Source organism: Streptomyces sp. NPDC033180, assembly GCF_055577645.1.
Genome location: NZ_JBVIPU010000001.1, coordinates 1,237,946 through 1,348,035, shown reverse-complemented (window position 1 = coordinate 1,348,035; position 110,090 = coordinate 1,237,946). Strand labels below are relative to the sequence as shown.

The following is a 110,090-nucleotide window of genomic DNA, read 5'->3' as shown; positions in this document are numbered from 1 at the left end:
GCCGTGGCCCAGCCGGGGTCGACGGCGAACGTGCTGGGCAAGAGCGAGGGCAAGCCGGTCATCACGATCACCGGTGCGCCCACCCGGGAGACCGAGGGGCAGCTGCGGATGACGACGATCGTGGCCACGGGGCCCGACATGGACGTGAGCCTGAGCGACGTGGTGGACGGCTGGTTCCGTACGGACCGCTCCGTGATGCCCAAGGACTCGGTGTACCCCACCGGCGACAACGTGAAGGAAGTCGAGAAGCACAACCTCGGCGACATGAAGAAGTCGCAGGACACGGCCACGCGGGCCGCGCTGTCCTACCTCAAGGCGAACGGCGTCGACGGCACGGACAAGGTGAGGGTGAAGGTCGACCTCGGCAAGATCGGAGGCCCCAGCGCGGGCCTCTTCCTCTCGCTCGGCATCATCGACCTGATCGACGGCAACGGCAGTGGCGGAGACCTCACGGGCGGCCGGAAGATCGCGGGCACCGGCACGATCTCCGACGACGGCAAGGTCGGCCCGGTCGGCGGTGTCTCGATGAAGACGCAGGCCGCGAAGCGGGACGGCGCGAGCGTCTTCCTGGTCCCGAAGGCCGAGTGCTCGGACGCTCAGGCCGAGCTGCCGGGGGGCCTGCGGCTGATCCCGATCACGACACTGTCGGGCACGGTTGACGCGTTGCGTTCCCTGGACCGGGGCGAGAAGGTCCCGAGCTGCTGACCAGGCGGAGGCCCAACTCGACCATGGTCCAGCCGAGTTGAGCGCGGAGCTGGGGGTGTGCCTTCCGTAAGGGCGCCGTTCGGTGGAGTTCGGCGGCGTGGGCGTGGTGCAGCCGTAGATGTACGTCGGGGTGCATGACTGAGACCTCTCACTCGGAGTAGTGCGTCGGGAAGGCGTGGGTGTGCAGGCGCACCTTGGCGGAACCCGGAGTGTCTTCGGCGACCGCCAACGCCCGGTAACTCTCAATGAGTTCGTTGACCTTGGCGACCAGTTCTGTGGTGAGCTCGGGCGTCAGGCGCAGGGTGTAGTCGCTGATGTCGGAGCTGTCCGTCCACTCCGTGGGCCAGTCGTGCTGTGTGCCGATCCAGGTGGAGACCTCCGTGGCGTGGAACGTCGCGACCTCGTGGAGGTAGACGCTGACCGCGCCGCGCACCGACGGATCCGGGTCGTTCATGAGTGACTCGTCCAGGCGCGTTCCCTGGTGTGTCGACTGCCACCAGCGCTCGCGGCCCTTGCCTCGGTCCGGCGCGTCCTCGACGAAGCCGTGCGCCGCGAGTTGGCGCAGGTGATAGCTCGTCGCGCCGCTCGACTCGCCCAGGCGGGACGCCAGTTGGGAGGCGGTCGCCGGCCCGTCCCGCCGCAGTGAGATGAGCAGCTGCATGCGCAGGGGATGCGCCAGTCCCCGCAGGGAGTGGGGGGTAAGGGTGTGGACCTTCCGACCCTCGGGGGCCGCCGTGTCGTCCGTCATGCCTCGACCGTAGACGTGCAAAGACCCCGTTGCAACGCTTTCTCTGCAACGGAGTCTTTGCAACTTAAGGGAGGGCCCGGGAAGTTGGGGCTAGCCCTCCTTCACGAACCCCTCCTGCACCAGCCAGTCCAGCGCCACCTCATGCGGATCCTGACCCTGCACGTCCACCTTGGAGTTCAGCTCCTGAGCCACCTTGTTGTTCAGCTTCTTCGTGATGGGGTCCAGGATGTCCGCGATGACCGGGTGCTTCTTCAGGGTCTTGTTGTTGATCTCCGGGGCCACGTTGTAGTTGGGGAAGAAGTGCTTGTCGTCCTCCGTCACCGACAGGTCCATCGCCTTGATGCGGCCGTCAGTGGTGAAGACCTCGCCGAACGTGCACGACCCCTTGGCGGCCTGGGTGTAGATGATCCCGGTGTCCATCTTGGTGATGTTGGAGGTGGGGATCTTCATCCCGTACTCCTTCTGCATGCCCGGCAGACCGTCCTCGCGTGAGGAGAACTCGCTCTCCACGCACAGCGTGACCGCACCCGGGTCCTTCTTCGACAGGGCCGCCACGTCGGAGAGCGTCTTCGTCTTGTACTTGGCCTTGTTCTTCTGGTTGAAGGCCAGGGCGTAGGTGTTGTTGAGCTCGGCGGGCGGCAGCCACGTGACGCCGTTCTTCTTGTCCGCGTCACGCACCGCCTCCCACTGCTTGTGCGGGTCGTCGATGGGCTCGGTGTTGCCGAGGTACGTGATCCAGGCGGTGCCCGTGTACTCGTACATGGCGTCCGCGTCGCCGCCCTTGACGGCCTCGCGGGCGCCGATCGAGCCCTGGATGCCCGTCCGGTCGAGGACATCCGCGCCGGCCGCCTCGAAGGCGATGCCCATGATCGCGCCGAGGACCAGCTGCTCGGTGAACTCCTTGGACGTGACGGTGAGGTCGACGCCCTTGAGGGGGAGTCCCTTGCCGATCGTGCCCGGCTTGACGTCGTCCACCATCGGGCTGCCGCTGGTCAGTCCGCAGCTCACGAGCAGGGCCCCGCCCAGCACGCCGACGGCCGCCGTACGCAACGTAACCCTCATGACCCGGCCTCCAACCCGCGCGGACGCAGGACCAGTTCGGCCAGCGAGGCCAGCCAGTCCACCAGGAGCGCGAGCGCGATCGTCAGGATCGAGCCGAGCATCAGGACCGGCATCCGCTGGTTGGTGATCCCGGTGGTGATGAGGTCGCCGAGCCCGCCGCCACCGCCGAAGGTGGCGAGCGTCGCCGTGCCCACGTTCAGGACGAGCGCGGTGCGCACACCCGCCAGGATCAGCGGTACGGCCAGCGGGAGTTCGACCCTGCCGAGGACGCCCCACGCCGACATGCCGATGCCGCGCGCGGCCTCCAGGAGGGTCGGGTCATTGGCGTTCAGTCCCGCGATGGTGTTGGAGAGCACCGGCAGGACGGCGTAGATGATGATGCCGATCAGGGCCGCCTTCTCGCCGATGCCGATCCAGATCACCAGGAGGGCGAGGAGGCCGATCGCCGGCGTCGCCTGGCCGATGTTGGCCAGGGCCATCGCCGGTGGTGCCCCCTTGCGGAGCTTCTTGCGGGTCAGCAGGATGCCCAGCGGGATCGCGATGATCAGCACGAAGAAGGTGGAGATCACCGTCAGCTGGATGTGCTGGCGGAGTCTGAGCCAGACATTGCCGTCCGCCAGCGCGTTCTGCGAGATCGAGTCCAGGTCCGCCTGCTCGAACCACCACCAGGTGAGCAGCAGGATGAGGGCGATGAACGCGGGCAGGATGGTCAGCTTCTGCCAGCCGATGCGCCGCGCCCGGCCCGTGGCCGCCACCGGGGGCGGGGGCTCCGGCTCGGCCTCGCCCGTGTCGCGGAAGAGGTGGCCCTTGACCTCGTGCTCACCGTCGGGCCGTGGGCCGGGCCCGTCGTCGGGGGCCGGTGTGTGATCGGGGATCCGGGGGTTGTTCCCGGGGATGCCTTTCACGCCTTCGCCTCCCCTCCGGGGCCTTCCTGCTCGTGGTGGGTCAACTCGGCGCGCTGTTCCTCCAGTTCGTGCTGGTGCTCCACGGCGTCGAGCCGGTCGGCCTCCAGCATCTCGTGGACGGAGTTCATCAGCGTCTCCATGTCCACGACGCCGGTGTACTCACCGCGCCGCCCGGTGACCGCGACCCGCCCCGCGTTGTCCGTGAGCACCGCTTCGAGCGCGTCGCGCAGGGTGGCGTCACGGGTGACCGTGTCGTGGACGAGGGTGCCCGCGCGGGCCAGCGAGCCCTTGGCCCGCATCAGGTCGCCGCGCCGCAGCCACTTGTAGGGGCGGCCGCGTTTGTCGAGGAGCAGCAGTTCGTTCGTGCCGCTGGCCCGCAGCTTGTCGAAGATGTCCTGGAGCGGGTCGTCGACGGTCACCGTCGCGAAGTCGGCGATCTCCACGTCGCGTACGCGGGTGAGGTTGAGCCGCTTCAGGGCCGCGCCCGCGCCCACGAAACCGGAGACGAAGTCGTCGGCGGGGTTGGTGAGAATGGCTTCCGGGGTGTCGAACTGCGCGATGTGCGAGCGCTCCCGCAGCACCGCGATGCGGTCGCCGAGCTTGATGGCCTCGTCGAAGTCGTGCGTGACGAAGACGATCGTCTTGTGCAGCTCGTGCTGGAGCCGGATCAGCTCGTCCTGGAGATGGTCGCGGGTGATCGGGTCGACCGCGCCGAACGGCTCGTCCATCAGGAGTACGGGCGGGTCGGCCGCCAACGCCCGTGCCACGCCCACGCGTTGCTGCTGGCCGCCGGAGAGCTGGCGCGGATAGCGGCCGTGGAACTCGGCGGGGTCGAGCCCGACGAGGTCGAGCATCTCCTCGACCCGGTTCTTGATCTTCGACTTTCCCCAGCCGATCATCCTCGGCACGAGGGCGATGTTCTGGGCGACCGTCATGTGCGGGAAGAGCCCGGACGACTGGATCGCGTAGCCGATCCGCCGACGCAGCTTCACCGGGTCCATGTCGGTGACGTCCTCGCCACCGATGCGGATGCGGCCACTGGTCGGCTCGATGAGCCGGTTGATCATCTTCAGCGTGGTCGACTTCCCGCACCCCGAAGGACCGACCAGGATGACGATCTCGCCCGCCTTGATCTCCATGCTGACGCTGTCCACCGCGGGATCGCCGCTGCCCGCGTACCGCTTGGTGAGGTGCTCCAGCTCGATCGTCGCGCCCGTGGGCACGTTCGGGGCCGCCGCGCCCCCGGCCGTCGCCCCGTCGGTGGAAGTCGCGGTGGTCTCAGACACGGATACCCCTCGAAATGGTCAGGCGGCCGATCAGGACGTACGCGGCGTCGAAGAGCAGGGCCAGGACGATGATCCCGAGCGTGCCCGCGAGCACCTGGTTGAGCGCGTTCTTGCTGCCGAGCGAGCCGATGCCGCGGAAGATCTCGTTGCCGAGGCCCGGTCCCGACGCGTACGCGGCGATGGCCGCGATGCCCATCAGCATCTGCGTGGAGACGCGGATGCCGGTCAGGATCGGCGGCCAGGCGATCGGGAGTTCCACCCTCACCAGGCGCGCGGTACGCGACATCCCGATGCCCTTGGCCGCGTCGACCAGCGAGGGGTCCACACCGCGCAGTCCGACGATGGCGTTGCGCACGATGGGGAGCAGGCCGTAGAGGGTCAGGGCGATGACCGTCGGGGCGACACCGAGGCCGACGACGGGGATCAGCAGACCGATCATGGCGAGCGACGGGACGGTCAGGATCGTGGAGGTCGCGGTCGTGGCCAGATTGCCGGCCCACTCGCTGCGGTACGTGACGATGCCGATCAGTACACCGATGACGGTCGCCACGACCATGCACTGGAAGACCGCGCTTGCGTGCTGGTACGTGTCCGTCAGCAACTGCTGGTGGCGGTTGCCGAGGTAGTCCCAGAAGTTCACTGAACTGCTCACCTGCCCGGGCGCGGTTCAGACGGCGCCGGGAGTCTCCCGCCGCCCGCGTGCTGCGTGCGTCGTGCTGCGTAGGTCCTGCGGCTGTTCGTTTCCCTACCTACCCGCATCAGGTGTCTTCTGACGCCTGTTCGACCAGCGGGATGATCCGCAGGGGAACAGGGTTCTCCATGACGATCGCCGTGGAGGCCCGGACGATGCCATCAAAACCCACGACCCGGTCGATCACACGTTGGAGATCCGCGTTCGAACGCGCCACGAGACGGCAGAGCATGTCGCCGTGACCGGTGATGGTGTGCAGTTCGAGCACCTCGGCGACGGTCGCCAAATGGGCCCGTACGTCGGCACCCTGGCCCTGTTTGATCTCCAGCGTGGCGAACGCGGTGACGGGGTAGCCCAGGGCGGCGGGGTCGACCTCCGGGCCGAAGCCGCGGATGACTCCGTTCGACTGAAGGCGGTCCATCCGGGCCTGCACCGTCCCGCGCGCGACACCGAGGCGGCGGGACGCCTCAAGGACGCCGATGCGGGGCTCGCGGGCGAGCAGCACGATGAGCCTGCCGTCCAGATGATCGATCGTCATGGTGCGCTCATCTCCGCTTCCAGGGTGGTCATCATGTACAGATAGCCCGCCCATCCTGGCCTGTGGCTGTGCAGATTGCCCACCGAATACGCAAACTATTGCGCACCTTGCGATACGGCGGGAGCCTGCGGACATGGCAGCTACCGCGAACACCCAGCACACGTCGGCCACCTCCGGCACCCCCCACACCGCGCGCGAGGCCGATCCCTTCCCGGTCAAGGGAATGGATGCGGTCGTCTTCGCCGTGGGCAACGCCAAGCAGGCGGCCCACTACTACTCCACGGCCTTCGGCATGAAACTCGTGGCCTACTCGGGCCCGGAGACCGGCAGCCGCGAGACCGCCTCCTACGTCCTCGCGAACGGCGGCGCCCGCTTCGTGCTCACCTCCGTCATCAAGGCCTCCACGGACTGGGGCCACTTCATCGAGGGACACGTGGCCGAGCACGGCGACGGAGTCGTCGACCTCGCCATCGAGGTGCCGGACGCGCGCGCCGCGTACGCGTACGCCGTGGAGCACGGCGCCCGCGGCCTCACCGAGCCCTACGAGGTCAAGGACGAGAACGGCACGGTCGTCCTCGCCGCCATCGCCACGTACGGCAAGACCCGCCACACGCTCGTCGACCGCAGCGGCTACGACGGCCCCTACCTGCCCGGTTTCAAGGCCGCGTCCCCGATCGTCGAGCCGCCCGCCAAGCGCACCTTCCAGGCGATCGACCACTGCGTCGGCAACGTCGAGCTCGGCAAGATGAACGAGTGGGTCGCCTTCTACAACAAGGTCATGGGCTTCACGAACATGAAGGAGTTCGTGGGCGACGACATCGCGACGGAGTACAGCGCGCTGATGTCGAAGGTGGTCGCGGACGGCACCCTCAAGGTGAAGTTCCCCATCAACGAGCCGGCCATCGCCAAGAAGAAGTCCCAGATCGACGAGTACCTCGAGTTCTACGGCGGCGCGGGCGTCCAGCACATCGCGCTCGCCACGAACGACATCGTGGAGTCCGTGCGCACCATGCGCGCGGCCGGAGTCCAGTTCCTGGACACCCCGGACTCGTACTACGACACCCTGGGCGAGTGGGCGGGCGAGACGCGCGTCCCGGTCGACACCCTGCGCGAGCTGAAGATCCTGGTCGACCGCGACGAGGACGGCTACCTGCTCCAGATCTTCACCAAGCCGGTCCAGGACCGCCCGACGGTCTTCTTCGAGATGATCGAGCGGCACGGCTCGATGGGCTTCGGCAAGGGCAACTTCAAGGCGCTCTTCGAGGCGATCGAGCGGGAGCAGGAGAAGCGAGGCAATCTCTGAGGGCTCCCTGAGGGCTCTGTTTCCGGTCCGACGCTGGCTAGAGTGCGCGCATGGCCAGGATCAACGACGTCGGTGGGATGACGGGCTTCGGGCCCGTCGACACCACCGACGACACCGAGCCCTTCCACGCGGACTGGGAGGCGCGGGTGTTCGCGCTCAACAGTGCGCTGGTGCGTGAAGGCGTCTACAACCTGGACGAGTTCAGGGACGCCGTGGAGACGATGCCGCCGGGGGAGTACCTGGCGGCGTCGTACTACGAGCGGTGGTTCCACGCGATCCGGGTGCTCCTCGTGCGCAAGGGTCTGGTGACAGCGGCCGAGCTGGACGGTGAGTCGGATGGGTGACCGGTTCGTACCGGGCGCCCACGTCCGCACCACCCACCACGACCCGGCCCACCACACCCGCCTGCCGCGGTACGCCCGGGGCAAGCGGGGCGTGGTGATCGAACCCGAGGGCCGCCATCCCCTGGCCGACGTCAGCGCGCAGGGGCGCGGGGACGCGCCGGTGGAGCAGGTGTACGCGGTCCGGTTCGCGGCGCGGGAGCTGTGGGGCGAGGGGGAGCACGGGGTGGTGCTCGACCTGTGGGAGAGCTACTTGGAGCCGGAATCGGAGGGCACCTGATGTCCGGTACGCACTCGGATGCGTTGATCTCTCGTCAAGTGCGGGATCTGGAAGCCCTGTTGGAAGCGCGCGGAATCGTCGCCGGGGCGGTGCTCGATGAGGCCCTCGACGCGTTCCTCGCGGGGTCGTCGCCGCTGAACGGGGCACGGGTGGTGGCGCGAGCATGGACCGACCCGGCGTTCAAGGAGCGCCTCCTCGCGGACGGTACGTCAGCGGTGGCGGAGCTCGGCTACGCGGCGGGCGGCGTCCAGCCGCAGCGCCTGCGGGTGGTGGAGAACACCGCTCACGCGCACAACGTCGTGGTCTGCACGCTCTGTTCCTGCTACCCGGTGCGGCTCCTCGGCCCGTCTCCCAGCTGGTACAAGAGCGAGGCGTACCGCTCGCGCGTGGTGCGTGAACCGAGGGCGGTGCTCGCGGAGTTCGGCCTCTCCCTGCCCCCCGAGACGGAGATCACGGTCTGGGACTCCAGTGCGGAGACCCGCTACATGGTCCTGCCCCGCCGCCCTCCGGCCACCGACGCGCTCTCGGAAGCGGAACTCACGGGCCTGATCACCCGCAACGCCTTGATCGGCACAGCCCCGCTCTAGGTCCCCTGCGCGGCGGAGGGGCTCGGGGTCGGTTTCGGGGTGGGCTTGGGGCGGGGCCGGGTGGGAGTCGTCTCCTGGGGAGACGGTGGTTCGGGGGCGTACATCTGGGCCGGGCCGCCCTCCGGAGGGTCGCCCAGGGACCTCATGGCCTCCCGGGCCGCCGGGGCCAGCAGGGGGGAGAAGTACGGGTTCAGGCGCAGCGCCTCCCCGATGTGCCGCCGCGCGGCCCCGTACCGTTCGAGCTTCCGCTCGATCTCACCCCGGTGGTAGGCGAAGGTCGCGCTCAGCGGGCCCTTCTCCGTCGCCCGTGTGGCGTACTTCAAGGCATCCTCGTCCTCACCGGCCCGATGCAGCGCCCACCCCAGCGCATCCGCCGCCTCCGGACTCCCGTGGCGTTTGAACTCCGCCCGCAGACGGTCCACCGCCGCATCCGCGTCCCCGTGGTCCGCCTCGTAGAGGCCGAGGATCCGCTGATCGTTGACGCCGTTCACCCCCACCTGCTTCACCCGGGCCCGCAGCACGTCGTACTGCGCCCGCGCGGCCGGGGCCAGCTTCAGCGACTCGTACAGCTCACCGAGCGCCAGGGCGTACTCCGGCGCCGGCTGCTTGACCAGCGCGCTCTGATAGGAACGCAGCGCCTCCGACGTACGGCCGAGTGCCGCGAGCGCTCGGCCCTTCCCGGCGAGGGAAGGGTGGTGGTCGGGGTCCGAGACCAGCGCCGCCTCGTAGTAGCGAAGGGCCTGAGCGGGCTCGCCGCGTTCCCATGACAGCTCGCCCACGCGGTACAGGCACACCGCCTTCTCCGCAGGGCCCTCCGCGAGAGCCGCCGCGTCCATCAGCTTCGAGGCCGCGTCCTCGCGCCAGCCGCGGTCCCGGTAGACCTGGCCGGACCGGGCCAGCACGGCGGAGGTGCCCGGGTTCAGCTCCTTGAGCGTCTCCAGGGCCTTCTCCACGCCCTTCGCGTCACCCAGACCGCTGTACGCGTCGATCAGTGCGGGATACGTCGACCACCGCTTCGGCGCCAGCTTCACCGCGCTCTCCGCCCACGTCTTCGCCCCGCGGAAGTCGTGCCGCGCGTTCGCGAGCGCCGCCATGCCCGTCAGCGCCTGCGCGTTTCCTTCGGGACGCGTCTTCAGGGACGTACGCAGCGCCTCCTCCGCCTTGGGGTAGTACGCGGAGTCCGCGGTCCGAAGGCCCCGCTCGACGTAGGCGGCCCCGAGCACCGCCCACGACTCGTCGTCCCCGGGATACTTCCGCAGGTGCGCCTCCCGCTGCCCGATCAGCACGGTGAGGTCGGGCAGCGCCGCCGGAGCCCCGGCACCCGCTGCCGCCATCGCCCGACCGGCGGGCCCAAGGGCGGGCGGCGCGGCCTTCCCGCCCCCGTCGGGCAGCAGCACCACCACGCCGCCGAGCACCACACACCCGGCGACGGAGGCGAGCAGCACCCGCCGCAAGGAGGGGGAGCGGCGCGAGCCCCGCGGCGCCTCGCTCCAGATGGCGGGCGCGTGCGGCGGACGCCGGTCCTTCTCGCCCCTCGGGTCCTTCGTGTCCTTCTGGGTCACGGACTCGGACCCGGTCTCGATCTCCATGGCGCTCACTGTGCGTCAATAGGAAGAGCACATCCCGGCACGCGGACGGGCGTCGCACACGGGTTCACACCGATGGCCCCGAGTGCGAGGCTGTGATCATGAGCCGCACACTCATCGAACTCCTCCACGAGGGCCTCCCCGGCGACGCCGTCCTCACGGACCCCGACATCACGTCCTCGTACGCGAACGACATGGCCAGCTTCTGCGACGCCGGCACCCCGGCCGTCGTGGTCCTGCCACGGACCGTCGAGCAGGTCCAGCACGTCATGCGGACGGCGACCGAGCTACGAATCCCGGTCGTCCCGCAGGGCGCCCGCACGGGCCTGTCGGGCGGCGCGAACGCCAGCGAGGGCTGCATCGTGCTGTCGCTGGTCAAAATGGACCGCATCCTGGAGATCAGCCCCGTCGACCGGATCGCGGTCGTGGAGCCCGGCGTCGTCAACGCCACGCTCTCCCGCGCCGTGAACGAACACGGTCTCTACTACCCGCCGGACCCGTCCAGTTGGGAGACCTGCACCATCGGCGGGAACATCGGAACGGCCTCGGGCGGCCTGTGCTGCGTGAAGTACGGCGTGACGGCGGAGTACGTGCTCGGCCTCGACGTCGTCCTCGCCGACGGACGGCTCATGAGTACCGGACGGCGCACGGCCAAGGGCGTCGCCGGCTACGACCTCACACGCCTCTTCGTCGGCTCCGAGGGCAGCCTCGGCATCGTCGTGCGCGCGACCCTCGCCCTGAAGCCGCAGCCGCCCCAACAGCTGGTCCTGGCCGCCGAGTTCAGTTCCGCGCGGGCCGCCTGTGACGCCGTATGCAAGATCATGGAGGGCGGGCACGGCCCCTCGCTCCTGGAACTGATGGACCGCACGACCATCAGGGCCGTCAACGCGCTGGCCCACATGGGCCTCCCGGAAACCACCGAGGCGCTGCTCCTCGCGGCCTTCGACACCTCGGACCCCGCCGCGGACCTCGCGGCCGTCGGCGCGCTCTGCGAGGCCGCGGGCGCCACCCAGGTGGTCCCCGCCGAGGACGCGGCGGAGTCCGAACTGCTCCTCCAGGCACGGCGGTTGTCACTCACCGCGCTCGAATCCGTCAAGGGCACGACGATGATCGACGACGTGTGCGTGCCGCGCTCGAAGCTCGCCGACATGCTCGAAGGCGTCGACCGCATCGCCGACAAGTACAGCCTCACGATCGGGGTCTGCGCGCACGCGGGCGACGGCAACACCCACCCCACCGTCTGCTTCGACGCCGCGGACGCCGACGAGGGCCGCCGCGCCCGCGAGTCCTTCGACGAGATCATGGCCCTGGGCCTCGAACTCGGCGGCACGATCACCGGCGAGCACGGCGTGGGCGTCCTCAAGAAGGACTGGCTCGCACGCGAACTCGGCCCGGTGGGCGTGGAGATGCAGCGTGCCGTCAAAGCGGCGTTCGACCCGCTCTCCCTCCTCAACCCCGGCAAGCTGTTCTGACATCGGCCCGTACACGTCGTCGCCCCCGTGGCGGCGGAGGTCACTCACCGTCCTTGGACTCGTCCGAGGGCCAGGGGTCGCGCAGCCAGAGCTCGTCGGCGCGGCCCGTGGTCGGCATGAGCAGCTCGGCGAGGCCGTCGTCGATGCCGAGCCGCTCAGCCTCAGAGCCCGGAGGGACCACCCGCAGCGTGCGCTCGAGCCAGGCGGACACGGCGGGCGCCGGCGCCTCGAGGAGGGCGTCACCGTCGGGTGAAGTCAGCGCCATCAGGACGACGCTGCGCCCTTCGACCTTGGTCGGCCAGACCCGGACGTCGCCGTGACCGCAGGGCCTGAACACCCCCTCGACCAGAAGTTCGCGTGCGAACGTCCAGTTCACGGGGTGCTCGGAGCCGATGTGAAAGGCGATGTGGATGGCGTAGGGATCGTCGGTGCGGTAGGTGAGGCGGGCCGGGACGGGGATCGCGCGTTCCGGCGAGAGGACGAGTTTGAGCTCAAGCTCGCGTTCCACCACGGTGTGCATCTCGGTGCTGTTCCTTCCTCTTCCGGGGCCCTGGAGCGGGCCCGTGCAAGGAGAGAGCACGATGGTCGCGGAGCATTACGCGGGTTCGGGAAACATTTTCCGTACGTGGTTGAACTGTGCCCGGAAAGTGGTCTGTAGGGCAGGAGCCGCACAGGCGGACGCGGAGGTCTGATAGATGTGGAGCCTCAAAAAGACCCCCGAGCAGATACGGGACGACGGACATGAGCGCCCCAACTCCGGCCCCAGGCGACGACAGGCCCCGCGAAGGCTACTACCCCGATCCGTCCATTCCCGGATATGTCCGGTACTGGAACGGCGCGGCCTGGGTGCCCGGGACCAGCCGTCCCGCCCCGACCGACGGCGAATCGCTTCCCGCGCCTCCGGGAACGGGAGCGGCGACGCCGGCGTCCGCGGAGGAGACCGGGCCGCACTTCTTCGACGAGGAACCCCTGGCGGCGCCCGAGTCGGCGGCCGGCACGGTTGACGCCGACGCGTCGCAGCACGGGTCGAGGCCCGAGCCCGCCTCCGCCTGGCAGGCGGACGCGGCTCGGCAGACAGGGCTCGGCGGGGAGCAGGAGCGGCGGGTTTCGTGGGGCGAGCCCGAGCAGCGGGGTGCTTCGGGAGGCCGGGACGCTTCGGGAGCCCGGGATCCGCGTGACCCTCGCGTGCCGAGTGAGCCGAGTGAGCCGAGTGCGCCGACTGCCGGTTCGGCCCCCGCCTCCGCCTCCGCTCCTGAGGAGGCGCCCTCTCCTCAGGAGATGAACGGGCCGGGCACGGTGCAGATCCGAGCGATCAAGCCCGGAGGCTCGGGTGCGCCCGGAACGCCGCCGAAGGAGCCGCAGCCCCCGGCGGAGGGCACCGTGACGTTCCGCAGGCCCTCGGTGCCGGTGCGGCCGACCGCGGCGGCGCCCGCCACCGAAGGCACCATGGCGATCCGGGCGCTGCGTCCGAAGTCGTCCGGTGCGGCGGCGCAGACCCCGGCGCCCCCGCAGGCCGCCGTGCCTCCGCAGGCAGCCGCGCCCGCCCCTGCGCCGGCTCCCGCGCCCGGTCAGCCCACCGTCCCGCAGCAGGGCGGTGCGCCGGGTGCCGCGGCCTCGCCCGTGACCTCGGGGCCCGGTGGCGGCTCGCCCTCCTGGGCGCAGCAGGTGCACCGGCTCGCCGAGGGGGACGGGCAGCAGCAGCCCGTCGTGCCCTGGAAGCCGGTGGCCAACGACCCGTTCCTGGCGATGGCGCAGAACCAGGCGGCGGGGCGGCCCGCGGGGCTCGGCAAGCGGTTCGCGGCGCGGCTCATCGACACGGTCGTCCTCGCGGCCGTGACCGGGGCCGCGGCGCTGCCGCTCGGCGCGAAGGCCGCCGATCACGTCGACAGCAAGATCGACGCGGCGAAGATGTCCGGCGAGAAGGTCACGGTGTGGCTGCTCGACGGCACCACGGCGGGATACCTGGGGATGGTCCTCGGTGTGCTGCTCCTCTTCGGAGTCCTCTACGAGGTACTGCCCACCGCCAAGTGGGGGCGGACGCTGGGCAAGAAGGTCCTGGGGCTCCAGGTGCGGGACATGGAGGAGCACGAGACGCCGTCGTTCGGCTCGGCGTTGAAGCGGTGGCTCGTCTATGCGGTGCCGGGGGTCCTGGTGATCGGGGTCGTCGGGGTCCTGTGGTGCGTGTTCGACCGCCCGTGGCGCCAGTGCTGGCACGACAAGGCTGCGGGAACGTTTGTGGCGGGCTAGTTTCTGGCCCCGGGGCCCTGGGCGCCCTTGATCACCGGCTCCGCCGAGTTCGTCCTCAGGCGCCGGACGGGCTCGGCTCCGCCGAGTTCGTCCTCAGGCGCCGGACGGGCTGAGGATCAGCCCGTCCGGCGCCTGAGGACGCCCTTAACCCAGACAGCCCCTCGCCGGATGCGCCCCCGGCGCCCCCGCGGTCCACTCGGCCCATGAGTACCGAACCGCCGCAATACCCGCCGCCCCCCGACGACAACGACCCCTTCAGGAAGCAGCCCCCGCAGGACAGCGGCTCGGGCTCTCCCTACGGCACGCCCCCGCCACCCCCGCCGTACGGCGGAAGCGGCGGCCAAGGCCCCTATGGCGGAGGCGGAGATCCCTACGGCGGAGGCGGCGGACCGTACGGCGGAGGGAACGACCCCCTCGCCGGCATGCCGCCCCTGGCGGACAGCGGCAAACGCGTACTCGCCCGCATCCTCGACATGATCCTCGTCGGCATCGTCGTTTGGCTGCTCTCCTGGGGCCTCGGCACGAACGAGTTCGACGTCGACCCGGACAAGGTGGAGTACGGGAAGAGCTTCGGGCAGTCCCTGCTGGCCGCCGTGCTCTACATCGCGTACGACACCTTCATGATCTCCAGGACGGGCCAGACCCTGGGCAAGAAGTGGCTGGGGCTTCGGGTCGCGAACCTCAACGACGGTGCGACCCCCACCCTGCAGACCGCGCTCGTCCGCGCGGCCGTCCTCTGGCTGCCCTTCGCCTTCTGCTGTGCCTGTATCTGGACGGCGATCTGCGGCGGCTGGAGCTTCTTCGACAAGCCCTACAAGCAGGGCCTGCACGACAAGGCGGCCAAGACAGTGGTGGTCAGCACCGGCTGACCAGGGGAGACCGCTGCGGCGGCAGTGACAGCGGCAGTTCCGGCGGGTTCGTGATCCTCACGGGCCCGCCGGCTCGCGTACGGACTCGGCCAGGACGGGAGCGGGGGCGCGCTGGACCGGGACGCGCTCGCCGGCGGTCCGTGCGGCGGGAGCGAGGCGTGCGGCCGGTGAGGCCGCGGGTTTCGGCTGCGGAACCGTCATCGCGACCAGTAATCCGAGGACGAGCGCGGCGGCGGCTATCACCGCGACCCCGATGCCCGAACTCGTCTGGGAGAGCAGCAGCATGGCGAGCGTGGAGAAGACGACGGTCAGCGTGCCGTAGGTGATCTGCGCGGGGGTCGGACGAGGCAGCGGCATGGGACGAGGCATGGCGTAATCCGTCCTCGGGACAGCGGATGCGGGGGTGGTCGGGCCCAATGTGAAGCTGTAATTCGAATCAAAGGGTGCCCGGCTGCGGCGACTTGAGATGTGTCGCCTCGCGCTGTAGCGCACCGTCGATTGACTCTATTCCGCTGCATGCCCGACGGGAACGGGCGGTAAGCGTGACCTAACCCACGGTGCGGCAGCACAGGGGGCGCACGGGTTCATGACGTCCATCAAGTGGACGGTGGGACGCGCCTGTTGACCATGCCCACGGGCGGGCGCACGCGTCCGGATAGCGGACCCCGGGGCCTGCATAGTGCACTTGGCCTGTGCAAGTCAAGGTCTGTCTTTTCTCTCGTATCTCCGGTCGAATGTCGTCACTTGTGACGCGTATCGCGCGCGGACCTCCTCCGACCGGGACCTCGGCCCGCCTTCGCGCGGACGCGGGGGAGGACAGCATCAAGTGACAGTCAGTAGACGGACGTTCAGAGCCACCGCGGCTGCCGTGGCGATGGCCGCGGCAGCCGCCACGTTCTCGGCAGCCACCGCGTCGGCCAAGGACGATGGTCCGGGCGGCGCTCCCGCCATCGACCGGCAGGACCCGAGCAGGGCCAAGGCGCAGGTCGACCACGACCTGGACGGGCCCTTCAGCAAGGAGCAGGCCCAGCAGCGCAAGGCCGCTCTTCAGCAGGTCATCGAGGGCGACGCCAAGGTCCAGAAGCGCGGCGGCTCCCAGGTCGTGAAGCTCGACGACAAGAAGTACGTCGAGCTCGGCCGGGAGAAGACCGACAAGATCTTCACGATCCTGGTCGAGTTCGGGGACAAGGTGGACGACACCACCATGTACGACCCCGACGGTCCGGAAGGACCCGAGGCGCCGATCAAGAAGTACGGCGGCAAGCCCGGCCCGGCGCACAACAAGATAGCCGAGCCGGACCGTGCGAAGGACAACAGCACGGCCTGGCAGAAGGACTACAACCAGAAGCACTTCCAGGACCTCTACTTCGGTGAGGGCAAGGACGCCAAGGGCAAGAAGAAGGAGTCCCTGAAGACCTACTACGAGAAGACCTCGTCCGGCCGCTACTCGGTCGACGGAGAGGTCTCCGACTGGGTCAAGGTCGACTACAACGAGGCGCGGTACGGCTCCAACTACTGCGGCGACACCAACTGCGCCAACGTCTGGGACGCGGTGAAGGACGGCGTCACTGCCTGGACCAAGGACCAGAAGGCCCAGGGCCGCACGGACGCCCAGATCAAGGCGGACCTCGCCAAGTACGACCTCTGGGACCGCTACGACTTCGACGGCGACGGCGACTTCAACGAGCCCGACGGGTACATCGACCACTTCCAGATCGTCCACGCGGGCGAGGACGAGTCGGCAGGCGGCGGCGCCGAGGGCACCAACGCCCTGTGGGCGCACCGCTGGTACGCGTACGGCAGCGACGCGGGCAAGACCGGTCCCGGCGAGAACAAGGCGGGCGGCACGCAGATCGGCGACTCGGGCATCTGGGTCGGCGACTACACGATGCAGCCGGAGAACGGCGGCCTCGGCGTCTTCGCCCACGAGTACGGCCACGACCTCGGTCTGCCCGACCTGTACGACACGACGGGCAAGGGCGAGAACTCGGTCGGCTTCTGGTCGCTGATGTCGGCCGGTTCCTGGCTCGGCACCGGCAAGGACGCCATCGGTGACCTGCCCGGCGACATGACCGCCTGGGACAAGTTCCAGCTGGGCTGGCTCGACTACGCCAAGGCCAAGGCCGCGACGACGTCCGAGCACAAGCTGGGCGTCTCGGAGTACAACACCCGCCACCGTCAGGCGCTCGTCGTCGACCTCCCGAAGAAGGCCGTCACCACCACGGTCACCAAGCCCACCGAGGGTTCCAAGCAGTGGTGGAGCGATCAGGGCGACGACCTCAAGAACACCCTGACGCGCTCGGTCGACCTGAGCGGCAAGGCCAAGGCCGCGCTCACGCTGGACGGTTGGTGGGACATCGAAGCCAACTACGACTACCTCTACACCGAGGTGTCGACGGACGGCGGCGCCAACTGGACGCCGGTGGACGGCACGGCGGACGGCAAAGCCATTCCGCGCGACGCCGGCGACAAGCCCGCGTTGACCGGCGCGTCCGGTGCGTACAAGAAGCTCGCGTTCCCGCTCGACGCGTACGCCGGCAAGAAGATCGACCTCCGTTTCCGCTACTCCACGGACGGCGGCGCGGGCGGCAAGGGCTTCGCGGCCGACGGCCTCGCGATCACCGCGGACGGTGCCAAGGTCTTCGAGGACGGCGCCGAGGGCGACGACAACGGCTGGACGGCGAAGGGCTTTTCGCGCATCGGCGAGTCCTTCACCAAGAACTACGACCAGTACTACCTCGCCGAGAACCGGCAGTACGTGTCGTACGACAAGACCCTGAAGGTCGGCCCGTACAACTTCGGCTTCTCCAAGACCCGTCCGGACTGGGTCGAGCACTACCCGTACCAGACCGGCCTGATGGTCTGGCAGTGGGACACCTCGCAGAAGGACAACAACACCAGCGCGCACCCCGGCCAGGGTCTGATCCTGCCGGTGGACGCGCACGCCAAGCCGCTCAAGTGGGCGGACGGCACCCTGCTGCGGAACAAGATCCAGCCGTTCGACGCGCCCTTCAGCAAGTTCGCGACCGACAAGTTCACGCTCCACAACGCGGACGTCGCGCTGAAGATCAAGTCCCAGAAGGGTGTCCCGGTCTTCGACGACCACAAGGGCACCTACTGGTTCAAGGAGAACCCCACGGGCAGTGTCAAGGTCACTGACACCAACACCCAGATCAAGATCATCAAGCAGCCGAAGGATGGCTCCTCGATCACGGTCCAGGTGGGCCCCTCCAAGAAGTAATTAGCGTTTACGCAGGTCAAGCCATGATCGGTCGTCGCCCTCTAGCGGGCGGCGGCCGATCGTGTTTAGGTGCGTCCTGTGGATTTCTTATTGACACGGGGCTCGGCCAGGAGCCCCGTGCGACGTCTCACGGGGGTGTGACCAGCCATGTCCGCAGGAGGTTTCAGCAAGCTGCCGAACGGCAGTGTGGTGGTGGCCCTGACGCTGCCGAACCCCGCCCTGGGCGGCGGCAGCGTCCGGATGATCGTCCACGCGGTGAACCGCGCGAGGGCCCTGACCCGCCTGCGGAACCTGGGCCTGCGAGCCGTCTATCTGCGGGGCAACGCGGAGCCGCCGACGCCGGACGAGATCACGGCGGTGCTGCATCACCCGGACGGCCTCATATGGCGTACGGCGCCGGACGCTGCCGCTGAGCTTTGGCATCCGATCAGGGCTTTGAAGCGGCAGGCGCTGCAGGGGGAGAGACTGTCTGATCTGCCCCTGCGGGCCGGTGGGGGCTGAGCGCGCAGTTCCGCGCGCCCCTGGGGGCCCGCGCCCCCCCTGCAGGGCTAGCGGGCTAGACCACCGGCTTGCCCGTCAGCTCTGCCCCCGCCGCCCGCAGCTCCTCCAGAGCCCGCTCTGTCGTCTCCCTGGAGACCCCCGCGGTCAGGTCGAGCAGGACCACCGTGGCGAACCCCTCCCGCACCGCGTCGAGCGCCGTGGCGCGCACGCAGTGGTCGGTGGCGATCCCCACCACGTCCACCTCGGTGATCTTCCGGTCCCGCAGCCAGTCGGCCAGCGGGACGCCGTTCTCGTCGGCCCCCTCGAACCCGCTGTAGGCGGCCGAGTAGGCCCCCTTGTCGAAGACCGCGTCGATGGCCCCGGACGCCACGACCGGCGCGAAGTTCGGGTGGAACCCGATCCCCTCGGTCCCCGCCACACAGTGCGGCGGCCAGGAGCGGACGTAGTCCGGCCGGTCGGAGAAGTGGTCGCCCGGGTCGATGTGGTGGTCGCGGGTGGCCACCACGTGCCGGTAGCCCGCCGGCGCCTGGCCGATCAGCTCGGTGATCGCGGCGGCCACATCGGCTCCCCCGGCCACGGCGAGGCTGCCGCCCTCGCAGAAGTCGTTCTGCACATCGACGACGATCAGAGCGCGGCGCATCGGGTGTCCTTCGGCTCGGCAAGACTCGTAGGCGTTGGGGGAGGGAGAGGGGACTCGGCCGGATGAACCGAGCGTAGAGACTTCGAACGCGATGCGGGAGAGGGCGTTCGAACGCCCTCTCTCCGCTCCGGCGCACAATTCAGATGTACTCCGTCGGAATGACGGCCTCGCCCTTCGACAGCTGCGTGGCCGACAGGGGAAGCCGCCCCCGCGCCTCCGCGTGCCGGTCGCGCACGGTGTCGAGCGGCTCGCGCGCCACCACCTCACCGCCCTTGACCAGCTCGACGAGCAGCTGGTGGTCGGCGAGCTCCACCGGCACGGCGCCCGTGCCGATCACCTCGGCCTCGGCGATGCCGTGGTCGTCGGGCCGGCGCGCGGCCCACTTGCGCCCGCCCACCGACGACTTGGCGCCGAGCGACTTCTTGGCCACCGGCTCGAGGCGGGCGTGCGGGTCGGCCGAGTGGGCGCGGGCCACCAGCTTGTAGACCATCGAGCAGGTCGGGTGCCCGGACCCGGTGACGAGCTGTGTGCCGACGCCGTACGCGTCCACGGGCGCCGCCGCCAGCGAGGCGATGGCGTACTCGTCGAGGTCGGAGGTCACGACGATCTTCGTCTTGGTCGCACCGAGCTCGTCCAGCTGCTGCCGGACCCGGTGCGCCACCAGGAGCAGGTCGCCCGAGTCGATGCGCACGGCGCCGAGCTCGGGCCCCGCGACCTCGACGGCGGTGCGGACGGCCTCGGTCACGTCGTACGTGTCCACGAGCAGGGTGGTGCCGGGGCCGAGTGAGTCCACCTGGGCCTGGAAGGCATCGCGTTCGTTGTCGTGCAGGAGGGTGAAGGCGTGGGCCGACGTGCCGACCGTGGGGATGTCGTAGCGGAAGCCGGCGGCCAGGTCGGACGTGGTGGTGAAGCCGCCGACGTACGCGGCGCGCGAGGCGGCGACGGCCGCCAGCTCGTGCGTACGCCGTGCGCCCATCTCGATCAGCGGGCGCTCCCCGGCGGCCGAGGCCATCCGGGAGGCCGCGGCCGCGATCGCCGAGTCGTGGTTGAGGATGGAGAGGACCACCGTCTCCAGGAGCACGCACTCGGCGAAGGAGCCCTCGACGCGCAGGATCGGCGAGCCGGGGAAGTAGACCTCACCCTCGGGATAGCCCCAGATGTCGCCGCTGAAGCGGTACGAGGAGAGCCACGAGAGGGTCTCCTCGTCGACGACACGGCGCTCGCGCAGGAAGCCGATGACGTCCGCGTCGAAGCGGAAGTTCTCCACGGCGTCCAGGACACGGCCGGTTCCGGCCACCACTCCATAGCGGCGTCCCTCGGGCAGTCTGCGCGTGAAGACCTCGAAGACGGAGCGCCGGTCGGCGGTGCCGGCCTTCAGCGCGGCCTGCAGCATCGTGAGCTCGTAGTGATCCGTGAAGAGCGCTGTCGACGGAACATCCACCGGCAGCCCAAGGTCCGCTGTGTTCATACGAAGGATGCTACCCCGCATCTCGTCACTCTGACGATTTCCCGGGTCCATTTGTGCGAGGGCCCCCCGCGGGTGGCAGCATGGGACAAGTGAGTACGGCTCCCGCAGAGATCACCCGCCCGGAATCGGACGAAGAGACCTTCGCCGTCCCGGAGCCAGACGTCCCCTGGATCACGCTCGTCCACAACGACCCGGTCAATTTGATGAGTTACGTGACCTATGTGTTCCAGTCCTACTTCGGGTACTCGAAGGAGAAGGCCAACAAGCTGATGATGGACGTGCATCACAAGGGTCGCGCGGTCGTCTCCACCGGCTCCCGCGAGGAGATGGAGCGCGACGTACAGGCCATGCACGGATACGGTCTGTGGGCCACCCTCCAGCAGGACCGGAAGTAGCGACGCATCTGATGCCAGGACAATTCGAAGCCATTCCCGGGGGCGGCGCGGCCGTCGCGCTCGACGAGGTCGAGATCTCGATCATCCGGTCCCTGGCCGTGCAGCTCCTGGAGCTGATCGGCCCGGGCCCGGCCGAGGACGCCTCCGACGACCCCCTCGCGGAGCTGTTCGCGGAGGGCCCGAGCGAGCCGCCGACCGACCCCGTTCTCCAGCGGCTGCTGCCCGACGCCTACGGCGGCCCCGGCAGCGAGAAGGCCGATGAGGAGGAACTGCGGGCGTACTCCTCGGAGTTCAGGCGCTTCACCGAGAACGACCTGCGGGCCAAGAAGCGCGAGGACGCCCTGGTGGTGATCCGCTCCCTGGACGCGATGTCGTCGAAGGGTGAGGGCGGCGCCGTCCTGAAGCTGTCCGCCGACGAGTCGCGGCACTGGCTCGGCGCGCTCAACGACCTCCGCCTCGCGATCGGCGCCCGCCTCGAAGTGACCGACGAGGAGGACACGGACCTGCTCTACCAGCTGCCGGACTCCGACGCCCGCAAGCCGATGGTGATGGCCTATCTCTGGCTCGGCGGGCTGCAGGAGACGTTGGTCGGCACACTCATCGGCTAGTCGGCACGCACCAAGCTCAGTCGGCCCCTCACCGGTCAGAAGTCACACGGAAGTGGGCCCGGTCGTCCGAAAAGTCGTTGTAAGCAGCAGCGATTACGCTCCGTTCGCTCATCGGACGCTCAAATCCGGATAACGATCGCGTCACTTCAATGCCCGCTTTTCATGCGCCAAGGGAATTTTGTCCGGTTCTTCTCGTGGTGTGGGCCACACGTGGCTGAACCGATCACTATTGCGGCCGTGATAAATCTTCACGACCACTCGGTGACGCCACCCATGTCACCGGTGGCGCTCGGGCCGGCAGACCGCCGGTAGCACTCCATCCATATCCGGGGGGATCAGGACCTGATCCGTGGCCATAACGCGACTGCGGGCACGGATCAGCGTGGAGAAAGGCGTCACCATGACCTCAGTGCAGGTCGAAGAGCATCACGACGGCAATGAGGCCGGCGGAGCGGGCGGTTCGTCCGGTTCGTCAGGCGAGGGCTATCAGCGCGGGCTCGGCGCCCGGCAGATCCAGATGATCGCGATCGGCGGTGCCATCGGCACCGGCCTGTTCCTCGGCGCGGGCAAGGCCATTCACAAGGCCGGTCCGAGCCTCATCCTGGCGTACGCCATCGCCGGCCTCGTCATCTTCTTCATCATGCGGGCCCTGGGCGAGCTGCTCATGTACCGCGCCGTGTCGGGCTCCTTCTCGGAGTACGCGCGTGAATTCATCGGCCCGTTCTTCGGGTACGTGACCGGCTGGACGTACTGGCTCTTCTGGGTCGTCACCGGCATCACGGAAGTCACAGCCGCGGCCCAGTACATGCAGTACTGGACACACGACGCCATTCCACAATGGGCCTACGCGCTGATCTTCACGGTCATCCTGTACGGCGCCAACCTGATCTCCGTGAAGCTCTTCGGAGAGCTCGAGTTCTGGTTCTCGATGGTCAAGGTCACCGCGATCATCGGCATGATCCTCATCTGCGCCGGCATCCTCACCATCGGCTTCTCCGACGCCGGTGACACCGCCTCCGTGTCCCACCTGTGGGACCAGGGCGGGTTCTTCCCGAACGGCATCGGCTCCACGCTGATGACGCTGCAGATCGTGATGTTCGCCTTCCTCGCCGTCGAGCTGGTCGGCGTCACCGCGGGCGAGTCCAAGGACCCGAAGACCGTCCTGCCCAAGGCCATCAACACCGTGCCGTGGCGCATCGCCGTCTTCTACGTGGGCGCCCTCGTCATGATCCTCTCGGTCGTGCCGTGGACCTCGTTCCAGCCGGGCGTCTCGCCGTTCGTCGCGGCCTTCCAGGAGATGGGTCTCGGTATCGGGGCCGCGATCGTCAACTTCGTCGTCCTCACGGCCGCGCTCTCCTCCTGCAACTCCGGCATGTACTCCACCGGCCGCATGCTGCGCGACCTCGCGCTCAACGGCCAGGGCCCGAAGTTCTTCACCAAGCTGACGAAGAACGGTCTCCCGCTGGTCGGCACCACCTTCTCCGCGACGCTGATGCTGGTCGGCGTCTGGATCAACTACCAGTGGCCGGGCGAGGCGTTCAACTACGTCGTCTCCTTCGCGACCATCTCCGGCATGTGGGCCTGGATCATGATCCTGATCTGCCAGATCAAGTACCGCCGCAAGGCCGACCGCGGCGAGCTGCCGCAGTCCACCTTCCGGGCGCCGGGAGCCCCGTACACGAGCTGGTTCGCGCTGGCCTTCATCGGCATGGTCATCGTGATGATGGGCGTCGACAAGGACGCCCGGATCTCGCTCTACGCGGCTCCGGTGTGGGCGCTGATCCTCGGCGTCGGCTACCTCATCATGCAGAAGCGCAACGCGCAGTCGACGGGTGGCGGCGAGGCGGGCCAGAAGGACGCCGTGAAGTCCTGATCGCCGGGGCGTCCTCCGCCTGATCACCGAGGCATCCCCCGCCTGATCCCAGCATGTGGGCCGGTCCGTACCACTCTTCGGTACGGGCCGGCCCTTCTGCTTATCCTGGCTGCCATGCTGACCCTGACCCAGGCCCTCCACGACCAGATCGTCGCGCACGCGCGCCAGGACCACCCCGACGAGGCCTGCGGTGTGGTCGCGGGCCCGGAGGGCACAGGCCGCCCCGAGCGCTTCATCCCGATGCTGAACGCGGCCCGCTCGCCCACGTTCTACGAGTTCGACTCGGGCGACCTCCTCAAGCTCTACCGCGAGATGGACGACCGCGACGAGGAGCCGGTGATCGTCTACCACTCGCACACGGCGACCGAGGCCTACCCCTCGCGCACCGACATCTCGTACGCCAACGAGCCGGGCGCCCACTACGTCCTGGTCTCCACGGCCGACACCGACGACGCGGGCGACTTCCAGTTCCGCTCCTTCCGGATCGTCGACGGCGAGGTCACCGAAGAAGAGGTGAAGGTCGTCCAGGCATACTGAGCTCCACCTTGAGGCGGCAGGACCCAGGAAGCCGGTGCGAATCCGGCACGGTCCCGCCACTGTGACCCCACCCCGCGAGGGTGGGGCAGTCAGGAACTGACCTGCCGCCTTCTTCTCCCACGACGCAGGGGACGCGGAAATCCCCTGGAGGAGGCAGCCCAGCCATGTCCCGCCCCAAACGTCTGCTGCTGGCCGCGGCCCTGCTGGCCCCGCTCGCCGCGTGTTCGTCCTCCGACGGCACCGCGTCGAAGCCGGAGTCCAAAGCGCCGGGCTTCCCGTACACGGTCACGAACTGCGGCGTGAAGACGACGTACGAAGCACCCCCGAAGCGGGCCGTCACGATGAACCAGCACGTCACGGAAGTGATGCTGGAGCTGGGCCTAGAGGACCGCATCGCGGGCACGGCCTACCTGGACGACAAGATCCTGCCGAAGTACGCGAAGGCGTACGCGGACACCCCCGTCCTCGCCAAGGAATACCCCTCGTACGAGAAGCTCCTGGCCGCGAACCCGGACTTCGTCTACGGCGGTTACGCGTCCGCCTTCCTCGCCGGCGAGGGCCGCAGCCGCGGGGCCCTGGCGAAGTCCGGCATCGAGAGCCGCCTCGACGTCGAGGGCTGTGCGAAGCGGGCCGTGTCGATGGACGACGTCTACAGGGAGGTCCGCGAGGTCGGCAGCACCTTCGGGGTGCGGCCGCGGGCGGACAAGTGGGTGGCCGCGGCGAAGCGCGAACTGGCCGCCACGGCCAAGGAGTCGAACTCCGGGAAGCCCGTCCCCGTCTTCGTCTACGACAGCGGCGACAAGACGGCGTTCACGGCGGGCGGCCGTGGGATCGGCAACGACATCATCGAGCGGGCGGGCGGCCACAACGTCTTCGCCGACCTGGACAAGTCCTTCGGCGACGCGTCCTGGGAGTCGGTGGTCGACCGCAGACCCGAGACGATCGTGATCCTCGACTACGGCGGCACGACGGTCGCCCAGAAGAAGAAGCGCCTCCTGGACGACCCGGTCCTGGCGGACGTCCCCGCCATCAAACACAAGCGCTTCGCGGTACTGCCGCTGTCGGACACGGTGGTGGGGGTGAGGGCCCCGGCGGCGGTGGGGAAGCTGGCGGACCAGCTGTGAGATCTCAGCCAGGCGGCCGGCTTGTCCAGCCCGCGCGGAGACGTTTTCAGCCCGTCCGGCGTTTGAGGACGAACTCGGCGAAGCCGGTGATTGACGGCAACCGGCCCGGGGGCCTGGGGGCGGAGACCCCCCACGCGGCGGAGCCGCAGATGTCACAGCCGGGAAGGGGCGGGATCGGGGGACGCCCCGCCAGGGCCGCCCGAACCCGCAGACGACTGACCTACGCGACAGTCATCGCGGCGCTCTGCGCAGCCCTCGCGGCAGCGGTCGTAGCGGGCCTGGCGCTGGGGTCGGTCCGGATACCCGCCACGGAGGTCCTGGAGATCCTGACGGGAGGCGCAGACCCCTCCCCGTTCCGCACCATCGTGCTGGACGTCCGCCTGCCCCGGGTCCTGCTCGGCGCAGCCGTAGGCGCCGGGCTCGCCGTCATCGGCACCGTCCTCCAGGCCCTGGTGCGAAACCCCCTGGCCGACCCGTTCCTCCTCGGCGTCTCATCCGGCGCCTCCGCCGGAGCCGTCGCCGTCATCGTCCTCGGCAGCGCCTTCGGCCTGGGCGCGGGCCTGGCCACCACCGTCACGATCCCGGCCGCGGCCTTCGCCGGCGCCCTGCTCTCGCTGCTCGTCGTCTACACCCTGGCCAGGTCCGGCGGCAGCTTCGCCACCGGCCGTCTGATCCTGGCCGGGGTGGCCGTCTCGTACATCCTCTCCGCCCTGACCAGCCTGATCCTGATCACATCCGACAGCGCCGACCACCTGAAGGAAGTCCTGTACTGGACCCTCGGAGGCCTCGGCAGCGCCCGCTGGGACATGCTCGCCCTGCCCGGCACCGCCCTGCTCGTGGGCACCGCGCTGCTCGTCGCCCTGGCCCGCCCCCTGGATCTGCTCCTGGTGGGCGAGGAGGGCGCCACGGTCCTCGGCCTGGACACCGCCCGCTTCCGCGCCGCGGTCTTCGTCCTCGCCTCGTTCCTGACCGGCGTACTCGTCGCGTACAGCGGGGCCATCGGTTTCGTCGGCCTGATGGTGCCGCACGCGGCCCGGATGCTGGTCGGCGCCGCACACCGGGTGCTCCTGCCGGTGGTGGCCCTGATGGGCGCGGTGTTCCTGGTGGCCGCCGACCTTGCCGCGCGCACGGTGGCGGCGCCGCAGGACATCCCGGTCGGCGTCCTGACGGCGCTGACGGGCGGCCCGTTCTTCCTGTGGATGCTGCGCAGGAACCGTACGCAGGAAGGGGTTCCCGCATGACCGACATGATGCTGCGTACCGAGAACCTCCTCTACGAGACGCCCGGCGGCCTGCGCCTGGTCGACGACGTCACCCTGCGCGCGGCCCGAGGCGAGACGATCGGCATCGTCGGCCCCAACGGCAGCGGCAAGACCACCCTCCTGCGCTGCGTCTACGGCACCCTCACGCCGACTGGCGGCCGCGTACTCCTGGACGGTGACGATCTTGCGGCCCGCTCGGCCAAGGACCGCGCCCGCCGCATCGCCACCGTCCCGCAGGACGGGCACACCGGCTTCGAGCTCACCGTCCGGCAGATCGTCGCCATGGGCCGCTCCCCGCACAAACGCTTCTGGGAGGCGGACACCGCGCGGGACGCCGTCCTGGTCGGCGACGCCCTGGAGCGGGTCGGCGCGGCCGGCCTCGCCCACCGCGTCTTCGCCGGCCTCTCCGGAGGCGAACGCCAGCGCGCCCTGGTGGCGAGGGCGCTGGTGCAGGAACCCGCGGTCCTCGTCCTGGACGAGCCGACCAACCACCTGGACATCCGCTACCAGCTGGAGATTCTCGCCCTCGTCCGCGACCTCGGCACCACGAATCTGCTGGCCCTGCACGACCTCAACCTGGCGGCCTACTACTGCGACCGTCTGTACGTCCTCGATGCCGGCCGCCTCGTCGCGTCGGGTCCGCCGAAGGAGGTCCTGACCAGCGAGCTCCTCTCAGAGGTGTACGGAGTGACGGCGGAGGTGGCGGTGCATCCGGCCACGGGCGCTCCGACGGTCACGTACCTGCCCTCAGCTGCGCCCCGTCTGCCGTCATCCACGTGATGGACGCGAACCGTCCACCATGCGAGATCACATTCCAGAACCCGGACCGGGAATCGATACGATGACCGCATGGTTCCCCACGACGTGAGCGACAAGATGCCGGGCATGCTGCTCGTTGCGCGTCTGCACGTCGATTTGTGCAGGCTCTCCAGCGCGATCTGTTCGCGCTGACAGCCGCCGCCGTACGGCCGTGAGCCGCGGCGCCACCCCCGCGTAACGCCCTGCGCACTCGCGCATCCGCGCCCACGCACCCCGCACTGACGCACTTCGCACGACCGGGCCGCCGCGCGCCCACCCACGTGACTTCTCCCGACAGGAGCCCAAGCCATGGCCATCGAGGTCCGCATCCCGACCATCCTCCGCACCTACACCGACGGCGCCAAGGCCGTCGAGGGCAGCGGCGACAACCTCGCCGAGCTCTTCAGCGACCTCGACTCGCGGCACGCGGGCATCGCCGAGCGCATCGTGGACGGCGACAAGCTGCGCCGCTTCGTGAACGTGTACCTGAACGACGAGGACGTCCGCTTCCTGGACGGCATCTCCACCAAGCTCACGGACGGCGACAACGTCACGATCCTGCCGGCCGTGGCCGGCGGCATGGTCTGATCCGGATGCCTCGCTACGACTCCCCGCTGGCGGCCGTGGGCAACACGCCCCTCGTCCGCCTGCCGCGGCTCTCCCCGTCCGACGACGTCCGCATCTGGGCGAAGCTGGAGGACCGTAACCCGACCGGTTCCATCAAGGACCGCCCGGCGCTGCACATGGTCGAACAGGCGGAGAAGGACGGGCGGTTGACGCCCGGCTGCACGATCCTGGAGCCGACGTCCGGCAACACGGGCATCTCGCTCGCGATGGCGGCCAAGCTCAAGGGCTACCGCATCGTGTGCGTCATGCCGGAGAACACCTCGCAGGAGCGGCGTGAGCTCCTCGCCATGTGGGGCGCGGAGATCATCCCGTCCCCGGCGGCCGGCGGCTCCAACACGGCGGTACGCGTCGCCAAGGAGCTGGCGGCCGAGCACCCGGACTGGGTGATGCTCTACCAGTACGGCAACCCGGACAACGCGGGCGCCCACTACGCGACGACCGGCCCCGAGATCCTCGCGGACCTGCCCTCCGTCACCCACTTCGTGGCGGGCCTCGGCACGACCGGCACGCTCATGGGCGTGGGCCGCTTCCTGCGCGAACAGAAGCCGGACATCAAGATCGTCGCCGCGGAGCCCCGCTACGACGACCTCGTGTACGGCCTGCGGAACCTCGACGAGGGCTTCGTCCCCGAGCTGTACGACGCGTCGGTCCTGACCACCCGCTTCTCGGTCGGCTCGGCGGACGCGGTGACGCGGACCCGAGAGCTGCTTCAGCAGGAGGGAATCTTCGCGGGCGTCTCCACCGGCGCCGCGCTGCACGCGGCGATCGGCGTCGGCAAGAAGGCGGTGGCGGCGGGGGAGTCCGCCGACATCGTGTTCGTCGTGGCCGACGGCGGATGGAAGTACCTCTCCACGGGCGTCTACACCGCCGAGACGACGGAAGCGGCGATCGAGACCCTGCAGGGCCAACTGTGGGCTTAGAGGCAACGCAGGAGAACGCGGGGCGGGCCGGATACATCCGGCCCGCCCCGCGTTCTCCGTTGCCGCTCAACCCGCCAAGTTCTCCGTTGCCGCTCAACCCGCCAAGTACCTGACCTGATCCCACAGCGCCGGATCCACGATCCCCGCCCGCCTGCGGAACTCCCACACCGGCACATCCCGCAGCTCGTCGGTCTCCAGGAAGCTGGGCCGCCCCCGCGCGTCCCCCACCGACCCGGGCGGCAGCGGAATCACCCCGGCCCGCTCGTCGTGGTACTTGCTGGTGATCTTCGCGACGACCGCGCTCTGCCCCCGCACGGACAGCACGAGACAGGGCCGGTCCTTGGTGCCGGGACCGTCCTCGTAGGGCACCTTCGCCCACCAGATCTCCGCGGGCTTCGGCGCGGGCAGCCTGCGCCGCGGCCCGCGTGGCCTGCCCGGCGGCCGGGTGGTCCGCCCGCGGGGCCCGCGGGTGCTGCGGCCCCGGCCGTCCACCACCGCGGCGACCGCCGCGAGCACCACCACGGCGGCCAGCGCGAGCCACCATGACGTATCCATACCGCAGACGGTACCGGGGCGCTCCCCGCCCCGCGCGCCCCCCGAACCGGTGACAGAGCAGGTGAGTTCTCCCACAACGGCCCACGACGGAGGAGCGACCGGGCCTTTTGCGCCTTACGCTCGACGGACCGCAGAACTCCTCGTAGAGCCTGACGCAGGCCTCTTCGAGAACCCCCCGCAACGCCCCGTACAACCCCCGTTTCGCCCCCGGAGGTTTCCGCTCCATGAAGCTCACCGTCGTCGGCTGCTCGGGGTCGTTTCCGTCCGCGGACTCGGCCTGTTCGAGCTACCTCGTCGAGGCCGACGGCTTCCGGCTGCTTCTCGACATGGGCAATGGCGCCCTGGGCGAGCTGCAGCGCCATGTCGGTCTGTACGACCTGGACGCGATCTTCCTCAGCCATCTGCACGCCGACCACTGCATCGACATGTGCGCCTATTTCGTGGCGCGCTACTACCGGCACGAAGGCGGCCGCTGCGCCCCCATCCCGGTCTACGGACCCGAGGGCACGGAACAGCGCCTGACCACCGCGTACGCCGACACCCCTTCGGCCTCGTCGATGAGCGAGGTCTTCGACTTCCACACCGTGAAACCGGCCTCGTTCGACATCGGCCCGTTCTCGGTCCGTACGGAGAAGGTGTGCCACCCCGTCGAGGCGTACGGCATCCGCGTCGAGCACGGGGGCAAGTCCCTCACGTACTCGGGAGACACGGGTGTGTGCGCCGCGCTGGACGAACTGGCCGCCGACACCGACCTGTTCCTCTGCGAGGCGGCCTTCACGCACGGCAAGGAGAACATCCCCGACCTGCACCTCAACGGCCGTGAGGCGGGCGAATCCGCCCGGCGCGCGAACGCCGGGCGCCTGCTCCTGACCCACATCCCGCCGTGGACGGACCCCCAGGTGAACCTGGCGGACGCACGCGCGGTGTACGACGGCCGGGCCGAGCTGGCGAAGCCCGGCCACAGCTACGAGATCTAGCTCGCCGGCGGTCAGCGCCTGGTGCCGCGGCCGCCCAGCGCCACTGTTCCAGGTGTGGCGGCGGCCGCGGACCGCGACCGAGTACGCGTACATGACCTCCGGATCGCACATGCCCGGCAGGTAGGAGTCGCCGAAGTGGTGGGCGTCGACGCCCACCTCCTTCGCGGTCAGGGCCAGCTGCGGCACGACGTTCGCGTGGCTGCCCTCCTGGCTGGTGCCGATCGCCCCCATCACGACCGCCCCCGCGTCCTGCACCGCGGCCACCGCCTCGGCGGCCAGCTCCTTGGTGACGCCGGGCAGCGTCCCCGGCAACGGCATGACGACACCGTCCGCGCCCGCCTCCACCAGTGAGGTGAGCCGGGCGGCCGTGACCCGCTCCGGGTGACCGGCATGGTGCATCTTGCCGCTCCACAGCGCGACGTCGTCACCGAGGCCCCGCCGCAGCTCCTCGGTCACCCGCGCGAGCCCCTCGTACGAACCGCCCGTCCCCGGATTCGCCGTCAGGCACAGCATCGCCGCACCCATGTCGATCAGCCGTCTGGCGAGGCCCGCTCGATCAGGTTCAGTACGACGATGTCGGCGCCGAAGGCCGCGACGAGCTCGGCGTTGTGCACACCGGGCATGCCCGGCATCGGGATGAGGGCGGCCCGGTCGGCGAAGACCTCGACTAAGAACGACCGTAAGCGGATGGAACGGGCAAAGCCCCGCACCGTTGGTCGCAACGGTGCGGGGCTTACGTCCCGAATGGGGCGGAGGCTACTTCGACTCGGCCTTGAGGATCTCGGCGAGCTCCTCGTCGGACTCGCGGCCCGGCGTCGGCAGGTTCCACTTGGTGATCGCGAAGCGGAAGACCACGTAGTAGAGCGCCGCGAAGCAGAGGCCGACCAGGGCCAGGCCCAGCGGGTTCTTCGCGATGCCGAAGTTGATGGCGTAGTCGACGAATCCTGCGGAGAAGCCGAAGCCGTCCTTCATGCCAAGGGCCCAGGTCAGCGCCATGGAGACACCGGTGAGCACCGCGTGGATCGCGTACAGGACCGGGGCGATGAACATGAACGTGAACTCGATCGGCTCGGTCACGCCGGTGACGAAGGCCGTGGCCGCGAGCGAGAACATCATGCCGCCGACGACCTTGCGGCGCTCGGGGCGGGCGCAGTGGACGATCGCGAGGCAGGCCGCGGGAAGGGCGAACATCATGATCGGGAAGAAGCCGGTCATGAACTGGCCCGCGGTCGGGTCGCCCTCGAGGAAGCGGGCGATGTCGCCGTGCTTGCCCTCGTAGTCACCGGCCTGGAACCAGGGGAAGGAGTTCAGGAGGTGGTGCATGCCGACCGGGATCAGCGCGCGGTTGACGACGCCGAAGATGCCCGCGCCCACGGCGCCGGAACCGACCAGCCACTCGCCGAAGTTGTGCAGACCCGTGCCGAGGACCGGCCAGATGTAGCCGAAGACGATGCCGATGAACAGGCCCGCGAAGGCCGACAGGATCGGGACCAGGCGGCGGCCGCCGAAGAAGCCGGCCCAGTCGGGCAGCTTCGTGCGGTAGAAGCGCTGGTAGATCAGGGCGACGACGATGCCCATGACGACGCCGCCGAGCACGCCCGCGTCGACGGCCTTCTCGGCCATGACGATCTTGCCCTCGACGACCGTCGCTTCCTTCGGCAGGTTGCCGTCGGTGAAGGTGGCGAGGACGTTCTTGAAGACCAGGTAGCCGGTGACGGCGGCCAGGGCCGTGGAACCGTCCGACTTCTTGGCGAAGCCGATGGCGATACCGACGGCGAACAGCAGCGCCATGTTGTCCATGATCGCGCCGCCGCCGGCAGCCATGAAGCTGGCTATCTTGTTGATGAAGTCCGGCATGGACGGCTTGCCGAGCATGTCGTCGTGGCCCAGACGGACCAGGAGTGCTCCGGCGGGCAGCACGGCGACCGGCAGCATGAGGCTGCGGCCGATGCGCTGCATGACAGCCATCACGCCGGCGCCCTTTTTCTTGTCGGCCGCGGGGGCGGCACTGGCCGTGGACACAACTTCCTCCAGTGGGCAAGGCGCCGCCTGGGGACATGGAAGTGGGGGACGGCGGCGTCTCCGGGGGCCGCGGCCGACGGCCGCGTGGTCTACACCAATAAGTGGTGTAGACCTGTTGTAGCACGGTGAAGGTGACGTAAGGAACCCACGAGTTTTGTGGGGTCGGCCATAACGCGAAATGAACGCTGATAAGCCCCCGGACCGACGGTCCGAGGGCCTTGCGCAGGGGAGGCGGGCGACCCCTCTCCGTGAGGGGCCAGGGGTCTAGGCCTTGGTCTGTTCCGAGTCCTCGGCCTCCGACTCCTCCTCCGGTTCTCGCCCCGGCGTATGCAGATCGAACTTGCGGATCACGAAGCTGAACAGGGCGTAGTACACCGCGGCGAAGACAAGGCCGATCGGGATGATCAGCCAGGGTTTGGTCGCAAGACTCCAGTTGATGACGTAGTCGATCAGACCCGCCGAGAAGCTGAAGCCGTCCTTGACCCCCAGCGCCCACGTCACCGCCATCGAGACACCGGTGAGGACCGCGTGGATCGCGTACAGCGCGGGCGCGATGAACAGGAACGAGTACTCGATGGGTTCGGTGATGCCGGTGACGAACGACGTCAGGCCGACCGAGAGCATCAGACCGCCGACCACCTTGCGGCGCTCCGGACGGGCCGCGTGCGTGATCGCGAGGGCCGCGGCGGGCAGGGCGAACATCATGATCGGGAAGAAGCCCGACGTGAACTGACCGGCCGTCGGGTCGCCCGCGAGGAAGCGGTTGATGTCACCGTGCACGATCGTGCCGTCCGGCTTCGTGTAGTCGCCGAACTGGAACCAGACGAACGTGTTCAGGAACTGGTGCAGGCCGACCGTGAGCAGTGCGCGGTTGGCCACGCCGAAGATTCCGGAGCCCAACCAGCCAAGGTCCACGAGCCACTTGGAGAAGCTGGTCAGCGCGTCACCGATGGGCGGCCAGACCCACACACAGAGCCCGGCGAAGACCAGACCGACGAAGGCCATGATGATCGGCACCAGGCGGCGGCCGTTGAAGAAGCCCAGCCAGTCGACCAGCTTCACGCGGTGGTAGCGCTGCCAGAACCACGCGGCGAGCAACCCCATCACGATGCCGCCGAAGACCCCTGGATTCTGGTACGCGGCCTGCGCGGGCGTCCCGTCCTCCGCGATGCAGACGCCGCTCCACATCCCCGCGGCGCCGAAGGTGGTGTCCGCCGGGCAGTCGTCGGGGAAGGCGCGAAGGACCGCGTAGTAGACGAGGAAGCCCACGACCGCGGCGAGCGCCGTCGAGCCGTCCGACTTCTTCGCCATGCCGATCGCGACACCGATGCAGAACAGCAGGGGCAGACCGAGGGTGGAGTCCAGGAGGGAACCGCCCGCAGCCGCGAAGACCTTGGCGACGTTGTCCCACCCGAGGCCGTCCGCGCCGAAGACGTCCGGCTGTCCGAGGCGGTTCAGGATGCCTGCGGCGGGGAGGACGGCGATGGGCAGCTGGAGGCTGCGGCCCATCTTCTGAAGGCCCTGGAAAAGCCCGTTCCACCATCGCTTCTGCGGCACCGCTGCTGCTTCGGAACTCATCGGCGTCCCCTCCGGAACAAGCCAGGTTTGGCGGGCGTTGAAAACTGGTGTAGACCAGTTGCGGAACGAGTGCGGTGCCGTCCCGGCAGGAACGGCGAGGGGGATGGCACCTTGATCGCCATCATTGGGTACGAGTGCCGCAACCGCCCGCGAAGATGCTCCAACCGTGCGTTACCGTGACAAAGCGGGCCTACGGTGTGGTGAGGCCGCGTCCTTTAAGAACAGGGAGAACACCATGGCCAGCAAGGCTGAGAAGATCGTCGCCGGGCTCGGCGGCATCGACAACATCGAAGAGGTCGAGGGCTGCATCACCCGCCTCCGCACCGAGGTCCACGACCCGAGCCTGGTCGACGACGCCGCGCTGAAGGCCGCAGGCGCCCACGGCGTCGTCAAGATGGGCACCGCGATCCAGGTCGTCATCGGCACGGACGCCGACCCGATCGCCGCCGACATCGAAGACATGATGTGAGCAGCTGACCGCCCACTGCCCGAGGGCCCCGCCGACGACCGGCGGGGCCCTCGGGCGTGTACGGATGCGGGGCCCTCCGCGCACCTGCAGTCGGCAGCCAGACGCGAGGGGACGTGCCGGTATGTCTGCCCGGAGCACGGTTCGCGGCGTTCCCTCGCCGAAGTATCAAGTCGGCCACCGGACGACAGCGAGGACGGACATACCGGCGCGGCCCCGCACCCACAGCCGGGCAGGACCCGAAGCACCCACGCCCCCGCAGTCGGCAACGAGAGACGCGTCCGGATCGGCCCCCCGCCACCCACACGCACCGCCCCGTGACCCCGATGCGACCCAGCCATCTGCCGATACGGGCCCCCGCCCATCTGCCGATAGGGTCAGCCGCATGTCCTCCACGCCTGACTCCGTGCCTCGAATCGACGGCCGCACCCCCGAACAGCTCCGCCCGATCACCATCGAGCGTGGCTGGAGCAAGCACGCCGAGGGCTCCGTCCTCATCTCCTTCGGCGACACCAAGGTCTTCTGCACCGCATCCGTCACCGAAGGCGTCCCGCGCTGGCGCAAGGGCAGCGGCGAAGGCTGGGTCACCGCCGAGTACTCGATGCTCCCGCGCTCCACCAACACCCGCGGCGACCGCGAAGCCGTACGCGGCAAGATCGGCGGCCGCACCCACGAGATCTCCCGGCTCATCGGCCGCAGCCTCCGCGCCGTCATCGACTACAAGGCACTCGGCGAGAACACCATCGTCCTCGACTGCGACGTCCTCCAGGCCGACGGCGGCACCCGCACCGCCGCGATCACCGGCGCGTACGTGGCCCTGGCCGACGCCGTCGCCTGGGCCCAGGGCAAGAAGCTCATCAAGGCCGGCCGCAAGCCCCTCACCGACACCGTCTCCGCCGTCTCCGTCGGCATCGTCGCCGGCGTACCGCTCCTCGACCTGCGCTACGAGGAGGACGTCAAGGCCGACACCGACATGAACGTCGTCTGCACCGGCGACGGCCGCTTCGTCGAGGTCCAGGGCACCGCCGAAGCCGAGCCCTTCGACCGCAAGGAACTCAACGCACTGCTCGACCTCGCGGTCGGCGGCTGCGAGGACCTGGCCGTGTTCCAGCGCGAAGCGCTCGAAGCAACGAAGTAGCGGACCGCCAACCGGACCCGCCCCACAGGCAACCAACAGGGCCCCCACAAGCGTTCTTACGGTTACGGGTGCACGGGCAAAGCCGTGCGCCCGTAACAGCTCTCGGGGAGGGACCCACGCATGGCCGCGCGCCACCGCCGTATCGCCATCGCCATCACATCAGTTCTGATCGCCGTACCGGCGGGCGTAGGACTGGTCGGCTGCGACGCCGTCAACAAGGCCCTGGACTGCGTCCAGACCGCGGACGCGATCGCCGACAGCGTCACCGACCTCCAGCAAGCCGTCGAGAAGGCGGGCGACGACCCCACACAGGCGGACGAGGCGCTCGACAAGATCGACAAGAACCTCGACGACATCGGCGACAAGACCGACAACACCGACGTGAACAAGGCGGTCGACGACCTCGACAAGGCCGTCGGCAACGTCCGCACGTCCATCAACAACGGTGACGCCACCCCCGACCTCAGCCCGATCACGGACGCGGCCGGCGAACTGACGAAGGTCTGTACGCCGTAGCGTCCGGGGGCTTGGATACTGGTCGTCATGACCCGCCTCATCCTCGCCACCCGCAACGCCGGCAAGATCACGGAACTCAGGGCGATCCTCGCCGACGCAGGTCTCACCCACGACCTCGTCGGCGCGGACGCCTACCCCGAGATCCCCGACGTCAGGGAAACCGGCGTCACCTTCGCCGAGAACGCCCTCCTCAAGGCCCACGCCCTCGCCAAGGCCACCGGCCTCCCCGCGGTCGCCGACGACTCCGGCCTCTGCGTCGACGTCCTGGGCGGAGCCCCCGGCATCTTCTCCGCCCGCTGGGCGGGCAAGCACGGCGACGACGCCGCGAACCTGAACCTGCTCCTGGCCCAACTCGGCGACATCGACGAGGACATCCACCGCTCGGCCCACTTCGCCTGCGCGGCGGCACTTGCCCTCCCGGACGGCACGGAAAGGGTGGTGGAGGGCCAACTCCGCGGCACCCTGCGCCACGCCCCCTCAGGCTCGGGCGGCTTCGGCTACGACCCGATCCTCCAGCCGGAGGGCGAGACGCGAACGTGCGCGGAACTCTCCGCAGAGGAAAAGAACGCGATCAGCCACCGGGGGAAGGCCTTCCGGGGGTTGGTGCCTGTGGTGCGGGAGCTGTTGGGCTGAGGGGCACGAGGAAGGGCGCGACGTTCGTACGTCGCGCCCTTTCGTTGTGTGGGCCCGGTGGGACTCGAACCCACGACATACCGGATCTAAACCGGCATCCTCTTTACCAGCTGGGATACGGGCCCGCCGGGCCACTCTACTGTGTCGCGCGGCGACGGTTCGAGAAGGTTCTGGTCTGGCTGTGGCAGGAGGGGCACAGGTAGCGAAGGTTCCCCCGGCGGTTGTCCAGACGGTCGCCGTTGACGTGGTCGATCTCCAGAACGAGGCGCTTGCCTCGCCAGATCTCACTCACTCCGCACGCCCCGCAGATGCGCGGTGCACCGACGTCGTCGAGAGCCCGCCGCAGCATGGTGGTCCGGGTGCGGCCCACGTCCGAGGGGAGCTGGACCAAGATCTCGTCAGCACTCTTGCGATTGGCCCCGGACCGGCCGATGTTGTGCCCTTGCCCGACGAAGTGGTCGGTCGACAGCCCGTAGGCCTCAATGCTGCGTACGGCTCTCGCGCGCCCGGCGCCACCGAACGGAGAGCAACCCAACGCCCGCATCACCCCGGCCAATCCGTGGGACTCGGCGACGGCGCGTGCGAGGTCCTCGCGTGGAAAGAGGCTGTCGGCGACGCCGCGCCGCCAGGTGAAGTGGCTTGTGTCGATTCCGAACTGGTCCAGCTTCTTCTTCACGTGCCAGTACGGGCCGTCCTCCGGTGGGATGCCCATGTGCAGGAACATCTCCCGGATGCTGGAGGACCGGGCTGCTGCTTCCGTCAGGGTGTCCTTCGCATAGGAGCGGGACGGGCGTTCGGGTAGCGGCTCCTCGCGGAAATGCGTGGTGTCGATCCCGTAGTGCTGGAGGCGATCACGGAGGTACCTGCGGGGCCCTGCTCCCATCGGTGTTCCCAGCCGGCGCATCAGATCCACCAGGCTCGTGCAGGAGGGAGCCATGCGGGCGAGAGTCGTGCGCGGATACTTGGCCCGGCTCACGTGGCACTCCGCTTGCGACCGCGGTAAGTGTCCGTCACCGCATGGCAGTTGGGGCAGATGAGACGAAGGTTCCCAGGGCGGTTGTCCCGCCAGTCCCCGTTGATGTGATCGACTTCCAGCCGAAGTGGCTTGCCGTTCCACTCGTTGCCGACTCCGCACTCCGCGCATTCTTCGGACGCCCCGGCCCGCAGCAGCTCCCGGCGAAGCCGCGTGCCGGCGATTCTCCCGTCATCGGGGGATCTCAGGGCGAGTACGGGGCCCAGCGAGCCCTTGGGCCTGCCGCGTGGAGTGACGAAGTGCGATATGTCGATTCCGAGGGCGACACCCGGCGGCTGATGTGCGCATGGTTGCCGCCCACGTTGCTGATACCGAGAAGGCGCACAACCTCCCGCATGGTGGTGGACCGCGCCACTGCCTCACGGAGCTGTTCCTCCGTATGCCGCACCCACTGCTTCGGGAAATGCGAAGTGTCGATCCCCTCCGAGGTCATCCTCCGGCGCAGATAGCGTCGGCTGCCGGGTGTGGGAACACCCCCGCACCATCGCACCGCCTCATCCCACGTCGATGTCTCCCGGGCTGCTTCCTCCAGCAGCTCGCGGGTGTAGCGAACTGGCATGTCACCCCTCCCGTTCCGGCCGCGCGTTCGCAGCCTCGTACGGGCTAACGAACCGACAATCGGACCGTTACGTCCGGAATGCGGAACGGCCCGTCCCACTTTGTGTGGGGCGGGCCGTACGGGGCGGGGAGGGTCAGAAGCGGGGCGTCGGTGCCGCTGCTTCCACCATTTCCGCCGCCTCCTCCTTCGTCTCCACCGATGGGGGCGAGCCCGACAGTGGCTTCTGGGCTGTTTCCTTCATGCAGGCCACCGCGATGATGCCGACCAGGGCCGCCGCCATCGAGTAGTACGCCGGGATCATGTCCGTCCCCGTGATGCTGATCAGGGACGTGATGACCAGGGGGGCCGTGCCGCCGAAGAGGGATGCGGAGAGGTTGTAGCCGACCGACAGGGAGCCGTAGCGGACCGAGGTGGGGAACAGGGCTGGGAGCGTCGCCGACATCGTGCCGAGGAGGCAGACCAAGGAGAGGCCCAGCAGGAGCATGCCGCCGGAGACCGCGATCAGGCTGCCCTGCTTGATCAGGAGGAACGCCGGGATCGAGATGACCAGGAAGCTGATCATGCCCGTCATCAGGAGCGGCTTGCGGCCGAAGTGGTCGGACAGCTTGCCGACCTGGCTGATGATCAGCATCAGGATCACCATCGTGCCGATGAGGATCAGCAGGCCGTGCGAGTCGTCGTAGCCGAGTTCGTCCGAGAGGTACGTCGGCATGTAGGAGAGGAGCATGTAGTCGGTGACGTTGTACGCGCCGACCAGGGCGATGCACAGGATCAGCGTCGGCCAGTAGTTGGTGAAGATCTTCGCCAGGTCGCCCTTGGCGGTGGTCTCCACGGTGGAAGCTCCCTCGGACGCCGAGTGGAAGGTGGCGTCCTCCATCTTCTGGAACGCGGGCGTCTCGTCGAGCTTCAGCCGCAGGTAGAGGCCGACGAGGCCGAGCGGGCCCGCGACGAGGAACGGGATGCGCCAGCCCCACGACTCCATGGCGTCCGAGCCGAGTGCGGTGTTGAGGATGAGGACCAGGCCCGCCGCGCCGGTGTAGCCGGCGAGGGTGCCGAGTTCGAGGAAGCTGCCGAAGTAGCCGCGGCGCTTGTCGGGGGCGTACTCGGCGATGAAGGTCGACGCGCCGCCGTACTCACCGCCTGTGGAGAAGCCCTGGACGAGGCGGAAGAAGATCAGCAGGACCGGGGCCCAGAAGCCGATGCTGGAGTAGGACGGGATCAGGCCGATGGCGAGGGTGCCGATGGCCATGAGGATCATGGTCAGGGCGAGGACCTTCTTGCGGCCGATCTTGTCGCCCATTGGGCCGAAGACCATGCCGCCGATGGGACGCACCAGGAAGGACACCGCGAAGGTGGCGAACGAGGAGATCAGCTGGACCGTGTCGTTCCCGGAAGGGAAGAAGACGTGGCCGATGGTGACGGCGAGGTAGCTGTAGATGCCGAAGTCGAACCATTCCATGGCGTTGCCGAGCGAGGCGGCTTTGACCGCCCGCTTGACCGCCGCCTCGTCCGTGACCGTGATGTCGGTGCGGCGCAGCGGGGGATCCTTGCGGCGCTTGACGGCCCGGAACAGGGTGCGGTGTCGCTTGACCGCGTCGGCGTCGGCCTCGGCTTCTTCGTGGGCCGCCATGAATAGTCCTTCCGTGCTGTGAACAGTCCTCCAGGGATCACTTGCTCGAACTTGGCCGACGCAAACGAAAGCCCCCTTGAAGGGGGCTTCGTCACAGTTGGAAGGACGGGGGTGGGGTGGTCAGATGCCCAGGTCCTTGATGATTTTGGCTACGTGCCCCGTCGCCTTGACGTTGTAGAAGGCGTGCTCGACCTTGCCGGTCTCGTCGACCACGATCGTGGAGCGGATGACGCCGGTCACGGTCTTGCCGTACAGCTTCTTCTCGCCGAAGGCGCCGTACGCCTCCAGGGTCTCCTTGGAGGGGTCGCCGACCAGGGTGACCTTGAGGTTCTCCTGCTCGCGGAACTTGGCGAGCTTCTCCGGCTTGTCGGGGGACACGCCGATGACGTCGTATCCCGCGGTCGCGAGCGCGTCGAGGTTGTCCGTGAAGTCGCAGGCCTGCTTGGTGCAGCCGGGGGTGAGGGCGGCCGGGTAGAAGTAGACGATGACCTTGCGGCCCTTGTGGCCGGCCAGGGAGACGTCGTTGCCGTCCGCGTCCGGCAGGGTGAAGGCCGGGGCCGTGTCGCCGGGGGTGAGTCGCTCGCTCATCTTTCGGTCTCCTCGCACAGGATGCTCATGCTCATCAGCAGGTTGCTCGTAAAAACGTGTGGTGACGGAGTCGAGCGTAATAGGGGTGCCGTGGGGTGCGGGGCGCGTGGAGCTGACAGACTGTCGGCGACACGTACAGAAGGAACAGACAGCCGGACACGACCACGGAGGCAGCGCGGTGTCGGACACGTCGGACAGCAGGACCCCGGCGCAGATCGAGGCGGACATCAAGCGCCGCCGCGTGACGCTCGCCGAGACGCTCGACGAGATCGGGGTGCGGGTCCACCCGAAGACGATCGTGGGTGACGCGAAGGCCAAGGTCGCCGCGAAGGTGGACCACTCCCTCGGGCGGGCGTACGTCGGTGCGAACCGCGTGGTCTCCGATGTGCGGGGCCAGCTGGTGCACGAGGACGGTGCGCCGCGTCTGGAGCGCATTGTGCCGGTGGCGCTGGTGGTCGTGGGTCTGGTGGGGATGCTCGCCGTGAGTTCGCGGCGCCGCAGGGACTGACTTCGGGCCCCGCAGGGACTGACTCCGGGCCGCGCAGGGACTGACTCCGGGCCCCGCGAGGTCTGACTTCCGGTCCCGCGAGGTCTGACCCGGCATCGTCCGTGCGGGCCGTCGGCAGGTAGGTTCGGGGCGTGAGCGCCAAAAGCCAGGGACACAGCACCCACGACGACAAGCTGCCCATCCGGATGCTGCACGACCGTGTGCTCGTGCGGCAGGACACCGCCGAGGGCGAGCGCAAGTCGGGCGGCGGCATCCTGATCCCCGCGACCGCCGCCGTCGGCAGGCGTCTGGCCTGGGCGGAGGTGGTCGCCGTCGGGCAGAACGTGCGCGCGGTGGAGCCGGGCGACCGGGTTCTGTACGACCCGGAGGACCGGGCCGAGGTGGAGGTGCGGGGCGTGGCGTACGTGCTGATGCGCGAGCGCGATCTGCATGCCGTGGCCGCCGACCGGTTCGAGGGTTCCGAGGATTCGACCGGGCTGTATCTGTAGCAGTGGGTATGTGCGCGTCGTAAGGGGCTGGTGACCATCGTCACCAGCCCCTTACGCACGTTGTTTGCTACCTTTTGAGGACCCCGACGAGACGCGCCGTACCGGGTTTCGGCAAAGACGACGCACCCCCATTTGAAGTGACGCGATCTCGCGTCTCTACGTGTCGGAGGTGCCGTCGTGGCCTGGGTTCTGTTGATCGTCGCCGGTCTGCTCGAAGTGGGCTGGTCGATCGGGATGAAGTTCACCGAGGGGTTCACGCGGCTGTGGCCGAGCGTGTTCACCGGACTCGGGATCGTCGCCAGCATGATGCTGCTCTCGCACGCCGCCAAGACGCTGCCCATCGGCACGGCGTACGGCGTGTGGGTCGGTATCGGCGCTGCGGGTGCGGCGGTGGTCGGGATGATGGTGCTCGGTGAGCCCGCCACCGCCGCCCGGATCTTCTTCGTCGTGCTGCTGCTGGTCGCCGTGGTGGGTCTGAAGGCGACCTCGGGGCACTAGTGGGTCTGAAGGCGACCTCGGCGCACTAGGAGTACGTCCTGGCTGGCCCCGGGGCGGGGCACTAGTAGTAGTACGCCGGGCTGCCCTCGCCCTTCCTTCTGGCCGCGCCCTCCGTCAGGCCGCCCAGGTCCGCGCCGCCGTCGCCCGTTCCACCGTCGACGGTGGAGCCGTCGGTCTGGCCGCCCTGGGCGGTGCCCGGGTCGGTGGGGGTGCCTCCGTCGGTCGCTCCGCCGTCGACGGTGGCACCGCCGTCCGTCTCGCCCTGCGTCTGCCCTTGGTCCTGCCCCTCGGTCTGGCCCTGGTCCTGGCCTTGCGTCTGCCCCTGGTCCTGGCCCTGGGTCTGCCCCTGGTCCTGGCCTTGGGTCTGGCCCTCGTCCTGGCCCTGCGTGTCGTCACCGCCGGTGGCCGCGCCGCCGGTGGCCGGGTCCTCCTCGACGTCCGAGGGGTCCGGGACGGGCGGCACGTCGGCGCCCTCCTCCAGCTGCAGGTCGAAGTCCTGCACGGGCTCGCCCTCCAGGGCCTCCCGGGTGAACTGCGCCCAGATCTGCGCGGGGTAGGCGCCGCCGTTGATGCGGGGCTGGCCGAGCGCCCCGTACAGCGGGGTGTGCGCGCCGGTGTCGGGGTTCTGGCCCATCACGGAGACCACGGTGGCGAGTTCGGGGGTGTAGCCCGCGAACCAGGCCGCCTTGTCCTCCTCCGCGGTGCCGGTCTTGCCCGCGGCGGGGCGGCCCGCGGCCTGCGCGGCCGTGCCGGTGCCGCCGTCGACGACGCTCTGCAGGATCGACGTGGTGGTGTCGGCGGCCTCGCGGCTGACGGCCTGCGCGGTCGTCTGCTCCGGCAGTTCGATCTCCTGGCCGTCCTTGGTGACCCGCTCGACCATCGTGTACGTGGGGTGCTTGCCGTGGTTGGCGAGCGTCGCGTACGCCTCCGTCATGTCCAGGACGGAGGCCGTGGAGGGGCCGAGCGCGATGGAGGGGGACGCGGTCAGGTCGGGGGTGCTCTCGGGAACGCCGAGCGCTACCGCCGTGTCCTTGACCTTGTCCGAGCCGACGTCGACGGCCATCTGCGCGTAGACGGAGTTGACGGACTTGTCGGTGGCGGTGCGGACGGTGATGTCGCCGTAGTTGACGTCGTCCTCGTTCTCGGGGGCGTACGCCCCGCCGTCCCAGCCCTGCACGGGGCGCTTGTTGGTGCCGTCGTAGATGGTGTTCGGGGTGATCGGGCGGCCGTCCTGCGTGACCGATCCGTTCTCGACCGCCGAGGTGAAGACGAACGGCTTGAAGGTGGAGCCCACCTGGTAGTCGCGGCGTGTGGCGTTGTTGACGTACTGCTTCGTGTAGTCGATGCCGCCGTACATCGCGACGACCTTGCCGCTCTTCGGGTCGATCGAGGCGCCGCCCGCGCGCACGCTGCGGTCGACCTTGCGGGCGTCCTTGTCGACCTTGGACATCACCTGGTCGTCGACGGCCTTCTTGAAGGCGTCCTGGCGGCCCTTCTGGAGAGTGGTGGTGATGCGGTAGCCGCCCTTGGCCAGGGTGTCCTCGTCGACGATGTCGTTGGCCGTCAGATAGTCCTCGACGGCCTGTACGAGGTATCCGCGCTGTCCGGAGAGGCCGGATGAGCCCTTGGCCTCCTTCGGTGCGGGGAACTTGGCCCTGGCCCGTTCGGCGGGGCTGAGCCAGCCCTCCTTGACCATGCCGTCCAGGACGTAGTTCCAGCGGCCCACGGCACGCTGCTTGTTCTCCGGGTGCGTCGCCACGTCGTACGCGTTGGGGGAGTTGAGGAGCGTCGCCAGATAGGCGCCCTGCGCGGTGTTCAGCTTCTTGACGTCCTTGCCGAAGTACGCCTGGGCCGCGGCCTGCACGCCGTAGGCGTTGCGCCCGAAGTAGCTGGTGTTCAGATACCCGGCGAGGATGTCGTCCTTGCTCACCTCGCGGTCCAGCTTGATGGAGATGAAGAACTCCTTGGCCTTGCGGGTGACCGTCTGCTCCTGGCCCAGGTAGTAGTTCTTCACGAACTGCTGGGTGATCGTCGAACCGGACTGCTTTCCCTTGCCGGTGACGGTGTTGTAGGCGGCGCGGATCATCGCCTTCGGGTCGACCGCGGACTCGCTGTAGAAGTCCCGGTCCTCGGCGGCGAGCGCCGCGTGCTGGACTTCCTTGGGGATCTGGCTCAGCGGGACGTTCTCGCGGTTGACCTCGCCGTCGCGGGCCAGTTGGCTGCCGTCGGCGTAGAGGTAGACGTTGCTCTGCGCGGTGGCCGCGGCGTTGGCCGGCGGGATGTCGACGATCATGTAGCCCGCGGCGAAGCCGCCGACGCAGAGCAGGATCAGCAGGATGAATCCGCCGAGCACCATGCGCCAGGTGGGGAAGATGCGGCGCCAGCCCTTGCGCTTGGGGCGCTTCTTCTTGCCCTCTTTGCCCTGCTCGCCTTCGGCGGCAGGTGCCGCCGACCCGGCAGGGGTCTCATCCGGGGCCTTCGGGTCGTCCACGGGTTCGCGGGGCGCCCATCCCTCGGGTTTTCCGGCGCCCTGCTGCTGCGGCTCGTCGCTGCTCATGTCTCGTGGAACTCCCGGTTCGCGTCGCACGTCACGTACGCCTCGTACGACCCATTGCACACTGTCGCTTCATGCGTTCCGCGCCAGGCACGCGCCGAGCGCCGAAAATGCCTGGCACGAGCGATGACGACCGCACTAGGCTCCGTCCCTTTGGCCCGGAACGGGCAAGGCCTTCGTCAAGACTCTCGCTAAAGGGGATGCGTGTGCGTACAGGACGGTTCCGCTTGTACGCGGCCGTCGCTCGCGGCGGGTTCAGGCGATACGCGACCTATCGGACGGCCACGCTGGCGGGGGTGTTCACCAACACCGTCTTCGGGCTGATCCTCGCGTACACCTACATCGCGCTCTGGGACGAGCGGCCGGGGCTCGGCGGTTACGACCAGTCGCAGGCACTGACGTTCGTGTGGCTGGGTCAGGCGCTGCTCACGGTGATGGCGCTGATGGGCGGCGGCTTCGAGGGCGAGCTGATCGAGCGGATCCGCACCGGGGACATAGCCGTCGACCTGTACAGGCCGGCCGACCTGCAGCTCTGGTGGCTGGCGACGGACCTGGGCCGGGCCCTGTTCCAGCTGCTCGGACGCGGTGTCGTGCCGATGGTGGTCGGCGCCCTCGTCTTCGATCTCGCCCTGCCTGGTGAGCCGCTGCGCTGGCTCGCCTTCTTCCTCGCGGTGTTCCTCGGCGCCCTGGTCAGCTTCGCGATCCGGTTCCTGGTGGCGCTCTCCGCGTTCTGGCTGATGGACGGGGCGGGCACCTCGCAGGTGGCGATGCTCGCGGGCACGTTCTTCTCCGGGATGCTGCTCCCGCTGAACGTCTTCCCGGGCGCGCTCGGGGAGTTCGCCCGCGCGCTGCCCTGGTCGGCGCTGCTCCAGGTGCCCGCCGATGTGTTCCTCGGCAAGCACACGGGCGTGGACCTGCTGCGGACGTACGCTTTCCAGATCGGCTGGGCCGCGGTGCTGCTCACGGCCGGGCGGCTGCTGCAGGCCGTGGCCACGCGACGGGTGGTGGTCCAGGGTGGCTGACCTGACGCGGCCGATGGAGGGCCGTACCCGGGTGGGGGAGCGGCTGACGCAGGTGCGGGACGGGCTTCGCGCCTACCGGCTGATCTCCGCCATGTGGATCCGCTCCCTGATGGCCTACCGGCTGTCCTTCGTGATGACGGCGTTCGGCAACTTCGCGGTGACCGCCTTCGACTTCGCGGCGATCCTGCTGATGTTCTCCCAGGTGGACCGGCTCGGTGGCTACTCGCTGTCCGAGATCGCCCTCCTGTACGGCGCCACCTGCACCTCGTTCGGGCTCACCGACCTCGCCCTGGGGTCCATGGACCGGCTCGGCAAGCGGGTGCGTGACGGCACGCTCGACACGCTCCTGGTGCGGCCCGCTCCGGTGATCGCGCAGGTCGCCGCCGACCGCTTCGGGCTGCACCGGCTCGGACGCCTGCTCCAGGCCTCGCTCGTCCTCGGGTACGCGCTGGTGGTCCTGGACATCGACTGGACCCTGCTGAAGGTGCTCATGGTCCCGCTGATGCTGGTCTGCGGGGCGGGCATCTTCGCGGCCGTGTTCGTCGGGGGCGCCGCCTTCCAGTTCGTGGCGCAGGACGCGGCCGAGGTGCAGAACGCCTTCACGTACGGCGGCACGACGCTGCTCCAGTTCCCGCCGACCGTCTTCGCCAAGGACCTGGTGCGCGGCGTCACCTTCATCCTGCCGCTGGCCTTCGTGAACTGGCTGCCCGCGCTGTACGTCCTGGGGCGGCCCTATCCGCTGGATCTGCCGACGTGGGTGGCGTTCACACCTCCGCTGGTGGCCGCCCTCCTTCTCGCACTCGCGGGCCTCGCCTGGCGCACGGGCCTTCGTTCGTATCGCAGCACAGGGAGCTGAACTGCCGTGGAAACAGATCTCATTGAGCTGGAGGGCGTCGAGAAGGTCTTCGACGTCGCCAAGAAGACCGGCTTCCTGCGCCGCGAGAAGCACGAGGTGCGTGCCGTGGACGGCATCTCCTTCACCGTGCCGCGCGGCGAGATGGTCGGCTACATCGGCCCGAACGGCGCGGGCAAGTCGACGACGATCAAGATGCTGACGGGGATTCTCACGCCGAGCGGTGGGCGGCTGCGGGTCGCGGGGATCGATCCCTCGCGCGAGCGCACACGCCTCGCCCGCCGTATCGGAGTGGTCTTCGGCCAGCGGACGACGCTGTGGTGGGACCTGCCGCTGATCGACTCGTACCGCCTGATGCACCGGATGTACCGGATCCCGGACGCCCGCTTCAAGGAGAACCTCGATCGCTGCGTCGAACTCCTGGAGCTGGGCGCCCTGTTGGACGTCCCCGTGCGCCAGCTCTCGCTCGGTCAGCGGATGCGCGGCGACATCGCGGCGGCGCTCCTGCACGATCCCGAGGTGCTGTACCTGGACGAGCCGACGATCGGCCTCGACGTGATCAGCAAGGCCAAAGTCCGGGAGTTCCTGCGGGACTTGAACGCGGAGGCGGGCACGACGGTCCTGCTCACCACGCACGACCTGACGGACATCGAGCAGCTCTGCAAGCGGGTGATGGTCATCGACCACGGCCGTCTGATGTACGACGGCGCCCTCGCCGGGCTGCACGAGGTGGGGGAGAGCGAGCGCACCCTGGTCGTCGACCTGGAGCGGGAACTGCCGCCCATCGAGATGGAGTCGGCGCGCGTGGTGAAGGTGGAGGGCCCGCGGCAGTGGCTCGCCTTCCCCGCGTCGGAGTCGGCAGCTCCGCTTGTCGCCCGGGTCGCGGCCCGGTATCCGATGGTCGACCTCTCGGTCAGGGAACCCGACATCGAGGCCGTCATCGCCAAGATGTACGCGGAGAAGGCGACCTCGTAGGCTGCCTCGTATGACCGACGAGCAGCCTCATCTCCCGGACCTCCGGGCCGCCGACGCCGACCGCGACCGCGTTGCCGAACGACTCCGTGAAGCCGTGGCCGAGGGCCGGCTCGACATGGAGGAGTTCGAGGAACGCCTGGACGCGACGTACAAGGCGCGTACGTACGGCGAGCTCGAGCCGATCACGCGGGATCTGCCGGCGGTGGGCGCCAAGATCTCCATGGTGAAGCCGAGCGCCACGGGGGAGGGTGAGATCGACTGGCCGTCCCGCGTCGGCGGCGAGGCCACCTCCACGGGGGGCTTCGCGTTCTGGAGCGGGTTCATGCGCAAGGGCGCCTGGACCGTGGGCTCGCGGTTCACCGCGTTCGCGCTGATGGGCGGCGGCGAGATCGACCTGCGCGAGGCGCGGTTCGCCGATCGTGACGTCGAGATCCGCTGCTTCACGATCATGGGCGGCCTGCAGGTCACCGTGCCGCCCGAGCTGAACGTCCAGGTCAGGGGCTTCGGCATCATGGGCGACTTCGAGGACAAGGCCTCCGGGGAGGGCACCCCGGGCTCCCCGCGCGTGGTGGTCACGGGCTTCGCCCTGATGGGCGGGGTCGGCGTGGAGCGCAAGCTGCCCCGGGCGGAGCGCCTCCGGATCAAGGAGGAGCGCCGCCGCGAGAAGCTGGAGCGGCGCGAGGAGCGGCGCGAGTTGCACATGCGCAAACGGGAGGAGCGGGACTGAGCCGCGGGACGGCTACAGCTCGGCGGCCGCGGAGCCGCGCAGGTGCGCGAGGTTGAACGTCTCGGCCATCTTGCGGTAGCCCGCGTCGCTCGGGTGCAGGTGGTCGCCGGAGTCGTACTGGGCGCGCAGCTTGCGGGGGTCGTACGGGTCCCGCAGCGCCCGGTCGAAGTCGACGAACTCGTCGAACACCTTGCCGTCGCGGATCTGCTCGTTCACCGCCTGGCGCACGTTCTCCAGCTCCTGCTCGTACCCCCGGTGCCCGCCGAACGGCATCACGGTCGCTCCGACGACGCGCAGGCCGCGCGTGTGCGCCTGCCGCGTCAGCTCCCGCAGGCCCTCCACGATGCGGTCGGGGTTGTTCTGGTGCGGGTTGCGCAGGATGTCGTTGACGCCGAGCGCGACGACGACGGCCTTGACGCCCGTCCGGTCGAGCACGTCCCGGTCGAAGCGCGTGAGCCCGCTCGGGTTGTCCGCGGGGGCGCCGTTGCCGTCCGAGAGGATGCGGTTGCCGCTGATCCCCTCGTTCACGACGCCGTAGCGCGGGGCGCCCGACTCGTCGCGGAGGCGGTCGGCGAGGGTGTCGGTCCAGCGGGCGTTGGCGCCCATCGTGGAGGAGATGCCGTCGGTGAGCGAGTCACCGAAGACGACCACGGTGCCGTCCGACTCGTTGGACAGGACGTCCACGGCCGAGAGGTAGCGCCAGGAGGTGCTCTGCTGGGTGTACGCGACGCCGTTCGGGTCTTCCGTACGGTCGCCGTCGGCGACGTAGCTGACCTGGCGGGCGTGCGGGTGGAAGGTGACCGGGCCCGAGGGGGTCGGCGAGAACGTCGAGACCAGGAGGTCGGCGTCGTGCGGCACGCGCAGCCGGACCGCGTCGCTCATCACCTGCTGGCCCGCGGGGATCACCACGGAGGTGTTGCCGTTGAAGTTCAGGCGGCGCAGGGTGCCCGGCGCCGCGGCCGGGTTGTTCGCCCCCGCGGCGACGGCGATGGAGGCGTGGGTGATGCTCAGCGGCGTCTGCCCGTACAGGTTCGACAGGGTGATGCGGGCGCTGTCGCCGCCGACGCTGGTGTGCACGACATTGCGGATGGAGCGGCCCGCGAAGCCGTTGCGGTGCGTGTTTGGTTCGGCGGCGGCGGGGGATGCGGCCCAGGAGCCGACCCACGTTCCGGCGGAGGCGGGAGCCGCGGAGTTGCGCGGGCTGCGGGGCCCCGCGCTGATGGTGTCCTGAGATCCGTCGTCGCTGGATACACCGAGGTATATGGCGGCGGAAATCACCACTATTACCGCGAGGACCGCGGCAAGCAGGGCATAACCGTGACGCTTGGTCATGCGGGCTGTGTCTCCTCGAGCAGGGGGAGCCCGATCGAGGCTCCGATGTGATCACCCCATGATGCGTCATGGGCCGTGAGGCGGCCGACACTGCCCCCCTCCGACCATTCAGACGCCGGGAACTTGTGGTCCGTTCCAGGAGTCGGTCAGGAAGGGACGCAGAGAGACGGGGACAATACGGATGAGGACGCCGCGAACCACGCGAACGGGTCAGGTGGAGTGAGTGGAACGCACGAATCGATCAATGCCGGAGGACGCGGCTGAGGCGGACTCTGCCGGGCAGCATGCCCGCGGGCTCCGCCCTTCAAGCGGCGCCCCTTCCGGCGCGGGCGGTGCGCCTGCCGGCTCTGGCGGGGGCGGTGGCGGCTTCGCTCCGGGTGGCGGCGGCTTCACGTACAGCCCCGCCGACGAGGAGAAGCGGCGCGGCGTCCGCCGGATGAAGATCACAGCGACGGGCCTCCTCCTGTTCGTCGCACTCGTCTACGTACTCGCCAAGTGGGCCCAGAACTCCGGCGCGGGCGCCTGGGCGGGCTATGTCGCGGCGGGGGCCGAGGCCGGCATGGTCGGCGCGCTCGCCGACTGGTTCGCGGTGACGGCGCTCTTCCGCCACCCCCTGGGCCTGCCCATCCCGCACACGGCCATCATCCCGAACAAGAAGGACCAACTGGGCGCGTCACTCGGCGACTTCGTGGGCGAGAACTTCCTCTCCTCCGATGTCGTACGCGGCCGGCTGCGCGCGGTGGGCATCGGCTCCCGCCTCGGCACCTGGCTCGCGGACCCCGAACACGCCGATCGGGTGACGGCGGAGCTCGCCACGGCGCTGCGCGGCGCTCTGACGGTGCTTCGCGACTCGGACGTCCAGGCGGTCGTCGGCGAGGCCATCACCCGCCGGGCCGACGCCCAGGAGATCGCGCCCGGCATCGGAAAGATGCTGGAGAAGGTCGTCGCGGACGGAGGCCACAAACGGGTCGTCGACCTGGTCTGCGTACGTGCCCACGACTGGCTGGTCGAGCACGACGAGTCGGTCATGGACGCGGTGCAGGGCGGCGCCCCCGGCTGGACCCCGCGCTTCGTCGACAAGAAGGTCGGCGAGCGGGTCTACAAGGAACTGCTTCGCTTCCTCACCGAGATGCGGGACATGCCCGAGCACCCCGCACGCGGCGCCGTCGACCGCTTCCTCGCCGACTTCGCCAACGACCTCCAGTCCGACTCGGACACCCGCGAGCGCGTGGAGCGCCTCAAGCGTGAGGTGCTCGGCCGCGGCGAGGTGCAGGACCTGATCGCCTCCGCCTGGTCGGCGGTACGCCAGATGATCGTGGCCGCCGCCGAGGACGAGCGCAGCGAGCTGCGCCTGAGGGTGCGGGCCTCGCTGCTCTCGCTCGGCGCGCGGATGGCCACGGACGGACGGCTCCAGCAGAAGGTGGACGGCTGGGTCGAGGGCGCCGCAGTGTACGTGGTGACGACGTACCGCGACGAGATCACCTCCCTGATCACCGACACGGTCGCGGGCTGGGACGCCGAGCACACCTCGAAGAAGATCGAGGCCCACATCGGCCGCGACCTGCAGTTCATCCGGATCAATGGCACGGTGGTGGGAGCGCTGGCGGGCCTCGCGATCTACACGGTGTCGCACGCGCTGGGCGGCTGACCCGTCGGCGGCCGTAGAGAGCGGGGCGTAACCGCCGCCCGGCAGGGCACTCGTACGGCCGTCCACCCGCTTCGGCGCAAGGAGGCCCCGATGTCGTCCCCCGGCACCGAAGCCACGGTCACCACGGCCGTGCCCGCCCGACTCGACCGGCTTCCCTGGTCCCGCTGGCACTGGATGATCGTCATCGGCCTCGGCACGGTGTGGATCCTGGACGGCCTCGAGGTCACCACCGTCGGCAACATCGCGAGCCGCCTCTCCGAGGAGGGCAGCGGCCTCGCGATCAGCTCGGCCCAGATCACCGGCACCGCGGCGGCCCTGTACGTGGCGGGAGCCTGCGTGGGGGCCCTCTTCTTCGGCCGCCTCACCGACAAGTTCGGCCGGAAGAAGCTCTTCATGGTCACCCTCGCGGTGTACCTCGGCGCCACCGCGCTCACCGCGCTCTCCTTCGACGCCTGGTGGTTCTTCCTCTTCCGGTTCCTCACCGGCTTCGGCATCGGCGGCGAGTACGCGGCCATCAACTCGGCCATCGACGAACTCATCCCCTCCAAGTACCGCGGGCGCGTGGACCTGATCATCAACGGCAGCTACTGGCTGGGCGCGATCGGCGGTTCGCTGCTCTCGGTGGTCATGCTGAACACCAGCATCTTCCCCAAGGACCTCGGCTGGCGGCTGACCTTCGCCCTCGGCGTCGTACTCGGCCTGGTGATCCTGCTCGTGCGCCGCCATGTGCCGGAGAGCCCGCGCTGGCAGTTCATCCACGGCCGCGGTGAGGAGGCGGACGCGCTCGTCACGTCGGTGGAGCGGGAGATCGAGGAGGAGAAGGGCGAACGCCTGCCGCCGCCCGCCAGCGAGATCACCATCCACCAGCGCAAGAGCATCGGTTTCGGCCTCATCGCCAAGACCGTCTTTCGTGACTATCCCAAGCGGGCGGTGCTCGGCCTGTCCCTCTTCATCGGCCAGGCGTTCCTCTACAACGCGATCACTTTCGGCTTCGGGGCGATCCTCACCAAGTTCTTCGACGTCCCCTCGGGCAGCACGGGTTACTACTTCGCCGTCATCGCCGCGGGCAACTTCCTCGGCCCGCTGTTCCTCGGCAAGCTCTTCGACACGGTCGGCCGCCGGATCATGATCTCCTCGACGTACATCGTGTCGGGCGTCCTGCTCTTCGGCACGGCCTGGCTCTTCGGCCGCGGCTCGCTGAGCGCGGCGACGCTCACGGCCTGCTGGTGCGTGGTGCTGTTCTTCGCGTCGGCGGGTGCGAGCAGCGCGTATCTGACGGTCTCCGAGATCTTCCCCATGGAGACCAGGGCCATGGCGATCGCCTTCTTCTACGCCATCGGTACGGCGGCCGGCGGCATCAGCGGCCCGCTGATCTTCGCCAAGCTGACCGAGTCGGGCGTCGTCGGCGACACGGTGCTCGCCTTCCGGATCGGCGCGGGCCTGATGTGCGCGGCGGGTTTGGTCGCGGCGGTGTTCGCGGTGAAGGCGGAACAGCGGTCCCTGGAGGACATCGCGAGGCCGCTGTCGGAGGCGAAGGCGGGGGCGTAGTCCGAGCCGGATGGGAGGATCCCGGCATGAGCGGAGAGGGAGAGGGAGCGGGAGAGGGAGCGGGAGAGGGAGCGGGAGCGGGAGCGGAGGTTCCGCACCGGGTGGCGGTCCTCGTCAGGGACGGTGTCCTGCCCATGGAACTGGGCCTGATCCACCAGCTGTTCGGCAACGCGCGCTCGCCGCGGGGCGCGCGCCTCTACGAGCTGACGACCTGTGCCCTGACCCCCGGCATGATCCGTACGGACGCGGACTTCCCCGTCTACGCCGAGCACGGCCCCGACGCGGTGGCCGCCGCGGACACGGTGATCATCCCGGCATCGCACGAGGAGGACGAGTCGCTGGTGCCGGGCGGTCTTTCGCCTGCCCTGGCGGGCGCGCTGGAGTCCGCCACCGGCGCCCGTACCGCCTCCATCTGCACCGGCGCCTTCGTCCTGGCGGCAGCAGGCCTCCTGGACGGCCGCAGGGCGACGACGCACTGGCTCTCGGCGGACCTCTTCGCCCGTACGTTCCCGACCGTGACCGTCGATCCGGACGTCCTGTACGTCGACGAGGGTCAAGTCCTCACCTCCGCGGGCGAGGCCGCCGGTATCGACCTCTGCCTGCACATGATCCGCGGCGACCACGGAGCCGCGGTGGCGGCCGACGTGGCCCGCCGCAATGTCGTACCCCCGCACCGCGAGGGCGGCCAGGCCCAGTACATCCGGCGCCCGGTGACGGAGCCACGCCTGACGTCGACGGGCCGGGCCAGGGAGTGGGCCCAAGAGCGGCTGGCCGAGCCCCTGACGCTGGCCGAGATGGCCGAGCGGGAGTCCATGAGCGTGCGCACCTTCAGCCGCCGCTTCCGCGAGGAGACGGGCCTGACGCCGATGCAGTGGCTGACCCAGCGCCGCCTGGACCGGGCCCGCGAACTGCTTGAGGAGACGGACCGCACGGTCGACCGCATCGCGGCGGAGGCGGGCTTCGGCACGGGAGCTTCGCTGAGGCAGCACTTCCAGGCGGGTGTCGGGGTGTCGCCGGGGGCGTACCGGGTGACGTTCAGGGGGACGAGGGACTCGGTCTGAGGGAGCCCGCTCTGAGCTTGGGAGCCCGCTCTGAGCTTGGGGGCCGGTCTGAGCTTGAGTGGGCCGGTCTGAGCTGGAGGGAGCCGGTCTGAGCTGGAGGGGGGCCCGCTCTGAGCTTGAGGGGGCCGGTCTGAGCTTGAGGGGGGCCGGTCTGAGTACGCGTACTCTGTCGCGCCCCCCGGTGAGGTCGGCAGGCTCGTACGCATGACGGCGAAGTCGATGAACCCGAGCCCACGGATGAGGCAGCGCATGAGCCCGCGCCACGACCTGAGCCCCGTGAACCCGCGGAACCTGCTGAGGCCCCTGCCCGGCGACCCGCCCCTGCGGCGTTGGACGACGCGCGCGGTGGGCGGGGGCCTCGCGGCGGGGGCGTACCTCCTCTGCCTGCCCTGGGACCTGCGCAACCGCCCGGAAACGCCCGGCGCGATCAACGAGACGTCACCGGTGACGGCGCTGGGGATCACCGGACTGACCATCGCCATGCTGTCCCTGGCGGCCTACTTCGGCTTCCGTGACCGCCTCGGCTGGGCACTGCTCCTGGTGGCGGCACCGCCGGCGACGCTGATGTACGTCTCCTTCGACAGCCACCCGGAGCCGGACGCGGCGGTGTGGCCGCTGGCGTGGGGGTTCTTCGTCCTGGTGATGGGGGCGGGGGTGCTGGCGGTGGCGGGGTTCGCGCGCTTGTTCAGGGACAGTGAGGCCTGAGCGGGGAGGGGTAAGGCAGGCCTGAGCGGGGTCAGGTGGGAGCGGACGTCCGGCGTCAGACGGGGAGCGGACGTCCGGCGTTGGACGGCAATGGAGGTCCGGCATCAGAGGAAGTGGACGTCCGGCGTCAGAGGGAAGTGGACGTCCGGCGTCAGGTGGGAGCGGACGTCCGGCGTTGGACGGCAATGGACGTCCGGCGTCAGACGGAAGTGGACGTCCGGCGGCGATCGGCAAGTACCCACGAGGCAAGCCCCACGCCACCCGCGACCCCGAAGACCGCGGGCCAGGCCCCGACCTTCTTGGCGAGCGGATGCGACCCGGCGAAGGCGGCAACGTACGTGGCACTGAGCGCGGCGGCGGTTTTCGCTCCCGCGCTCTGCTGCCACTGCCGCGCGGCGGCCGCCCCCGCGGCGGCGAGGACAACGCCGCCGAGCGGCCGCTTCTTGGTCCACCGGGCGACGGCGTACCCCCCGACGAGCCCACTGGCGGCCACTGCTGCTGCGGGTACCTTCGCCACGCCTGCCTCGCTTTCACGAATTCCGGCTGACGCTTCCAGCCGATACGTCCTCAATGCATCCTCAATGCATCCGTGGCCCGAGGCTAACGCGCCAGGAAAGCCTTGCGGCGAGGGGGCCTGCCCCACGTAGGTTGGTGAGGGTGCGCGCTGCGGCCGAGCGGCGCGATCGAAGGCGCACCGACGAGGGACCGATAGTAGAGATGACCGCGCGAACCCCTGCCTCCAGCACCCGAACCGCCCTGGTCATCGGGGGTGGCATCGCGGGCCTGGTGGCGGCGATGGCACTGCACAAGGCGGGCATTGAGGCGAGGGTGTACGAGGCGTACGACGACGCCGTGCCGAAGGGTCGGGGTTCCGGCCTGGGCGGCGGGATGACGATCGCGCCCAACGGCCAGCAGGCGCTGGAGGCGATCGACGCGGCGGAGACCGTGAGCGCGATCGGCACCCCGGTCACCGCCCTGGGCCTGCGCAGCTGGACGGGCAGACACCTGGCCCGACTGACCCCACCCGCGGAACTCCCCACCACGCGCTTCGTCTGGCGCAGGGAGCTGCAGGAGGCGATCGCGGCGGAGACGGAACGCCGCGCGATCCCCACCCACCGGGGCAAGCGCCTCCTGGACGCAACCGACACCGGCACGGGGGTGACGGCCCGCTTCTCGGACGGCTCACTGGCGAGGGCGGACATCCTGATCGGCGCGGACGGCTTGCGCTCGACGGTGCGCGAACTGATCGATCCGTCAACACCGAAGCCGCACTACGCGGGAACGCTGACCTTCACGGCACACGTACCAAGGACGGAACTCCCCTCAACATCCGGGGTGTTGTACATGTGCTACGGCAAGCGGGCGTACTTCGCCTACCAGATCTTCGACGACGGTTCGGCGGCCTGGTTCGCCAACCTGCCGCACCGCGAGCCGATGACGTGGGCGGAGATGCAGGCGGTGGGCGCGGGGGCGTGGCTGAAGTGCCTGGGAGAGGCGTTCGCGGGGGACCGCACTGCGGCACCGGACCTGGTGAAGGCCACACTCCCGGAGGGCTTCCTGATCACAGGCCCCACAGAAACGATCCCCCCGGTCCGGACGTGGAGCCGGGGCCGCATGACCCTGATCGGCGACGCGGCACACGCGACGCCGCCGACCTCGGGTCAGGGAGCGTCGCTGGCGTCGGAGAGCGCGGTGGAACTGGCCCGCTGCCTGCGGGACTTGCCCCCGGGCAAGGCCTTCAAGGCGTACGAGTCCCTGCGCCGCCCCAGGGTGGACCGCATCCTGAAACACACGACGGCCACCGCGACGGCCACATCGGCCGCAGCCCGCACAGCCACACCAAAGCCGGCGGGCCCCGTGAGCCGAGCCCTCCGTGACGCGTTGCTGCCGGTGGCGACGAAGGTGGGCGGGGCTGGGGGAGCGGTGTGGGGGGCGTGGCAGTTCGACCACCGGATCAACTGGGAGGAGCGGGTCGGGTAAGGGGCCGGGGACGGACCCTGCTCTCCAGATGCCGCGCCTGTCCGGGTGAGGGGCTGCCCGGCTGAGGGGCTGCCCGGGTGAGGGGCTGCCCGGGTGAGGGGCGGCCCGGTCGGGCGACTGTCCGGGTGAATTGCGGAGGGGCAGGTCTGTGCGGTCGGGAAATAGGGAAAAACCCGCACACATCCCCACCCCAAGATCACGTACCTGAAAGGGACCCCATGCGTATTCGTACCGCCTTGGCCGTCACCGCCCTCGCCGCCGGCGCCGTGCTGGGCGCCAGCGGCACCGCCCTCGCCGACGACGACCAGGGCTGGCGTTTCGGCTTCGCCTACGAGAACGTCGGCGGCCCCGCAGGCATCACCGAGGCCGCCGGCCACGGCGCAAGCGGCCACGACGACAACGGCCACAACCAGGGCTGGATGGCCGGCTTCGCCTACGAGAACGTCGGCGGCCCCGCAGGCATCACCAAGGGCGCGGGCCACGGCGCGGGCAGCCACGACGACTAGGTCACCAGCAACACCGAGCACCACCCAGAAGGAGGGCCCGCCGGGAGCGGGCCCTCTTTCTGTCTACGTGTGTTCCGTGGGGACGCCGGGGGCCGCGTGAGGGTCGCCCGGTATATGTGTGCGGAGCATGGCCCTCAGCGCGTTCGGGGTGCGCCAGGATTCTCCCGGACAGCTCTTGTGACACATGCGGTGGCAGTTGGCGCACAGGAAGGCGAGGTCGTCGAGGCTGGTCTCGGTTGGCCCGGAGACGTGAAGGGGGAGCACGTGGTGCACCTCGATGTATCCCTCTCCCAACTGGCCATACGCACGACCGAAATTGAAGGAGCACACCTCGCATTCGATCGCCTGTCGCAGGCTCCTGGCCCGCTTGATCTTGCGGTCGCGAAGGCCTCGGTCGCGCTCGCGGTACAGCGCCCAGCGGGCGAGTAGACGCCCCTCACGGCTCGTGGTCACGCCATCGTCACCTGCCTCGTCCGGCTGAGGTGGGACACGCTGCAGCTCTCCGGATCCGATGCCCGTACGGATGGCTTCTGCGGCGTCGCGCATCTCGTCAGGCCGTTCCAGGAAATCGGACACGACCTCTCTCGTGAGACGACCTCCCTTGGTCGGCGCACCGGGATACGAAGGGTGAACTGTCATGATGTCGCCGGTCTTGCGGCTGACGCTGTTTGGCGAGCGGAAGCGGGGGTCGCTCAAGGCCGCGTCTCCATGTAGTGGGAGAGCCCGGAGCAGGTCGGACAGCTCAAGCACTCGCTCATCCGTCTGGCGCAGCTCGTGCCAGTCGTTCTGCATGACGAGTGCGCAGGCGAGCAGTAGTTCGTCCCGGGTCCAGGAGATCCTCAACACGGAATTATCGTATGCGCGTTCGCCACTGCGTGGGGAGTGGTTGCCGTGGCTTTGAGCAGACCCCCCGGCTAGCCGTCAGTCGTTCCGTGGCAGTCGGCGTATGAGGTTCCCGACCCGCACCAACAAGCAGCCCCCGCCTCCGGCGGCCACCCCACAGCCCGCCCCCGCGCCGCCAGCGTCGTTGCGTACTGCGGTAGCAAGGACACGTCCGTTGGGTCCGTGCCCTCTGAGGCTGCGAAGGCTTCGTAGGACGGGACTGTGCCTGTGACGATGCCCAGGTTGGGGGTGCCGGAGGATGCCAGCTCCCTCAAGGATTCCTCTATCGTCGCCAAGTGGGCCTCGTGGGACGGGTATTCGGATTCCAGGCTCGGGTACGCCGTCAGGAGTTCCGTCAGTTCCGTTGACGGCCAGTGCAGGACCGCCACCGGGAACGGGCGGGACAGGGCCTCCCTGTACGAGCCCAACTCTGCCTGGATTCGGGAGATTTCCGCGCGCAGTTCCGCTGGGTTGTCCGAACCCAGGGACCAGATTCGCTTCGGGTCGTGCAGTTCGTCCAGGGGGACGGGGGACGATGAGACCTCGTCCGCCAGGGCGTCCCACGCGTCGTGCTCGGCGCCCAGCAAGCGGCGCACCCTGTGGCGGCCGAACAGTAGCGGGCGTTGGTCGTAGGACGGGGCGCCCGCGGAGCCGCCGGGCGGCAGTAGGAGTTCCAGGGCCTGGGTGAAAGTTTCCTGCGCTTGCGTCAGCTCGTCGTGGGCCTCCAGCGACTCCGCCACGATCACCCACGGGGCCGGGTCGCGGGGCGCCGCCGCCCGGACTCCGTCGATGATCGCCCGTGCCTCCGCCTCGTGGCCGTACTCCCAGAGGTTCGAGGCCTTCAGGGCTCGGATGAGGGTGGGGGCCGACGCCGGGTGGGGGGCGTCCGGTGCCAGCAGGCGGTCGTAGAGCGTGGTCGCGCGGTCGCGTTCGCCCGCCAGCTCCAGGTGGGCCGCGGCCTGGACGAGCAGATGCTCGGTGTCCTCGGGGTACAAGCCGGCAGTCCGCTCCAGGCGCTCGGCTTCGGCGATGTGGTCGGCAGGCGTGTCGGGGCGCATACGGGACACCGTACTGCCGAGTGGGGGCGTTGCAGGAGGGTTGCCGTGCGGATGGATGCCGGAGACGCGGATACGGCGTTGATGCCTTGCCATGGCTACTTGGCGGGCCTGGCTCTATCGTGCGGGCGGCCGGGAGAAGGGTGGTGGCCGTGCGGGAGCGGGTTCCTGTTGTCGTGCAGGGGCGGAGGGCGCGCAGGGGTCCTCTGGTGCGGGGGCTGTGGGGTGGTGCCGAGGCTGCCGTCACCTGCGGGCTTGTGCTGCTGCTTCTCGTCGTCCATCAGCTCTGGTGGACCAACCGCCAGGCCCGCGAAGGCGCCGAGCGCCAGGTTCAGGCCCTTGAGCGGGAGTGGGGCAGCCCCTCCGCTTCCGCTCCTCCGAGCGCCGCTGTCGAGCCCGACGCCGTCCCCGGATCAGGGCCCGAGCCGCGTGCCTCGGATTCCGGTGAACCCTCCGGTCAGGAACCCGCCCGCCGCCAGCAGCCCGTCACCGCCCCCGACTGGGACCAGGCCTACGCCGTCCTCCGGATTCCGCGGATCGGGATACGCGTGCCCGTCGCGGAGGGGGTCAGCAAGAGTGGCGTACTGAACAGGGGCTACGTCGGTCACTACCCGCGTACCGCCCAGCCCGGTCAGGGCGGGAACTTCGCCCTTGCAGGGCACCGCAACACCCACGGCGAGCCCTTCCGCCGCATCAATCGGCTGAGGGGCGGGGACGAGCTCGTCGTCGAGACCGAAGAGGCCACATATACGTACGTCGTCGGCAAGACCCTCGCCCGGACCTCCGCCCGTGACAGCGGCGTCATCCGGCCCGTGCCCCGCAGTGACGTGAAGGAGGGGTACGGCTACCGCTCTCCCGGGTACTACATCACCCTCACCACCTGCACCCCCGAGTACACCTCCAAGTACCGGCTCATCGTGTGGGGGAAGCTGCAGTCCATGCGACCGAGGTAGCGGGCTCCCGGAGGCCCCGAAGTCCTCGAAGGCCCCGGTTCCGAAGGCTCCTTACGGCCGTCGGGGCCGATCCTGTATAACGGGCAGTACGCGATACGTCGTATCTGCGAGGGATTTCAGGGAGAGGGGGACGAGAGGCGATGCAGGACGCCACGGATGCCATCCGCAGCTGGAAAGCCGCACTCCGGCCCACCGGTCTTCTCCTCTTCCTCCTCGTCGAGGTCGTCCTCCTCGACGCGAGCAGCCTCACCGCCGCCGTCGCGCTCGCCGCGACCGCCGCGGCTGGCTCCGCGCTCGCCGTCTGCTCCCTGATCGCCGCGCGCTGCGCTCCCGCCGTGCCCCGCACTCGGGTACGTACGGCCATCCGCGACCGCGAGAAGCGCACGGCCTTCCTGCCGCAGCGCGATCCCGACGCCGCCGGGCGCAGGCGACCCCGAGCACCGGGCCGTCCCGTCATGACGGCCGCGTAGGGGAGTACCGGAAACCCGAAGCCCTCCTCGCGGGCCGTCACGCCGAAAAGAGCAGCAGCTCTTTCTTCTGTCTCCTCCTCGGCACGACGAGACCCCCGGAGGGCTTCTCCATGTCCGGCTTCCTGTCCGATTTCATGTCCCTGTTCGCCGATCTGGTCGGCTCCATCGCCGACCTCCTCGAACCGCTCTTCCACGCCTCAGCGATGGCCGCCGCCATCGTCCTCTTCACCGCGTGCGTACGACTCCTCGTCCACCCCCTGTCGCGGGCGTCGGCCCGCGGCCAGAAGGCGCGCGCCAAGCTTTCGCCGCAGATCGCCGAGCTGCGCAAGAAGCACGCCAAGAACCCCGAGAAGTTGCAGAAGGCGGTTCTTGAGCTGCACGCGGCGGAGAAGGTCTCGCCGCTCTCCGGGTGCCTGCCCAGCCTGTTCCAGCTTCCGGCGTTCTTCCTGCTCTACCACCTGTTCTCCAACTCCAGCATCGGTGGGGAAGCCAACGCGCTGCTCGGGCACAAGCTGTTCGAGGCGCCCCTCGGCGGGCGGTGGGCCGACGCGCTCGGTGACGGCGGGGTCTTCGGGGCGCAGGGGCTCGTCTACCTCGCGCTCTTCGCGATCGTCGCCACCGTCGCGACCTTCAATTTCCGGCGTACGAAGGTGCAGATGGCCGCGTCGGCCGCGGCCACGGCCGGTACGCCCGCCGGTGGCGCGGGGGAAGCGGGGCAGCAGGTGCCGGGCATGGGCGCGATCACCAAGGTGATGCCGTACATGTCGTACATGACGCTGTTCACCGTCGCTTTCGTGCCGCTGGCCGCCGCGCTGTACGTGGTCACCAGCACCACCTGGAGCGCGGTCGAGCGTGCCGTCCTCTACCGCGATATGCCGCACGGGGCCGGGGCGGGCGCGTTGGCTACCGCTGGGTAACGGTCCGGTCCGTGAACAGGGTCTTGCGGGATGGACGGTGACCTTGGAGGATCTTCCAATCCTCCGATGGCCGCAACCCTTCCTCAGCTCGCAACTCCGTTCAGGGGAGGCCCCAATCCGGGTCACGCGATCTGCCGGACCACGCGATCTCGGAGGTGAGTGGGCGCGCTCGACCAAGGGAGATTGACCATGAAGCTGCTGCGAGTCGGTACGGCGGGCGCCGAGCGCCCGGCGCTGCTCGATGCCGAGGGCACCTTGCGGGACCTTTCAGGGACCGTCACGGACATCGACGGCGCGCTGCTCACCGACACGGCGGCCCTCGACCGGATCCGGTCCGCCGCCGAGTCGGGCGAGCTGCCCGCGCTCGACGCGGCGGGGCTGCGGGTCGGGCCGCCGGTGGGCCGGATCGGCAAGGTCGTGTGCATCGGGCTGAACTACCACGACCACGCGCAGGAGACCGGGGCGACGCCGCCCGCCGAGCCCGTCATCTTCTTCAAGGCGGCGGACACGGTGGTCGGTCCGAACGACACGGTCCTGGTGCCGCGCAAGTCGGTCAAGACCGACTGGGAGGTCGAGCTCGCGATCGTCATCGGGCGTACCGCGCGCTACCTGGAGTCCGACGAGCAGGCGCTCGCGCACGTCGCCGGATACACGGTGTCGCACGACGTCTCGGAGCGCGAGTTCCAGATCGAGCGCGGTGGTACCTGGGACAAGGGCAAGAACTGCGAGACGTTCAACCCGCTGGGTCCTTGGCTGGTGACGGCGGACGAGGTCGCCGACCCGCAGGCGCTGTCCCTGAAGCTCTGGGTCAACGGCGAGCTGAAGCAGGACGGTACGACGGCCCAGCAGATCTTCCCCGTGGCTGAAGTGGTGCGCTACGTAAGCCAGTTCATGACCCTGTACCCGGGCGACGTCATCAACACCGGTACGCCGGCGGGGGTGGCCATGGGGCAGCCCGAGCCGAAGCCGTATCTGCGGGCCGGTGACGTGGTGGAGCTGGAGATCGAGGGGCTCGGGAAGCAGCGCCAGGAGCTGAAGGACGCGTAGCCCTCCGGGCGGGGGTGCGGCGGCTTCTTGGCACTCCGGAGCTGCGTCGGCGGAGTGGGCCTCCGCCGACGCCGTCCGCGGGTGCGCCGTGGCTGGGCGCGCAGTTCCCCGCGCCCCTCACGGGGCGTACCCGCGGCTTTACGTGAAACGCTCCAGCGCCTCGACCACCAGTGCGTGGTCCGCCGCCTGGGGGAGGCCCGACACCACCACCGTGCCGATCACGCCCGCGCCCCGCACCGCGATCGGGAACGCGCCGCCGTGGGCCGCGTACACGTCCGGGTCCAGGCGGGACGACTCCTCGAACGTCGTCCCCTTTGCGCGAAAGCGCGTGCCGACCAGGAACGACGAGCAGCCGTAGCGCTCGACGACGCGGCGCTTGCGGGCGATCCAGGCGTCGTTGTCCGGGGTCGATCCCGGCAGGGCCGCGTGGAAGAGCTGCTGGCCGCCCCGGGTGATGTCGATGGCCACCGGGGCCTGGCGCTCGCGGGCCAGGTCGACCAGGAGAGTGCCGAGCGCCCAGGCGTCCTCGTACGTGAAGTGGGGCAGGACCAGGCGGAGTTCCTGGGTCTCCAGCTCTTCCACTGTCGGTGCGGCGGGCGTCGTCATACGACCACCGTCACACCGTCGCGGGCCGAGCGGCGTGCGGCCTCAAGGACGTCGAGGGCCGATGCGGCCTCGTGCGCGGAGACCGGGTTGCGGCCGTTTCCGCGGAGCGCCGCCGCCACGGCCGCGTAGTACGCGGGGTAGTCGCCCGGCAGCGTCTTGACCGGGCTGCCGCCGCCGGTCAGCGGGGACTCGCCGGAGCCGACCCGGCCCCACATGCACTCGAGCTCCTCGCCCCAACTGCCCTCGTCCGTCGGTCGCTTGCCGTCGCGCAGGGCGGCTTCCTGCGGGTCGAGGCCGTACTTCACATAGCCCGCCGCTGAACCCAACGCGCGGAAACGCGGGCCGAGTTGGGCGGTGGTGGCGCTCACGTACAGATGTGAACGGACGCCGTTCTCGTGCGTGATCGCGATGAACGTGTCGTCGTCGGCCTCGGCGCCGGGGCGGCGGACGTCGGACTCCGCGTACACGGACCGGGCGGGGCCGAAGAGTACGAGCGCCTGGTCGACCACGTGGGACCCGAGGTCGTACAGCAGACCTCCGATCTCTTCGGGGTCCCCGGACTCGCGCCAGCCGCCCTTGGGCTGCGGACGCCACCGCTCGAAGCGGGACTCGAAGCGCCATACGTCGCCGAGTTCGCCGTCGGCGATGAGCTTCTGGAGCGTACGGAAGTCGTTGTCCCAGCGGCGGTTCTGGAAGACGGAGAGGAGCAGGCCGCGGTCGTCGGCGAGTGCCGCGAGCTCGCGGGCCTCGTCGGCCGTGCCCGCGATGGGCTTGTCCACGACGACCGGGAGGCCCGCCTTGAGGGCGGCGGTCGCGAGCGCGACGTGCGTCTTGTTCGGGGACGCGATCACCACCAGGTCGAGCTCGTCCGCGCGGGCCCAGAGGTCGTCGGCCGACGCGGCGAAGTTCAGCTGGTCACCGAACTCGGCGCGGGCCTGTGCCTGCCGCTCGGGGTTCGACGTGACGACCGTGTCGAGGGCGAGACCCTCGGTGGCGGCGATGAGCGGGGCGTGGAAGACGGAGCCCGCGAGACCGTATCCGATGAGGGCGACGCGAAGGGGGGAGTCTGAGCCTGAGCCGGAGTCTGAGCCAGTCGAGCCTGTACCAGTCATACCTGTCATACCAGTCATGCGTTCCACTTAAGCAACGGTGTTGCCAAAGCGCAAGCGCGGGCGACAATGGGGGTGTGAACAGCACTGATATGGCAAGGGCGGGTACGGGGAGCGGTGGTAGCGGTGGTAGCGGTGGCAGGACGGGCGCCGGGGTGAACCTGCCGGTGCTGCGCGGGCACAACGCCGCCCTTGTGCTCGACCTGCTGCGCACGGCGGGGGACGGTGGCATAAGTCGCCTCGAACTGGCCGAGCGTACGGGGCTCACGCCGCAGGCCGTCAGCAAGATCACCGCGCGGCTCCGTACGGAGGGCCTCGCGGCGGAGGCGGGCCGGCGCGCGTCCACGGGCGGCAAGCCGCGGACCCTCCTTCGCCTGGTCCCGGACGCAGGCCACGCGATCGGTCTTCACTTGGACCGCGACGAGCTGACGGCGGTCCTGGCCGACGTGACGGGCCACGTGGTCGTGGAACGCCGGGCGCCACTGGATTTCGCCGCGGGCGCGGAGGCGGTGGTGGACGCGGCGGTGGCGGTGGTGCGGGAGCTGGCGTCGGGCGGGGCGCCAGGCGGTGGGGCGCCGTCGCCGGCCCCCGGTCGAGGTCCAGGTTCCGACCTCGACCTCGACCTCGACCTCGGCCCCGGCCCGGGCCCCGGCCCGGGCCCGGGCCCCGGCCCCGGTCCCGCGCCGGGGCTGCTCGGCGTGGGGATCGCGCTGCCCGGCCCGCTCGACCACGCCGACGGGGTGCTGCACCGCGTGACCGGGTTTCCCGCGTGGGACGGCTTCCCGCTGCGGGACGCGTTCGCCGGGCGGCTCGGGCTGCCGGTGGTGGTGGACAAGGACACGAACGCCGCGGCGCTGGGCCTCGCGCTGGGCGGAGTGGCGGAGTCCTTCGCGTATCTGCACCTCGGGACGGGTCTGGGCGCGGGCCTCGTGCTGGGCGGGGGGCTCTACCGCGGGGCGCGGACGGGGGCGGGCGAGTTCGGCCACCAGGTGATCCAGCTGGACGGCCCGGAGTGCGAGTGCGGCGCCCGCGGCTGCATCGAGGCGCTGTGCCTGGCGGCGGTCGCGCGGGGCGATCTGGACGAGGCGGCGCGGGTTCTCGGGGCGGGGGCGGGGAACCTGGTCAGCCTGCTCGACATCGACCTCGTACTGCTCGGCGGCCGGGCCGTCCTGGCGGACGAGGAGCGCTTTGTACGAGGGGTGGGCGGGGTGGTCACCGAACGGGCGAGGCGTGGCGGCGGCGGAACGGACGTCCCGGTCGCCGTCGCGCCCGGCGGCGAGCGGGGCGTCGCGGAGGGAGCGGCCCAACTGGTCCTTGCGCCGCTGTTCGGGCGGGCGGATGTGGCGTTTCCGGTGGGGCGGGCCTAGGGGGCGGCGGATCCGGAGCCAGGGGGCGCTCCGGTACTTCGGTGGCAGAGGGAGGGGGCCCAGCTGCGTGCTGGACGGACGGGGCATGCGTCGGGCGGCGACCTGGGGCTTGCAGGTGTCCGGCGGGGGGTGTGGTGCCGTCGGTGGTTGGGTCCCGGGGGGGGTGGGTGGTGGTTCGGGATTCGCGGGTGTGGGGCATTCGGGGTTTGTCCTGCGGTCGGTGGTCGGGTCTGTAGTCGGTGGGTGGCCCGGAGCTTGCAGATTTCCGGTAGGTGGGGTTGTGCCGTCGGTGGTTGGGGTTGGGGTTGGGGCCGGGAGGGGGTGGGTGGTGGTGGCCCGGAGTTTGTGGGTGTGTGGCTGGGTTGGTGGTGTGTGTGGTGGGTCGAGGCTCGGGGTGGTGTGGTGGTCCGGAGTTTGTGGGTGTGCGGCAGGTGGGCTTGTGCCCTCGGTGGTTGGGGTTGGGGGTCAGGAGGGGGCGGGTGGCGGCCCGGAATTCGCTGGTGTGCGGCTGGGTGGGTTGGTGGTGTGTGTGCGGTGGTCGGGGCCCGGGGTGGTGTGGTGGTCCGGAGCTTGTGGGTGTGCGGCAGGCTGGGTTAGCCGTGTGCGCGGCGGTGACGGGAGCCCGAAATGGTGCGGTGTCCCGGAACTTGCAGGTGCGTGGCAGGCGGAGGTAGTCGCTCTCGGTGGTTGGGTCCCGGGGGTCGGGCGGTGGCCTGGAATTCGCGGGTGTGCGGTAGGCGGGGTCTGTTGTGCCTTGGCGGTCAGGGGTTGGGTCGCGCGGTGTGCGGAGGTAGTCGTCCTCGGTGGTCGGAACGTGCGGTGTGCGGAGGTAGTCCTCCTCGGCGGTTGGAACGCGCGGTCGTGTCGATGGCGGGATCCGCAGGTGTGCGGTGGGCGTGGCCCCCCGGGCGATCAGCGATCAGCGATCAGCGCCGGCAGTCCCTCCCGTAACCCGGATTAACGGAAAGTCGGCTGATAGGGCGGATCTGCGCAGGCCACTCGGCCGTACGGGGTGTGGCGTGGCCGGGGGAAGCCCGGGGGCGTGGCAATCTCGCGGGCCATGACCCCTGTCATACGGCCCCCACTTCCGCCCCGCTCCTGATCACGCCCCGCTCCTGATCACGCCCCGTTCCTGATCGCGCTCCGCTCCCGTCCGCCTCGCGTCCAGCAAAGGCCAGGCCCCGCATGCGACTCCGCCGCTCTCTCGCCTCCGGCATCACCGCCGTCGCCGCCGTCGCCGCCGTCCTCGCGTCAGGGGTGGCTCCGGTAGCTGCCGCCAAGGGGGGTGTGGTGAGGGGCTCGGTAGCTGCCGTCTCCGTAGAGCGGCCCGCAGCGGCTCAGCCTCCGACCTGCTCCGAGCCCAGCGGCGACCGCAGCTTTCCCATCGGGACGCGGATCAAGGGCGGGCCCGCCAGCTACGAGGCCGGGGGCGGCTATCGGAGCTGGTCCGTCGAGTTGGCCAACACCACTCGCGGCAGCTGCGGGAACATCCACCCGGTCGTCGTCATCGTCGACAAGGAGCGCGAGCTGCGGCCCCGGCAGGTCCAGCTGGAGTTCCACGACGGCACGCGCTGGCGGCCCGTCGGCTTCGAGCGGACCGACCGGGACGAGAACGTCGGCGTCTTCGACGACGGATTCCCCGGGTTCACGGTCAAGGCGGGGCGGACCCTCGCCGTCAAGGTGCGGCTCTCCTTCACCTCCGAGGCCCGTTCCGAGCACGCCGTCATCTCCGCCGCCGTCGTCCAGCGCCGTGCCGACGACGGCGACTGGGTGGGCGAGTCCGAGGACTATCCCTTCGGTATCAATACCGAGGCCGGGGATGGTGACGGCGACCGTGACGGCGACGACTCCGGTGCCGGTCGCGACACCGAATCGAGCCCCGGCGGAGGGCGTGACGGCGGAAGCAGCGGCGGGCGAGAGCTCTCCGACGCCGGCGGCTTCTCGTACGCCGATGAACTCGCCGCCACAGGGCCCCGCGCCCTGCTCGGCGTCAGTGCCGTCGCCGGCGCGCTGTTCGCCGGGGGCTGGGCCCTCATCGCGGGGACCCGGCGTCTGCGAGCCGCAGCGCGCAGGCGTTGAGCACCACGCGAGAAGACCGCACCCCCTCCGTTCACCCGCCCGTTCACGTACGTCTGCGAACATCCCCAGGTGGACAACCCGAACCCCCCGCACCCTCCCGCGCACCTGCTCGACCAGGTACCCGGCGCCCCCATCCGCTCCGGCATCCCCGAGCACGGCCGCATCCCGAAGTACTACGCGGTGAAGGCCAAAATCGCCGACCTGATAGAGGAGTTGGGGGACGGGCAGACGCTGCCGACCGAGCGGGATCTCGCCGTGCGGTACGAGGTCGCTCGGGAGACCGTGCGGCAGGCGCTGCGTGAGCTGCTGCTCGAAGGGCGGCTGCGCAGACAGGGGCGGGGCACCGTCGTCGCCGGGCCCAAGCTGGAGCAGCCGCTATCCCTCGCGAGCTACACGGAAGGCGTACGGCGGCAGGGGCGCATCCCGGGGCGGAATCTCATCTCCCTCGATCGATTCCCCGCTCCCGAAGCCCTCGCCGCCGAGATCGGGGTCGAGCAAGGGGAGCCCGTCTGGCACATGGAGCGTGTGCTGCTGGCCGACGAGGAAAGGGTGGGCCTTGAGAGCACCTATGTCTCTGTCGCCCGCGTCCCCGCCCTTGATCGGGAATTCGAGCCCGACTCCTCCTTCTACGCCTACCTGCGCGACCAGCTCGGCATCTCCTTCGGCGACGCAGACGAACGCATCGAGACCGTCCTCGCCACCCCCCGCGAGGCCCTGCTCATCGGCACCCCTCCCGCGCTGCCCATGCTGCTGATCCACCGCGTCTCGCGGGACACCTCCGGCCACCCCCTGGAGCGGGTCCGCACCCTCTACCGCGGCGACCGGTTCTCCTTCACCACCCACCTGGGCAACGGCGGCGGCTGAACTCCCCCTCCCCACAAGGCGATCGATGATTCTGATCACGAGAAGGTAACGGGTCTAGGCCAACCTTGGGTGGCCGTTCACCGTCCCGTTGCCACCAGGACCACGGCGGGTCACTCGCCCCCAGGAGCGTTGCCGTCGTGAGAGTCATCGTCGTAGGAGCCGGTGTGGTGGGAACCATGCACGCCTGGCACGCAGTGGAACGCGGCCACCAGGTCGTACAGATCGAGCGCGAGAGCGAGGCCCGCGGGGCCTCACTGCGCAACTTCGGGCAGATATGGGTGAGCGGCCGCGCCGGAGGCGAGGAGCTGGACACCGCCCTGCGGGCCCGTGAACTGTGGGAGGAGATAGGCGCGAGGGTGGAGGGCATCGGCTTCCGGGCCAACGGCTCCCTCACCCTCGTGCGCAACGAACGCGAGCGCGCGGTCGCCGAGGCCGCCCTCACCCGCCCCGACGCGGCGGCCCGCGGCTACAAGCTGCTCGACGCCGACGAGGCACGCGCCCTCAACCCGGCGCTGCGGGGCGACTTCATCGCCGGGCTGTGGTGCGAGCGGGATGCCGCCGTGGAGCCGCGCACAGCTCAACTCCGGTTGCGCGAGGCACTTCGCGCCTCGCCCCGCTACACCTTCCTGCCCGGCCGCGAGGTCCGCGAAGTCGTCGGCGAGAACGCGGTGCGGGACGACCACGGTGACGTACACACCGGCGATGTCGTCGTGCTCGCCACCGGCGCCTGGCTCGGCGGTCTCGTGCGGGAGGTGGCCGGACCCGATCTGCCCGTGCGGCGCGTACGGCTGCAGATGATGCAGACCGAAGCCCTCGGTGAGGAGCTCACCACCTCCGTCGCCGACGCCGACAGCTTCCGCTACTACCCGGCGTACAAGTCGGACGCCCTCGACGCACTCAACGCCGGGCAGGCGCAGACGCCCACCGCCGCCGAGCACAAGATGCAGCTCCTGATGGTGCAGCGCAAGGACGGCGGCCTGACCATCGGCGACACCCACGAGTACGAGCACCCCTTCGCCTTCGACACCCTCGAAGGCCCCTACGACCACCTGACCGAGGTCGTCGAGGGCTTCCTGGGCCGGCCGTTGCCGAAGATCAAACGGCGCTGGGCCGGCGTGTACGCCCAGTGCGTCGACACGGCTCGCGTCGTGCACCGCCAGCAGGTGCGCGATGGCGTGTGGCTGGTCACCGGGCCCGGCGGGCGCGGCATGACGTGTTCGCCCGCGATCGCGGAGAAGACCGCGAACGAGTTGGGATGGTGAGTGGAATGACCGCACGCGACAGCAGCATCGGCCTCGTGGTTCTGGACATGGCAGGGACCACCGTCGCCGACGGAGGCCTCGTCGAGCAGGCCTTCTCCGCCGCCGCGCGGGTGCTCGGCGTCGAGCCGGACTCGGCCGACCACGCGGAGAAGCTGGACTACGTACGCGCCACGATGGGCGAGTCCAAGATCTCCGTCTTCCGGCACCTGTTCGGTGACGAGGCCCGCGCCCAGCAGGCCAACGTGGCCTTCGAGAAGGCGTACGGGGAGCTGGTCGACGGGGGCAGGATCGCGCCGATCCCCGGCGCGCGGGAAGCCGTCGAGGAGCTCAAGTCGGCGGGCCTCACCGTGGTGTTGACCACCGGGTTCGCCCGGGTCACCCAGGACGCCATCCTGGACGCCCTCGGCTGGCGGGACCTGGTCGGGCTGACCCTGTGCCCCGCCGACGCGGGCGGTCGCGGGCGGCCCTACCCGGACATGGTGCTCAGCGCCTTCCTGCGGACGGGTGCGGTGGACGGCGTCCGGCAGGTCGCCGTCGTGGGCGACACGGCGTACGACATGAGGAGCGGGGTGCGGGCCGGGGCCGGTGTGGTCGCCGGGGTGCTCACCGGGGCGCATGACGCCGAGGCGCTGCGGGGGGCCGGGGCCACCCACGTCCTCGGATCGGTCGCCGAACTACCCGCGATACTCAGGGGTGTTGACGGATGAGCGGCGGCACCCCCACGCGCGTGCACAGCGGTATCCGCTTCGAGAACGTCTCGGTCGCCTACGGCAAGAACACCGTCCTGGACTCGCTCGACCTGACCGTCGAGCCCGGCGAGGTCATGGCCCTGCTCGGCCCTTCGGGCTCGGGCAAGACGACCGCGCTGCGGGCCGTCGCCGGGTTCGTGCGGCCCGCGTCCGGGCGGGTGTTCATCGGGGAGCGCGATGTCACCGGCCTTCCGCCGCATCAGCGGGGGATCGGGATGGTGGTCCAGCAGTACGCGCTCTTCCCGCACATGCGGGTCCAGGAGAACGTCGCCTTCGGCATGAAGGCGCAGAAGGTCGCCAAGTCCGAGATTCCGGGGCGGGTCGCCGAGGCGCTTGAGATGACGGGGATGGCCTCGTACGCCAAGCGGTTTCCCCGGGAGCTCTCCGGAGGGCAGCAGCAACGGGTCGCCATCGCACGGGCGTTGGCCATCCGGCCGGGGGTGCTTCTGCTCGACGAGCCGCTTTCCGCGCTGGATGCGCAGCTGCGGTCGGGGATGCTGGGGGAACTCGCCCGGCTGCACCGGGAGTTGCCCGACGTCTCCATTCTGTACGTCACTCATGACCAGGTGGAGGCGCTGACCCTGGCGGATCGCATCGCCGTCATGGACAAGGCCCGCCTGAAGGACTGCGGGACGCCTCAGGAGCTGTATCGGACTCCGCGTACGGAGTTCACGGCCTCATTTGTGGGCAATGCGAATCTGCTGCCGGTGGCTGTCGCCGACGAGGGCGTCACGTTCGCCGGAACGCCCCTCAAGGTCGACACCGGAGAGGTGCCCGCCGGGGTGACGGCCACACTGTGCGTGCGGCCGCATCTCGTCGGCCTGGGGGAGGGCCCCAACGCCCTGACGGGCAGCGTCGCCGAGGTCCAATGGCGGGGGGCCACCCACCGGTTGTACGTCGATGTCGCCGGGCAGCGGGTGAAGGCGGACCTCCGGGAGCTGCGGACTCCGCCCGGTATCGGTGACGAGGTCACGCTGCACTTCGCACCGGAAGACGCGGTGTTGCTGTCTGGTGGGGTGACCGATGGCTAGCGCCACACTGACCGCGCCCCACGCGCGGAAGGGCAAGCCGCCCCTGAAGGTGCCGAGGTGGGTGTGGGCCCTGCCCCCCATCGCGCTCCTCGCCCTCTTCTTTCTCTACCCCCTGGCCCTCGTCGTCCAGCAGTCCGTTCAGCCCGACACCGGCGGGACCTCCCTCCAGCCCTACTCCGACGTCTTCGCCTCGGACGCCTTTCGGGAGGCGCTCGGTACCACCGTGTGGCTGGCCGTCGGGTCCACCGTCGGGTGTCTCGTGCTCGGGTTCGCGCTCGCGCTGATCATCGCCTTCGTGCCGTTCCCGGGAGGGAAAGCCGTCGCCAGGTTCATCGACGTCTTTCTCTCCTTTCCGTCCTTCCTCATCACCCTCGCCCTGCTGTTCATCTACGGCACCAAGGGCATGGCCAATGGGATGTGGACGGACGCGACCGGGGCCGCCGAAGGGCCGTTTCAGTTCCTCACCACCCCGTGGGGCGTCCTCCTCGCCGAGATCACGTACTTCACGCCCTTCGTGATGCGCCCCCTGCTCGCCGCCTTCTCGCAGATCGACACCGCGCAGCTCGAAGTGGCGTCGAGCCTCGGGGCGAAGCCCGGCCGCGTCATCCGGCGGGTCATCCTGCCCGAGGCGCTGCCCGCCCTCGCCGCGGGCGGCAGCCTCGTACTCGTCATGTGTCTGAACGAATTCGGGATTGTTCTCTTCACCGGAGCCAAGGGGGTCACGACCCTCCCCATGCTCGTGTACAGCACGGCCATTCTCGAGTCCGACTATCCGGCGGCCTGTGTCGTCGCGGTGGTCAACATCGCGATTTCCGTGGGTCTTTACGGCCTCTACCGGGTGGTGAGCCGTCGTGTTGGTGCATAGCCGCAAGGGGAAGCTGGCCACCTGGGTCTTCTTCTTCGTCTTCTTTCTGCCTCTCTTCGCGCTGCCCCTCCTCGTGATTCTGGCCGCCTCGTTCTCCTCGCACTGGTCCGGCGCTTTTCCGTCCGGATTCAGCACGGGGCACTACGAGTCCGCCACCCGAGGGGAATCGCTCAAGGCGCTCACCACCAGCCTGGTCACCGCCGTCAGCGCCAGCCTGCTCGCGCTGGCCGTCGGGTCCTGGGCCGCGCTCGCCGCGGCCTCGCTGAAGAACGTGGGCAAGCGGGTGCTCGACACCCTGTTCATGCTGCCGGTCGCCGTGCCCTCCGTCGTCGTCGGGCTCGCGATCCTCGTCGCGTTCAGCAAGCCGCCGATGATCCTCAACGGCACGCGCTGGATCGTGATCCTCGCGCACACCCTTCTTGTCACGGCGTTCGCCTACCAGTCGGTTTCGGCTGCCATCGTCCGTCTCGACCCGGCGTACGAACAGGCCGCGGCATCGCTCGGTGCCCGGCCCTCGTACGTCCTGTGGAAGGTGAAGCTGCCGCTCCTGCTGCCGTCGCTCACGGCCGCCGCGGGCCTGTGCTTCGCCCTCTCCATGGGCGAGTTGAGCGCCACGATGATGCTCTACCCGCCGGACTGGATGCCGCTGCCCGTGCAGATCTACGCGGCCACCGACCGCGGCTCCCTGTTCACCGGTGCCGCCGTCGCGGTGGTCCTGATGGCGGCGACGCTGCTCGTCCTCTTCGGCGTCTCCCGCATCCGCACCCGCGCCACCTACCGCTGAGCCAAGACCTCATCCCCCAAGGCCTCAAGGAGTACGAAAACGTCATGTCGCGTCACACCCGCATCAGCGCCCGCACCCGCACGCTCGCCGCCGTCTCCGGCAGCCTCGTCCTCGCCGGGTCCCTCACCGCGTGCGGCGGCGAGTCCTCCGCGTCGAACGCGAAGGAGGTCACCGTCTACAGTGCCGACGGCCTCAAGGGCGAGAACGGCGACGGCTGGTACGACCAGGTCTTCAAGGACTTCGAGAAGAAGACCGGCATCAAGGTGAACTACGTCGAGGGCGGCTCCGGCGAGATGGTGCAGCGCGCCGTCCGCGAGAAGTCCAACACGCAGGCCGACGTCCTCATCACCCTGCCGCCGTTCATCCAGCAGGCAGACGAGAAGGGCCTGCTCAAGGCCTACAAGCCCGAGGGCTCCGACCAGGTCGACGGCGCCGACAAGGCCACCGACGGCAAGTGGACCTCCGTGGTGAACAACTACTTCGGCTTCATCTACAACAAGAAGGAGCTCAGCGGCGGCAAGGCGCCCAAGACGTGGGAGGACCTCACCAAGTCCTCGTACAAGGACAAGGTCCAGTACTCCACGCCCGGCGTCGCGGGCGACGGCACCGCCGTGCTCATCAAGGCAATGCACGACTTCGGCGGCAAGAAGCCCGCCATGGACTACCTGAAGAAGCTCCAGACGAACAACGTCGGCCCGTCCGCCTCCACCGGCAAGCTCGCGCCCAAGGTCGACAAGGGTGAGCTCCTGGCCGCCAACGGCGACGTCCAGATGAACTACGCCCAGTCCAAGGACATGCCGAACCTCGGCATCTGGTTCCCGGCCACTTCGACGGACCCGGCCGGCAAGCCCACCACCTTCGCGCTGCCCTACGCGGCCGGCCTGGTCAACAAGGCCCCGCACAACGCGAACGCCAAGAAGTTCCTCGACTACCTGCTCAGCCAGAAGGCCCAGCAGCAGGTCAGCGAGATCGGCGGCGGTTTCGCGGCGCGTAAGGACATCAAGGCCACCGACCCCAACGCGGTCGCCCTCGACAAGATCGTCGACGGGGTCGAGGTCTTCGAGCCGGACTGGTCCGACATCTCCAAAAACCTCCAGACGTACGTCGAGGACTGGAAGTCGGCGACCGGTAGCTGAGAGTTCACCGTCGCACCGAGAGTTCACCGTCGCCCCCTTGGCCCCGGGGGTTCGATAGCGAAAAGATAACGGGTATGGACCCAACGCCCCTGGTTCTCCAGGGGCGTTGGCGTACGCCAGCCCCTCACGAACGCCAGCCCCTCACGAACGCCAGCCCCTCACGAACGCCAGCCCCTCACGAACGCCAGCCCCTCACGCACGCCAGCCCCCTATGCACCTCGGAGGACCACGTGTCGTCGCACGGCATATCCCGCCGCTCGCTCCTCGTCTCCACCGCCGCCGTCGCGGTGGCCGCAGGGCCACTCGCCGCCGTCGCGATGGCCGCGGCCAAGACCCCCAAGGTCCTGGTCATCGGCCTGGACGGCGCCCTGCTCGGCAGAATCAAGGAGGCCGACGCGCCCGCGCTCAAGGGCCTGATGAGCGCGGGTCTGACCGCGCCGAGCAGCATCTACGCCAATCCCCTCGCGCCCACCTCGTCGGGCCCCGGCTGGTCGACGCTCATCACGGGCGTCTGGCCCGACAAGCACCGGGTCGTGAACAACGAGTTCACCGGCCACAACCTCGCCGCCTACCCGGACTTCATGACCCGCGTCGAGGCCGCGAAGCCGAACCTGCGGACCTACGCGGTCTCGTCCTGGGCTCCGATCACCGACATCATCTTCTCCGCGAAGGTGGACACCCGGGTCTCCACGCCCGCCGCCGAGTACGACACCGGGACCACCGCCCGCGCCGTCGCCGAGGTGAAGAGCGGCAACCCCGACGCGGTCTTCGTCCAGCTCGACAACATCGACCACGCGGGCCACGACAGCGGCGCCGCGAGCCAGGCCTATCTCGACGCGATCCACGGCGCCGACACCCAGGTCGGCCAGATCGTCGCCGCGGTCAAGTCCCGCGCCACGTACGGCGAAGAGGACTGGCTCATCATGATCACCGCCGACCACGGGCACACCGACCCCGGCGGCCACGGCGGCTCCAGCTGGCCCGAGCGCCAGACCTTCATGATCGCCACCGGTGGCGGGGTCACGGCGGGTTCAGTTCGTCACGACGTCCGCATGCCCGAAATCGCCGCCAGCGCACTCGCCCACCTCGGCGTCGCGATCGACCCGGTCTGGGGCCTGGACGGACGGCCCGTGCAGCAGCCCACGCCGGACGCGTTCGACGCCCTGCGCGCCAAGCTGACGGGGCCCGTCGACGAGACCGGCATCGGCGCCGGAGTCATCGGCTTCACGCACACACCGCCGAGCGGATGGAGCGTCGACAACTCCAGGATGGGCACGGGCGGCATCACCGAGTGGCGCGGCTGGTCCTTCACCACGGACGAGTTCTGGACGAAGACCGGGCGCGACCAGCGGCGCGAACTCAACATCCGCGCCCGGAACGTCTTCGCGGTCGCCGACGGCGACGAGTGGACCGACAAGTCCTTCTCGGGGACCTTCGACTCGACGCTCGTCAGCCCCTCGTACGACGTGCGGGGCGGGGCGCGGGCCACCCTCACCTACACGACGTACTACCGCCAGGAGGCCCCGCAGAAGGGCGAGGTGCTCGTCTCGTACGACTCAGGGGCCCCGGTCGCGGTGAAGACCTACACCGCGGACACCCCGTCCGTCGTCGAGAGCATCCCCTTGCAGGTCCCGGCGGGCGCCAAGAAGGCCCAGGTCCGCTTCCGCTACACCGGCGGCAACAACTGGTACTGGGTGATCGACGGGGTCAAGGTCACCGCTTCCTGATTAGGGTGGGGGCGTCGGCACAGCGCTGTCCCGGCGCCCCAGCCAACCCGTACACCGCAGGAGTGCACCCCATGGCAGAGCGCAAGCCCATCGAATCGTGGCTCACCGACATGGACGGCGTGCTCATCCACGAGGGCGTTCCGATCCCCGGCGCCGACTCCTTCATCAAGAGGCTCCGGGAGTCCGGGAAGCCCTTCCTGGTCCTGACGAACAACTCGATCTACACCGCGCGCGACCTCCAGGCCCGGCTCAACCGCATGGGCCTCGAAGTGCCCGTCGAGAACATCTGGACCTCGGCGCTCGCCACCGCGAAGTTCCTGGACGACCAGCGCCCCGGCGGCACCGCGTACGTCATCGGCGAGGCGGGCCTCACCACGGCCCTGCACGACATCGGGTACGTCCTGACCGACCACGCCCCGGACTACGTGGTGCTCGGCGAGACCCGTACGTACTCCTTCGAGGCCATGACCAAGGCCGTACGGCTGATCAACGGCGGGGCCCGCTTCATCTGCACGAACCCGGACGAGACCGGTCCCTCCATGGAGGGACCGCTGCCCGCGACCGGGGCCGTCGCCGCGCTGATCACCAAGGCCACGGGTCGCAGCCCCTACTTCGCCGGAAAGCCGAACCCGCTGATGATGCGGACCGGTCTGAACGCCATCGGGGCGCACTCCGAGACCAGCGCCATGATCGGCGACCGCATGGACACGGACATCCTCGCCGGTCTCGAGGCCGGGATGGAGACGTTCCTGGTGCTCACGGGCCTGACCTCCCGTGCGGACATCGACCAGCACCCGTTCCGGCCGTCCAACATCGTGGACTCCATCGCTGACCTGGTGGAACGCGTGTAACACCACCCGTTTGCCGCACACGGGAGGCGTGACCTGCCGCCGCGCGTGAACCTCGAAACAGGAGGTTCACGATGCGTAAAGGATCACTCACCTTGCGTGGCATAGCCGGGGCCGCTGCCCTCGCCGTGCTCCCCATGGCCGCCTCGGCGCCCGCGTACGCCCACGACGAGAGCGAAGTGCGTGCCACGGTCTCGCCGGACAGCGCCGCGGCCGGGGCGAAGGTGGAGATCAGCGTCACGGGCTGCGACGGTACGACCGGGTCCGCGGGGTCCGGAGCGTTCACGGGGGACGCGAAGCTCACCGGCAGGGACGGCGACAAGTACACCCTGAACGGCTCCGCCACCATCCGGGACGGCGTCAAGGGTTCGCACGACGTCACCGTCGTCTGTGACGGACACCCCCACCAGGGCGTGGGCATCGTGCGCGTCATCCAGCAGAACGCCGACCCCGTCTCGCCGGTCCGCGCGGGCGGCGGCGGCTCCGCGGAGCTGGCCGCGCACGCCCAGGAGGCGGGCCCCGGCACCCGGCACGCGGTGATCGGCCTGATCCTCGCAGGGGTGGCGGCCGTGGCCGTGGCGCTGCGCAGCGTGCGCCGGCGCCGCTCCGAGTGACGGGCGACGAGCGACATGGCAGGTCACGAGTCGGACCATGAGCGGTCGACAGGGCACGGGCGCTTCCTCGCCGGGGTCGCCTGGGCGCTGGCCCTGGTGGGCCTCTGGCTGTGGGGCAGCGAGATCACCGACGTACGGGGCGGTGTCTCGGAGCCCACGAACGGCGACGTGGCGGCGGTGGGGCGGCCGTTCGCCGTCGAACTCCCGGACGCGCACAAGCCGTTGGGCGCCGCGAGGCCGCTGCGGGTCGATGTCCCCTCGCTGCGGGTGCGGGCGCCCGTGATCACCCGGGGGCTCGATCAGTACGGTGCCATCGATCCGCCACCCTTCGAGCAGGCGGGCTCGGTCGGCTGGTACGGCGGCGGGACGCGCCCCGGCGCCGAGGGCACGTCCCTGTTCGTCGGCCACGTCGACACCGAGACGCGCCCCGCGGTCTTCTACGACCTCAGCGCGGTGCGCCCCGGCGAGAAGATCCGGGTGACCAGGGACGATGGCTCGGTCGCCGAGTTCACCGTGGACGACGTCCAGGTCATCAGCAGGAACCGCTTCGACGCGAAGAAGGCGTACGGCCCCCATGAGGAAGGCCGCGCCGAGCTCCGACTGATCACCTGCGGCGGCACGTTCGACCGGGCGACCAGGACGTACTCGGCGAACGTGGTGGTGTCCGCCTACCTCACCGGGGTGGGGTCGTAGGGGGCGAAGGGGCGCGTGGTCCCGGATCTGGACAACCCGGCCCGGTCGGCGGCCCGCTCCCCCCGGAGCCGTCGACCGGGCTGGTCCTCGACCGCGCGCGCACGAGCTGCGGGAGTAACCCGGCGCCGGCGCGGGAGGTTCGGTGGCCAACCCCGCTGTGCGGGATGGCGATCAGGCCGGGGGCTTGGGCCGTTGTGACGACTTTAGAACGGATGAGCGCTGGAGCCTAGAGGCAGATTGACGCCAAGTCGTGATCCGCTTCCTCTCCGTGATCACCGCAGGTGATGGTGGTTTCCGGGATGGCCTTCAGGGAGGGTCGGACCAACTGCCGCGCAGCGACGCGTCATCGAGCGATCCCTTGATCACCTCGGTGGCGACCACGTCCATGACCAGCCGTTCTCTGCGTGCGTACCGCCGCAGCGCCTCGAAGGCCTCGTCCATCCCGGTGTGCCATCGTTCGGCGAGTATGCCCTTGGCCTGTTCGATGCGTACGCGGCTGGTCAGGGCTGTCTGGAGCTGGGTGGCGAGGGTCCGGCACTCCGTGTAGGCGCGGTGGTTGTGCAGCCCCACCGCGGTGGCGTCGGCGATGGCCTGCGCGAGGCTCAACTCACCGTTGGCGTGCGGGCCCCGGGAGGTCTCGGGCACGAAGACGTTGAGCGACCCGAGCAGGGCCCCGCGCTGACGCAGCGGCACCGCGTACGTCACCCCGATGCCGTGGCGCCGGGCAAGTGCGGTGAACTCCGGCCAGCGCGCGGCGGGTTCGGCCGCGGTGAGCCGCACCGGCGGCACGGGCCGCCCCGTGCCGAGGCTCTCGACGCAGGGCCCGCCGCTCTGCTGGGCCCCGAGCAGGCCGAGTGCGACACCCCGGGGGTGCCCACCGGTGGCGAGCGCGGGTGTGCCGGGGACGTCGAAGACAACCGCGGCGGCGGACGCGTCGAGCAGTTCCACACAGTGGCTCGCGACCCGGCCGAGGTAGTGCTCCGGGTCGAAGTCGTCGTCCAGGGTGTCCGTGGTCTCCACGAGCACTTGGGCCAGCCGTAGTTCAGAGATGCGATCCCGCATGGTCTCCTCCCCTACAGCGTCACCCCGCGCTCTGCGCCTACCCCCGGCCACCGTGCTGTAACAGGTCTCCTACAGGTCTCTGCAGCTGATGGGCGGGCCTCGTGGGCCGGGAGTGCGTATGTCAGGATTGAGAATCGGACAGTGCACCCAAGGGGGAGTGGATGTACCACAAAGGCACCGGCCGCGGTCATCGGATCGCGGCCCGGGGGGTGAAGGCTGCGGCGGCGTTTGCGGGGGCTGCGCTGCTGCTGTCGGGGTGCTCCTCCGATGACGGCTCGGGCGAGGAGGGGTCTTCGGGGCAGCCGGTCAAGCAGCAGCCCAAGGGCTCCGATCCGTACTGGGTCAACCCGGAGGGCAACGCGGCCAAGCAGGTCGCCTCGTACGAGAAGGACGGCAAGAAGGACGACGCCGGGCTCATCCGGAAGATCGCCGAGCAGCCGGTCGCCGAATGGATCGTCCCGGAGAACGCGGAGGATCAGGCGCGCGGCTTCACCGAGGCCGCTCAGAAGGCCGACCGGGACGCCTTGTTGGTCCTCTACAACATCCCGCACCGCGACTGCGGTCAGTACTCGGGCGGCGGCGCGGCCGACGGCAACGAGTACAGGAAGTTCATCGACCAGGTCGCCAAGGGCATCGGCGACCGCAGGGCCACGGTCATCCTGGAGCCGGACGCGGTGCTCCACATGGTCGACAACTGCACGCCGGAGGAGTTCCACGAGGAGCGGTACGACCTGCTCAAGGGTGCCATCGGGAAGCTCAAGTCCCTGAAGAACACCAAGGTGTACCTGGACGCGGGCAACGCGGGCTGGAAGAACCCGGACTCGCTCTGGGAGCCCTTGAAGTGGTCGGGCGTCGAGCAGGCCGACGGCTTCTCGGTCAACGTCTCGAACTTCCAGACCACCGAGGCCAGCACGGAGTTCGGCAAGAAGCTCTCGGCGAAGATCGGCAACAAGCCCTTCGTCATCGACACCGCGCGCAACGGCAACGGTGCGTACACCAAGGGCAAGGACACCTGGTGCAACCCACCGGGCCGCGCGCTCGGCGAGGCGCCCACTACCAAGACCGACGATCCGCTCGTCGACGCGTACCTCTGGGTCAAGCGGCCCGGTGAGTCGGACGGGACGTGTCGGGGTGGCCCCAAGGCCGGTGAATGGTGGCCCGAGTACGCGCTGAAGCTGGCCGAAGCGGCTAAGTAGCGCCCCGCCAGGGGCGCGGGGAACTGCGCGAGCAGACACAAAAGAGCCGCAGTCGACGCGACTGCGGCTCTTTCGTGCGTGTCACTAGGGAATGTGCACCCACTGAGCCTTGCTCGGGGTGCCCTGGTCGTCCGTGACGAACAGCATGTACCAGCCGGACTCGACCAGGCTCTTCTCCTTCGGGATCGTCACCGTGACGCCGCCCGCGGACTTCTTCAGGTCGAGGGCGACGGACGTCTGGTCGATGTCCGTGACGTGCGTCGACGCGCTCGGCCTGATCAGGCGGGCCGTCTTGATGGACGAGGCGTGCTGGGTCTTGAAGGTCCCGGACCCGCCGCGCCTGATCTCCTCGGGGCCGCCCGTGAGCGTGGGCTGCGAGCCCTGGTAGAGATACGGCGGGGTGTAGATCTCGATGCGCTGCTCGAACTCGCCCGGCTTGGTGTTGGCCTTGTCGGAGTAGAGCGAGTCGGAGCCGAAGAACATCACGCGGCCGTCGGGCAGCAGGATCGAGCCCGAGTGGTAGTTGCGACCGACCTCCGGGTCCGCGACCCGCCGCATGTCGCCGGTCTTGGCGTCGTAGATCCGCGCCTGCTTGATGTTCGAGTCACTGCGGCCGCGGTAGTCCTCGGAGCCGCCGGATATGAGCACCGTGTCGTCGGGCAGGGTCGAGGCCTGCGGGTAGCGGGTGCCCTTCTCCATCTCGGGCCCGTCCACGAACTTCGGGTTGTCGTCCAACAGGTCGACGATGCGGGTCTTCTTGCTGGACTTCTTGGACTCGCCGACGCCACCGCCGCCGACGACCATGTACTTCTGGTCCTGCGCGGGCGGCAGTTCGACCGTGTTGGAGGTCTCCAGGAGGTTCGGGTCGCTCATCCCCGGAATCCCCTTCCAGCTGCCCTTCTTCTCCAGGTCCCAGGTGCCGGGCTTGCGGCCGACGTCGTCAGGGCCGTAGCCCGCGTTCGACCCCGAGTAGAAGAGCCTGCCGCTCTCCAGCTGGAACACGGCGGGGTAGGTCGGGAACTGGCGGACCTGCTTGGTGTAGGTCCACTTCTTCGTCTTGGGGTCGTAGACCTCGTTCTTGCCCGGGACCAGCTGGCCGATCTCGTCGAGGCCGGAGAGGCTGAGCACCTTGCCGTCCGAGAGCGTGGTCAGCGTGGGGTACCAGCGGGCCTCGTTCATCGGGTCGACCTTGATGTACTTCTCGGCGACCGGGTCGAACTCGAAGGAGTCCTTGATCCCCTGGAAGTCCTTCTTGTCCAGGGCGAGCTTCTGCGCGATGCCGTACGTGTTGCGGGTGGCGGCGCCGCTCAGGCCCTGCACGCGGTAGTTGTCCTGCGTACCCGTCTCGTACTTCGTGCCGCTCTTCTGCGCCTCCACGTACACCCGGCCGAGGCCCGGTTCGTTCCGGACGAAGGCGCCGGTCTGCTTGTCGAAGACCTTCTTCGCGCGCTCGACGACGACCGGGTCCTTGGAGACGAACGTCTTGCCGTTCTTCTTGCCGGTGAACTTCGTGCCCGCGGGCAGCGTGATCGGCTTGTCCGGGTCTTCGTTGTGCACCACCATCAGGCCGCCGGCCTTGGTGATGTCGCCCTTGAGCTTCTCGTAGCGCTGGGTGCCACCCGCGATCAGCAGGTTGCCGTTGGCGAGCTGGGTGTGACCGGTGCAGAAGAGGTCGACGGGCGTCTTGATCTTCTTGATCGTGTTCTTGACCGGGTCCCACAGGCGGGTGTCGAACTTCTTGGCGTCGAAGTTCTTCTGGTTGTTGCCGGAGCCGGCGACCAGGAGGATCTTGCCGGTGTGCAGGAGCGCCGCGTGGATCGTGTTCTGGCGGTACTCCTCGGGGAAGTTCACGACCTGCCAGTGGCCGTTGTCGGCCTTGTACTCCGGCTTGTTGATCTTGTAGTCGTGGTACTTCTCCGAACCCACGCGCCACAGCCACGGGCCGTTCATCCCGGCCAGCGCTATGACCACCGCCGCGCCTATCGCGATGCGGCGGGCGCGGCGGCGGCTGGAGCGGTCCTTCATTTCTTACGTCCCCCAAGGGCGATCTGCATGGTCTGGTCGTTCGCTGCCCAGCTGGGCTTCTGCTGCGGCGCGTGCGGAGGCTGCGCCTGCGGGGGATACGCCTGTGGCAGCTCCGCCGTGGCGTCACGCTGCTGCGGCACCACCGGGTCCCCGCCGCCGGACGGCGGCCCGGAAGGTCCGGGCCCCTGCCGCGACTTGCGCTTCTTCTTGTCCTGCCGCATCCCCCAGCGCCAGGCGAAGATCGGCGCTGCCGTGATCAGCAGGGCGAACGTGGCCCAGATGATCATCGCTGGGTGGACGTGGTCGAACACGAACGCGGCGGCCATCGAACCGCTGAAGACCAGGATGAAGAACAGGTGGATCCGGAACGTGCCGAACAGGGTGTCCGGGCTCGCCGAGTCGCCCTTGGGCGTCACCACGAACTTGCTCTTGCGGCGCAGCACGGCGTCGAGCAGGGAGCGGGCGTAGACCGGCGCGGAGAGTGCCGACATCACCATGCCCGCGATACCGCCGGAGCCCTCGGGCTCGTGCGGCGAGACGTTGTGGCGGCGGTTCCAGATGTAGAGGCCGATCTGCAGCGCCGAGGCGTTGCCGTACAGCATCAGCCAGATCGTCGGGTCGATGTTCACGCCCGATGCGCCCATGCCGAGGAACAGCGCGCAGGAGAGCGCGGCCAGGATCCAGTTCATGGCGGACATCGGGTAGAAGATGACCATCATCGTGTAGTTGAAGAGGCGGCCCGGCGGCAGCGAGAACGGCGCCTTCCAGAACTGCTTCAGGATGGTCTCGTACGTTCCGCGCGACCACCGCAGCTGCTGCGTGAAGAAGTCCGTCCAGGCGTTGGGGCCCTCACCGACCGCGAGGACGTCCGGGGTGTAGACCGACTTCCACTTCTTGCCGGTCCGCGGGTTCGTGGCGCGGTGGATCTCGAAGCCGGTCGCCATGTCCTCGGTGATCGAGTCGTACAGACCACCGATCTGCTTCAGGGCGCTGATGCGTACGGCGTTGCTCGTGCCGACGAACATGGGGGAGCCGTACGCGTTGCCCGCGCGCTGGATCAGCGCGTGGAAGAGGAACTGCTGGGACTCGGCGGCCTTGGTGATGAAGTTGTCGTAGTTGCCGTAGACCTGCGGGCCGATGACGAAGCCGACGTTCTCGTCGCGGAAGAAGCCGAGCATCCGCTCGAGGTAGTTGGGCATCGGGACGTGGTCGGTGTCGACCGATGCGAAGTAGTCGTAGTCGTCGCCGTGCGCGTCCAGCCAGGCGTTGTAGTTGCCGTGCTTGGTCTTGGCGCGGTGCGGGCCCTTGCTCATGTTCCACTTCGCTATGCCCTTGCGGGAGAAGTGGTGCACGCCGAGCCGCTGGCAGACCTCCTTGACCGCGGGGTCGTCGCCCTCGTCGAGGAGCCATACGTGCATCAGACCGCGGTGGCGGATCCTGACCGCCGCCTCCAGCGTCTTCGTCACCATCTCAAGGGGTTCCTTGCCGGGCACGAAGGAGGTGAGGAAGGCGACACGGGTGCCGGTCTCGGGCACCACGGGTATCGGGTCACGGGCGACGAGCGTGGCGTGCGCGTTCGACAGCACGTTCATGCAGCGGAAGAACTCGATCAGGCCGATGGATATGAGCATGACTATGTCGAGCGTGGGCAGCCAGTCGTTGGCGACGTAGTCGCGCTTCGTCCAGTGCGTCGGCTGGAGCAGCCAGGCGAGCAGCACGAGCGAGAGCAGCGGCGCGGCGCCCAGCATGAGCGCGGCTCTGATCCGGTGCGGCTCCTGCGAGAGCAGGGAGCGGTACTGCACCTTGTACGGCTTGGTCGGATCAGGCTGCGTCAGCGGCCCCGCGAGACGGCTGTAGTGCTCGTAGTCGTATCTCGGCAAGGCTTTCTTGATACGTCGGAACCCGCCTGTCCGGTGCGATGGCACCCGCAGCTGGGTCGTCTCTGACGGGTCGTTCGGCCGGGCGCCCGTCGGCGTCGACGTCATGAGTCATCCCCCCGCACGCGGTCGTCCGCGTGTTCGTTGGTCGTTCCGTCCGACCCGGTCCCCCGACCTTCACGGACGCATCAGTGGCAGGCCACCGTCCCCTTAGACATGGAACAGCTACCTTCCGGTTGCATGATGCCCCCCTCGGCATCCGATCGTTAACGGGACCCCCCGGTCCCCATCCCCGTCCGGGCTTCGGGCGGGCCCCCAACTGCCCCGCACCGCCTGCCTCATGGGAGCCAATGGCTCCAGCACAAGGTTCTACGCCCGTTGCCATGATCGCAAGGGCGAAACAAGGGGTTTACCGGTCATACGAGCGATTTGAGTTGCCTGTTGGGGCAGGAGCGCTCAATCGCGTTCGAATATTACCGAAGTGTTCCCGTATCGCCCGCTCGGCCCGGAGCACATCGCCGGATCGGACGGCGTCGAGGATCTCCCGGTGCTGACGGCAGGTGACCTTGGCGTCCTGCGGAACGTCGACCAGGTCGGTACGTACCTTATGGAAGGCGTCCCAGAACGCCTCGAGGACCTCGCCGAGCAGCGGATTGCGCAGACAGCGGTAAAGGGTGGCGTGAAATGAGCGGTCGGTTTCGGTGTGCACCGCTCCCGGCTGTCCGGCCCCGCCGTCATGCCCGGCCGCCTCGGTGTCCATCCGGTCCACCAGAGCGTCGAGTTCGGCCAGATCCGCGGCCGGGATGCGGCCGGCGAGGCGCGCGATGAGCCCGGTCTCCACGGCCTCCCGAAGCTCCAGGAGCTGGAGCAGGCTGTCCTCGCCGCGGTAGTGGCCGGCCACCGTGCGAAAGGTGAGGCCCTCGATCATGGGCGCCATCGACATGGGTCCGACATAGGTGCCGAAACCATGCCGGATCTCCACGATGCCCATCGCCTGCAACGCCTTGAGGGCTTCTCGCACGGAGTTCCGACTGACGCCGAGGCGTTCCATCAGTTCGGGCTCGGTGGGCAGAGAGGCCCCGGAGGGGAGTCGCTGGTCGATGATGAGCTTCTTGATCCGCTCCTGTATGTCGCGCGCCATGGCGCAACGGTAGCGGTAACCGCGCCGGTGGCGGCATGACGAAAGCCCCCCGCGTGAACGGAGGGCTTTCGCTGTCTGTGCGCCGCCAGGGACTCGAACCCCGGACCCGCTGATTAAGAGTCAGCTGCTCTAACCAACTGAGCTAGCGGCGCGCGCTGACCTGGAGAACTCTACCGGACGCGGGCGGGTGCTCCGGACCATCCGGGAGCCCGGCCGGGGGCGCTGCCGGGCATTGCCGGGGGGCGGGCCCGGGGAGTCGCGGGGCGTGAATGCGGGCGGCTCCATCATTCGGACCGTCAACATGCGATATCACCGGACAGTTGAGAAGCTGACGACTGTGCAGATGCGACGCAGGCATTCTTTCCCGGAGTGTGAGGGGAATCGCATGGACGTTGCTCCGGTATTCGAGGAATTCGACCCGGAGAGCGACTGCGACTGCCCCGGATGTATTCACCGGCGACGAACCATGACCCACGCACTCCCCGTACGGCAGGGCGGTCACCCGGCGGCGCACGGCGCGCGGCGCGCTCTGGTCATCGCCGCGGCGGCGGGCACTGTGCTCGGCGGCGGCCAGGTGCTTCCCGCGGCGGCGGCTCCGGAAGCGGCGGGGATTCCGGGGGCGCCGTCGGACGAGGAGCCGGGGGTGGGCGGCCCGGACCCCGGCAGTCCGCAGGGCCACACGAGCGCGCTGCACGGTGCGCCGGGCGGGCCTGGCTCCCCGGGCCCCGCGGCGTCGGCGGCGCCGGCCACGACGCGGGCCGAGATCATGGCCCGCGCCAAGAAGTGGGTCGCGGCGAAGGTGCCGTACAGCATGACCTCGTACTGGTCCGACGGTTACCGGCAGGACTGCTCGGGCTTTGTGTCCATGGCCTGGAATCTCGGAACCAATGAATGGACCGGCAGCCTCTCCTCGTTCGCGGTACGCATGACGAAGAGCGATCTGCAGCCCGGCGACATCCTTCTCTTCCACAATCCGGCGAACCCGGAGAAGGGGTCGCACGTCACGATCTTCGGTGGCTGGGCGAACACGGCGGGCACGCAGTACATCGCGTACGAACAGGCCCGCCCGCACGCCCGAAAGCAGACCACTCCCTATGCCTATTGGAGCAACGCGAACCGCTATCTGGCGTACCGCTACAAACGAGTGACGAGCGGCACTCCGGGAGGCTCGGGGCCGGCGACCGCGACGCGTTACCCCGGGGCGGGATCGTTCGGCCCCGGCGCGAACAACAAGTACGTCACCCAACTCGGCAAGGCACTGGTCAGCCGGGGCGGCGCCCGCTTCTACACGACCGGACCAGGACCGCGCTGGAGCGAGGCCGATCGCAGGGCGACGCAGGCGTTCCAGCGTGCGCAGGGCTGGACGGGCCGTGACGCGGACGGCCTGCCGGGCCCCGCGACCTGGTCGTACCTGATGACGGGCAAGGGCCGGAACATCCCCGGCGCGGGGGCGGGCCCCCAGGGCGGGGCGCCCGCCTACCCCGGCAGGGGAGTGTTCCGCCCCGGCCAGTCGAGCCCGTCGGTCGAGAAGCTCGGCAGACAGCTGGTGATGAAGGGCTTCGGCAGGCACTACGCGCGGGGGCCGGGCCCGCTGTGGAGCGAGAGCGACCGCCGCAACGTCGAGGCGTTCCAGCGGGCGCAGGGCTGGCGTGGCGCGGCTGCGGACGGCTTTCCCGGCCCCGAGACCTGGCGGCGGCTGTTCGCATGAAGCTCATGAGCGGGGCCGGGCGCTCGATGCCTGACGCGGGCGACGAGGCGACCGGAACGGATGGGATCGAGGCACGTATGAGGCGGAGGCAAGGATGAGTGCGACAGCGGCATCACGGTCACAGGCCCCCCAGCCCGAGGACCCGCAGACCACCGGCGTCCCGGACACGACCGCCGCACGACCGCCGCGTCTGATCCACAGCGAGGCCACCACCGAGATCCCCATCCATCTGCTCTTCCGTGACGATCCCGGTGACCCCGGGGTCTCGCTGCCGCCCGCCGTGGTGGGGCGTCGGCACGGGACGGGGGAGCAGCCCCGCACCGCCCGGCGGCCCCCGGCAAGGGTGGTCGCCCGCCCGCTGCCCGAGGTGGACCCGTCGCTCGGCGAGCGGCCTGCCCGCGTGCTGCCCGGCATCGTCGGGGTGCTCGGCGGGACCGCGGGAGTCACCGGGTGCGCCGCCGCACTGTGGTGGGCGGGGGTGCTGCCCGAGCCGGTGGCGCGGGCGGCGGGGCTGCTCTGGCCGGACGGGTCCGTCGGCTACGGCGCGTACACCGGTCTCGGCCCCGCGCAGTGGGCCTCGCTCGCCGGGTCGGGTGCGCTCGCCCTGTTCGGGTTCGGCGGTCTCGCCCGCGGCCGGGTCGGCAGGGCGTGGGTGCTCACCCTCTTCGGGCGGTACCGCGGCAGCGTCCGCCGCACAGGGCTGATGTGGGTCAACCCGCTCCTCCTGCGCCGCCGTGTCGACGTACGCCTGCGGCACTGGCGCAGCGAGCCGATGCCCGCGGTGGACCGTGGCGGGGTCGGGCTGCGGGTCGTCGTCCTCGTGGTCTGGCGGGTCAAGGACGCGGCGCGGGCGACGCTCGGCGTGGCCGACCACCAGGAGTATCTGCGCGAGTGCGTCGAGGCGGCGACGGCCCGCGTCCTGTCGCGGCTGCCGGCCGATGCCTTCCACGACGACACCCCGACCCTGCGCGACGCCGACGCCGTGGGCGACGCGCTGACCCGGATGCTCGCCGCGGAGGCCGAGCCGGTCGGCATCGAGATCTTCTCGGCCCAGCCGACCCGGATCGAGTACGCCCCCGAGATCGCCGACACGATGCGTCTGCGCCGGGTGGCCGCCCTGGACGCGCGGCACCGCGACAGCTTGCTCACCTCGGTGGTGGACTCCGTCGAGGACACGGTGACCCGGCTGACCACCCGCGGCCTGGTCGAGCTCGACGACTACGAGCGCAAGGCCTTGGTCAAGGACCTGACGGTGGCGTTCTATACGGGACATGGAGAACGATGACCACGCCCCTGAGCAAGCCACTGACCATGCCCCCGGCCTCGCGGCCCTCGCCCGGGACGCCTGGAGGCTGACCGCGGACCGGCCCCGCGCCCTCCTCGGGATCGCGGGGCCGCCCGGCGCGGGCAAGTCGACGTTCGCGCGGGCGCTGGTGGCGGAGATCGGCGCGGGGGCCGCGTATCTGCCGCTCGACGGTTTCCACCTCTCGAACGACCAGTTGGAGCGCCTCTCCCTCACCTCCCGCAAGGGCTCGGAGCCGAGCTTCGACGTGCGGGGGTACGGCGCGCTGCTCGACCGGGTCCTGTCCGACACCGGCCACGACATCTACGTACCCGATTACGACCGCACCCTCCACGAGCCGGTGGCCGCCCGGCACCGCGTGCCGCCTGCCGCCCGGCTCGTCGTCACCGAGGGGAACTACCTGGCCTGCGATCTGCCCGGCTGGCGCGAGGCGCGGCGGCTGATGGGGGAGTGCTGGTACGTGGGGGCACCTGCGGAGGTACGCCGACAGCGCCTGATCGAGAGGCAGTTGGCGGGCGGTCGAACGGCGGACGGGGCGGCCGCGTGGGTGGCGACGAACGACAACCCGAACGGAGACCTCGTGGAGGGGTCGCGCCATCGCTGCGATCGGATCGTCTCCACGATTGGTATGGACATGTTCAACTACCGCCCATAATCTGGGCTTGGTCTAGACCGCAGCGCTCATCGCAAGTCTCGTCACATCACCGCAACTCACTGCATCCCACTGCACCCGCAGTGCCGCAGCGCGCGCACGGCTCACGGAACCCCCACGTTTCCCCTGGAGCGGCAGCATGCGAAACAAGAAGATGTACGCGGCCATGCTCGGCGCCACCACGGTCGGGGCCTTCGCGCTCTCGTCCGGTGGTGCGAGCAGTCACGGCTACACCGACCTGCCGGCCAGCCGCCAGATCAACTGTGCCAACGGCACGGTGAGCGGCTGCGGTTCCATCCAGTACGAACCCCAGAGCGTCGAGGGCCCCAAGGGCTTCCCGGCGTCAGGGCCGGCCGACGGCAAGATCTGCTCGGCGGGCATCGGCGGCTTCGACTCGCTCAACCAGCCGAAGGCGCCGGGCGGCGGAGCCTGGCCGACGACCAGTGTCAGCGCTGGTCAGAACTACACCTTCCGCTGGCAGTTCACGGCACGCCATCGCACCACCGACTTCAAGTACTACATAACCAAACAGGGTTGGGACGAGAGCAAGCCGGTGACCCGCGCCGCCCTCGACACGGCCCCGTTCCTCAACGTCCCCTACAACGGACAGCAGCCACCCGCCACCCTCTCGCACTCCGGGACGATTCCCGGCGGCAGGAGCGGACACCACGTGATCGTCGCTGTGTGGACGGTCCACGACACGGCGAACGCGTTCTACGCCTGCTCCGACGTCAAGTTCTGAGCAGGGCTTGAGGCTCTGGCGCGCTCCCCACGGGTAGGTTCCGCGTACGCCGTCCATGACCAGGACGGCGTACGCGGGGCAGTGTCGGCGACAGCCGGCGACAACCACCGGGGGATGCAATGGAGTTCATGTTCTACGCCGTGCCGACGTTGATGTGCGCCGTGGTGATCGCGATGGCGGTCAAGGTGATCAAGCGCTACGTACAGGTGCGGCAGGCGTGGTCGAGCGGTCTGACGGCGGAGGCGCGCTGCCTGCGCACGTACACCACGACGAGCCGCCACGGCGACAGCAACCGCATCAGCACCACGCTGCACCACGTCTACGAGTTCACGCCACCCGCCGGACGCCCCGTCCGGTTCGAGGAGGAGAACGGTCCGGCGACGACCATCGAGGGCGACTTCGTCACCGTGCACTACACGGCGGACCGCCCCGAGAACGCGACGGCGCACGCACCGAGCCCCGCCAAGGGTGCGGCGGCCATGGTCGGCGTCCTCTGCTTCTTCGGCGTCATGGTCGCCTTCTGCGTCTTCTTCATGGTGACGGCGAACGACATGTTCGGTGCGGCCGACATGTTCGACTCGGGCGACGGCTTTGAGCCCGACGACGGCTTTGAGCCCGGCCTGCCCTAGCTCCCCTCAAAGGCTCCTCATCTGACGGGCCATCAATTATGGTGCGCGGCCATGGAGTCCACCGGGAGCACCGTCGCGGAACTCGTACAGGCCCGCTGGGGCGATCACCGCCCCGGCCTGCGCTTCGAGGGCCAGGAGCTGACTCACCACCAGGTCGCGGCGGGCGCGGCGGCCAGAGCGGCGCTTCTGGCCGACCTGCTGCCGAGGGGAGCCGAGCCACACGTCGGCGTGCTGCTCGACAACACCCCCGAGTACCCCCTGTGGCTGAGCGCGGCGGCGCTGGCGGGCGCGGCCGTGGCGGGCATCAACCCCACGCGCAGGGGCGCGGAACTGGCCCGCGACATCGTGCACACCGACTGCCGGGTGCTGGTCACGGAACGAGCGCACCTCGCGCTCCTTGACGGCCTCCAACTCCCGGACGTGCGCGTCCTGGTGACGGACACGGAAGCGTACGGGGAGCTGTTGGCCCCCTACTCGGACGTGCCCCCGGAGGTATCGCCGGCGGCGGCCCCGTCGAGCCGGATGCTGCTCTACTTCACCTCCGGGTCGACCGGGGAGCCCAAGGCCGCCATCTGCACCCAGGGCCGTCTCGCGGCGGCGGGGCAGTCCCTCGTCACCCACTTCCGGCTCGACCCTGATGGCGTCCACTACATCTGCATGCCCATGTTCCACGGCAACGCGGTGATCGCGGACTGGGCGCCCGCGCTGGCGGTGGGGGCGGGGGTGGCGCTGCGGCGGCGCTTCTCGGCTTCGGCGTTCCTGGACGACGTGCGGGCTCATGGGGCCACCTACTTCACGTACGTGGGCAGGGCGGTGCAGTACATCCTGGCCACGCCCGATCGTCCTGACGACACGGAGAACCCCCTCCTGATGGGCTTCGGCACGGAGGCCGGTGCGGTGGACGCGGCACGCTTCGAGAAGAGGTTCGGGGTGCGGCTCGTCGAGGGGTACGGGTCTTCGGAGGGCGGGGCCGCGATCCAGCGAACGCCGGGTACGCCGGACGGGGCGATCGGGCGGGCGGCGCCGGGGGACGAGCTGGTGGTGGTGGATCCCGGCACGCGGGAGGAGTGCCCGTCCGCTGTCTTCGCTGCGGACGGCAGGCTGCTGAACGGGGAGGCGGCGATAGGCGAGTTGGTGAACAAGGGGCGCACGCCGTTCGAGGGGTACTGGCGGAACTCCGAGGCGGACGCGGCGCGGCTGCGGGACGGCTGGTACTGGACAGGGGATCTCTTCTACCGGGACGCGGAGGGGTTCCTCTACTTCGCGGGGCGTACGGACGACAGGCTGCGGGTGGACAGCGAGAACCTGGCGGCGGCGATGATCGAGAACGTTCTCGCGCGGTGGGAGGGGGCGGCGGCGGTTGCGGTGTACGCGGTTCCTGACCCTGTGGCGGGGGATCAGGTGATGGCCGCGGTTTCCCCCCGGGCGGGGGTGGAGTTCGACCCTCTCGCCTTCGCCGAGTTCCTCCTGTCCCAGCCGGATCTGGGGACGAAGATGGCGCCGCGTTTCGTCCGGGTGGTCGGGCGCATGCCGGTTACGGCCACCAACAAGGTGGCCCGCTCTGCTCTGCGCCGGGAGGGGTTTCGCTGCGGGGGGTCTGTGTGGTGGCGCCCCGGGGCGGGGGCGGGGGCCTACCGGCGGTTCACCTCAGCCGACGAGTCCGCGCTGCTGGCCCAGTACCGCGCCCAGGGCCGCGAGGGGCTGCTGCCGGGCTGATCCCGCTTTCACTGCCGAAAACCCTTCCCGCCCACCCGCCCGTTCACCCCGCATCCGACCTTGGACGAACAAGCTCTCCCGCCCACCCGCACGATTACCCCGCAACGATCAGCCGCAGTCGGCAGCGGTCGCCCCGCGGCCACCGGACGATAGCGAGGACGGACGTACCGGCGCGACCCCGCATACCGTGGCCCCATGGCCAGGGACAGTGTGTGGGTGAAGGGGCGGGGGTGGGCCTGTCTGCGGAGCCGTGCGCCCTGGAGAGGCGTGGTCTACCTCGTGGGGGGTGTGCTCCTGGGGGTACTGGTTCTTGTCGGTGGGGTGCTGGCCCTCCTGCTCAGCGCCGCCCTCGCCCTCGTACTCGTAGGGATACCCCTCCTCCCCCTCCTAGCCCTCACCGGCATCCCCGTCGCCGCCCTCGAACGCCGTCGCCTCCGCATCGTCGACCCCGCAGCGCCCGCCCCCACACCCCACCGCACCCCCGAAGCCCCCGGCATCCCCGCCTGGTTCACCCTGCGTGTCAAGGAGCAGGCCACCTGGCGCGAGCTCGCGTACGCCGTCCTGCTGGCCCTCGTCCTGTGGCCGCTCGACCTCCTCGTGCTCGCCTGCACCCTCGGCGCTCCCGCCCTCCTCGTCTGCGCCCCCATCCAACTGGCCCTCGACGGCGGCGAGATACGCGCCGCCAAGCTCTGGCTCGTCAGCGACTACCCGCACGCTTTCGCCCTGGCGCTCATCGGGCTCGTCCTGCTCGCCCCGCTGCTCTATCCCCTCGGCGCCTACGCCACCGCACGAGCCGCCCTCGCCCGCCTCCTCCTCGCGCCCCGCGAGGCCGAGCTGGCCACCCAGCTGGCCGAAGTGACCCGCTCCAGGGCCCGCCTGGTCGACGCCTTCGAAGCCGAACGGCGGCGTATTGAGCGGGACTTGCACGACGGGGCCCAGCAGCGGCTCGTCGCGCTGACCATGACCCTGGGCCTCGCCAGACTCGACGCCACGCCCGGCAGCCCCCTTGCGGCCCAGCTCGCCTCGGCTCACGACGAGGCGGGGAACGTCCTCACGGAACTGCGTGAGCTCATCCGCGGCATCCATCCCCAGGTGCTCGTCGACTACGGCCTCGCCGCCGCCATCGAAGACGCCGCCGACCGCTCTGCGATCCCCGTCGACACCGACCTGGCCGGCCTGCCCCGCCTCCCCGAACCCGTCGAATCCGCCGGGTACTTCACCACCCGGGAAGCACTCACCAACATCGCCCGCCACAGCGACGCGCCCCGCGCGCACATCAGCGCTCGACACGAGCAGGAGACCCTGCGCATCGTCGTGCGCGACGAGGGAAAAGGAGGCGCGGATCGCGCCCGCGGCACCGGCCTGACCGGCCTGGCGGACCGGATCGCGGTGCTCGATGGCACACTGACGCTCACCAGCCCGCCCGGCGGCCCGACCGTACTGTCCGTGGAGATCCCGTGCCGAGCCCAGCACTCCCAAGACCTCACCGCCGACTGAGGGTCGTCGTCGCCGAGGACAGCGTGCTGCTCCGGGAAGGACTCATCGGCCTGCTCGCCCGCTTCGGCCATGAGGTGCCGGCCGCGCTCGGCGACGCGGAAGGGCTGCGCGAGGCCGTCGAGGCACACGAACCGGACCTCGTCCTCACCGACGTACGCATGCCGCCCTCCTTCCAGGACGAGGGGCTGCGCGCCGCCCTCGCCCTGCGGGCCGCCCGGCCGAAACTTCCGGTCCTGGTGCTCAGCCAGTACGTGCAACGTTCGTACGCCGCCGAGCTCCTGGACACCGGCGACGGCACCGGCGTCGGCTATCTGCTCAAGGACCGGGTGGGCCAGGTCGAGCAGTTCGCCGACGCGGTGACGCGGGTCGCGGACGGCGGCACGGTCGTGGACCCGGAGGTCGTACGGCAGTTGATCAGGCGCCGCCGCGACCCCCTCGAACAGCTCACGCCACGCGAGCGCGAGGTGCTCGGCCTGGTGGCCGAGGGCAGGTCGAACGCGTCGATCGCCGCCGAACTCGTCGTCAGTGAGGCGGCGGTGGGCAAACACATCGGCAACATCCTCGGCAAACTGGACCTGCCGCCCGCAGACGGAACCCACCGCAGGGTGCTCGCGGTCCTTGCGTACCTGCGGGCCTAGGTCGGCTTCCGGCCCCCGCCCGCCGATCCTTGTAGTGGCCACCGGCCACCGCCCCGGTCCATTACGATCCTGAACCATGAGCACGTCAGACCAGATACGGGCAGGCCTCACGCCTCGCCAGGCCCGGCACATACGGATCGCCGCGGCCTCGGTGCTGATGGCCGCGGCGGCCGTAGTGCTCGCCGTACGCCTGGCGAGCCGGTCGTCCGTCCTGGTCGTGGGGGTGTACGGGCTGCTGCTCGTCCTCTGCGGTCTGGTGATCGAACTCAGCAGGCGCGGTCGGACCCGGCTCGGCAGCTACCTCCTCGCCGTCGGCCTGGTGGCCGCCCTGGTCATGGACTGGGTGGTGCTTGCCTGACCGCCTGGTCGACCGGTTCGGGACCGGCGGACGGAGCTTCCTCGCGGAGCCCGTACCGCTCATGGAGCCTCCGCAGCCTCCGCAGCTGCCGCGGCGCCCACCAGGCGCGGCGGCCGAGCAGCGGCATCGTCGCGGGGACGAGGAACATCCGCACCACGGTCGCGTCGATGAGCACCGCGAGCGTCAGGCCGAGCCCGATCTGCAGGATCTGTGAGAAGCCGCCGGTCATGAAGCCGCAGCGGCACCGCGGTCCCGGCGCCGAGGACGAACCCGGCCGCGCTCAGCTCGTCGCCTCCCTCGTCGGGGAACAGGAACTGGAGCGACACGGCGAACGAGAGAAGCCCCTCGCTTCCGCGAGGGGCTTCTTTCTGTCTGTGCGCCGCCAGGGACTCGAACCCCGGACCCGCTGATTAAGAGTCAGCTGCTCTAACCAACTGAGCTAGCGGCGCCTGCTGACTCGAAAATAATACCTGGTCCCAAAGGGTGCTCAGGACCGCCCGCGAGGCGTGTCTAGATCGCGAGCGAGAGCAGCACCGGCGCCGCCCCGCGGTTGAGCGTCTGCGCCGCTTCCCTCAGCCGGTGCGCGTGCTCCACCGGCAGGGAGAGCGCCAGGCAGCCGACCGCGGATCCCGCGGTGATGGGGACGGCGGCGCAGACCGTGCCGACCGCGTACTCCTGGAGGTCGAGGACGGGGACGGTCGCGGGCTGGGCGGCGAGGCTGTTCAGGAGGACCCGCTCGTTCGTGATCGTGCGCGAGGTGAGGCGGGCCATCTTGTGGCGGGAGAGGTGGTCCCTGCGGCCGTTCAGGTCGAGCTGGGTCAGCAGGCTCTTGCCGACCGCGCTGGCGTGCGCGGAGGAGCGGAAGTCCACCCATTCGTTGACCTTGGGCGTACGCGGGCCGTCCGCGAAGTCGGTGATCTTGATCTCGCCGTCCTCGTACCGGCTGATGTAGACGGCGGCGCCGATCGAGTCGCGCAGCCCGTCGAGCGTCATCTTGAGCTTGTCCCGCAGGGCCTGCTCGCGGCGGTGGGCCGAGCCGAGGCGGGTGAGGGACTCGCCGGTCACGTACGCACCGTCGGCCATCTGCTCGACGTACGCCTCGCGGCACAGCATGCGCAGCAGGGCGGCGAGCTGGGGCGCGGGAAGTCTGGTCTGCCGGGCGAGCTCGACGTCGGTGACGCCGCCGTTGTGCCGGGCGACGATTTCGAGCACCCGCAGGGCGCTCTGCACCGAGTGCTGCGGCGTGGTCGGCTCGTGCTTCAGCGCCACGGCTTCCCCCTGCGTGGAACGGTTCCGGACAGCTGGGCTCCGTCCCACGATAGCCGCCAAGAGGTCGACAGGGAGCGGCTGTTGACGAGATTGGTGGCGCGTTCCGGCTCTGTCAGCAGGAACGCGCCACCCTGGCATATGCCAGTGTCACCACCCAAGGCCATAGCCTGCGTGATTACGGAGCGCGTTCACAGGACTGCGCTGAGGAACTCCCGGGTCCGCTCGTGCTCGGGCTCGGTGAAGATCTTCTCCGGCGTCCCGGCCTCGATGACGCGGCCCGAGTCGAACATCAGGACCTGGTCCGAAATATCACGGGCGAAGTTCATCTCGTGGGTCACACAGAGCATCGTGATGTCCGTGGTGTGCGCGATGTCCCGCAGGACATCGAGGACGCCCGCCACCAGCTCGGGGTCGAGCGCGGACGTGACCTCGTCCAGGAGCAGCACCTGCGGGCGCATCGCGAGGGCGCGCGCGATCGCGACACGCTGCTGCTGACCGCCGGAGAGCTGCGTCGGGTACGCGTCGCAGCGGTCCCCGAGCCCGACCAGGTCGAGCAGCTCGCGCGCCCGCTGCTCCGCCTCGTCCTTGGGCAGGCCGAGGACGCTGACCGGCGCCTCCATGATGTTGCGCAGGACCTTCATGTTCGGGAAGAGGTTGAACTGCTGGAAGACCATCCCGATGTTCTTGCGGACCTCGCGGATGTGCTTCTCGCCCGCCGGCACGAGCTTGCCGTTCTTCTCCTCGTGCATGAGGTAGTTGCCGCCGACCTTGATGGTGCCCTGGTCGGGCTTCACCAGGGTCATCAGGAGACGCAGGATCGTGGTCTTGCCGGAGCCGGACGGGCCGATCAGCGTGACGTGCTTGCCGGAGTCCACGGAGAAGTCCAGCTCGTCGAGGACCGTGTTCGACCCGTAGCGCTTGACGACCTTGTCGAAGCGGATCAGCTCGCGGCCGTCGACGGCCGGGTTGGGGGTTTCCTGGGAAGTGCTGCTGTCAGCGGACAAGACGACGCTCCAAAGCTCGCAGAAGAAGAGAGGCCGGGTAGGCGATGACGATGAAGGCGATGCCCACGATGCTGATCGCCTCGTAGGTGAACGTCGCCTGGCTGTACCCCTGGGCCTGGCCCAGCATGTCGAGCGCGCCGATGGCGGCCATCTGCGGCGACTCCTTCAGCATGACGATCACGTAGTTGCCGAGCGCGGGGATCACCCGGCGCACGGCCTGCGGCAGGATCACCGCGGTCCAGGTGCGCTGCTTGGTGAGGCTGAGCGCGGTGGCCGCCTCCCACTGCCCCTCCGGTACGCCCTCGATGCCCGCCCGGTACACCTCGGAGGTGTACGTCGAGTAGTGAAGGCCGAGCCCGACGATGCCCGTGACGAGCGGGGACATGGACGGGCCCCACTCCGGCACCACGTAGAAGAGGAAGAACAGCTGCACCAGAAGCGGAGTGTTCCGGATGAACTCGGTGAACACCGTCACCGGCCAGCTGATCCACTTCTTGTCCGACCGCTGAGCGATGGCCCAGACCATGCCGAGCGAGAAGGCGATCAGGGTGCCGAAGAACAGCGCCTTGAGCGTGATCCACACGCCGTCCCAGAAGAGGGGCATGAAGTCATCGACGTTCTGCCAGTCCCAGTTCACTTGGCCCCCCCGCCGGTGACGACGTCGATCGACGACTTGGAGCGGATCCCGCTGAACAGACCCAGCTTCTCGGGAGTCTGTCCCACGCCCTTCTTGGCGTGCCGCTCAAGGAGGCGCATGCCGCGCGTGAGGATGAAGGCGAACACGAAGTACAGCCCGAGCAGCAGCGTGTAGATCGGCCCGCTGTCGGTCGTGACGAGACGGAGCAGGTCGCCGGCGAAGGTCATGTCGGCCACCGCGATGAGGGAGACGAGCGACGTGCCCTTGAGCAGCTCGATGAGCAGGTTGTTGAACGGCGGCAGCATCTCGGGCCAGGCCTGCGGCAGTTCGATGCGGCGCAGCCGCTGCAACGGCGTGAAGTTCAGGGCGATGCCCGCCTCGCGCTGCGCTGTCGGCACCGCGGCGAGCGCGCCGCGCACGATCTCGGACGCGTACGCCCCGTAGGTGATGCCCAGGGCGATGACGCCGGCGAAGAGCGGCTCGAAGCTGATCTGGAACAGCGCGGGCACCGTGAACGCGATCCAGAACATGAAGACCAGCGACGAGGTGCTGCGGAAGATCTCGAAGTACGTCCCGGCGAGGAAGCGCACGATCCACAGGCGGGACGTGCGAAGGACCCCGATGGGGAAGGCGATCAGGAAGGCGAGGGCCGCGCTGAGGAAGGTGACCTGCACGGTGATCCAGACGCCGGGCAGGAACCAGTTCTCGAAGAACTGCGACGACATCATCAGGAGGCTCCCTTCACCGGGGGGCACAGCTTCTCGGCCGTCAGGTCGGTCATCTCGGTCTCGGTGAACCCGAACCGCTTGACGACCCTGAGCAGTTCACCGCTCTCCTTCAGCTTGTGCAGCTCCTTGTTGAAGGCGTCCCGCAGGGTCTTCTCGGACAGCCTGAAGGCGAAACCACCCGCGCCGTAGGCCGGTTTGCCGTCGACAACCGGCTGGAAGGGCTTCGTGGCCTCCACCCGCGGATTGCCCTTGACCACGTCGCGCACGGTGACCGCGGTCCCGGCGAAGGCGTCGACCCGGCCGAGCGCGACGGCGTCGGCGCCCGCCACCTGGTCGGGCACCACGAGGACGGATTTCACGCCGTTCGCCTCGGCGGTGGTGATCTGCGCGTAGGCCGTACCGCTCGCCAGCTTCAGGCCCTTCTTGGCGATGTCCTCATATCTCTTGATGCCGTGCGGATTGCCCTTCTTCACGATGAAGGAGTCGAGCATCAGGTAGTCGGGGTCGGAGAACAGCACCTGCTCGCAGCGCACCGGGCTGATGTACATGCCCGCCGAGACCACGTCGAACTGCCGCGCCTGGGTCAACCCGGGGATCAGCGCGCCGAACTTGGTGGGCACCGCCTTGACCTTGGGCACACCAAGGCGAGGGAAGATCACCTTGGCGATTTCCGGCGCCTCCCCGGTCACCTCACCGTTCTCGTCGATGTATCCGAACGGGACCTCGCCCGCGACACCGATCCGGACCTCGCCGGCATCACGCAGCCGGTCCAGCAGATCTCCGCCCTCGACCTTCCCTTCCTCCGGTACCCGGCTGCAGGCCGCGCCCCCGAAAACCCCCAGTGCCGCCACGCCCGCTCCGGTGAGCAGAGAGCGGCGGCGTACTGCTTTGCCGATGAATCCCTCGTTGTTCCCAAGTGGTGGAGCCATGGGCGCGCGGCTACCCGACTCGACGCGAGATATGCGGGCCAATTTCAGCCCCTGATGCAATCGTTGTCCTCTTGACCCAGGGAGGAGCATGGGACACATGGCAGACCGATTCATCGAAGTCTCCCTCGCCAAGCGGGGAGTTCAGTGCACGGCAAAGCTGCTCGACGACCGGGCCCCGTTGACCTGCGCGGCGGTGTGGGAGGCACTTCCGCTCAGCGAGGACGTCTATCACGCGAAGTACGCCCGCAATGAGATCTACGCCCTCTTTCCGGCTTTCGCGGATCGCGAGCCGCCCCTGGAGAACCCGACAGTCACCCCCATTCCCGGCGACCTCTGCTATTTCTCCTTCAACGGGACACAGCTGGGCACGCAGGCCTATGGGTACGAACCGGCCGCGGACGTCAGGGCGGGCGCCACGGTCGTGGACCTCGCCCTCTTCTACGAGCGCAACAACCTGCTGCTCAACGGGGACGTCGGCTGGGTCCCCGGCATCGTCTGGGGTCAGGTGGTCGACGGCCTCGACCGGATGGCCGAGGCCTGCAACGACCTGTGGCGCGGCGGCGCGCAGGGCGAGACGCTGAATTTCCGCAGGATGTAAGAGAGAGCCGTCCGGCGATCGAGGACTGGGGGCCCGGGGGCGAAGCCCCCGGCTGCCTAGCTCGCAGCAGGCGGTGCGATGCCGCCGGCCCCCGCTTCGTACAGCGCGTGCGCGGCCCGCAGGACGAGTACGTCCGCGTGTCGCGCCCCCACGATCTGCACGCCGATGGGCAGTCCTTCCCGGTCGACTCCGCAGGGGACGGTCGCGGCCGGCTGCTGCGTCAGGTTGAAGGGGTAGGTGAACGGCGTCCATCCCGTCCACCGACGATGGCCGGAACCTTTCGGTACCTCCGCCCCCGCCTCGAACGCGGTGATCGGCAACGTCGGTGTGACCAGGAGATCGTACGTCTGGTGAAAGCGGCCCATGCGACGTCCGAGCTCCATGCGTACGTCAACCGCCGCAAGGTAGTCGAGCGCGCTGTACCGGGCGCCCTGCGCACAGATCTCGCGCAGCCCCGGGTCGAGCAACTCCCGCCGCTCGGGCGGCAGATGCTGGGTCACCCGTGCGGCGCCGCTGAACCACAGGGTGTGGAACGCCTCCACCGGGTCCGTGAGGTCCGGGTCGGTCTCCTCGACGTACGCACCCTGCGCGGCAAGGGACTCCACCGCCTGCCGCACCGCGGCGGCGACCGCGGGCCGCACGGCCACCTGGCCGCCGAGCGAGGGCGAGTAGGCGATGCGCAGTCCGCGTACGCCGCCTTCGATACCCGCGCCGAAGCTGTCCGCCACCGGGCCGAGCTGCGACCAGTCGCGCGGGTCGGGGCCGCTGATGACGTCCATCACGAGCGCCGCGTCCGCCGCGTCCCGCGTCATGGGCCCGACGTGTGCCAGCGTGCCGAACGCGGAAGCGGGGTACAGCGGCACCCGTCCGTACGTCGGCTTCAGCGCGAAGATTCCGCAGAAGGCGCCCGGGATCCGTACCGAGCCGCCGCCGTCCGTGCCGAGCGACACCGGCGCCGCGCCGAGCGCAACCGCCGCCGCGCTGCCGCCGCTGGAGCCGCCCGCGGTGCGCGAGGTGTCGTACGGATTGCGCGTGATCCCGCTCTGCGGGCTGTCCGTGACGCCCTTCCAGCCGAACTCGGGCGTCGTCGTCTTGCCGATGAACACCGCGCCGTGCTCACGGAGCCGCGCCACCGATGGCGCGTCCTCGTCCCACGTCCCTTCCCTGCGAATGGTCTTGGAGCCCCGCAGCGTCGGGCCGCCGCGCTGCAGCAGGATGTCCTTCACCGAGACCGGGACCCCCTCGAGCAGCCCGCGCGGTTCACCGCGCCGCCACCGCTCGGCACTCGACTCGGCCTGCGCGATGGCCTCGTCTGCGTCGACGCGCACGAAGGCGTTCACCGCGGGCTGCACTTCCTCGGCCCTGCGCAGAGCCGCACGTGTCGCGTCGACCGGACTGCATTCGCCCTTGCGATAGGCCTCGACGAGTTGTACCGCGGTGAGATCCGTGAGCTCGGTCATGCACGCTCCTCAAGTGGGCGGGAGGGGAGTGGCTCGGGAGTGATCAATTCCCGGGTACATACCCACGTTTCTTGTCGACCACGTTGGAAAGGGGCCGCCCGGCCGCCCACTCCTCGTACAACTCGACGAACTGAGTGCCCAGTTCATCGCGCCAGCCCACCGTGTCGCCGCTCATGTGCGGGGACACGAGGAGACCCGGTGCCGTCCACAGCGGACTGTCCGCGGGCAGCGGCTCGTGCTCGAAGACGTCGAGCGCCGCGCCCGCGATCCAACGCTTCGACAGGGCCGCCGCGAGATCGTCCTCCACGACGAGCGCGCCGCGCCCGATGTTGATGAAGCGCGCCGACGGCTGCATCATCCCGAAGCGCCGCGCGTCGAACATGCCGCGCGTGTCGTCCGTGAGCGGCGCCGCGCACACCACCCAGTCGGCGCGCGCGATGAGCCGGTCCAGTTCGTCGGGGCCGTGGACGCCGTTGCGCGCGCTGCGCCCCACCAGGGCGGTGATGATCCCGAGCCCCTTCAGCATGCGGACGATGGCGTGTCCGATCGGCCCCGAACCCACCACGCACGCGCGCGTACGGGCGACTCGCTGCGTTTCGCGGTGCTGCCAGGCGCGCTCGCCCTGGAGCTGGAGGGTGCGCGGCAGATCTTTGGCCATGGCGAGGACGAGAGCGGCCACGTACTCGGCGATCGGCTGGTCGAAGACGCCGCGGGCGTTGGTGACCAGCGTGTCGGACTCGGCGAGCTCCGGGCACATCAGGCGGTCCACGCCCGCGCTCGCGGTGTGCACCCAGCGGGGCCGCTGCCCCTCGCCCGGCCAGGCGGCGCGCACCGCGTCCGAGAGGAAGTCCCAGACCAGCAGCACGTCGGCGTGGGGGAGTTGGGCCGCCAGAGTGTCCGCGTCCGCGTGCAGGATCCGGGCACGCCCGGTGAGGCTGCCGAGACGGGGTGGCGGGGCGGGGGACGGGGCGTCAAGGACTAGAACGGTTGTTTCGGACATCGGGTCCTTCGTCGATTCGGAGGTCGATTCGGACATCGAGGAGAAACCGTTTCGCAATGAGAGTCCGCTTCCCTGAGTTCTGTGTCGGCCAGAGCCGTCTGAGATGCGCGGATTGACCACGCTCGCACCTGAAACTACCTTCGTCAACAGAGGTGCTCTATCACAAGCACCCCATGGCTGAGTACGCTCCGTATGAGGTCATAGCACGCTCTGTAGCGCTTTCTTCGCGCCTTCTGCCCCGTCCCGACGTCCCGGCGCGTCGCCGGTTCCGCATCTCCCGGCCCCCGGCCGGTCCCTCCAATGCACGCACGCACGAACTTGGGGCCTGCTCATGGACGTCTCCTTCCTCGGCGGACCACACCCTCAACGCGGTGTAGGTGTCGTCGCCCCTTTCGACTTCGCCCTCGACCGGGAGCTCTGGCGCTGGGTGCCGGACGAGATCTCCCTCCACCTGACCCGTACTCCGTACGTCCCCGTCGAGGTGAGCCTTGACCTGGCACGACTCGTCAGCGAGCACGAGACGCTCGGCGAGGCGGTTCGCGCGCTGAGCGCCGCCGAACCCGAAGTCCTCGCGTACGCCTGCACATCGGGCAGCTTCGTCGGCGGCATCGCGGGCGAGCGCGCGATGTGCGAGGCCATGAACCGCGAGGGCGCGGTCTCCGCCGTCACCACCTCGGGCGCGCTGCTCGAGGCGCTGGAGGATCTGGGCGCGCGGCGCATCGCGCTCGTCACGCCCTACACCTGGTCGGTGACCCAGTCCCTGGAGCACTACCTGGGCGAAGCGGACGTGTCCGTCACCGGCCGCGCCTACCTGGGCCTGACCAGGCACATCTGGAAAGTCCCCTACAAGGACGTGGCGGAGATGGCGCGGCGGGCGGTGCTCGGCGGGGCCGACGCGCTCTTCATCAGCTGCACCAACCTCGCGACGTACGACGTCATTCCGCAGCTGGAAGCGGAGCTGCGGATGCCGGTGATCTCCGCGAACCAGGTGACGATGTGGTCCGCCCTGCGCCGTCTGGGTACGCATGCGGTAGGGCCCTACCAGGCGCTGATCAATCCGAGTGCGAGGCCGGGCGCGGGCCCGGTCGCAGGGCCGGGCGAGCTGCCCGGTGTCGTACCGCTCGATCCGCCCCAGGGTCTGCCCGAAGGACCACCAACGCTGCCTTGAAGGAGGCTGGAAGTGACCGCACTTGGTTTCCTCTATCCGGGTCACTCGGCTGAGGACGACTACCCCCGCATGGAGCAGATGCTGGGGAGTGATGTCCGGCTGCAGGTCGTCCACACCGACATCGGCGAGGACGCGCACCGGGTCGACGCACTCCTGGAGATGGGGTCGCCGAAACGGCTCGCCGCCGGGGTCGAGGAGCTGCGCCTGTCCGGGGCGGAAGCGGTGGTGTGGGCCTGCACCAGCGCGAGCTTCGTCTTCGGCTGGGAGGGCGCGCACGACCAGGTACGCGCCCTGGCCCGGTCGGCCGGCCTGCCGGCGTCCAGTACGTCCTTCGCGTTCGCCCACGCGGCACGTGAGGTGGGGGCGGGCCGGGTCGCGGTCGCCGCGACCTATCCGGAGGACGTGGCGGGGCTCTTCGCCGCGTTCCTGAAGGCGTCCGGCGTGGAGGTCGTCTCGACGCAGGGGAACGGCATCATCACGGCGGCGGAGGTGGGGACGTGGGGCTGGGAGCAGGTCAGGGCCATGGCCCACGCCGGCGACCACCCCGACGCGGAGGCGCTCCTGCTGCCCGACACGGCGCTGCACACGGCGGCGTACATCCATGACCTGGAGCAGGACCTCGGCAAACCGGTCCTGACGGCGAACCAGGTCACGGTCTGGGAGGCCCTGCGCCTTGCGGCCCGCAGGGTGAACGCCCCGTCCCTGGGCGCACTCTTCACGAAGGAGCCGGTGGTGCAGGTCCGGGACTAGCCCGCGGGGTGCGGGCGCGGGGCCGTACCGGTATGTCCGTATCGGTCAGGGACGCCTCGGCGGAGGAGGTTCACCCCGGGGAATAAAACGGAGTAAGCCTCCTGTTGGACCGCGGAGTAGGAAACACGCACCGCGCAGCAGGAGGCAGGACCCCCGTGACAGTGGACCCGAGCGACGACATCCGCGGCGAGCGGCACGGCAGTGCGCCGGTCCCGCTCTCCGTGCTCGACCTGGTGACCGTGGGCGCGGGGCGGACCGCCACCGATGCCCTGAAGAAGAGCGTGGAGATCGCCAAGCTGGCGGAGGGGCGCGGATACCACCGCTACTGGGTGGCAGAGCACCACTCCATGCCGGGAGTGGCCTCCTCCTCCCCGGCGGTCATCCTCGCCCACCTCGCCGCCCACACCGAGCGGATCAGGCTCGGATCCGGCGGCGTCATGCTGCCGAATCACGCCCCGCTGGTCATCGCGGAGCAGTTCGGCACCCTGGAGGCCATGGCCCCGGGCCGCGTCGACCTGGGCCTGGGGCGCGCTCCGGGCACGGACGGCGCGACCGCCGCCGCGCTGCGCAGGACGGACCGACTCAACGAAGGCGCCGACGACTTCCCGCAGCAGCTCGCCGAGCTGACCCGTTTCCTGGACGACGACTTTCCCGACGGACACCCGTACGGCCGTATCCACGCCGTCCCGGGCCCGGTCCAGGCCACCTCACCCGGCGGCGTCCAGTCCCCGCACCGCCCGCCCCTGTGGCTGCTCGGCTCCTCCGGCTTCAGCGCCCGGCTCGCGGGAGTCCTCGGTCTGCCCTTCGCCTTCGCGCACCACTTCTCCGCGCAGAACACGATTCCGGCCCTCGACCTCTACCGGGAGTCCTTCAAGCCGTCCGCCGTTCTCGACGCCCCCTACGCCCTCATCGGCGTCTCCGCGTTGGCCACCGACGACGAGAACGAAGCCCGGCGGCAGGTCCTCGCCGCCGCGCTGAACATGGTCAGGCTGCGGACCGGGACGCCGGGGCTCGTCCCGACTCCCGAGGAGGCCGAGGCGTACGCATTCAGTGAGATGGAGCGGGAGTTCATCAACAGCTGGAACTCCAACGTCATCCACGGCACCGCCGACCAGGTCCGCACCGGCCTCGACGACCTCGCCAAGCGCACGGGCGCCGACGAGATGATGATCACGGCGAACGCGCACAGCGGCGAAGTGCGTCTGCGCTCCTACGAGTTGATCGCAGACGCTTACGGGCTGCCGCGCGCGTAGCCGCCAGGGAGCCGTCAGCCTGCCGCGAGCAGGGCGGAGATACGATCCGGCGCCACCGGGCGGGAGTACAGCCACCCCTGCCCGGTGTCGCAGCCGATCCGCCGCAGCCGCGCCGCCTGGGACGTGGTCTCCACGCACTCCGCGGTGACGGTCAGGCCGAGCCGGTGGGCGAGTTGCACCAAGGCCTCGACGATGACCTCGTCGGCGGGGTTGATGTGCGCCTCGCCCGCATCCGCGTCGTACTGGAAGCCGCGTACGAAGGAACCGTCCAGCTTCAGGACGGAGACCGGAAGACGGCTCAGGTACGCGAGGTTCGAGTACCCCGTGCCGAAATCGTCGATGGCGATCCGCACCCCCATGTCGCTGAGCGACTGGAGGGCCTGCAGCGGCCGGCCCGCCGAGCCCATCACCGCCGACTCGGTGAGCTCCAACTGGAGCAGTTCGGGGGAGAGTCCGGTCTCGGCGAGGATGTCCGCGACGTCGGTGACCAGGTCCGAGTCCCACACCTGGCGCACCGCGACGTTGACGCTCACGAACACCGGCGGCCGCTCCGGGTGATCCAGCTGCCACTGCCGGGCCTGGCGGCACGCCGTCCGCAGCACCCAGCGGCCCAGCTGCACGATCGAACCGTCCTCCTCCGCCAATCCGATGAACCGATTCGGCGTCAGCAGCCCGAAGCGCGGATGCTGCCACCGCACCAGTGCCTCGACCCCCCGCACACCGCCGTCCTCCAGGCGCACCAACGGCTGGTAGTCCAGGAGGAATTCACCGCGGTCGACGGCCGGGCGCAGTGAACTCGACAGCGTCTGGCGGGTCATGCGGTGGGCGTTGCGCTCGGGGTCGAAGAGAGTCCAGCGTGCCTTGCCGTCCGACTTCGCCCAGTACAGCGTCGTGTCGGCCGCCTGCATCAGACAGGTCGTGGTCGTCCCGGCCGCGCGCCGCTCCACCACGCCGATCGACGCCGAGACCGAGAGCCGCTGCCCCGACAGGTCGAAGGGGTCCTGCAGCGCCTTGAGCGCCGCGTCGGCGAGGTCGGCAAGCTGGTCCGTGCCCGTCGAGTCCTCCACGAGCAGCGCGAACTCGTCGCCACCGAGCCGCGCGACCAGCGGCGCCGACGTCCGGCCGTGGCCGGCCTCGTCGGCGCACCGTGTGAGCCGCTCCGCGACAGCCGCGAGCAGCCGGTCGCCGACCCGGTGGCCGAGGGTGTCGTTGACCGCCTTGAACCCGTCGAGGTCCAGATAGCAGAGCCCGATCCGGCCGGTGCCCGTGTCGTCGTACGCACCTGCTTCGAGCGCGGCGGCGAGCCGTTCGAAGAACAGGCTGCGGTTGGGCAGCCGGGTCACGGGGTCGTGCATCTGCAGATGCCGCAGCCGGGCCTGGAGCTCGCGGCGGGCGCTGATGTCGGTGGCGGCGAGCAGCACCGTACGCCCGCCGGGCATCGGCGAGACGGTGACCTGGACCCACAGCGAGTGCCCGTCGGGGTGTTTCAGGCGCCGGGTGCAGCGCAGCTTCGCCTGGCGGCCGCGGAGCACCTCGCGGTACGCGTGCCAGGTGCGCGCGTCCGACGCGAGGTCCACCAGATCGGCGGCGAGACGTCCCGCGAGCTCGTCCGGGGTGGCGCCGAGCAGCTCGGCGAGCGCGTCGTTGGCATCGACGACGAGACCCTCGCCGTCCACGACGCCGAGGGCGAGAGGGGCGGCGGCGAACGCGGCTCGGTGGTCGGGCCGCTGCCCCGGATGGCGACGCTCCGTAGTGGGCACCCTGGCGAGGTCGGGTGCTGTGACCGCTGTGGGCGCTTGGCCTTCAGACGTTCCGTTCACCACTTGCTCCCGCAGTGCAGTTGTTCGGCGAGGCCGGGCCCGCGCAGGAAAGTGTGCCGATCATAGGGGCTGGCCCGAGGGCGCATCCAGCCACAGAGCGGTGCCGCGTGGCGGCCGCGGTGGGCATAGGACAGGCGCATGCCCGGCGCGGATGTGGCACCCACCCGGCGGCAGATCGTTTCTGCTCGCCCGTGCACTGCTTCCTTTACGCCTCAATCTGTCCGGCGACAACTTGTGACGTTCCGTGAGCGCTCCGGGAGTGGCGCGTCACCCGACTGGGGCAGACAAACAAGGCGTAATGGATAAAAGCGTCACAGGGTGGGTGGGATGCCCCGCAATCCGCACCCGGAGGTCGACGTGCCGCGTCAGCTACCCCCCTGGGGACTCACCCGTGGAGGGGAGAGACCCCGGTTGCGCAGCACGGCCGCCGCCCTGACGTCCCTGACCGCGCTCGCCGCCACGGGGCTCGTCGCGGGCCCGGCCATCGCCGAGACCCCGGCGGTCCCTTGCGCACTCCAGCGCACACCGGCGCATCACTCGGAGGGTCTCGACACCTGGAACGGCGCCTATACGCGCCCCGACCGGGCCCTCGACGCGGTGATGGTCTTCCTCTCCTTCCCCGACTCCCCGCCCCAGACCTCCCCCGAGGAGCTGGCGGCCGACTACTTCCCCGCCACCAGCCAGTTCTTCGACCGTGCCTCCTACGGCAGATTCGCCCTGCGCCCGCACCCGCAGCGCGAGTGGGTCGAGATGCCGGACGACTCCGGCTCGTACGCCATACAGCGCGACTGGAACGCCTCCCGGCGCAGCGCCTACCTGCGGGACGCGGTGGACGCCGCCGATCCGCACGTCGACTTCTCGCGGTACGACGTCGTCTACTTCGTCGCCGACCCGGACGCGCCCGGGGTGAACTCGGACGCGACGAAGGTCGTCAATTTCGACCGGCCGATGCGGGCCGACGGCGCCGACATCAAGCGCATCGTCACGGTCTTCGAGCGCCACCCGCCGGACCGCAACGTCCTCGCCCACGAGACCGGCCACGTCTTCGACCTGCCCGACCTCTACCACCGGCCGACGGACGGCAAGGGCGACTGGGACACGCACGTCGGTGACTGGGACGTCATGGGCAGCCAGTTCGGGCTCTCTCCCGACCTCTTCGGCTGGCACAAGTGGAAGCTCGGCTGGCTGGGCCACCGGCAGGTGGAGTGTGTGGAGGGCGAGGGACGGCGGCTGACTCTGGAACCGCTGTCGAAGCGGCCCGCGCGCGGGGGCGTCGGCGGCACCAAGCTGGCGGTCATCCGCACGGGCCGCGGCAGCGCGATCGCCGTCGAGGGGCGCGGCGCGACGGGCAACGACCGCGCGACGTGCACCGAGGGGGTGCTCGTCTATCGCGTACGCAACGAGGCGCCGTCCGGTGGCGGCCCGGTCGAGGTCCTCGACGCCCACCCGGAGTCGGAGGCGTGCTGGGGCGACTCGGTGTATCCGCCGCTCGCGGACGCGCCGGTGGAGGCGGGGGAGAGCTTCACGGTGCCGGACGAGGACGTGCGCGTCGAGGTCGAGGGGCGGACGGCGACGGGGGCGTGGACGGTGAACGTGTCGGTGGGGTGAGGACGGTGAACGTGTCGGTGGGGTGAGGGCCGCGGTGTCGCCGCGGGCATGCGGGCGTGCGGGCATCCGGGCGTGCGGGGCATGCGGACATGCGGACATGCGGGCATGAAAGAAGCCCCTCGCTTGCGCGAGGGGCTTCTTTCTGTCTGTGCGCCGCCAGGGACTCGAACCCCGGACCCGCTGATTAAGAGTCAGCTGCTCTAACCAACTGAGCTAGCGGCGCCTGCTGACGTCGTAGACCTTAGCACTCTGATCGCCGCCAGGAAAAATCGATATACGGACCGCGGAGCCGGCCGCCGCACGGGCCGCGCGGACGCAGGCCCAGAGCGCGACCTCGGGCCCGGGAAGCCAGGGATGCCGCGCATCGGGGGCCACCAGCCAGCGCGATTCGAGGCGGCCGGAGGGTGCGGTCTCCCGGGTTTTCGCGGTGAGTGGCGGCACCGTCACGGCGTCCCCCGTGCCGTGGCAGAGGATGCCGGGCACGGCCCGGCCCCACTCCTCCCACTCGAGCAGCGAGGGCAGCCGCTGGGCGGTCCCGGGAGCTGCGAAGAGCAGCACGCGGCCGCGGTGCGCGGCGACGGGGCCCGAGCCGGGGCCTTCGTTCCATAAACGGTCGAGCATCCGCCGGCCGAAGACCGCGGGGACGCTCACCACGTCGAAGACGGAGCCGCAGGGGAGGACGGCGGGGGCGGTGGGGCGGCTGCGCCAGTGGGTGAGAGTGCTGCGGGGATACGTTTCCGCAGAGGCGAGCCAGGCGGCTCCCTCGGTGGTGACGTCGGAGATGTCCTGGACGCGGGCGGGGAGGGAGACCGGGGAGGCCGGGGCGGGGTCCGGGTGGAGACGTGTGCTGCTCATGGCGACTACATCTACCGGTGGTGAGGGTTCCATTTCTGGGAGTTGCCAGAAATCGGGACAACAGGGGGTGGGAGGGAGTACCTTGCCGTCGTGGCATATGCCCCGTGATCTTCGCTGGGGCGCTGGGGCGCTGGGGCGCTTGGCGCCCTTCCGGCGCCCTCAGGCCTCCGGGCCGCCGCCCGCACCGGCCCCGCGCAGGAGATCCCGCCCGAACTCGACCATCTTCTTCGCGTAGTCCTCGGTCCACTGCGCGCGCTCGGCGATCGCGGCGGGCGTCAGCCGGTCGAAGCGCCGGGGGTCGGCGAGCTGGGCCGCCGCGATCGCCTGGAACTCGACCGAACGGTCCGTCGCGGCACGGAAGGCGTGGGTCAGCTCGGTGGCGCGGGCCAGGAGCTCCCGAGGGTCCTCCATCGACTCCAGGTCGAAGAAGTGCTCCGGGTCGGCGACGGCTTCCGCGGGCTCGAAGAGCAGGGGCGCGGGTCGCAGACGCTGCTCGGTCCGGGGCCGCTCGGGCTCCGCCATGGTTCATCCTCCTCGTACGGTTTCCGGCCGTGGGGCCATCTTCCATTCTCCCTTGCCGCGCAAGGGGGCCGCGGCCCCGGCCCTGGGCTCAGGGACGCCACGTCACGCGGTGCTCGGCGAGGCGGGCGCTACTGGTGGCGTGTGGTGTGTTCCGGGGGTCATGGCCGCCAGGTC

General features: G+C 69.7%; 109 protein-coding genes, 4 tRNA genes, 3 pseudogenes and 2 riboswitches (1 of these 118 cut by a window edge). Of the genes and pseudogenes, 70 read left to right on the top strand and 46 right to left on the bottom strand.

The window, feature by feature from the left end; translation table 11 throughout:
* A protein-coding gene (locus ACZ5WE_RS06105; protein ID WP_467694995.1) for a S16 family serine protease crosses the window boundary here: on the top strand, window positions 1-705 show its 3' portion. The gene continues 102 nt to the left of window position 1, outside the view; only the last 705 of its 807 coding nucleotides appear in the window; its start codon lies beyond the left edge, outside the window; its stop codon occupies window positions 703-705.
* A 148-nt stretch (window positions 706-853) separates the two neighbouring features.
* Here ACZ5WE_RS06105 and ACZ5WE_RS06100 read toward each other — a convergent pair whose 3' ends face one another.
* From ACZ5WE_RS06100 to ACZ5WE_RS06075, 6 genes are all read right to left on the bottom strand, one after another.
* A complete protein-coding gene (locus ACZ5WE_RS06100; RefSeq protein ID WP_467694997.1) occupies window positions 854-1,453 on the bottom strand; it encodes an ArsR/SmtB family transcription factor in 600 nt (199 codons plus the stop codon).
* Between the two features lie 90 nt (window positions 1,454-1,543).
* Complete coding sequence (locus ACZ5WE_RS06095) at window positions 1,544-2,515, bottom strand: glycine betaine ABC transporter substrate-binding protein (protein ID WP_467694999.1); 972 nt, start codon at window positions 2,513-2,515, stop codon at window positions 1,544-1,546.
* The gene (locus tag ACZ5WE_RS06090; RefSeq protein ID WP_467695049.1) at window positions 2,512-3,411 is read right to left on the bottom strand and encodes an ABC transporter permease; all 900 of its coding nucleotides are present in this window, start codon (window positions 3,409-3,411) and stop codon (window positions 2,512-2,514) included. Before ACZ5WE_RS06090 ends, ACZ5WE_RS06095 begins: the two co-directional genes overlap by 4 nt.
* 5 nt (window positions 3,412-3,416) lie before the next feature.
* A complete protein-coding gene (locus ACZ5WE_RS06085) occupies window positions 3,417-4,643 on the bottom strand; it encodes a betaine/proline/choline family ABC transporter ATP-binding protein (protein WP_467695051.1) in 1,227 nt (408 codons plus the stop codon).
* Window positions 4,644-4,698: 55 nt separating this feature from the next.
* Window positions 4,699-5,346: an ABC transporter permease gene (locus ACZ5WE_RS06080; RefSeq protein WP_467695001.1), complete on the bottom strand. Its 648-nt coding sequence runs from the start codon at window positions 5,344-5,346 to the stop codon at window positions 4,699-4,701.
* A 118-nt stretch (window positions 5,347-5,464) separates the two neighbouring features.
* Window positions 5,465-5,935: an Lrp/AsnC family transcriptional regulator gene (locus ACZ5WE_RS06075; RefSeq protein ID WP_160505290.1), complete on the bottom strand. Its 471-nt coding sequence runs from the start codon at window positions 5,933-5,935 to the stop codon at window positions 5,465-5,467.
* A gap of 133 nt (window positions 5,936-6,068) precedes the next feature.
* Here ACZ5WE_RS06075 and hppD point away from each other — a divergent pair, with 133 nt between their 5' ends.
* Genes hppD through nthA form a run of 4 tightly spaced genes read left to right on the top strand, consistent with a single transcriptional unit; the run spans window position 6,069 to window position 8,446 of the window.
* On the top strand, window positions 6,069-7,238 hold the full coding sequence (hppD, locus tag ACZ5WE_RS06070; RefSeq protein WP_467695003.1) for a 4-hydroxyphenylpyruvate dioxygenase: 1,170 nt from the start codon (window positions 6,069-6,071) through the stop codon (window positions 7,236-7,238).
* A 50-nt stretch (window positions 7,239-7,288) separates the two neighbouring features.
* Window positions 7,289-7,582 carry a hypothetical protein gene (locus ACZ5WE_RS06065; RefSeq protein ID WP_467695005.1) on the top strand — a complete coding sequence of 98 codons (294 nt, stop codon included), beginning with the start codon at window positions 7,289-7,291 and terminating at the stop codon, window positions 7,580-7,582.
* A complete protein-coding gene (locus ACZ5WE_RS06060; protein WP_467695007.1) occupies window positions 7,575-7,859 on the top strand; it encodes an SH3-like domain-containing protein in 285 nt (94 codons plus the stop codon). The genes ACZ5WE_RS06065 and ACZ5WE_RS06060 overlap by 8 nt, the downstream gene beginning before the upstream one ends.
* Window positions 7,859-8,446, top strand: coding sequence for a nitrile hydratase subunit alpha (nthA, locus tag ACZ5WE_RS06055; RefSeq protein WP_467695009.1), 588 nt, complete (start codon window positions 7,859-7,861; stop codon window positions 8,444-8,446). Before ACZ5WE_RS06060 ends, nthA begins: the two co-directional genes overlap by 1 nt.
* Here the strand turns inward: nthA and ACZ5WE_RS06050 are convergent.
* Complete coding sequence (locus ACZ5WE_RS06050; protein ID WP_467695011.1) at window positions 8,443-10,035, bottom strand: tetratricopeptide repeat protein; 1,593 nt, start codon at window positions 10,033-10,035, stop codon at window positions 8,443-8,445. The genes nthA and ACZ5WE_RS06050 overlap by 4 nt on opposite strands.
* 98 nt (window positions 10,036-10,133) lie before the next feature.
* On the opposite strand from ACZ5WE_RS06050, the gene ACZ5WE_RS06045 reads away from it, so the two are divergent.
* Window positions 10,134-11,504 carry an FAD-binding oxidoreductase gene (locus tag ACZ5WE_RS06045; RefSeq protein ID WP_467695013.1) on the top strand — a complete coding sequence of 457 codons (1,371 nt, stop codon included), beginning with the start codon at window positions 10,134-10,136 and terminating at the stop codon, window positions 11,502-11,504.
* Between the two features lie 40 nt (window positions 11,505-11,544).
* Here the strand turns inward: ACZ5WE_RS06045 and ACZ5WE_RS06040 are convergent, their stop codons facing one another.
* A complete protein-coding gene (locus ACZ5WE_RS06040; RefSeq protein ID WP_467695015.1) occupies window positions 11,545-12,024 on the bottom strand; it encodes an SsgA family sporulation/cell division regulator in 480 nt (159 codons plus the stop codon).
* A 221-nt stretch (window positions 12,025-12,245) separates the two neighbouring features.
* On the opposite strand from ACZ5WE_RS06040, the gene ACZ5WE_RS06035 reads away from it, so the two are divergent.
* Both ACZ5WE_RS06035 and ACZ5WE_RS06030 read left to right on the top strand, forming a co-directional pair.
* The gene (locus ACZ5WE_RS06035; protein WP_467695017.1) at window positions 12,246-13,751 is read left to right on the top strand and encodes an RDD family protein; all 1,506 of its coding nucleotides are present in this window, start codon (window positions 12,246-12,248) and stop codon (window positions 13,749-13,751) included.
* 203 nt (window positions 13,752-13,954) lie between these two features.
* A complete protein-coding gene (locus tag ACZ5WE_RS06030; protein WP_467695019.1) occupies window positions 13,955-14,620 on the top strand; it encodes an RDD family protein in 666 nt (221 codons plus the stop codon).
* Between the two features lie 57 nt (window positions 14,621-14,677).
* Here ACZ5WE_RS06030 and ACZ5WE_RS06025 read toward each other — a convergent pair whose 3' ends face one another.
* Window positions 14,678-14,971: a hypothetical protein gene (locus ACZ5WE_RS06025; RefSeq protein ID WP_467695053.1), complete on the bottom strand. Its 294-nt coding sequence runs from the start codon at window positions 14,969-14,971 to the stop codon at window positions 14,678-14,680.
* 475 nt (window positions 14,972-15,446) lie between these two features.
* On the opposite strand from ACZ5WE_RS06025, the gene ACZ5WE_RS06020 reads away from it, so the two are divergent.
* A complete protein-coding gene (locus ACZ5WE_RS06020) occupies window positions 15,447-17,861 on the top strand; it encodes an immune inhibitor A domain-containing protein (RefSeq protein ID WP_467695021.1) in 2,415 nt (804 codons plus the stop codon).
* Window positions 17,862-18,008: 147 nt separating this feature from the next.
* Window positions 18,009-18,362, top strand: coding sequence for a hypothetical protein (locus tag ACZ5WE_RS06015; protein WP_467695023.1), 354 nt, complete (start codon window positions 18,009-18,011; stop codon window positions 18,360-18,362).
* Window positions 18,363-18,417: 55 nt separating this feature from the next.
* On the opposite strand, the gene ACZ5WE_RS06010 is transcribed toward ACZ5WE_RS06015, so the two are convergent.
* A complete protein-coding gene (locus ACZ5WE_RS06010) occupies window positions 18,418-19,002 on the bottom strand; it encodes an isochorismatase family protein (protein ID WP_467695025.1) in 585 nt (194 codons plus the stop codon).
* A 139-nt stretch (window positions 19,003-19,141) separates the two neighbouring features.
* Window positions 19,142-20,470: a nicotinate phosphoribosyltransferase gene (locus ACZ5WE_RS06005; RefSeq protein WP_467695027.1), complete on the bottom strand. Its 1,329-nt coding sequence runs from the start codon at window positions 20,468-20,470 to the stop codon at window positions 19,142-19,144.
* A gap of 80 nt (window positions 20,471-20,550) precedes the next feature.
* Here ACZ5WE_RS06005 and clpS point away from each other — a divergent pair, with 80 nt between their 5' ends.
* From clpS to ACZ5WE_RS05955, 10 genes are all read left to right on the top strand, one after another.
* On the top strand, window positions 20,551-20,865 hold the full coding sequence (gene clpS / locus ACZ5WE_RS06000) for an ATP-dependent Clp protease adapter ClpS (RefSeq protein ID WP_467695029.1): 315 nt from the start codon (window positions 20,551-20,553) through the stop codon (window positions 20,863-20,865).
* A gap of 11 nt (window positions 20,866-20,876) precedes the next feature.
* Complete coding sequence (locus tag ACZ5WE_RS05995) at window positions 20,877-21,473, top strand: DUF2017 domain-containing protein (RefSeq protein WP_467695031.1); 597 nt, start codon at window positions 20,877-20,879, stop codon at window positions 21,471-21,473.
* Window positions 21,474-21,873: 400 nt separating this feature from the next.
* On the top strand, window positions 21,874-23,346 hold the full coding sequence (locus ACZ5WE_RS05990) for an amino acid permease (protein WP_467695033.1): 1,473 nt from the start codon (window positions 21,874-21,876) through the stop codon (window positions 23,344-23,346).
* A gap of 114 nt (window positions 23,347-23,460) precedes the next feature.
* The gene (locus ACZ5WE_RS05985; protein WP_160505274.1) at window positions 23,461-23,883 is read left to right on the top strand and encodes a M67 family metallopeptidase; all 423 of its coding nucleotides are present in this window, start codon (window positions 23,461-23,463) and stop codon (window positions 23,881-23,883) included.
* A gap of 1 nt (window position 23,884) precedes the next feature.
* Window positions 23,885-24,002, top strand: a riboswitch (cobalamin riboswitch).
* Window positions 24,003-24,047: 45 nt separating this feature from the next.
* Window positions 24,048-25,007: an ABC transporter substrate-binding protein gene (locus ACZ5WE_RS05980; RefSeq protein ID WP_467695035.1), complete on the top strand. Its 960-nt coding sequence runs from the start codon at window positions 24,048-24,050 to the stop codon at window positions 25,005-25,007.
* A gap of 149 nt (window positions 25,008-25,156) precedes the next feature.
* On the top strand, window positions 25,157-26,248 hold the full coding sequence (locus ACZ5WE_RS05975; RefSeq protein WP_467695037.1) for a FecCD family ABC transporter permease: 1,092 nt from the start codon (window positions 25,157-25,159) through the stop codon (window positions 26,246-26,248).
* Window positions 26,245-27,048 carry an ABC transporter ATP-binding protein gene (locus tag ACZ5WE_RS05970; protein WP_467695039.1) on the top strand — a complete coding sequence of 268 codons (804 nt, stop codon included), beginning with the start codon at window positions 26,245-26,247 and terminating at the stop codon, window positions 27,046-27,048. Before ACZ5WE_RS05975 ends, ACZ5WE_RS05970 begins: the two co-directional genes overlap by 4 nt.
* Before the next feature lie 69 nt (window positions 27,049-27,117).
* Window positions 27,118-27,219, top strand: coding sequence for a putative leader peptide (locus ACZ5WE_RS05965; RefSeq protein ID WP_336605789.1), 102 nt, complete (start codon window positions 27,118-27,120; stop codon window positions 27,217-27,219).
* Window positions 27,220-27,375: 156 nt separating this feature from the next.
* On the top strand, window positions 27,376-27,654 hold the full coding sequence (locus tag ACZ5WE_RS05960) for a MoaD/ThiS family protein (protein WP_363211437.1): 279 nt from the start codon (window positions 27,376-27,378) through the stop codon (window positions 27,652-27,654).
* Between the two features lie 5 nt (window positions 27,655-27,659).
* Window positions 27,660-28,613, top strand: a complete 954-nt coding sequence (locus ACZ5WE_RS05955; protein ID WP_249589679.1) for a PLP-dependent cysteine synthase family protein — start codon at window positions 27,660-27,662, stop codon at window positions 28,611-28,613.
* Between the two features lie 93 nt (window positions 28,614-28,706).
* Here the strand turns inward: ACZ5WE_RS05955 and ACZ5WE_RS05950 are convergent, their stop codons facing one another.
* The gene (locus ACZ5WE_RS05950; RefSeq protein ID WP_467687141.1) at window positions 28,707-29,168 is read right to left on the bottom strand and encodes a type II toxin-antitoxin system PemK/MazF family toxin; all 462 of its coding nucleotides are present in this window, start codon (window positions 29,166-29,168) and stop codon (window positions 28,707-28,709) included.
* Window positions 29,169-29,392: 224 nt separating this feature from the next.
* Here ACZ5WE_RS05950 and ACZ5WE_RS05945 point away from each other — a divergent pair, with 224 nt between their 5' ends.
* Window positions 29,393-30,145 carry an MBL fold metallo-hydrolase gene (locus tag ACZ5WE_RS05945; protein ID WP_467687142.1) on the top strand — a complete coding sequence of 251 codons (753 nt, stop codon included), beginning with the start codon at window positions 29,393-29,395 and terminating at the stop codon, window positions 30,143-30,145.
* A gap of 102 nt (window positions 30,146-30,247) precedes the next feature.
* On the opposite strand, the pseudogene ACZ5WE_RS05940 reads toward ACZ5WE_RS05945, so the two are convergent.
* From ACZ5WE_RS05940 to ACZ5WE_RS05925, 4 genes and pseudogenes are all read right to left on the bottom strand, one after another.
* Window positions 30,248-30,658 (bottom strand): annotated as a pseudogene (locus tag ACZ5WE_RS05940) (DUF7916 family protein); the annotation flags it as partial.
* A 17-nt stretch (window positions 30,659-30,675) separates the two neighbouring features.
* Window positions 30,676-30,768 carry a DUF7916 family protein gene (locus ACZ5WE_RS05935; protein ID WP_467687143.1) on the bottom strand — a complete coding sequence of 31 codons (93 nt, stop codon included), beginning with the start codon at window positions 30,766-30,768 and terminating at the stop codon, window positions 30,676-30,678.
* Between the two features lie 133 nt (window positions 30,769-30,901).
* On the bottom strand, window positions 30,902-32,167 hold the full coding sequence (locus ACZ5WE_RS05930; RefSeq protein WP_467687144.1) for a PTS transporter subunit EIIC: 1,266 nt from the start codon (window positions 32,165-32,167) through the stop codon (window positions 30,902-30,904).
* A 264-nt stretch (window positions 32,168-32,431) separates the two neighbouring features.
* The gene (locus ACZ5WE_RS05925; protein WP_467687145.1) at window positions 32,432-33,745 is read right to left on the bottom strand and encodes a PTS transporter subunit EIIC; all 1,314 of its coding nucleotides are present in this window, start codon (window positions 33,743-33,745) and stop codon (window positions 32,432-32,434) included.
* A gap of 235 nt (window positions 33,746-33,980) precedes the next feature.
* Here ACZ5WE_RS05925 and ACZ5WE_RS05920 point away from each other — a divergent pair, with 235 nt between their 5' ends.
* The 4 genes from ACZ5WE_RS05920 (at window position 33,981) to rdgB (ending at window position 36,498) form a co-directional block, all read left to right on the top strand.
* A complete protein-coding gene (locus tag ACZ5WE_RS05920) occupies window positions 33,981-34,214 on the top strand; it encodes a PTS sugar transporter subunit IIB (protein WP_363309358.1) in 234 nt (77 codons plus the stop codon).
* Between the two features lie 403 nt (window positions 34,215-34,617).
* Window positions 34,618-35,349, top strand: coding sequence for a ribonuclease PH (gene rph / locus ACZ5WE_RS05915; RefSeq protein ID WP_467687857.1), 732 nt, complete (start codon window positions 34,618-34,620; stop codon window positions 35,347-35,349).
* Window positions 35,350-35,469: 120 nt separating this feature from the next.
* Window positions 35,470-35,865: a hypothetical protein gene (locus ACZ5WE_RS05910; RefSeq protein ID WP_467687147.1), complete on the top strand. Its 396-nt coding sequence runs from the start codon at window positions 35,470-35,472 to the stop codon at window positions 35,863-35,865.
* A 27-nt stretch (window positions 35,866-35,892) separates the two neighbouring features.
* Window positions 35,893-36,498, top strand: coding sequence for an RdgB/HAM1 family non-canonical purine NTP pyrophosphatase (gene rdgB, locus ACZ5WE_RS05905; RefSeq protein WP_467687149.1), 606 nt, complete (start codon window positions 35,893-35,895; stop codon window positions 36,496-36,498).
* A gap of 49 nt (window positions 36,499-36,547) precedes the next feature.
* On the opposite strand, the gene ACZ5WE_RS05900 is transcribed toward rdgB, so the two are convergent.
* The 5 genes and pseudogenes from ACZ5WE_RS05900 to bcp form a co-directional block, all read right to left on the bottom strand.
* Window positions 36,548-36,623 (bottom strand) — tRNA-Leu (locus ACZ5WE_RS05900).
* Window positions 36,624-36,634: 11 nt separating this feature from the next.
* Window positions 36,635-37,474: an HNH endonuclease signature motif containing protein gene (locus ACZ5WE_RS05895; protein WP_467687151.1), complete on the bottom strand. Its 840-nt coding sequence runs from the start codon at window positions 37,472-37,474 to the stop codon at window positions 36,635-36,637.
* Window positions 37,471-38,090 (bottom strand): annotated as a pseudogene (locus ACZ5WE_RS05890) (HNH endonuclease). The gene ACZ5WE_RS05895 and the pseudogene ACZ5WE_RS05890 overlap by 4 nt, the downstream one beginning before the upstream one ends.
* A 133-nt stretch (window positions 38,091-38,223) precedes the next feature.
* Window positions 38,224-39,720 (bottom strand): glycine betaine/L-proline transporter ProP, encoded by a 1,497-nt coding sequence (gene proP / locus ACZ5WE_RS05885; protein WP_467687152.1) that lies wholly within the window; start codon window positions 39,718-39,720, stop codon window positions 38,224-38,226.
* 120 nt (window positions 39,721-39,840) lie between these two features.
* Window positions 39,841-40,308, bottom strand: a complete 468-nt coding sequence (gene bcp, locus ACZ5WE_RS05880) for a thioredoxin-dependent thiol peroxidase (RefSeq protein ID WP_467687154.1) — start codon at window positions 40,306-40,308, stop codon at window positions 39,841-39,843.
* A 178-nt stretch (window positions 40,309-40,486) separates the two neighbouring features.
* Here bcp and ACZ5WE_RS05875 point away from each other — a divergent pair, with 178 nt between their 5' ends.
* From ACZ5WE_RS05875 to ACZ5WE_RS05865, 3 genes are all read left to right on the top strand, one after another.
* Complete coding sequence (locus ACZ5WE_RS05875) at window positions 40,487-40,816, top strand: DUF3618 domain-containing protein (RefSeq protein WP_467687156.1); 330 nt, start codon at window positions 40,487-40,489, stop codon at window positions 40,814-40,816.
* A gap of 185 nt (window positions 40,817-41,001) precedes the next feature.
* The gene (locus ACZ5WE_RS05870) at window positions 41,002-41,304 is read left to right on the top strand and encodes a GroES family chaperonin (protein ID WP_190080540.1); all 303 of its coding nucleotides are present in this window, start codon (window positions 41,002-41,004) and stop codon (window positions 41,302-41,304) included.
* Window positions 41,305-41,369: 65 nt separating this feature from the next.
* A riboswitch (guanidine-III (ykkC-III) riboswitch) is annotated at window positions 41,370-41,431 on the top strand.
* Between the two features lie 50 nt (window positions 41,432-41,481).
* Complete coding sequence (locus ACZ5WE_RS05865; protein WP_160505255.1) at window positions 41,482-41,802, top strand: DMT family transporter; 321 nt, start codon at window positions 41,482-41,484, stop codon at window positions 41,800-41,802.
* 61 nt (window positions 41,803-41,863) lie between these two features.
* Here the strand turns inward: ACZ5WE_RS05865 and ACZ5WE_RS05860 are convergent, their stop codons facing one another.
* Complete coding sequence (locus ACZ5WE_RS05860; RefSeq protein WP_467687158.1) at window positions 41,864-44,359, bottom strand: transglycosylase domain-containing protein; 2,496 nt, start codon at window positions 44,357-44,359, stop codon at window positions 41,864-41,866.
* A 197-nt stretch (window positions 44,360-44,556) separates the two neighbouring features.
* Between ACZ5WE_RS05860 and ACZ5WE_RS05855 the strand changes: the two genes are divergently transcribed.
* The 4 genes from ACZ5WE_RS05855 to ACZ5WE_RS05840 are packed head-to-tail and all read left to right on the top strand — an operon-like array spanning window position 44,557 to window position 47,933.
* On the top strand, window positions 44,557-45,378 hold the full coding sequence (locus ACZ5WE_RS05855) for an ABC transporter permease (protein ID WP_467687159.1): 822 nt from the start codon (window positions 44,557-44,559) through the stop codon (window positions 45,376-45,378).
* 13 nt (window positions 45,379-45,391) lie between these two features.
* Window positions 45,392-46,234, top strand: coding sequence for an ABC transporter permease (locus ACZ5WE_RS05850; RefSeq protein WP_467687859.1), 843 nt, complete (start codon window positions 45,392-45,394; stop codon window positions 46,232-46,234).
* Window positions 46,235-46,240: 6 nt separating this feature from the next.
* A complete protein-coding gene (locus ACZ5WE_RS05845; RefSeq protein WP_467687161.1) occupies window positions 46,241-47,206 on the top strand; it encodes an ABC transporter ATP-binding protein in 966 nt (321 codons plus the stop codon).
* Window positions 47,207-47,216: 10 nt separating this feature from the next.
* Window positions 47,217-47,933: a DUF1707 SHOCT-like domain-containing protein gene (locus ACZ5WE_RS05840; RefSeq protein ID WP_467687162.1), complete on the top strand. Its 717-nt coding sequence runs from the start codon at window positions 47,217-47,219 to the stop codon at window positions 47,931-47,933.
* A 12-nt stretch (window positions 47,934-47,945) separates the two neighbouring features.
* Here the strand turns inward: ACZ5WE_RS05840 and ACZ5WE_RS05835 are convergent, their stop codons facing one another.
* Window positions 47,946-49,265, bottom strand: a complete 1,320-nt coding sequence (locus tag ACZ5WE_RS05835; RefSeq protein ID WP_467687164.1) for an SGNH/GDSL hydrolase family protein — start codon at window positions 49,263-49,265, stop codon at window positions 47,946-47,948.
* Between the two features lie 436 nt (window positions 49,266-49,701).
* Here ACZ5WE_RS05835 and ACZ5WE_RS05830 point away from each other — a divergent pair, with 436 nt between their 5' ends.
* The 4 genes from ACZ5WE_RS05830 to ACZ5WE_RS05815 all read left to right on the top strand — a co-directional run bounded on the left by ACZ5WE_RS05830 (window position 49,702) and on the right by ACZ5WE_RS05815 (window position 54,227).
* The gene (locus tag ACZ5WE_RS05830) at window positions 49,702-50,913 is read left to right on the top strand and encodes a DUF445 domain-containing protein (RefSeq protein WP_467687861.1); all 1,212 of its coding nucleotides are present in this window, start codon (window positions 49,702-49,704) and stop codon (window positions 50,911-50,913) included.
* A gap of 90 nt (window positions 50,914-51,003) precedes the next feature.
* Window positions 51,004-52,461, top strand: coding sequence for an MFS transporter (locus ACZ5WE_RS05825; protein WP_467687166.1), 1,458 nt, complete (start codon window positions 51,004-51,006; stop codon window positions 52,459-52,461).
* A 134-nt stretch (window positions 52,462-52,595) separates the two neighbouring features.
* Window positions 52,596-53,522: a GlxA family transcriptional regulator gene (locus ACZ5WE_RS05820; protein WP_467687863.1), complete on the top strand. Its 927-nt coding sequence runs from the start codon at window positions 52,596-52,598 to the stop codon at window positions 53,520-53,522.
* 249 nt (window positions 53,523-53,771) lie between these two features.
* A complete protein-coding gene (locus ACZ5WE_RS05815) occupies window positions 53,772-54,227 on the top strand; it encodes a hypothetical protein (protein WP_467687168.1) in 456 nt (151 codons plus the stop codon).
* Window positions 54,228-54,426: 199 nt separating this feature from the next.
* Here ACZ5WE_RS05815 and ACZ5WE_RS05810 read toward each other — a convergent pair whose 3' ends face one another.
* Entirely contained in the window at window positions 54,427-54,744 is a 318-nt protein-coding gene (locus tag ACZ5WE_RS05810) for a hypothetical protein (RefSeq protein ID WP_467687170.1), read from the bottom strand.
* A 200-nt stretch (window positions 54,745-54,944) separates the two neighbouring features.
* Between ACZ5WE_RS05810 and ACZ5WE_RS05805 the strand changes: the two genes are divergently transcribed.
* Window positions 54,945-56,207: an FAD-dependent oxidoreductase gene (locus ACZ5WE_RS05805; protein ID WP_467687172.1), complete on the top strand. Its 1,263-nt coding sequence runs from the start codon at window positions 54,945-54,947 to the stop codon at window positions 56,205-56,207.
* Between the two features lie 218 nt (window positions 56,208-56,425).
* A complete protein-coding gene (locus tag ACZ5WE_RS05800) occupies window positions 56,426-56,713 on the top strand; it encodes a hypothetical protein (RefSeq protein WP_467687174.1) in 288 nt (95 codons plus the stop codon).
* 63 nt (window positions 56,714-56,776) lie between these two features.
* Here ACZ5WE_RS05800 and ACZ5WE_RS05795 read toward each other — a convergent pair whose 3' ends face one another.
* A complete protein-coding gene (locus ACZ5WE_RS05795) occupies window positions 56,777-57,559 on the bottom strand; it encodes an HNH endonuclease (RefSeq protein WP_467687176.1) in 783 nt (260 codons plus the stop codon).
* A 68-nt stretch (window positions 57,560-57,627) separates the two neighbouring features.
* Entirely contained in the window at window positions 57,628-58,653 is a 1,026-nt protein-coding gene (locus tag ACZ5WE_RS05790; protein WP_467687177.1) for an SEC-C metal-binding domain-containing protein, read from the bottom strand.
* A 206-nt stretch (window positions 58,654-58,859) separates the two neighbouring features.
* On the opposite strand from ACZ5WE_RS05790, the gene ACZ5WE_RS05785 reads away from it, so the two are divergent.
* From ACZ5WE_RS05785 to ACZ5WE_RS05770, 4 genes are all read left to right on the top strand, one after another.
* Window positions 58,860-59,603 (top strand): class E sortase, encoded by a 744-nt coding sequence (locus ACZ5WE_RS05785; protein ID WP_467687178.1) that lies wholly within the window; start codon window positions 58,860-58,862, stop codon window positions 59,601-59,603.
* A 140-nt stretch (window positions 59,604-59,743) separates the two neighbouring features.
* Window positions 59,744-60,073 (top strand): DUF6412 domain-containing protein, encoded by a 330-nt coding sequence (locus tag ACZ5WE_RS05780; protein ID WP_467687180.1) that lies wholly within the window; start codon window positions 59,744-59,746, stop codon window positions 60,071-60,073.
* A 122-nt stretch (window positions 60,074-60,195) separates the two neighbouring features.
* Window positions 60,196-60,990, top strand: coding sequence for a YidC/Oxa1 family membrane protein insertase (locus ACZ5WE_RS05775; protein WP_467687864.1), 795 nt, complete (start codon window positions 60,196-60,198; stop codon window positions 60,988-60,990).
* 189 nt (window positions 60,991-61,179) lie between these two features.
* Window positions 61,180-62,037 carry a fumarylacetoacetate hydrolase family protein gene (locus ACZ5WE_RS05770; protein WP_467687182.1) on the top strand — a complete coding sequence of 286 codons (858 nt, stop codon included), beginning with the start codon at window positions 61,180-61,182 and terminating at the stop codon, window positions 62,035-62,037.
* Window positions 62,038-62,175: 138 nt separating this feature from the next.
* Here the strand turns inward: ACZ5WE_RS05770 and ACZ5WE_RS05765 are convergent, their stop codons facing one another.
* Together ACZ5WE_RS05765 and ACZ5WE_RS05760 are read right to left on the bottom strand one after the other, a co-directional pair.
* Complete coding sequence (locus tag ACZ5WE_RS05765) at window positions 62,176-62,643, bottom strand: heme-degrading domain-containing protein (protein ID WP_467687184.1); 468 nt, start codon at window positions 62,641-62,643, stop codon at window positions 62,176-62,178.
* Window positions 62,640-63,755 (bottom strand): Gfo/Idh/MocA family protein, encoded by a 1,116-nt coding sequence (locus tag ACZ5WE_RS05760; RefSeq protein WP_467687186.1) that lies wholly within the window; start codon window positions 63,753-63,755, stop codon window positions 62,640-62,642. Before ACZ5WE_RS05760 ends, ACZ5WE_RS05765 begins: the two co-directional genes overlap by 4 nt.
* Before the next feature lie 89 nt (window positions 63,756-63,844).
* Between ACZ5WE_RS05760 and ACZ5WE_RS05755 the strand changes: the two genes are divergently transcribed.
* The 13 genes from ACZ5WE_RS05755 to ACZ5WE_RS05695 all read left to right on the top strand — a co-directional run bounded on the left by ACZ5WE_RS05755 (window position 63,845) and on the right by ACZ5WE_RS05695 (window position 77,771).
* Window positions 63,845-65,119, top strand: coding sequence for an ROK family transcriptional regulator (locus ACZ5WE_RS05755; protein ID WP_467687866.1), 1,275 nt, complete (start codon window positions 63,845-63,847; stop codon window positions 65,117-65,119).
* A 1,185-nt stretch (window positions 65,120-66,304) separates the two neighbouring features.
* Window positions 66,305-67,198 (top strand): hypothetical protein, encoded by an 894-nt coding sequence (locus ACZ5WE_RS05750; protein ID WP_467687188.1) that lies wholly within the window; start codon window positions 66,305-66,307, stop codon window positions 67,196-67,198.
* Between the two features lie 69 nt (window positions 67,199-67,267).
* Entirely contained in the window at window positions 67,268-68,062 is a 795-nt protein-coding gene (locus tag ACZ5WE_RS05745; protein WP_467687189.1) for a GntR family transcriptional regulator, read from the top strand.
* A 137-nt stretch (window positions 68,063-68,199) separates the two neighbouring features.
* Window positions 68,200-69,324 (top strand): TIGR03364 family FAD-dependent oxidoreductase, encoded by a 1,125-nt coding sequence (locus ACZ5WE_RS05740; protein ID WP_467687191.1) that lies wholly within the window; start codon window positions 68,200-68,202, stop codon window positions 69,322-69,324.
* Between the two features lie 5 nt (window positions 69,325-69,329).
* Window positions 69,330-70,031 (top strand): phosphonatase-like hydrolase, encoded by a 702-nt coding sequence (locus tag ACZ5WE_RS05735; protein WP_467687193.1) that lies wholly within the window; start codon window positions 69,330-69,332, stop codon window positions 70,029-70,031.
* A complete protein-coding gene (locus ACZ5WE_RS05730; protein WP_467687194.1) occupies window positions 70,028-71,104 on the top strand; it encodes an ABC transporter ATP-binding protein in 1,077 nt (358 codons plus the stop codon). Before ACZ5WE_RS05735 ends, ACZ5WE_RS05730 begins: the two co-directional genes overlap by 4 nt.
* Window positions 71,097-71,969, top strand: a complete 873-nt coding sequence (locus ACZ5WE_RS05725) for a 2-aminoethylphosphonate ABC transporter permease subunit (protein ID WP_467687196.1) — start codon at window positions 71,097-71,099, stop codon at window positions 71,967-71,969. The genes ACZ5WE_RS05730 and ACZ5WE_RS05725 overlap by 8 nt, the downstream gene beginning before the upstream one ends.
* A complete protein-coding gene (locus ACZ5WE_RS05720) occupies window positions 71,956-72,753 on the top strand; it encodes an ABC transporter permease (RefSeq protein ID WP_467687197.1) in 798 nt (265 codons plus the stop codon). The genes ACZ5WE_RS05725 and ACZ5WE_RS05720 overlap by 14 nt, the downstream gene beginning before the upstream one ends.
* Window positions 72,754-72,797: 44 nt before the next feature.
* A complete protein-coding gene (locus ACZ5WE_RS05715; protein ID WP_467687199.1) occupies window positions 72,798-73,889 on the top strand; it encodes a 2-aminoethylphosphonate ABC transporter substrate-binding protein in 1,092 nt (363 codons plus the stop codon).
* A gap of 230 nt (window positions 73,890-74,119) precedes the next feature.
* A complete protein-coding gene (locus ACZ5WE_RS05710) occupies window positions 74,120-75,616 on the top strand; it encodes an alkaline phosphatase family protein (protein ID WP_467687201.1) in 1,497 nt (498 codons plus the stop codon).
* Between the two features lie 71 nt (window positions 75,617-75,687).
* Window positions 75,688-76,467, top strand: a complete 780-nt coding sequence (locus ACZ5WE_RS05705) for an HAD-IIA family hydrolase (protein ID WP_467687203.1) — start codon at window positions 75,688-75,690, stop codon at window positions 76,465-76,467.
* A gap of 71 nt (window positions 76,468-76,538) precedes the next feature.
* Window positions 76,539-77,078, top strand: a complete 540-nt coding sequence (locus ACZ5WE_RS05700; RefSeq protein WP_467687205.1) for a hypothetical protein — start codon at window positions 76,539-76,541, stop codon at window positions 77,076-77,078.
* A 15-nt stretch (window positions 77,079-77,093) separates the two neighbouring features.
* Entirely contained in the window at window positions 77,094-77,771 is a 678-nt protein-coding gene (locus ACZ5WE_RS05695; protein ID WP_467687207.1) for a class F sortase, read from the top strand.
* Between the two features lie 306 nt (window positions 77,772-78,077).
* On the opposite strand, the gene ACZ5WE_RS05690 is transcribed toward ACZ5WE_RS05695, so the two are convergent.
* Window positions 78,078-78,833, bottom strand: coding sequence for an ANTAR domain-containing protein (locus ACZ5WE_RS05690; protein ID WP_467687209.1), 756 nt, complete (start codon window positions 78,831-78,833; stop codon window positions 78,078-78,080).
* A gap of 161 nt (window positions 78,834-78,994) precedes the next feature.
* Between ACZ5WE_RS05690 and ACZ5WE_RS05685 the strand changes: the two genes are divergently transcribed.
* Window positions 78,995-80,029: a glycoside hydrolase family 6 protein gene (locus ACZ5WE_RS05685; protein WP_467687210.1), complete on the top strand. Its 1,035-nt coding sequence runs from the start codon at window positions 78,995-78,997 to the stop codon at window positions 80,027-80,029.
* An 84-nt stretch (window positions 80,030-80,113) separates the two neighbouring features.
* On the opposite strand, the gene glxA is transcribed toward ACZ5WE_RS05685, so the two are convergent.
* The 4 genes from glxA to ACZ5WE_RS05665 form a co-directional block, all read right to left on the bottom strand.
* Window positions 80,114-82,054, bottom strand: coding sequence for a radical copper oxidase GlxA (gene glxA, locus ACZ5WE_RS05680; RefSeq protein WP_467687212.1), 1,941 nt, complete (start codon window positions 82,052-82,054; stop codon window positions 80,114-80,116).
* Window positions 82,051-84,039: a glycosyltransferase family 2 protein gene (locus tag ACZ5WE_RS05675; RefSeq protein WP_467687214.1), complete on the bottom strand. Its 1,989-nt coding sequence runs from the start codon at window positions 84,037-84,039 to the stop codon at window positions 82,051-82,053. Before ACZ5WE_RS05675 ends, glxA begins: the two co-directional genes overlap by 4 nt.
* Before the next feature lie 301 nt (window positions 84,040-84,340).
* The gene (locus ACZ5WE_RS05670; protein ID WP_467687216.1) at window positions 84,341-85,072 is read right to left on the bottom strand and encodes a FadR/GntR family transcriptional regulator; all 732 of its coding nucleotides are present in this window, start codon (window positions 85,070-85,072) and stop codon (window positions 84,341-84,343) included.
* Between the two features lie 78 nt (window positions 85,073-85,150).
* Window positions 85,151-85,224: transfer RNA gene (locus tag ACZ5WE_RS05665), tRNA-Lys, on the bottom strand.
* 233 nt (window positions 85,225-85,457) lie between these two features.
* Between ACZ5WE_RS05665 and ACZ5WE_RS05660 the strand changes: the two genes are divergently transcribed.
* The 9 genes from ACZ5WE_RS05660 to ACZ5WE_RS05620 all read left to right on the top strand — a co-directional run bounded on the left by ACZ5WE_RS05660 (window position 85,458) and on the right by ACZ5WE_RS05620 (window position 94,315).
* Window positions 85,458-86,780, top strand: coding sequence for a peptidoglycan-binding protein (locus ACZ5WE_RS05660; protein ID WP_467687217.1), 1,323 nt, complete (start codon window positions 85,458-85,460; stop codon window positions 86,778-86,780).
* A 94-nt stretch (window positions 86,781-86,874) separates the two neighbouring features.
* A complete protein-coding gene (locus ACZ5WE_RS05655) occupies window positions 86,875-88,065 on the top strand; it encodes an SPFH domain-containing protein (protein WP_467687219.1) in 1,191 nt (396 codons plus the stop codon).
* A complete protein-coding gene (locus tag ACZ5WE_RS05650) occupies window positions 88,052-88,738 on the top strand; it encodes a nucleoside/nucleotide kinase family protein (protein WP_467687221.1) in 687 nt (228 codons plus the stop codon). The genes ACZ5WE_RS05655 and ACZ5WE_RS05650 overlap by 14 nt, the downstream gene beginning before the upstream one ends.
* Before the next feature lie 136 nt (window positions 88,739-88,874).
* The gene (locus ACZ5WE_RS05645) at window positions 88,875-89,477 is read left to right on the top strand and encodes a lytic polysaccharide monooxygenase auxiliary activity family 9 protein (RefSeq protein ID WP_467687223.1); all 603 of its coding nucleotides are present in this window, start codon (window positions 88,875-88,877) and stop codon (window positions 89,475-89,477) included.
* A gap of 128 nt (window positions 89,478-89,605) precedes the next feature.
* Window positions 89,606-90,106, top strand: a complete 501-nt coding sequence (locus ACZ5WE_RS05640; protein ID WP_467687224.1) for a DUF3592 domain-containing protein — start codon at window positions 89,606-89,608, stop codon at window positions 90,104-90,106.
* A 51-nt stretch (window positions 90,107-90,157) separates the two neighbouring features.
* The gene (locus tag ACZ5WE_RS05635; protein ID WP_467687225.1) at window positions 90,158-91,822 is read left to right on the top strand and encodes an AMP-binding protein; all 1,665 of its coding nucleotides are present in this window, start codon (window positions 90,158-90,160) and stop codon (window positions 91,820-91,822) included.
* Window positions 91,823-92,017: 195 nt separating this feature from the next.
* The gene (locus ACZ5WE_RS05630) at window positions 92,018-93,319 is read left to right on the top strand and encodes a sensor histidine kinase (protein ID WP_467687227.1); all 1,302 of its coding nucleotides are present in this window, start codon (window positions 92,018-92,020) and stop codon (window positions 93,317-93,319) included.
* Window positions 93,280-93,957 (top strand): LuxR C-terminal-related transcriptional regulator, encoded by a 678-nt coding sequence (locus tag ACZ5WE_RS05625; protein ID WP_467687228.1) that lies wholly within the window; start codon window positions 93,280-93,282, stop codon window positions 93,955-93,957. The genes ACZ5WE_RS05630 and ACZ5WE_RS05625 overlap by 40 nt, the downstream gene beginning before the upstream one ends.
* A 76-nt stretch (window positions 93,958-94,033) precedes the next feature.
* Window positions 94,034-94,315 carry a hypothetical protein gene (locus ACZ5WE_RS05620; RefSeq protein WP_344520321.1) on the top strand — a complete coding sequence of 94 codons (282 nt, stop codon included), beginning with the start codon at window positions 94,034-94,036 and terminating at the stop codon, window positions 94,313-94,315.
* Here the strand turns inward: ACZ5WE_RS05620 and ACZ5WE_RS05615 are convergent.
* The 7 genes and pseudogenes from ACZ5WE_RS05615 to ehuB form a co-directional block, all read right to left on the bottom strand.
* Window positions 94,290-94,547: pseudogene (locus ACZ5WE_RS05615) on the bottom strand (MMPL family transporter); the annotation flags it as partial. The gene ACZ5WE_RS05620 and the pseudogene ACZ5WE_RS05615 sit on opposite strands and share 26 nt — an antisense overlap.
* 143 nt (window positions 94,548-94,690) lie before the next feature.
* Window positions 94,691-94,764, bottom strand: a tRNA-Lys gene (locus tag ACZ5WE_RS05610).
* A 61-nt stretch (window positions 94,765-94,825) separates the two neighbouring features.
* Window positions 94,826-95,584, bottom strand: coding sequence for an IclR family transcriptional regulator (locus ACZ5WE_RS05605; protein ID WP_467687230.1), 759 nt, complete (start codon window positions 95,582-95,584; stop codon window positions 94,826-94,828).
* Between the two features lie 188 nt (window positions 95,585-95,772).
* Entirely contained in the window at window positions 95,773-96,588 is an 816-nt protein-coding gene (ehuA, locus tag ACZ5WE_RS05600; RefSeq protein ID WP_467687231.1) for an ectoine/hydroxyectoine ABC transporter ATP-binding protein EhuA, read from the bottom strand.
* Entirely contained in the window at window positions 96,578-97,225 is a 648-nt protein-coding gene (ehuD, locus tag ACZ5WE_RS05595) for an ectoine/hydroxyectoine ABC transporter permease subunit EhuD (RefSeq protein WP_467687233.1), read from the bottom strand. Before ehuD ends, ehuA begins: the two co-directional genes overlap by 11 nt.
* A complete protein-coding gene (gene ehuC, locus ACZ5WE_RS05590) occupies window positions 97,222-97,950 on the bottom strand; it encodes an ectoine/hydroxyectoine ABC transporter permease subunit EhuC (RefSeq protein WP_467687867.1) in 729 nt (242 codons plus the stop codon). The genes ehuD and ehuC overlap by 4 nt, the downstream gene beginning before the upstream one ends.
* A 2-nt stretch (window positions 97,951-97,952) precedes the next feature.
* On the bottom strand, window positions 97,953-98,882 hold the full coding sequence (ehuB, locus tag ACZ5WE_RS05585; RefSeq protein WP_467687235.1) for an ectoine/hydroxyectoine ABC transporter substrate-binding protein EhuB: 930 nt from the start codon (window positions 98,880-98,882) through the stop codon (window positions 97,953-97,955).
* A 97-nt stretch (window positions 98,883-98,979) separates the two neighbouring features.
* Between ehuB and ACZ5WE_RS05580 the strand changes: the two genes are divergently transcribed.
* Window positions 98,980-99,480: a DUF3830 family protein gene (locus tag ACZ5WE_RS05580; RefSeq protein WP_467687237.1), complete on the top strand. Its 501-nt coding sequence runs from the start codon at window positions 98,980-98,982 to the stop codon at window positions 99,478-99,480.
* A 56-nt stretch (window positions 99,481-99,536) separates the two neighbouring features.
* Here ACZ5WE_RS05580 and ACZ5WE_RS05575 read toward each other — a convergent pair whose 3' ends face one another.
* A complete protein-coding gene (locus ACZ5WE_RS05575; protein ID WP_467687238.1) occupies window positions 99,537-100,940 on the bottom strand; it encodes an amidase in 1,404 nt (467 codons plus the stop codon).
* A gap of 43 nt (window positions 100,941-100,983) precedes the next feature.
* On the bottom strand, window positions 100,984-101,940 hold the full coding sequence (locus ACZ5WE_RS05570; protein WP_467687240.1) for a D-2-hydroxyacid dehydrogenase: 957 nt from the start codon (window positions 101,938-101,940) through the stop codon (window positions 100,984-100,986).
* A gap of 331 nt (window positions 101,941-102,271) precedes the next feature.
* Here ACZ5WE_RS05570 and ACZ5WE_RS05565 point away from each other — a divergent pair, with 331 nt between their 5' ends.
* From ACZ5WE_RS05565 to ACZ5WE_RS05555, 3 genes are all read left to right on the top strand, one after another.
* A complete protein-coding gene (locus tag ACZ5WE_RS05565; RefSeq protein ID WP_467687242.1) occupies window positions 102,272-103,108 on the top strand; it encodes a maleate cis-trans isomerase family protein in 837 nt (278 codons plus the stop codon).
* Between the two features lie 12 nt (window positions 103,109-103,120).
* The gene (locus ACZ5WE_RS05560) at window positions 103,121-103,858 is read left to right on the top strand and encodes a maleate cis-trans isomerase family protein (protein ID WP_467687244.1); all 738 of its coding nucleotides are present in this window, start codon (window positions 103,121-103,123) and stop codon (window positions 103,856-103,858) included.
* A gap of 155 nt (window positions 103,859-104,013) precedes the next feature.
* Window positions 104,014-105,111, top strand: a complete 1,098-nt coding sequence (locus ACZ5WE_RS05555; RefSeq protein ID WP_467687246.1) for an LLM class flavin-dependent oxidoreductase — start codon at window positions 104,014-104,016, stop codon at window positions 105,109-105,111.
* Window positions 105,112-105,125: 14 nt separating this feature from the next.
* Here ACZ5WE_RS05555 and ACZ5WE_RS05550 read toward each other — a convergent pair whose 3' ends face one another.
* Window positions 105,126-106,931, bottom strand: coding sequence for a putative bifunctional diguanylate cyclase/phosphodiesterase (locus ACZ5WE_RS05550; RefSeq protein WP_467687248.1), 1,806 nt, complete (start codon window positions 106,929-106,931; stop codon window positions 105,126-105,128).
* 327 nt (window positions 106,932-107,258) lie between these two features.
* On the opposite strand from ACZ5WE_RS05550, the gene ACZ5WE_RS05545 reads away from it, so the two are divergent.
* On the top strand, window positions 107,259-108,539 hold the full coding sequence (locus tag ACZ5WE_RS05545; protein WP_467687250.1) for a M6 family metalloprotease domain-containing protein: 1,281 nt from the start codon (window positions 107,259-107,261) through the stop codon (window positions 108,537-108,539).
* A gap of 149 nt (window positions 108,540-108,688) precedes the next feature.
* Here the strand turns inward: ACZ5WE_RS05545 and ACZ5WE_RS05540 are convergent.
* The 3 genes from ACZ5WE_RS05540 to ACZ5WE_RS05530 form a co-directional block, all read right to left on the bottom strand.
* Window positions 108,689-108,762: transfer RNA gene (locus tag ACZ5WE_RS05540), tRNA-Lys, on the bottom strand.
* Window positions 108,753-109,394, bottom strand: coding sequence for a bifunctional DNA primase/polymerase (locus ACZ5WE_RS05535; RefSeq protein ID WP_467687252.1), 642 nt, complete (start codon window positions 109,392-109,394; stop codon window positions 108,753-108,755). The genes ACZ5WE_RS05540 and ACZ5WE_RS05535 overlap by 10 nt, the downstream gene beginning before the upstream one ends.
* A 159-nt stretch (window positions 109,395-109,553) precedes the next feature.
* A complete protein-coding gene (locus tag ACZ5WE_RS05530; protein ID WP_467687253.1) occupies window positions 109,554-109,916 on the bottom strand; it encodes a hypothetical protein in 363 nt (120 codons plus the stop codon).
* Window positions 109,917-110,090 lie beyond the last annotated feature (174 nt).

What these genes read in the sequence shown, in the direction of transcription:
- ACZ5WE_RS06100 (WP_467694997.1), bottom strand. Translation starts at nt 1,453, where the DNA reads ATGACGGACGACACGGCGGCCCCCGAGGGTCGGAAGGTCCACACCCTT.
- ACZ5WE_RS06095 (WP_467694999.1), bottom strand. Translation starts at nt 2,515, where the DNA reads ATGAGGGTTACGTTGCGTACGGCGGCCGTCGGCGTGCTGGGCGGGGCC.
- ACZ5WE_RS06075 (WP_160505290.1), bottom strand. Translation starts at nt 5,935, where the DNA reads ATGACGATCGATCATCTGGACGGCAGGCTCATCGTGCTGCTCGCCCGC.
- hppD (WP_467695003.1), top strand. Translation starts at nt 6,069, where the DNA reads ATGGCAGCTACCGCGAACACCCAGCACACGTCGGCCACCTCCGGCACC.
- ACZ5WE_RS06065 (WP_467695005.1), top strand. Translation starts at nt 7,289, where the DNA reads ATGGCCAGGATCAACGACGTCGGTGGGATGACGGGCTTCGGGCCCGTC.
- ACZ5WE_RS06060 (WP_467695007.1), top strand. Translation starts at nt 7,575, where the DNA reads ATGGGTGACCGGTTCGTACCGGGCGCCCACGTCCGCACCACCCACCAC.
- nthA (WP_467695009.1), top strand. Translation starts at nt 7,859, where the DNA reads ATGTCCGGTACGCACTCGGATGCGTTGATCTCTCGTCAAGTGCGGGAT.
- ACZ5WE_RS06050 (WP_467695011.1), bottom strand. Translation starts at nt 10,035, where the DNA reads ATGGAGATCGAGACCGGGTCCGAGTCCGTGACCCAGAAGGACACGAAG.
- ACZ5WE_RS06045 (WP_467695013.1), top strand. Translation starts at nt 10,134, where the DNA reads ATGAGCCGCACACTCATCGAACTCCTCCACGAGGGCCTCCCCGGCGAC.
- ACZ5WE_RS06040 (WP_467695015.1), bottom strand. Translation starts at nt 12,024, where the DNA reads ATGCACACCGTGGTGGAACGCGAGCTTGAGCTCAAACTCGTCCTCTCG.
- ACZ5WE_RS06035 (WP_467695017.1), top strand. Translation starts at nt 12,246, where the DNA reads ATGAGCGCCCCAACTCCGGCCCCAGGCGACGACAGGCCCCGCGAAGGC.
- ACZ5WE_RS06030 (WP_467695019.1), top strand. Translation starts at nt 13,955, where the DNA reads ATGAGTACCGAACCGCCGCAATACCCGCCGCCCCCCGACGACAACGAC.
- ACZ5WE_RS06015 (WP_467695023.1), top strand. Translation starts at nt 18,009, where the DNA reads ATGTCCGCAGGAGGTTTCAGCAAGCTGCCGAACGGCAGTGTGGTGGTG.
- ACZ5WE_RS06010 (WP_467695025.1), bottom strand. Translation starts at nt 19,002, where the DNA reads ATGCGCCGCGCTCTGATCGTCGTCGATGTGCAGAACGACTTCTGCGAG.
- ACZ5WE_RS06005 (WP_467695027.1), bottom strand. Translation starts at nt 20,470, where the DNA reads ATGAACACAGCGGACCTTGGGCTGCCGGTGGATGTTCCGTCGACAGCG.
- clpS (WP_467695029.1), top strand. Translation starts at nt 20,551, where the DNA reads ATGGGACAAGTGAGTACGGCTCCCGCAGAGATCACCCGCCCGGAATCG.
- ACZ5WE_RS05995 (WP_467695031.1), top strand. Translation starts at nt 20,877, where the DNA reads ATGCCAGGACAATTCGAAGCCATTCCCGGGGGCGGCGCGGCCGTCGCG.
- ACZ5WE_RS05990 (WP_467695033.1), top strand. Translation starts at nt 21,874, where the DNA reads ATGACCTCAGTGCAGGTCGAAGAGCATCACGACGGCAATGAGGCCGGC.
- ACZ5WE_RS05985 (WP_160505274.1), top strand. Translation starts at nt 23,461, where the DNA reads ATGCTGACCCTGACCCAGGCCCTCCACGACCAGATCGTCGCGCACGCG.
- ACZ5WE_RS05980 (WP_467695035.1), top strand. Translation starts at nt 24,048, where the DNA reads ATGTCCCGCCCCAAACGTCTGCTGCTGGCCGCGGCCCTGCTGGCCCCG.
- ACZ5WE_RS05975 (WP_467695037.1), top strand. Translation starts at nt 25,157, where the DNA reads ATGTCACAGCCGGGAAGGGGCGGGATCGGGGGACGCCCCGCCAGGGCC.
- ACZ5WE_RS05970 (WP_467695039.1), top strand. Translation starts at nt 26,245, where the DNA reads ATGACCGACATGATGCTGCGTACCGAGAACCTCCTCTACGAGACGCCC.
- ACZ5WE_RS05965 (WP_336605789.1), top strand. Translation starts at nt 27,118, where the DNA reads ATGGTTCCCCACGACGTGAGCGACAAGATGCCGGGCATGCTGCTCGTT.
- ACZ5WE_RS05960 (WP_363211437.1), top strand. Translation starts at nt 27,376, where the DNA reads ATGGCCATCGAGGTCCGCATCCCGACCATCCTCCGCACCTACACCGAC.
- ACZ5WE_RS05955 (WP_249589679.1), top strand. Translation starts at nt 27,660, where the DNA reads ATGCCTCGCTACGACTCCCCGCTGGCGGCCGTGGGCAACACGCCCCTC.
- ACZ5WE_RS05950 (WP_467687141.1), bottom strand. Translation starts at nt 29,168, where the DNA reads ATGGATACGTCATGGTGGCTCGCGCTGGCCGCCGTGGTGGTGCTCGCG.
- ACZ5WE_RS05945 (WP_467687142.1), top strand. Translation starts at nt 29,393, where the DNA reads ATGAAGCTCACCGTCGTCGGCTGCTCGGGGTCGTTTCCGTCCGCGGAC.
- ACZ5WE_RS05935 (WP_467687143.1), bottom strand. Translation starts at nt 30,768, where the DNA reads ATGCCCGGTGTGCACAACGCCGAGCTCGTCGCGGCCTTCGGCGCCGAC.
- ACZ5WE_RS05925 (WP_467687145.1), bottom strand. Translation starts at nt 33,745, where the DNA reads ATGAGTTCCGAAGCAGCAGCGGTGCCGCAGAAGCGATGGTGGAACGGG.
- ACZ5WE_RS05920 (WP_363309358.1), top strand. Translation starts at nt 33,981, where the DNA reads ATGGCCAGCAAGGCTGAGAAGATCGTCGCCGGGCTCGGCGGCATCGAC.
- ACZ5WE_RS05910 (WP_467687147.1), top strand. Translation starts at nt 35,470, where the DNA reads ATGGCCGCGCGCCACCGCCGTATCGCCATCGCCATCACATCAGTTCTG.
- rdgB (WP_467687149.1), top strand. Translation starts at nt 35,893, where the DNA reads ATGACCCGCCTCATCCTCGCCACCCGCAACGCCGGCAAGATCACGGAA.
- proP (WP_467687152.1), bottom strand. Translation starts at nt 39,720, where the DNA reads ATGGCGGCCCACGAAGAAGCCGAGGCCGACGCCGACGCGGTCAAGCGA.
- bcp (WP_467687154.1), bottom strand. Translation starts at nt 40,308, where the DNA reads ATGAGCGAGCGACTCACCCCCGGCGACACGGCCCCGGCCTTCACCCTG.
- ACZ5WE_RS05870 (WP_190080540.1), top strand. Translation starts at nt 41,002, where the DNA reads ATGCTGCACGACCGTGTGCTCGTGCGGCAGGACACCGCCGAGGGCGAG.
- ACZ5WE_RS05860 (WP_467687158.1), bottom strand. Translation starts at nt 44,359, where the DNA reads ATGAGCAGCGACGAGCCGCAGCAGCAGGGCGCCGGAAAACCCGAGGGA.
- ACZ5WE_RS05855 (WP_467687159.1), top strand. Translation starts at nt 44,557, where the DNA reads ATGCGTGTGCGTACAGGACGGTTCCGCTTGTACGCGGCCGTCGCTCGC.
- ACZ5WE_RS05850 (WP_467687859.1), top strand. Translation starts at nt 45,392, where the DNA reads ATGGAGGGCCGTACCCGGGTGGGGGAGCGGCTGACGCAGGTGCGGGAC.
- ACZ5WE_RS05840 (WP_467687162.1), top strand. Translation starts at nt 47,217, where the DNA reads ATGACCGACGAGCAGCCTCATCTCCCGGACCTCCGGGCCGCCGACGCC.
- ACZ5WE_RS05835 (WP_467687164.1), bottom strand. Translation starts at nt 49,265, where the DNA reads ATGACCAAGCGTCACGGTTATGCCCTGCTTGCCGCGGTCCTCGCGGTA.
- ACZ5WE_RS05830 (WP_467687861.1), top strand. Translation starts at nt 49,702, where the DNA reads ATGAAGATCACAGCGACGGGCCTCCTCCTGTTCGTCGCACTCGTCTAC.
- ACZ5WE_RS05825 (WP_467687166.1), top strand. Translation starts at nt 51,004, where the DNA reads ATGTCGTCCCCCGGCACCGAAGCCACGGTCACCACGGCCGTGCCCGCC.
- ACZ5WE_RS05820 (WP_467687863.1), top strand. Translation starts at nt 52,596, where the DNA reads ATGGAACTGGGCCTGATCCACCAGCTGTTCGGCAACGCGCGCTCGCCG.
- ACZ5WE_RS05815 (WP_467687168.1), top strand. Translation starts at nt 53,772, where the DNA reads ATGAGCCCGCGCCACGACCTGAGCCCCGTGAACCCGCGGAACCTGCTG.
- ACZ5WE_RS05805 (WP_467687172.1), top strand. Translation starts at nt 54,945, where the DNA reads ATGACCGCGCGAACCCCTGCCTCCAGCACCCGAACCGCCCTGGTCATC.
- ACZ5WE_RS05800 (WP_467687174.1), top strand. Translation starts at nt 56,426, where the DNA reads ATGCGTATTCGTACCGCCTTGGCCGTCACCGCCCTCGCCGCCGGCGCC.
- ACZ5WE_RS05790 (WP_467687177.1), bottom strand. Translation starts at nt 58,653, where the DNA reads ATGCGCCCCGACACGCCTGCCGACCACATCGCCGAAGCCGAGCGCCTG.
- ACZ5WE_RS05780 (WP_467687180.1), top strand. Translation starts at nt 59,744, where the DNA reads ATGCAGGACGCCACGGATGCCATCCGCAGCTGGAAAGCCGCACTCCGG.
- ACZ5WE_RS05770 (WP_467687182.1), top strand. Translation starts at nt 61,180, where the DNA reads ATGAAGCTGCTGCGAGTCGGTACGGCGGGCGCCGAGCGCCCGGCGCTG.
- ACZ5WE_RS05765 (WP_467687184.1), bottom strand. Translation starts at nt 62,643, where the DNA reads ATGACGACGCCCGCCGCACCGACAGTGGAAGAGCTGGAGACCCAGGAA.
- ACZ5WE_RS05760 (WP_467687186.1), bottom strand. Translation starts at nt 63,755, where the DNA reads ATGACTGGTACAGGCTCGACTGGCTCAGACTCCGGCTCAGGCTCAGAC.
- ACZ5WE_RS05755 (WP_467687866.1), top strand. Translation starts at nt 63,845, where the DNA reads ATGGCAAGGGCGGGTACGGGGAGCGGTGGTAGCGGTGGTAGCGGTGGC.
- ACZ5WE_RS05750 (WP_467687188.1), top strand. Translation starts at nt 66,305, where the DNA reads ATGCGACTCCGCCGCTCTCTCGCCTCCGGCATCACCGCCGTCGCCGCC.
- ACZ5WE_RS05735 (WP_467687193.1), top strand. Translation starts at nt 69,330, where the DNA reads ATGACCGCACGCGACAGCAGCATCGGCCTCGTGGTTCTGGACATGGCA.
- ACZ5WE_RS05730 (WP_467687194.1), top strand. Translation starts at nt 70,028, where the DNA reads ATGAGCGGCGGCACCCCCACGCGCGTGCACAGCGGTATCCGCTTCGAG.
- ACZ5WE_RS05725 (WP_467687196.1), top strand. Translation starts at nt 71,097, where the DNA reads ATGGCTAGCGCCACACTGACCGCGCCCCACGCGCGGAAGGGCAAGCCG.
- ACZ5WE_RS05715 (WP_467687199.1), top strand. Translation starts at nt 72,798, where the DNA reads ATGTCGCGTCACACCCGCATCAGCGCCCGCACCCGCACGCTCGCCGCC.
- ACZ5WE_RS05705 (WP_467687203.1), top strand. Translation starts at nt 75,688, where the DNA reads ATGGCAGAGCGCAAGCCCATCGAATCGTGGCTCACCGACATGGACGGC.
- ACZ5WE_RS05700 (WP_467687205.1), top strand. Translation starts at nt 76,539, where the DNA reads ATGCGTAAAGGATCACTCACCTTGCGTGGCATAGCCGGGGCCGCTGCC.
- ACZ5WE_RS05695 (WP_467687207.1), top strand. Translation starts at nt 77,094, where the DNA reads ATGGCAGGTCACGAGTCGGACCATGAGCGGTCGACAGGGCACGGGCGC.
- ACZ5WE_RS05690 (WP_467687209.1), bottom strand. Translation starts at nt 78,833, where the DNA reads ATGCGGGATCGCATCTCTGAACTACGGCTGGCCCAAGTGCTCGTGGAG.
- ACZ5WE_RS05685 (WP_467687210.1), top strand. Translation starts at nt 78,995, where the DNA reads ATGTACCACAAAGGCACCGGCCGCGGTCATCGGATCGCGGCCCGGGGG.
- glxA (WP_467687212.1), bottom strand. Translation starts at nt 82,054, where the DNA reads ATGAAGGACCGCTCCAGCCGCCGCCGCGCCCGCCGCATCGCGATAGGC.
- ACZ5WE_RS05675 (WP_467687214.1), bottom strand. Translation starts at nt 84,039, where the DNA reads ATGACGTCGACGCCGACGGGCGCCCGGCCGAACGACCCGTCAGAGACG.
- ACZ5WE_RS05670 (WP_467687216.1), bottom strand. Translation starts at nt 85,072, where the DNA reads ATGGCGCGCGACATACAGGAGCGGATCAAGAAGCTCATCATCGACCAG.
- ACZ5WE_RS05660 (WP_467687217.1), top strand. Translation starts at nt 85,458, where the DNA reads ATGGACGTTGCTCCGGTATTCGAGGAATTCGACCCGGAGAGCGACTGC.
- ACZ5WE_RS05655 (WP_467687219.1), top strand. Translation starts at nt 86,875, where the DNA reads ATGAGTGCGACAGCGGCATCACGGTCACAGGCCCCCCAGCCCGAGGAC.
- ACZ5WE_RS05650 (WP_467687221.1), top strand. Translation starts at nt 88,052, where the DNA reads ATGGAGAACGATGACCACGCCCCTGAGCAAGCCACTGACCATGCCCCC.
- ACZ5WE_RS05645 (WP_467687223.1), top strand. Translation starts at nt 88,875, where the DNA reads ATGCGAAACAAGAAGATGTACGCGGCCATGCTCGGCGCCACCACGGTC.
- ACZ5WE_RS05640 (WP_467687224.1), top strand. Translation starts at nt 89,606, where the DNA reads ATGTTCTACGCCGTGCCGACGTTGATGTGCGCCGTGGTGATCGCGATG.
- ACZ5WE_RS05635 (WP_467687225.1), top strand. Translation starts at nt 90,158, where the DNA reads ATGGAGTCCACCGGGAGCACCGTCGCGGAACTCGTACAGGCCCGCTGG.
- ACZ5WE_RS05630 (WP_467687227.1), top strand. Translation starts at nt 92,018, where the DNA reads ATGGCCAGGGACAGTGTGTGGGTGAAGGGGCGGGGGTGGGCCTGTCTG.
- ACZ5WE_RS05620 (WP_344520321.1), top strand. Translation starts at nt 94,034, where the DNA reads ATGAGCACGTCAGACCAGATACGGGCAGGCCTCACGCCTCGCCAGGCC.
- ehuC (WP_467687867.1), bottom strand. Translation starts at nt 97,950, where the DNA reads ATGTCGTCGCAGTTCTTCGAGAACTGGTTCCTGCCCGGCGTCTGGATC.
- ehuB (WP_467687235.1), bottom strand. Translation starts at nt 98,882, where the DNA reads ATGGCTCCACCACTTGGGAACAACGAGGGATTCATCGGCAAAGCAGTA.
- ACZ5WE_RS05580 (WP_467687237.1), top strand. Translation starts at nt 98,980, where the DNA reads ATGGCAGACCGATTCATCGAAGTCTCCCTCGCCAAGCGGGGAGTTCAG.
- ACZ5WE_RS05575 (WP_467687238.1), bottom strand. Translation starts at nt 100,940, where the DNA reads ATGACCGAGCTCACGGATCTCACCGCGGTACAACTCGTCGAGGCCTAT.
- ACZ5WE_RS05570 (WP_467687240.1), bottom strand. Translation starts at nt 101,940, where the DNA reads ATGTCCGAAACAACCGTTCTAGTCCTTGACGCCCCGTCCCCCGCCCCG.
- ACZ5WE_RS05565 (WP_467687242.1), top strand. Translation starts at nt 102,272, where the DNA reads ATGGACGTCTCCTTCCTCGGCGGACCACACCCTCAACGCGGTGTAGGT.
- ACZ5WE_RS05545 (WP_467687250.1), top strand. Translation starts at nt 107,259, where the DNA reads ATGCCCCGCAATCCGCACCCGGAGGTCGACGTGCCGCGTCAGCTACCC.
- ACZ5WE_RS05535 (WP_467687252.1), bottom strand. Translation starts at nt 109,394, where the DNA reads ATGAGCAGCACACGTCTCCACCCGGACCCCGCCCCGGCCTCCCCGGTC.
- ACZ5WE_RS05530 (WP_467687253.1), bottom strand. Translation starts at nt 109,916, where the DNA reads ATGGCGGAGCCCGAGCGGCCCCGGACCGAGCAGCGTCTGCGACCCGCG.